Raw genomic sequence first — 86,368 nt, forward strand, 5'->3', positions numbered from 1 at the left:
CTGCGCGACGTGAAGACGCTGGTCCGCCTGGCCGACCTATACGGCGACGGCCGGCCACCGCAGCGCCCGCTGGTCTAGCCGCTTATTTTTTGACAGCCGGGGGCCGGGTGGCGGCCACCGCTGCCACGCGCTGTTTCAGGCCCTGGCAGCCGACTGCATCGCGCTCGGCTTCCTTGTTGTCGCCGATGTCGATGAACGGGATCAGCGCCGCAAACGGATTGACCAGGCCCAGCAAGACCGCAGCCGCTACCTTGGCGCCCAGCGGGCCTTTCTCCAGCGAGGTTTGTGGATCGCTGAAAGTGCCGCGCACCCGCAGCGGCGTACGCAGGGTAAGCGGGCTGAAGTCCTTGGGCACGACCACCGCCCGCAAGTCCATCTCCTCGGTCGCCAGCGACAGCGAACCATCCACCCAGACCGCCGAGTCCGCGGTATCCACCACCATCGCCCGCGGTCGGAACACGCCGCCGGCCACCGCCAGATCGGCCACCGCGCACTGCACCGGCAAGGCATCGTCGCCCTTGATCAGCATGCCTAGGCTCTCGGCCAGGTCGATGCCGGCCAGCTCCACCCCCAGGTGCGATACCGCGCCGTCGCGCAACTCGGTGCGGAACTGCCCTTTCAGGCTGGCCAGAATTTCAGCGGTAGAACGGCCCTGCCCGGTCAATACTGCACGGCCCTGCAGCTTGCCCGCCACATACGGCGGCAAGCCCTTGGCTCGGGTCTGCTGCAGCCATTGCTCCAGCCGCACGCCATCCCAGCGCAGATCGGCATTCCACAAGGCGGTGGCGGCCCGGCCGTCCAGCGTCAGGTCGCCGCGCAGCTGCCCCTGGGCGGTGCGCGCCACCAGGTCGCGCAGGGTGAGCACGCCACCTACCAATTGCAAGTGCAGGCTCAGCGGTTTCAAGGGCTGTAGCAGCTTGGTGTTCAGATCGACTTCGCCGATGTCGATCAGCACATTCGCGTCCATCGCCCGCATGGCCGGAAGATCGAATGGCCGGTCGGGCAAGACCCTGCCCTTGCCGCGGGCCTTGACTTGCAGCGGCTCGGCCGTGTCGGCCGTAGCCGCGGGCGTGGTACCGACCACCGGCCCCAGGTCGGCCAGCAGCAAGCGGTTGCCGCCCAGCCGGCCCGACAGCAGGGGCGTGCTGCGCCCCGCATCGTAAGTAAAAGCCCCCTTCAGGCGGCTCGCGCCGACGGTGGCATCGTCCACCACCACCTGCCAGGTATTGCCCTGCTTGACCAGACTGCCCTCGCTGCGAAAAGCTGCGGTTGTCGGTAGCGTGACGCCCACCGGGTCACCCACGGCGGCCAGCGAAGGGCCTTTGATGCTGAAGCGACCAGCAAACGTGTCGGACTGCAGCACATCCTTGGCGCTGCCCTTGAAGACCAACTGCGCGCGGCCCACGGTGGCATCGAGTGCCAGCGCCACCGGCAAGGCCTGGGTATCGTCGGTCTCGGTCGACGGCAAGACTGCCGTGGTGGCCAGCATGATCTTCAACGGCTGGTTGCGGTAACGGCCATCGGCCTGCACCTTCAGCACGCTGGTCGGTACCTGCGTATGTGAGCCCACCGCATCGCCCGGAGCCAGCTGCGCCAGCGAAATAGTGGCTTGCAGGTCGGCGCCCAGTGGCGCGTCCTTGTAGCGCACCACCCCGTCGTTCACCAGCAACTGGCCAAACAGCGGCAAGCGGGTGCGCTCAGTGGGCGTATCGGATGCTGGCTTGGACCCAAACTGCCATGAGGCGCGGCCGTCGGCCTGGCGCTCCAGGTTGCCGTCCAGGGTACGGGCCTGCAAGCTCTCGATACGCACCGGCTGGCCGCGGTAAGCGCGCCACAGGTCCACATAACGCAGCTCCAGTGCCACCCCCTGGGCCACCAGCATGTGGGGCGTGGTGCTCCAGGTGGGCGCGGCAATTTCCAGCCGCGGCGTGGTCAGCCGCAGCCCGCCCAGAAAGCGCACCTGGAAGCCGGGTGCATCTGGCGTTTGCGGGCTGGCGGCGGAATCAATGGTGATGCGGCGGTCCAACGCGCTGGACAAAGCGTTTTGCAATGGCGCCGCCAGAAACGGCCAGCCCAGCCATTCGCCAATGCCGCCGGCCACCAGCACGCCAAGCAATACGGCGCCAGCGGTGCGCCAGCGGCGGCGGCGGGTGGTGGGCATGGCCAATGGCTTCATACGGGCTGCGGGTAGCGGGCCGGCTCGGACAAATCGGTCAGCACCGCGTGCTCACCCAGGGCCAGGGGCTTGCCCGCCACCGCCGAGGCAGCCATGGCAAACATGCGCACCATGCGGCTGTGCGGCGCATCCCAGTACTCGGCCTCATGCGGCACGATCTTCAGCAGGCCCAGGTGGGTGGACTCCACGCCATCGGGAAACCAGGGCCGGGCCATGGGGGTCCACAGGCGCTCGATGCGCTCGGCATCGGTATGGATCTCGCCATGGCCGGAAATCGACACATAGGTGCTGTGTGGCACATCGCCAAATGCCAGGTTCAGCACCTGCAGATGTTCAACTTTTTCGGACCGCAGGTCGGTGAAGAACCACAGCGCACCGGTCTCGTCCATCTCCAGCGGCACCATGGGCTGGCTCACCAGCGCGCCATGGGTGTCAAACGTGGTCAGCATGGCGATGGTCATTGGTTCCAGCAATTGGCACAGCTGCGCCAACTCGGCGGTGGGTTGGGTTTCGGTTTTCATGGGTAGCTCCAGAACGGGTAAGCGGCCATCATGGAGCTCAAGCAGGATACGCGCCATCGGTGGCAACCGGCTTTGTCTGTCGGCCGCGTCCTACAACGTTTCTACAGGGTGCGGAGCGATTCTGGCAGGCAGATCAGTCAGCCGTTGGCCACAAAGCGGTCGGCCCGGGCCGCATCCAGCACGCCTGCCGCATCGCAGCCCAGCTGGTCCGCTGGCGTGGCGCCGTGCAACCAGGCATTCGGCTCGGTAAACCACTCGGCCAGCTCCCATGCGCTGTACACGCCCGCCAGCTCGGCCAGCACCGGCCGCAGCTGCGGCAGCGGGTGCATATCGGTGGGATCGAACTGGAACAAGGGCATCCAGCTGTCGGTATGCCAATCAAAACTCAGCACATCGCGCTGCACCACCCAGCGCGCCAGGGTGGCGACATCGGGCCCGCCGCGGCGCACAAACAGCGCCAGCACCTCCTGGGCGCGCGCCAGTCCGCCGCTGCTGCGGTAGGCGTTCATCAGCGCCACAAACTGCTGGTCGTCCTGCCAGCCGGCCGTGCTGCGGGGCGCAGCATGGCCGGCCCAGGTCATCTGCCGCAGGATGGCGCCGGCCATGGAGAGCCCGGGCAACTGCATGGCGAACGGGGGGACAGAGGGCGGCACGAGCTGCTGCATGGGTATCTCCGCGAGAAAACCAAAGCCACACCTTAGTGAGCGCGCTGCAACGCGGTCTGTGCGCTAGCCCACATAAGGCTGGAGCTGTGGCAGCTATTCATTCATTTTTAATAGCAGCTTGCGCAGTTGCAGCATGCGCAAAACCCCGATTTCTCTTAAAAATTCATACGCCGAAAAATGAGCGCAACGGCAGCAGACTCGGGTACAGTCTGGTTTAAAACCGGTGTGAGACAAAACACGTCCCTCAGACGCCCAGCGAGACGACAGCGCTATGGACCAACAACCGCCACCTTTTGAGCCCAGCGCAGCTGCGGCCAGCGCACTACCGGTGTTGCGCGCCGTGGCCGAAACCCTCGACAGCCTGGGCATAGGTACCTGCGTGTTCGACGAGACCGACCACGCCCTGGTGTGGAACCGCACCTTCCTCAAACTGTTTCCCGAACATGCGTCCCACATCCACGTGGGCGAACCCTACCAGGCCAATCTGCGCCGCTTCTACCAGAACCGCCTGGCCGCCGGCGAACTGGCGGCCATGGAGCGCTACGTGGTCGACGGCCTGGCCCGGCACCGCAACCAGCAACGCCCGTTCGCCTTTGAGCACCTGGGCGTGCGGCTGTGGGCGGCCTCGCTGCCACTGCCCAAGGTGGGGCGCATCCGCATCTGGCAGGTGCGCACGCCGATTGCCGGGCCGCAGGGCGCACAAATCCTCAGCGCCCTGGGGGCCACGCCGATCAAGGACGGCGCCCTGTTTGAACACGTGGCCGACGGCGTGATGGTCACCGGCGCCGACGACCGGATCGACTGGGTCAACCCGTCCTTCGTGCTGATGTACGACCTGCCGGACCGCGACGCGGCGCTGGGCCGGCAGTTCGAATGGGCCTACCGCACCGCCTGGCAGGGCCAGATCACCGACGGCGGCGCACTCTTCGAATCCGGCCTGGCCACCCTGGCCGATGGCCTGCACTTCACCGGCGCGCCGTTCGAGCTGCCGCTGCCGCGCGACCGCTGGAGCCGCGTCATCGCCCAGCGCAGCCCCGATGGCAAGGGCTATTTCGCCCACGTGGACATCAGCGCGCTCAAGCACCAGCAGCGGCTGCTGCAGGCGGCCGAGCGCCGGGCCCGCGAGAGCGAAGCCATCCTGAAGGACAAGTCGGCCCTGCTGGAAGCCACGCTGCAGCGCATGGAGCAAGGCGTGCTGATGGTCAACGCCGAGCGCATCGTCGAGGTCTGCAACCGCCGGGCCCGCGAGCTGCTGGACCTGCCCCAGGAGCTGATGGACCGGCGCCCCACGGTAGACGAAGTATTTGCCTACCAGGAAGCCCACGGCGAATTCGCCCACACGCCGCCACAAACCCTGTCGCTGGTCCGCGCGGTCGACGGACTGCACCGGCCCCATGGTTACGACCGCAAACGCCCGAACGGCCGGGTCATTGAGGTGCACAGCGTGCCGGTCGAAGGCGGCGGCATGCTGCGCACCTATACCGACATCACCGAACGCCGGCTGGCCGAGGAACGCATCCGCCACGTGGCCAGCCACGACGGCCTGACATCGCTGGTCAACCGCGAAGCCTTCCTGGAAAGCCTGGCCAGCACGGTGCAGACCGCGCACGCCGTGGGCGTGGGCTTTGCCGTGCACTTCATCGACATCGACCGCTTCAAACCCATCAACGACCGCTTTGGCCACGCCGTGGGCGACAAGGTGCTGGCGCTGCTGGCCGACCGGATGCGCCGCATCGCCCGCGACGGCGACCTGGTGGCCCGCATGGGCGGCGACGAGTTCGCCGTGCTGCAGTACCCGGTAGAGCAGCGTGACCGCGCGCTGGGCCTGGCCTACCGGCTGCTCGAAGGCATCAGCCAGCCTATGGAGATCGAGTCGCACAGCCTGCAGGTCGGCGCCTCCATCGGCATCGCGCTGTACCCGGAAGCCGGCAGCGACGCCGATACCTTGCTGCGCAATGCCGACGCCGCCATGTACGCCGCCAAGGCCGCCGGGCGCGACTGCGTGCAGGTCTACGACAGCGGTAGCGAGCTCGACCCGGACCCGGATTAATCCTGATTTGATAGCAGCTGGCGCAGCTTGGATAAGCGCCAGCGGCGTTATTCACCCTGATTTGCGCAAATGTGCGCCAGCGCACCGACGGGCCAACGCCTGCCGTTTTATGGTGACTCCATGCCGACGCCATCGCCCTCGGCCACAGGAGACACTATGCCCGTCCACTCCCGCAAACCCGCCCCCGCCGTCCAGCCTGCCGTCAAATCGGTTGACACCAGCGCGCCGCGCCGCAAAGGCTCAGCACCCGACAGCCCGCCTCCCGATACCCACCCCAAGCTGCCGCACGAGCGCGACCAGTCGGTGGACGCCACCGACGGCACGCCGAGTGTGGAAGTCGAACAGGCCTACCGCGATGTCAGCCGCGGCCTGCAAGACACCGACCGCGGCCCCGAAGCCGACCGCACCTACAAAAAGCTCCAGCGCTAAACCCAAGGCTTGACCATGACAGTCCCTACCCCCACCAACCCACCAGCCCCCGCCACCAAACCGCTGGCCCAGGAGCACGCCGACTTCACCGCCGAAGGCGCACCGCCGCCGGGAAAAGTTGCGCTGAGCGAACCCATGACCCCGAGCCAGCAGCCCGCCCGCCCCCCCGAGCCAGCAGCCCAAAGCCTGACCACCAACCAGGGCCTGCCGCTGCCCGACAACCACAACTCGCTGAAAGCCGGGCTGCGCGGCCCGACGCTGATGGAAGACTTCATCCTGCGCGAGAAGATCACCCACTTCGACCACGAGCGCATCCCCGAGCGCGCCGTGCATGCGCGCGGTGCGGGCGCGCACGGCTTCTTCCAGGTGTACGAGGACATGGGCGGTCTCACCAAGGCCCACTTTCTGTCCAACCCCGGCGTGCAGACCCCGGTGTTCGTGCGCTTCTCCACCGTGGCCGGTTCGCGCGGCTCGGCCGACACGGCGCGCGATGCCCGCGGCTTCGCCGTCAAGTTCTATACCGCCGAGGGCAACTACGACCTGGTGGGCAACAACATCCCGGTGTTCTTCATCCAGGACGCAATCAAGTTCCCGGACCTGGTCCACGCCGTCAAGCCCGAGCCGCACAACGAGATCCCACAGGCCGCCAGCGCCCACGACACCTTTTGGGACTTCGTAACCCTGATGCCCGAGTCCACCCACATGCTGATGTGGGTCATGTCCGACCGCGCCATTCCGCGCAGCCTCCGCATGATGGAAGGCTTTGGCGTGCACACCTTCCGCATGGTCAACGCCAAGGGCGACGCCAGCTTCGTCAAGTTCCACTGGAAGCCGCTGCTCGGCACCCACGGCCTGGCCTGGGACGAAGCGCAAAAGCTGGCCGGCAAGGACGCCGACTTCCACCGCCGCGACCTGTGGGAGGCCATCGACAGCGGCAACTTCCCCGAATGGGAGCTGGGCGTGCAAGTGGTGCCCGAAGAAGACGAATTCCGCTTCAACTTCGACCTGCTCGACCCGACCAAGCTGATCCCCGAAGAGCTGGTGCCGGTGCGCCGCATCGGCCGCATGGTGCTGAACCGGAATCCCGACAACTTCTTTGCCGAGACCGAGCAGGTGGCCTTCCACCCCGGGCATCTGGTGCCGGGCATCGACTTCTCCAACGACCCGCTGCTGCAGGGCCGGCTGTTCTCGTACACCGACACCCAGCTGTCGCGCCTGGGCAGCGCCAACTTCCACGAGCTGCCGATCAACCAGGCCAAGTGCCCGATGCACAACTTCCAGCGCGACGGCATGCACCGGCAAACCGTCAACCGCGGGCGCGTGGCCTACGAGCCGAATACCCTGGCCACGGGCAGTGAGTTCCGCCTCGACGGCACACAGGCCCAGCCCAAGGGCTTCAGCAGCGTGCACGAGACCCTGGAGTCGCCCAAGATCCGCCAGCGCAGCCCCAGTTTTGACGACCATTTCTCGCAGGCCCGGATGTTCTGGCTGAGCCAGACCGAGCCCGAGCAAGACCACATCGTGGCGGCCTTCCAGTTCGAGCTGTCCAAGCTCGAAACCCCGGCCATCCGCCAGCGCATGGTCGACAACCTGGCCCATGTGGATGGCCAGTTGGCGGTAAGGGTGGCCGCGCCGCTGGGCATAGGCGCGCCGGACAAGCAGGCCGCCACCCTGTGGTCGGGCTTTCGCGCGGCGCCGCACCCGGTGGACGTACAGCCCTCGCCCGCGCTCAGCATGGCGCAGGCCCCGGGCGGCAACATTGCCACCCGCAAGGTGGCGATCCTGGTGGCCAATGGTGTGGATGCCGCCAGCGTGCAGGCCGTGCAGCAGGCGCTGACCGATGCCGGCGCCAGCAGCAAGGTGGTGGCGGCAGCGCTGGGCACGGTGCAAGCAGCCGACGGCGCGCTGCTGCCGGTGGACTGCAGCCTGCTGACCACGCCCTCGGTGGTGTTCGATGCGGTGTTTCTGCCCTGCATGGGCGCCCACGCGGCGGCCATGGCAGCCGATGGCGACGCAGTGCACTTCGTGCTGGAAGCCTACAAGCACTGCAAGACGATTGCCGCCTGCGGCTCGGGTGCCGGCCTGCTGGCCAGCCTGGGCGTGGGCCTGGTGACCGAGCCCGGCGTGGTACTGCCCCTGCCCGGCGTAGTGCTGGCGGCCGCGGGCGAGCTGCCGACCGGCTTCGCCCCGGCCTTCATCCAGGCCATGGGCCAGCACCGCCACTGGGGCCGCAACGGCCTGGCCACGGTACCGGCCTGAGCCCCAGGCGCTCTGCAGGGCCGACGCGGGTCAGGCGGGAGCATCACGGTAAAAATTTAGATAAAAACTGCCTCTAGCGCATATTCCACCTGCGCTGGCAGCTATATTTTTAGGAGTTTTTTTACTTTGACGCATCCAGGGACTACACTGAAGTTCGCTGAAGCGCCCGCCTGACTCTTCGTCGCAACAGGAGAGAAGCATGGCAAGCAAGGGACCCGGCTCCAAAAAGAGCCCCAGCACCGCAGCGGCACCGCCCGCCCCCACGCCCACAAACTCGCAGTTCCCCATCGTCGGTATTGGTGCGTCGGCCGGCGGGCTGGCGGCGTTCGAAGCCTTTTTCTCCGGCATGCCCGACCACAAGGACCCGGGCATGGCCTTTGTGCTGGTGCAGCACCTGGCGCCCGACCACAGCAGCCTGCTGACCGAGCTGATGCAGCGCCACACCCGCATGCAGGTGGTCGAGGTCACCGACGGCATGCTGGTACAAATCAATTGCGCCTACATCATTCCGCCGAACCGCGACATGGCCTTTTTGAACGGTGCGCTGCACCTGCTGGAGCCGAGCGCGCCGCGCGGCCACCGGCTGCCGATCGACTTTTTGTTCCGCTCGCTGGCGCAGGACCAACGCGAGCGGGCCATCGGCATCGTGCTGTCGGGCACCGGCAGCGACGGCACCCTGGGCCTGCGCGCCATCAAGGACGAAGGCGGCATGGCCATGGTGCAGAACCCGGCCTCCGCCGAATACGACGGCATGCCGCGCAGCAGCCTGGCCACCGGCCTGGTGGACTACGAGCTGCCCCCCGCAGAAATGCCCGCCCAGCTGATGGCCTATGTGGCCCACGCCTTTGGCCGGCCGCCCCGGGCGGTGACCACGACCAGCGCACCGCAGACCGAAAACGCCTTGAAAAAAATCTTCATCCTGCTGCGCACCCATACCAGCCACGACTTTTCGCAGTACAAGCCCAGCACCATCTACCGGCGCATCGAGCGGCGCATGGCGGTGCACCAGATCGACGCGCTGGACGATTACGTCAAGTTCCTGCAGCACACCACGGCCGAGGTGGACGCGCTGTTCAACGACCTGCTGATAGGCGTGACCAACTTCTTCCGTGACCCCGAGGCTTTCGAGGTGCTGGAGACCCAGGTTGTACCCAAGCTGTTTGAGGGCAAGCCCGCCGGTGCCGTGGTGCGCGCCTGGTCGGCCGGCTGCTCCACCGGCGAAGAGGCCTATTCCATTGCCATCCTGCTGCAGGAGCGGCTGGAGGCCTTGAAGCTCAGCTACAAGGTGCAGGTGTTTGCCACCGATATCGACAGCCGCGCGATTGCTACGGCCCGCGCCGGCCTGTACCCAGCCAGCATTGCCGAAGACATCACGCCCGAGCGGCTGGCCCGCTTCTTCACCGCCGAGCCCGATGGCAGCGCCTACCGGGTGCACAAGAGCATCCGCGACATGCTGGTGTTCTCCGAGCACAACCTGGTGAAAGACCCGCCGTTTTCCAAGCTCGACCTGATCAGCTGCCGCAATCTGCTGATCTACATGGGCTCGGACCTGCAGAAGAAGGTGATGGCCTTGTTCCACTACGCGCTGCTGCCGGGCGGCATGCTGTTTCTGGGCAGCTCGGAAACCGTGGGCGAGCTGGGCGATGTGTTTGCCGTGCTGGACCGCAAGGCCAAGGCCTACCAGCGCAAGGAAGACTTCCAGGGGGCGCAGCGTGCCGCGCTGGGCCGGTTCCTGCCACCCGCTGCCATCAAGGATGTGACCCTGCCACCCGCCTCGGGCAAGCTGCCGACGCCGCTGAAACTGTCGCTGCGCGCACTGACCGAGCAGACCCTGCTGCTGCAGCTGGCCCCGGTGGCCGCGCTGGTCAACGCCCAGGGCGACATCCTCTACCTGCATGGCCGCACCGGCATGTTCCTGGAGCCCGCGCCCGGCGAGGCCGGCATCAACAACATCGTGAAGATGGCACGCGAAGGCCTGCGCCGCGAGCTGACCACCGCGCTGCACAAGGCCGCCAACAGCAAGGAACGGGTGCAGACCGCCAACCTGCGGGTCAAGACCAATGGGCATTTCACCCCGGTCAATCTGACGGTCTGCCCGGTGGACACTGGCCCACCGTCGGCACTCGAGTCACCGCTGTACCTGGTGGTGCTGGAAGAAGCCCCGGCGCAGGAGGCGCCCGCACAGGCGCTGCCGCTGCTGTCGGCCAGCAACCACACCCAAGATACGCAGGCGCAGATCGCCGAGCTGAACGAGGAGCTGCAGGCCAAAGAGGAGTACCTGCACGCCGCCAACGAGGAGCTGGAAACCTCGAACGAAGAGCTCAAGTCGTCGAACGAGGAGATGCAGTCCATCAACGAGGAACTGCAGTCCACCAACGAAGAGCTGGAAACCTCCAAGGAAGAGCTGCAGTCCATCAACGAAGAGCTGGCCACCGTCAACACCGAGCTGCAAACCAAGGTGACCGACCTGTCGCGCGCGAATAACGACATGAACAACCTGCTGGCAGGCACCGGCATTGGCACCATCTTTCTGGACCACGCACTGCACATCCTGCGCTTCACCCCGGCGGTGACGCAAATCATCCACCTGATCCTCAGCGATGTGGGGCGCCCGGTGGGCCATATCGCATCGAACCTGGTGGGCTACGACCGGCTGGTGGCCGATGTGCAGCAGGTGCTGGTCAGCCTGCAAGCCCACGAGATCGACGTGCAGACGATTGACCGCAAGCACTACACCATGCGCATCCTGCCCTACCGCACGCAGGACAACGTGGTGGAGGGCGTGGTGATCACCTTTGTCGACATTACCGAGATGGTGCGCACCCGCGAGGCCCTGCGCACGGCCAATGAACAGCTGCGCCTGGCGGTGGTGGTACGCGATGCCTTCGACGCCATCACAGTGCAGGACCTGAACGGCAGCATCCTGGCCTGGAACCCTGGCGCGGTGCGGATGTACGGCTGGAGCGAAACCGAAGCGCTGGCCATGAATGTCAGTGCCCGCATCCCGGCCGCCCAACATGGCAGCGCGCTGGCCCGGGTGCAGCAGCTGAGCCAGGCACAGACGCTGGAGCCCTATCTGACCCAGCGCCTGGCCAAGGATGGCTCGGTGCTCGAAGTGTCTTTAACTTCCACGGCCTTGCTGAACGCCAGCGGCCAGGTCTACGCAATTGCCACGACCGAACGGGCAAAAGAGGTCGAAACCGGTCAGCAAAATGGAGGTGGACTATGAACCCCAACAGCAAAAACGAAGACAGCGCCCCCAAGCCTGAAAAGGCGGCAGAGGACTTGCGCCAGCGCGCCGAAGACCTCGCGCAGAACGCGCTGCCAGGCCTGCAGCACAGCCCGCATGCGATGTCGCTGGAGGCCATGCGCAAAACCCTGCATGAGCTGCAGGTACACCAGATCGAACTGGAGATGCAGAACGACGAGCTGCGGCGTACCCAGGAGCTGCTGGATGTGGCGCGGGCCCGCTACTTCGACCTGTACGACCTGGCGCCGGTGGGCTATTGCACGGTGGACGCACATGGCCTGGTGCTGGAGGCGAATATCGCCGCCGCCAAGCTGCTGGGTGTGGCACGCAGTGCGCTGGTGGGACAGCGCATCAGCCGCTTCATCGTCAAGAACCACCAGGACAGTTATTACATGTGCCGCAAGCAGCTGTTCGAGTCCGGCATGCCGCAGACCTGCGAGCTGCAAATGAGCCGCAGCGACGACAGCCACTGCTGGGTCGCGCTGACCACCCGCGCCGGCCATGACGACCTGGGTGCTGCGCTGCAGCACATGGTTCTGTACGATGTGAGCGAGTCCAAGATCATGGCGGCTGCCATGCGCGAGAGCGAAGCCCGCTACCGTGCGCTGGTGGAGCAGCTACCGCCCGCAGCCAACAAGCCCAAGGTCTGAAACCTTGAACCCGTACTGACATTCAGGCCGCCAGGGCCAGGGGCGCAGGCAGCAGCCGGTCGTGCTCTTTCTTGGTGACCGCATAGCACTCGCAGCTGCGCTTTTCCAGCTGCAGACGGTCAAGCACCATGATGTGGCCGCGCTGGTAGCGGATGACGCCCGCCAGCTGCAGCTTGTGGGCGGCGCAGGTCACACCCTCGCGGCGCACCCCCAGCAGGCTGGCGGCCAGCTCTTGCGTCATATCCAGTTCGTCGGACCCTACCCGGTCCAGCCCCAGCAGCAGGCGGCGGCACAACTGTTGGTCTATGGAGTGGTAGCGGTTGCACACCGCCGTCTGGGCCATTTGCGCCATCAGCGATTGGGTGTAGCGCAGCAGCATCTGCAGCACCGGGCCGCCTTGCAGCATGGCGCTCTTGATCCACGAGGCGCGCAGCCGGTAGCCCTCGCCAGCGCTTTGCACCACCGCCTGGTTCGGGGTGGCGCCGCCGCCCATGAACAGCGATATGCCCACCACGCCTTCGTTGCCCACCACGGCAATCTCCGATGACGCGCCCTCCTGCGTGCCGTACACCAGAGAGACGATGGCCGTGGTCGGAAACACCGCGTACACAGGTGCTTGCCCCGCATCGCACAGCACCTGGCCCAGGCTGAGATCGACCAGCTCCAGGTAAGGCTCCCAACGTGCCAGTTCGGCCGCCGGCAAGGCCGCCAGCAAGCGGTTTTGTTGCGGATCTGGGCTGAGGTGGGGCAGGATGTGCATACGGTTCTCACAGTGTTAGGGACTGCCCTATGGTCGGCGCCGGACGCCGAGTCCGGTATCGGCGGCGACCCGTTTCGACTGCCAGACCTGTCCTACAACCACGTGATAGGCCTGCGCCATAGCCATTGCTACCTGAATAGCCGCCGTCCTACCCCGCGAGCGGCGCCCTGTCCGACAGACTTACACGCCAGCCCGACCTAGGATGCTTACACGGGGTTACTGCTTCAGGCAGCACCCTGTAATACTTTATTCATAACGCGGCTTTATGCCGTGCGGCAGGAGAAAACCCGATGCGCAACAAAATTATTCCGACCGCCTTTGCAGCTCCCAGCTGGAGCACATCGTCGTTTGGCGATGCCACCGGAACCTCCCCCATGGAGCTGGCGGCGCTGAGCGACCATCTGAGCCTGTGCCAAGGTGCGAACGGGCGCCTGACCTATTTGCAATATGCGGGAGAAATACTGCACCGCTTTGTGGCTACCCGCTTTGTCACCACCCTGGCATTGGCGACTCTGGTGATCGGCGCCGGACTGCTGGCGCTGTAAGGGATGGCTACATCCGAGCTGCTGCACCTGGTTCCCCGCGCCCCCCAGGCCCTGCGCGAGATTCTGGACGGTGCCCGCGGCCCGGTACAGCCCCCGATCCGGTCGGAAATCTTCGGCCTGCAACGCTTTGCGCAACATGGCCGCAGCCTGGGTGAAACCCACCGTGCGGCCCGGCCCTCCATTGGCGCGGCCCGCTTCTTCCCGCATCTGCGCAGCAATATCGCCACGCTGCGCGAAGCCCACCGCTACATCGGCCTGCAGGCCGCCACAGGCTACGACGTCAGCCCGGCGGCCGAATGGCTGCTGGACAACTTCCACCTGATCGAAGCCCAGCTGGAAGAAATCCACGCCGGGCTGCCGCGCAGCTACTTCCGCGCCCTGCCGGTGCTGCAAGACGAGCCGCTGGCCGGCCTGCCGCGGGTCTACGGCATTGCCTGGGCCTTTGTGGCGCATACCGATGGCGCTTTTTCCGAGCCGCTGCTGGAACAGTTTCTCAGCGCCTACCAGGAGACCCGCGAGCTCAACCTGGCCGAACTTTGGGCCCTGCCCACCACCTTGCGCGTGCTGCTGGTGGAAAACCTGCGCCGCCTGGCCGAACGCGTGGCCACCAACAAGGCTGCCCGCGAGGTGGCCAATCTGTGCTGCGACAACCTGAGCACATACAGCCTGGAGTCGCTGGACCAGTTGCTGGCCCTGATGAACCAGCGCGGCGTGGGCCGCATGTTCCTGACCCGCATGGCGCTGCGCCTGCAGGACAGCCGCGTACCGGTGGATGCACGCTACACCGCCTGGATGCAGGCCGCCCTGCCCGACTTTGCTGCGGCCCAAACCCAGCAGAATGCCGACCAGGCCGCAGACAACCTGAGCGTGAGCAATGCCGTGAAGTCGCTGCGCGCCATCGGCGACGCCGACTGGCCCGACATGGTGGCCCGTACCAGCGTGCTGATGCAGCACATGCTGACCTCCAAAGTTTTTGAAGCCGAACACCCGAGCACCCGCGACCAGACCCTGCACGGCATCGAACGCCTGGCCCGGCGCAGCGGCCACAGCGAAGCCGCAGTGGCGCAAACCCTGCTCGGCCTGATGCATGCCGATGCCGGCGACCAGGGCGTGGCCAGCCACTGGCTGCGCGGCCCGGGCCGGCCGGCCCTGGTCAATGCCCTGGGCCTGCATGAAAACCCCTTATTGCTGCTGTGGCGGGCCCGCAAGCGCCGCGCCGCGCTGCCGGTCTACCTGGGCGCACTGCTGTTCGGCAGCATAGGCTTGGTAGCCTGGATGCTGCCGCACCACACCGCGGGCGGGCCTATGCTCTGGCTGGCCGCCGCGCTGATGCTGTTCCCTGCCTCCGAGGCGGTGGTGGCGGTCATCAACCGGCTGATCAGCGAGTCGGTGCGCCCCCAGCATCTGCCCCGCCTGGGCTTGCTGGACGGCATACCTCCCGCACACCGGGTGCTGGTGGTGGTGCCGGCCATGCTGACCGACACCGCATCCACCCAGGCGCTCGCGCACCGCCTGCATCTGCACCATATTGCCAACCCCGAGCCCTACGCCCAGTTCGCCGTGCTCAGCGACTGGAGCGATGCGGACAGCCAACACACGCCCGAAGACGACGCCCTGCTGGCCACCGCCAGCGCGCAGATCGACGCGCTCAACCTGCGCTACCCCAGCGGCCCAGGGCAACCGCAGCGCTTCATCATGCTGCACCGGGAGCGGACTTTCAGCGATACCGAGCAGCGCTGGATAGGCTGGGAGCGCAAACGCGGCAAGCTGGAGCAGCTGGTACAGGCCCTGGCCACGGGCGAGCACAGCGCCTTTCTAGACCTGGGAGAGAACTCGCGCATCGCCACGCCTACGCCCTACATCGTTACGCTGGACAGCGACACCCAGCTACCACCCGGCCGCCTGCGCGAGCTGGTCGGCGTGGCCGCCCATCCGCACAACCAGCCGCAGCTGGACGCCAGCGGCCGCCGCGTAGTACGCGGCTACGGCATCCTGCAGCCGCATGTGGCGACCCCGCTGCCCGCGCGCAAAGAGGTCACGCTATACCACTGGCTGTTTGCCGGCCAGTGCGGCATCGACCCCTACAGCGCCGCCAGCTCCGAGGTCTACCAAGACTTGTTTTCCGAAGGCACCTTCACCGGCAAGGGCCTGCTGAATGTGCAGGCCATGCACGCCGTGCTGTCGGGCCAGCTGCCCGAAGGCCAGGTGCTGAGCCACGATCTGCTCGAAGGCTCGCTGGCGCGCTGCGCGGCGGTGACCGACATCACGGTGATCGAAGACGCGCCATTCCACGCCGATGTGGCGGCCTCCCGCGTACACCGCTGGACCCGCGGCGACTGGCAGCTGCTGCCCATCCTGCTGCGCCCCGGCCGCTATCCGCTGCGTGCCATCAACCGCTGGAAGATGTTCGACAACCTGCGCCGCTCGTTGGTCGCGCCGATGTCGCTGGCCTTGCTGGTGTTCAGCCTGTGCAGCAGCGTTCTGTCGCCCTGGGCCGCGCTGGTGCTGGTGCTGGCTGCGTTCTCCGCCGGGCCGCTGATGGGCGCGGTGGCGGGCTTTTCGCCCAGCCGCGACGACCTGGCCAAGCGCCATTTCTACCGCCAGGCCGGCGCCGACATGGCGCGTACCCTGTGGGCCGGGCTCTGGCATCTGGCGCAGCTGCTGGTGCAGGCGCTGCTGGCAGTAGACGCGGTGACGCGGGCGCTGTACCGCATGCTGGTTAGCCACCGGCACCTGCTGCAATGGACCACGGCCGCCGCCGCCCAGGCCCAGGCCAAGACCCATCTGCCCGCCCTGCTGCGCGCGCACTGGAGCCTGCCGGTGGTGGGCTTGCTGCTGCTGGCGGCCTTGCTGTACCTGGGCACACCGCACCCGGTGCTGGCCAGCGTGCTGTGCCTGCTGTGGGCGGCATCGCCGGTCTGGACCTGGTGGGCCAGCCGTAGGCACCGGGCGCATGACGGCCCCATCGTACCGGCCGACAAGCTGGCGCTGCTGGAAGGGATTGCACGCGACACCTGGCGCTGGTTCGAGCGCTGCATCTCGCCGCAAGACAACTACCTGCCACCCGACAATTTGCAGGTTCAGCCCTACGACATCGTGGCGCACCGCACCTCGCCGACCAATATCGGCCTGTACCTGCTGAGCGTGGCCTGCGCCCGGCAATTCGGCTGGATCGGCACGCAAGACCTGCTGACCCGGCTGGAGGCGACCTTGGCCACACTAGGCCGCATGCAGCGCCACCGCGGCCACTTCTACAACTGGTACGACACCGAGACCTGCGCGCCGCTGCTGCCGCTGTATGTCTCCACGGTGGACAGCGGCAATCTTTGCGGCCATCTGCTGGCGGCTGCCCAGGCCTGCCAGGAACTGGCTGCCGCGCCCTACGACACCACCGCAGCACGCCGCGCCATCCGCGCAGCCCGCGAGCGCCTGACCCCGTTGCTGGCGGCCCGCAGCAGCCTGCCCGCCGAACAGCGGGCCCAGCTGCGCTGGCGACTGGCCGATCTGCGCGCCACCCGCCGCTCGGCTGCGGCAGATACCCAAGCCCAGGCCGCGCTGATGACAGCCACCACGGCGCAGCGCCTGCTCAGCCTGGCGCAGGCCTTCGAAGCCCTGGCCTGGGAGGCCGACTTCCGCTTCCTGTACCACCGCAAGCGGCATCTGCTGCACATCGGCTACCGGGTGGCCGAGCAGCAGCTGGACGCGGGCTTCTACGATTTGCTGGCCTCCGAATCACGGCTGACCAGCCTGCTGGCAATTGCCAAGGGCGATGTGCCGGTGCGCCACTGGGCCTCGCTGGGCCGGCCGTTTTTTGCAACAGGCGCGGATGCCGGCCTGCGCTCCTGGTCGGGCTCGATGTTCGAATACCTGATGCCCACCCTGGTGCTGGTCGAGCCGCCGGGCAGCGTGCTGCAACAGGCCTGCCGTGCCGCGCTGCAGGAGCAGATGGACTACGCCAAGGCGCACAAGGTGCCCTGGGGGATTTCCGAATCGGCATACGCCGGGCAAGACCACACGCTGGCCTACCAGTACGCGCCGCAAGGCGTGCCGCGGCTGGCGCTGCGCCGCACGCCGGCCGACGAGCTGGTCATCGCCCCCTATGCTACCGGACTTGCAACGCAGGTATCACCTGCACTGGCAGCTACAAACTTTATAGCACTTGAAAAATTCAAGGCTTATGGGCGCTACGGCTTCATCGAGGCGCTGGACTTCACCCCCGCACGGCAGGCCGACGGCGACGCGTTCACGCTGGTAGAAACCTATATGGCGCACCACCAGGGCATGAGCCTGGTGGCGCTGGCCAATGTGCTGCTCGACGGCCCAGCGCAGCGCTGGGGCATGGCGAATGCGCACATCGAAGCCGTGGCCTCGTTGCTGCACGAGCGCGCGCCGCGCGAGGTGTCGGTGCTCAGCGCCCCGCCGGTGGGGCCACCGCCGCAGAGCATGCAACACCGGGCCCCCGGTTTGCTGCGCGACGTGGTGCCTGGCGGTACCGCCGTGGAGCCCACGCATCTGCTGTCCAACGGGCGCTACCACGTGGCCTTGCGGGCCAACGGCGCCGGCTGGAGCCGCTGGGGCAATACCGGGATCACCCGCTGGCGCGACGACGCGCTGCGCGACGCCTACGGCAGCTTCTTCTACCTGCGCTGGGCCCAGCAGCCGCAGCTGGTGTCCACCACCCAGCACCCGGCACCCGACCCGGCCGCCCACTACCACAGCACCTACCATGCCGACCGTGTCTGCTTCGACGCCGAATGGCCGTCGGTGCAGGTGCACACCACGGTCTGGGTCAGCCCCGAGGACGACATCGAGTTCCGCAAAGTGGAGCTGCGCAATATGGGCGACCAGACGCTGGAGATCGAGCTGATTTCGGCCTTTGAAGTGACCTTGTCCGACCCGCGGGCCGACGAATCCCACCCGGCCTTCGCCAACCTGTTTGTGCGTGCCACCTGGCAAGCCGAGGACCAGGCTTTGCTGTTCGAACGCAAGCCCCGCCTGCCTACCGAGCAAGGCATGCAGGCCGCGCACTTTCTGGTCGATACCGGCCCGCAGGTGCAAGGCGTGCGCATCCAAACCGACCGCCAGTTGTGGCTGGGCCGCAACCAGACCAGCAGCCAGCCGCTGGCATCCTTCGACGCCCTGCCCGAGCCCGGCACGCCGCTGGACACCGGCCTTGACCCGGTCTGCGCGATGGCGGTCAAGCTGCTGATTCCGCCGCAGGGCAAGGCCTGGCTGACCTTTGCTACCGCCGCATCGAACCACGACGCCACCCTGCAAGCCGTGATCGACAAATACCGCCAGCCCAGCCACGTCAAGCGGGCATCGCTGATGTCGGCCACGCTGACCGGCATCCGCCTGCGCACCGTCGGCCTGAACCCGGAAAACTTTGCCGCCATCCAGACGCTGACCAGCGCCCTGGTGCTGAGCCTGAGCCGCCCGCAGACCCAGACGGCAGCGGTCAGCGACAAACGTCTGCTGTGGCGCTTCGGCATCTCGGGCGACCGGCCTATCCTGCTGGTCAGCATCGGCGCCATGGAGGGCATGGGTCTGCTGCGGGCCTTGGCCCAGGGGTTGCGCCAATGGTCCTGGGGCGGCGTGGGCTGCGACTTGGTGGTGATCAATTCCGAGCCGGCCTCGTACCTGATGTCTGTGCAGCGCGAGGTGGGCATCCTGCGCGACCGCCATCTGTCCGAGCGCGGCCCAGAATCCGTGCCCACCACCATGTACCTGTTGCGGGTCGAAGAGCTGTCGCCCGACGAGCTCAGCACCCTGCATGCCCAGGCCCGGGTCCGCCTGCAGGCCGATGGGCGGCCGCTGCTGCACCATGTGCAGGCCTGGACTACGCTGCACGAGCAAGCCCAAGAGGCGCGGCAAGCCCTGTCCACCCAGGAAGTGCCACTGCTGCCCCGGCCCAGCGGCCCCGTGTCCGCACCTGCGGGCCTGTTCCAGCCGAACGGCGAATTCCGCTTCAACGTAAGTCCGCAGCTGCGCACCACCCGGCCCTGGACCAATGTGCTGGCCAACCCCGGTTTTGGCGCGCACATCACCGAAGCCGGTGGCGGCTACAGCTGGGGGCGCAACAGCCGTATGAACCAACTCACGGCCTGGTCCAACGACCCGGTGGGCGACACCCCGTCGGAATGGTTTCTGCTGCAGGACTGCAAGACGCTGGAGGTCTGGAGCGTGGCCCCGAATGCCTGGGGCGATCCACTGGCCCAGTACCACGTGTCGCACTGCCAGGGCAGTACCAGCATCCGGCACCGGCGCGGCGATGTCGACGTCAGCGCCACCTGGTGCGTGGACGCCGACACCGCGGTCAAGCAGGTGCGGCTGTACATCATCAACCGCGGCCACCGCAATCTGCAGCTGCGCGTCATCGGCATGGCCGAATGGATGATGGGCGCCAACCGCAGCGACCGCAGCAGCGTGCAGACCGCCGCACTGCAGCAGGACCGCTTCACCGCCCTGCTCTGCACCCAGCGCGAGCGCGCGGCAGGCTTTGGCGAAGGCACGGCTTTCCTGGCCCTGACCCAGCCCAGCGACGACTGGACCTGCGACCGCCGCGAGTGCTTTGACGCCCGCGGCCGGCTGGTGGTGCCCGACCATTTTGGCCACACCAGCGGTGCCGGCCTCGACCCCTGCGCGGCGATCTCCACGCAAATGACACTGGCCGCCGGCGACACCGCCGAGCGGGTGTTCCTGCTGGGCTATGCCGACAACCCGCTGCTGGCCGCGCGCCTGCTGGCCGATGCCACCGCCCTGCCCGCCAGCAAGCGGCTGGAAGCGGTGCACCAGCGCTGGACCCAGTTGCTGGGCGCTACCAGCGTGCAGACACCGGACCCGCTGTTCGACGCCATGGTCAACCACTGGCTGATGTACCAGACCGTGGCCTGCCGCCTGTGGGCCAAAGCCGGCTTCTACCAGGCCGGCGGCGCCACCGGCTTCCGCGACCAGCTGCAGGATTCGATGGCGCTGGCCTGGGCCGCACCCGACATGCTGCGCCAGCAAATCATGGTCTGCGCTTCGCGGCAGTTTGCCGAAGGCGATGTGCAGCACTGGTGGCACGCCCCTACCGGTGCCGGCGTGCGCACCCATTTCTCGGACGATCTGCTGTGGTTGCCGCATGCCTGCGCGCACTATGTGCGCAGCACCGGCGACACCAGTTTGCTGGATGAACCCGTGCCCTTCCTGGAAGGCGCGGCCATTCCCGCCGGTGCAGAAGATGCGTACTACACGCCGGGGACCAGCGCCGAAATGGCCTCGGTCTACGAGCATGCAGCCCGCACCATAGACCGCAGCCTGGCGGTCGGCGTACACGGCCTGCCATTGATGGGCAGCGGCGACTGGAACGACGGCATGAACCGCGTGGGGATCGAAGGGCGCGGCGAATCGGTGTGGCTGGGCTGGTTCATGTGCCAGCTGGTGGCCGACTTTGCACCGCTAGCCCAGGCCCGCGGCGACACCGCACGCGCCCAGGCCTGGGAGCAGGCCGCCGAGGGCTGGAAGCAGGCGCTGATGGGCCCGGCCTGGGACGGCCAGTGGTTCAAGCGTGCCTTCTTTGACGACGGTCAGGCGCTAGGCTCACATGCCAATCCCGAGGCCAAGATCGACCTGATCGCCCAGGCCTGGGCGGTGCTATCCAAGACCGCACCGGTGGCCTCGCAGCGCATGGCGCTGGCGGCGGTAGAAGAACATTTGATCGACCCGGCGGCCGGGCTCATCAAGCTGCTGGACCCACCGCTGGCCCAGGCCGTGCCCAGCGCCGGCTACATCCAGGCCTACCCGCCGGGCGTGCGCGAAAACGGTGGCCAATACTCGCATGCCGGTGTCTGGGCGCTGATGGCGCAGGCCGAGTTTGCCAGGCAGCAGCCTGCATCCAGCGAAGCCCCAGACACCGCCTACCGCTACTTCACCTACCTGAATCCGGCGCACCGGGCCAACAACCCCGCGCAGGCGGCGGTCTACGGCATCGAACCCTATGTGATGGCCGGCGATGTCTACACCCAGCCGCCCTATGTAGGACGCGGCGGCTGGAGCTGGTACACAGGCTCGGCGGCCTGGATGCACCGTGCGGCCATCGAGTCGATCTTTGGCCTGGAGCAAGGCGCCCACACGCTGAGCTTCACACCTTGCCTGCCATCGCATTGGCCGCAGGCCGAGCTGACGCTGCGCCGCGGCGAGCGCAGCATGCGATTCATCCTGGTTCGCGGCAACGCAGAAGCGCCGCTGGCGCAGGGTGCGTCGGTCCAGGCCCAGCTGCTGCTGCCGGGCCAGCCCCTGGCCTGGTCGGAGCTGCCGGTGCAGAGCTGTTTCGTAATTCCCCTGAACGGCGCCTCCGATGAAAAAACCCACTGACGCCGCCGAGAAGCTGCTGGGCCTGCGCTACGAGGCGATGGACGCGCGCACCCAGAAAGTGGCGCGCCATCTGGCCGGGCGCAAGCACATCGCGCGCAACACCGCCACCGATCTGGACGCCGACGATTCACTGGGCGCAAGAGCCGCCGATGCGGTGGCCAGCTTTGGCGGATCGTGGACCTTCATCCTGCTGTTCGCCGCCACCCTGGTGGTCTGGATAGCCACGAACGTACTGCTGCTGGCGCGCTATGACGCGGTGTTTGACCCCTACCCGTTCATTTTGCTGAACCTGTTTTTGTCGATGCTGGCCGCGGTGCAGGCGCCGATCATCCTTATGTCGCAGAACCGGCAGGCGGTGAAGGACAGGCTGCATGCCGAGCACGACTACGAGGTCAACCTCAAGGCCGAACTGGAGATCATGCTGCTGCATGAGAAGCTGGACCAGCTGCGCGAGAACCAGTGGAGCGAGCTACTGGAAATCCAGAAACAGCAACTGGATCTGCTGGCCCACCTGATCGACAAGAACTCGGCTGCACCCGCCACGCCGACCCAGCCTTAGCCCACAAAGGCGCGCGGCATCCTCCTACACGTCGTAGCGGCGGATGCCGATGCCTTCCTACAGCCCCCGGTTTTAAAGTTCAGTCATCGGTTTGTTGCACCCCCGCAGCAGTTGAACCGGATAACCAAGGAACCCCGATGGTCGCTAACAACACAAGCAATAACGTTACGCAAATGCCTACCGCTGAAGGCGAACGCATGGTATTGAATGAAGCGGCACTGGGTGCTGCGCGCCGCAGCCTGGACCAGGGCGCCGTGACGCCCAGCTCCGGCCCCTGGCGCGAAGACATCATCAAGCTGTTGAACGACTCGCTGGCCACCGAACTGGTTTGCGTGCTGCGCTACAAGCGCCATTACTACACCGCCGATGGCGTGCACTCCGTCGGTATCGCCGATGAGTTTCTGGTGCATGCCAACGAAGAGTCGGCCCATGCCGACCGGCTGGCCCAGCGCATTGTGCAGTTGGGTGGCGAACCGGATTTTTCTCCCGACACGCTGACCCAGCGCAGCCATGCGGCTTACGACGATTCGAAAGATCTGAAAGAAATGATCAAGGCCAACCTGGTGGCGGAACGTGTCGCCATCGAAGCCTACAGCCAGATGATCGTGCTGATCGGCGACAAGGATTCGACCACCCGCCGTTTACTGGAAGACATCTTGAGCGACGAGCAAGAACATGCTGACGAGCTCAAGGATTGGCTGGCTGCCTGACCTCGCGTTTCGCCCATGGATGGTGGGGCCTATCACCATCTATTGATTCCCTTTTTTCTTACCAACTGGAGCTAAAAATGAAACTGACTATCCGTAACACCCTCGCCGCTACCGTAACCGCTGTAGCACTGCTGACCATCACCGGCTGTGCCGTGACCCGTGGCCAGGAAACCGTAGGCGCCTACGTCGACGACACCGCCATCACCACCAGCGTGAAGGCCCGCTTCGTTGACAACAAGGAAGTTGATGCATCGGCCATCAGCGTTGAAACCCTGAACGGTACCGTGATGTTGTCCGGTTTTGCCAAGAGCCTGCGCGAAAAGGGCACGGCTGAAAGCATCACCCGCAACGTCAAGGGCGTGAAGGCCGTGAAGAACGAAATCGCCATCCGTCCTTAAACCGGACACCTGATTTTTCAACCGCAAGTAAAGGAGATTTGCATGAACTGGGACACTATCAAAGGCAACTGGAAACAAGCCACAGGTAAAGTCAAAGAGCAGTGGGGCAAGCTGACCGATGACGACCTCGACGTCATCGCCGGCAAGCGCGACCAGCTCGCAGGCAAGATCCAGGAGCGCTACGGTATTGCCAAAGACGAAGCTGAAAAACAGCTGTCCGACTGGGAAAAGAATTCCAAATCAGACACCTGGTTTAAATAAGCCCGCTTCGCCTAGCTAAGAATGCCCCGCCCGTCGCAAGATGGGCGGGGCATTTCAACGTGCGATGCGCGCAGCCTGGCGGATTGCATCCAGACTCACCCGGCCCTGCGGTGCGCCTTGGGCATCGACCACCTGTGCGTCGCCCGTGCCCGCATCCAGCATGGCCGACAGCGCATCGCGCAGCGGCGTTGCGGCCAGCAGCTGGGGGGCGTCCACGGCCGCCAGTCCGTCTTGGGTGTAGGCGCCCACCGTCAACAACGATAGACGCTTCAACGAGCGGTCGCCGCCAACAAAAGCCTGCACAAAGGCATCGGCGGGTTGCGCCAGGATGCGTTCGGGCGTGTCGTACTGCACTACCTTGCCGGCGCGCAAGATGGCAATGCGCGTACCCATGCGTATGGCTTCATCGATGTCGTGGGTCACAAACACAATGGTCTTGCCCAGCTCGCGCAAGATGCGCAAGAACTCGTCTTGTAGGCTCGCGCGGGTGATCGGATCGATGGCACCAAACGGCTCGTCCATCAGCATCACCGGCGGGTCAGCCGCCAGTGCGCGGGCCACGCCAACGCGCTGCTTCTGCCCACCCGACAACTCGCGCGGATAGCGATTACGGTACTGGCCGGGTTCCATGTGCACCAAGGCCAGCAGTTCGTCTACCCGCTTGGCAATCCGCGCCGCATCCCATCCCAGCATCCTGGGCACTGTGGCCACGTTCTCGCCAATGGTCATGTGCGGGAACAGGCCGACTTGCTGGATCACATAGCCGATAGAGCGGCGCAGCTCCACCGCGTCGATCTGCATCACGTCGCGGCCACCGACTTCGATGCGGCCGCTGTCGGGCTCGACCATGCGGTTGATCATGCGCATGGTGGTGGTCTTGCCGCAGCCCGAAGGGCCGATCAGCACACAGATCTCACCGGTCTGCACGGTCAGGGACAAGCGGTCTACCGCATACTGGCCGCTGCTGAATTGCTTGGTAAGGCCTTCAAGTGTGATCATGGTGCGCGAAGCCCTTGGGGAGTCATGCGGCGCTGCAAGGCGCCAAAAAGAAAGTCGCTGGCCAGCGCCAGCAAGGCTACCGGCACGGCACCCACCAGCAGCTGCGGCACCGCCATCATGGCAACGCCGGCGGTAATGAAGTCGCCCAGCCCGCCGCCGCCGATGAAAGCCGCCAGCACCGCGCCCGAGATCACCTGCACCGCGCCCGTGCGCAGGCCGGCAAAGATTACCGGCAGCGCCATCGGCAGCTCTACCTGCCACAGCAAGGCGGAGCGCGTCATGCCCATGCCGATGGCGGCGTCCACCACATCCGCATCCACGCCGCGCATGGCGGTGATGGTGTGCGTGACGATGGGCGGCAAGGCGATCAGGGTCAGGGCAAACAAGGCCGGCGCAAAGCCGGTGCCCAGCAGCGGCATGACCAGCGCCAGCACCGCCAGCGACGGCAGGGTGCGCGCCACATTGGCGATGTTCACCACCGCCAGCGACCAGTTGCTGCGCCGCGCCACGGCAATCCCGGCGGGGATGCTGATGGCGGCCGCCAGAAACAGGGCCGAAGCCGACAGCGTGATATGCACCCACAGCGCCCGGGAGAACTGGGCGGGGTGGGCAAGCAGGTAGTTCCAGGTATCGGCAAGCATGGGCATTCCTAGGGCATCAGGCCGCGTGGCCGGCTTTGAGGCGGCGCTCGACCCAGGCCAGCAGCAGGTCGACGGCCACCGCCAGCGCGCAGGCGGTGAGCGCACCGGCCCAAATCTTGGCCGGGTGGTCGCTGGCGATGCCGTTGAAGATCAGCGTGCCCAAGCCGCCGGCGTTGACATAGGCCGCCACCACGGTGACGCTGATCACCGTCACGGCCGATACGCGCAGACCGGCCACGATCAGCGGCAAGGCCAGCGGCAGCTCGATCTGGCGCAGGATCTGGCGCGGGGCCATGCCCATGCCGCGTGCCGCGTCTATCACCTCGGCAGGCACTTCGCGGATGCCGGTGGCCACGCTGCGGATCAGAATCATCAGCGAAAACGCCACCATGGTAATGATGGCGTTGCTGCGGCCCAGCCCCACCAACGGAATCAAAAAGGCCAGAAAAGCCAGGGTGGGAATGGTGTACAGAAACCCCGACACCGTCATCACCACCCCATACAACCGGGCACGCCGGGCCGCCAGCACGCCGATGGCCAGCGACAAGGCAAAGGCGATCACCAGGGCGGTGAAAGAGATCGCAATATGCTCCCACAGGGCATACAGCACATCGGGCCAGTTACGCAGAAACCATTTCATGGCAATGTCACGCGGCCTTGGCTAGGGATAAGTTGAATAGGTTGAAATGGCCCGCGGCCACCGCCTCATAAACGCTGTCGATGTCCGGACCCAATGGCCGGTCTTCGTCCAGCACCGGCACGATGGCCCGCAGCCGGGTATAGGCCGCCAATGCGCCCTCGCCCATCTCGGCCGTGGCTGTGCCGCGCAGGTCTACCGCCTGGGCTGCGACGAGCAGCTCGATGGCGATCAGGTAGTGCACGCGCTGCAGCAGCTCGCCCAGCTTATCCACCACGGTCCAGGCCATGCAGGCATGGTCTTCCAGGCCCTCGGAGATGGGGATGAAGTCCAGCGAAGCCGGGTTGGCGCGCAGGCGGATCTCGGACCACAGCGCGGTCAGCGTCTTCTGCACCGCGGCAAAGCCGGAATGCGCAGGGCCATGCCGGGTCAGCTGCAATGGCAGATCGGTCAGCGCGGGCGACATGAAGCGCAGGCAGCGCGCCACCGCCATGCTCGAGGTCTGCGCCAGCGCCAGCGCGCAGGCATCGACCGCCAGCGCCAGGGCCGGCAAATGGAAGTTGCCGTTGGACAGCATCAGGCCCTCGTCGGCCAGCACCAGCGGGCTGTCGGCCGCACTGTTCAATTCGACTTCGACCTGGGCCCGGGCCGACTGCACCATGCCCAGCGCCGCACCATGCACCTGGGCCACGACCCGCATCGACACCGGGTCCTGCACCCGGCGGGCCGCCCCCGGCAGCCACAGCGCGCTGCCCTGCAGCAGACTGCGCAACTGGCTCGCCACCTCGATCTGGCCTGTGGCTGGCCGGGCCGCCACGGCCGTGGCGTGCAGCGGTGACAGATTGGCCCGAAAGCCTTCAAAACCCAGCGCAATCGCCGCCAGCCAGCTGTGCAGCGCCGCACTCACATCGTGCAGCACCAGGGCTGCCCGCGCCGTGGTGGCGGCATTCGCGCTGATTAACGCCAGGCCGTCCTTGGCGCCCAGTACCGCCGGCTGCAGGCCGGCGCGTTGCAAGGCTATCGTGCCCGGCAGCACATCGCCCTGACATTCGGCCTGGCCCTCGCCGAACAAGGGCAAGGCCAGGTGCGACAGCTGGGGTAGATCGGCCACGCTGATGGACCCCATACGGGGCACCTGCGGATGGACCTGGTGGTTGAGCAAGTCGATACAGGCGTCCAGCACCGCTGGCGATATGCCCGAGCCACCCCGCGCCAGGCCGGCAATCCGGGCGAACTGCATGGCGCGCACGGTGGCAGTATCCCAGACCGGCCCCACGCCGACCGCCCGGGCCCGCACGGCACGGCGCTGGTAGGCTTCTAGATCACCATCGGCCAGCACCGCGCCGGTGTTCGCGCCCAGGGCCGAGTTCAGGCCGTAGACCGGCTGGCCCGATGCGGCCAGGCGCTCGACCACCTGGCGCGCGGCCACCACCCGGGCCCGCGCGCCCGCGGCCAGTGCCACCGGCTCGCGTCCGCGCGCGACCCGTACCAGGTCATCGATGCCCAGCCACTGTTCGCCAACCTCGCATGCCATGGCCGACTTACTTGACCAGGCCCTTGGCCTTCAGGAAGTCGTGGGCCACGTCCTTGGGTTCGAGCTTTTCGCCGTCGACCTGGTAGTTCATCTGGGCCATGCTGGTTTCGTCCAGCAGCGCGCTCACGCGGTTCAGCACTTCGCCTACCTTGGGGTTGGCGTCCAGCGCTTCGCGGCGGATCACCGGCACCACGTAATACGGCGGCCACAGGCTCTTGTCGTCGCGCAGGCGCTTGAGCTTCATGGCGCTGATCAGGCCGTCGGTGGCATAGCCGTTGACGACCTGGATCTGGTCGTTCTTCAGCGCCTGGTAGCGCAGGCCGATGGCCATTTGCAGGTCTTCGCCGAACACCATGTCGTACTTGGCTTTCAGGCCAGGCAGGCCGTCCTTGCGGTCACGGAACTCGGGGCCGGCGCCGATCTTCAGCTCCTTGGCCACCTTGGTCAGGTCGGACAGGGTTTCCAGCTTGTACTTCTGCGCGGTCTCAGGCCGCACCACCATCACATAGCCGTTGTTCAGGTTCGACTGATTGAGCAGCACAAAGCCCATCTTGGCGTAAGCGTCCTTGACCTTGTCGTACACCGCCTTGGGGTCGGTCATGGGCTCGGCCTTCAACACCGCCAGCAGCATGGTGCCGGTGTACTCGGGGTAGAAGTCGATCTGCTTCTCCTCCATGGCTTTTTGCGCGATCAGCGTGCCGCCCAGGTTGAGCTTCTTCTCAGTCTTGATGCCCGCGGCCTCCAAGGCCTGGGCGTAGATTTCCGCCAGCACAAACTGTTCGGTGAAGTTCTTCGAGCCCACGCGCAGCGCCTGCTGGGCCTGGGACGCGAGCGGCAGCACGGCGGCCAGCGCCCATGCAGAGACAGCCAAAAGTTTCTTCAATCGCATGGTGAACTCCAGAAAAAAATGAGAACAGAAAAAACGCGAATCCTACCGACACATCCAGCCAATCTGGCCTCGTCTTAAGTTGAAAAATCAACTTGTATATACAACATCATGATAAGCACGCAAGCAGAGTTCATGCCAAATTCAGCACCGCAGCGCCAAACACCGGGTCGCCGCGATGGCCTAGCGGAAGCGCAGGCGCTGGCCCAGGCCCAGGCGCTGGGCTTTTTCCAGCATGAAGGCGCCCAGTGCAATGTCGGACAGCGACAGCCCGCGGTGCCAGAACAGATTGGTCTCCTCGTCGCTTTCGCGGCCCGGCTTCAGCCCGGCGACGATCTGGCCGAGTTCTGCATGCAGAGTCTGCTCCGACAACTTGCCCGCGTCTACATGGGCGCGCAGCGCGCCCAGCGGCCCGGCCTTGGCCTGGCCCCAGTCGTCCATCACCATCTTGTCCATGATGTCGGTCAGCGACAGCTCGACCGCGCTCATGGTGCCGTAGGGAATCACACAAGCGCCCGGCTTGATCCACTCGGTCTTCAGCAGGGGCTCGGGCTTTTCCAGGCGCGAGGCCTCGACCACGATGTCGGCGCCGCGCACGCAGGATTCCCAGTCGGTGGTGACGGTGATCTTCTTGCCCAGGTCTTTTTCCAGCTTGGCAGCAAACGCGTTGCGGCTCTCAGGCCGGCGCGAATGCACGCGGATCTCGTCGAAGTCGTAGATCGAATCCAGCAGCCGCACATTCCAGTACGAGGTGCCACGCGCGCCGATGTGGCCCAGGATCTTCGAGTTCTTGCGCGCCAGGTGCTTGGCGCCCAGGGCGGTGATGGCGCCGGTGCGCATATCGGTCAGGTCCGAGGCATCGATGATGGCGATAGGCGAGCCGTTCTTGGGGTCGAACAAATTCAGCACCGCCAGCTCGGACGGCAGGCCGATCTCGTAGTTGCGGTAGAAGTCGCCCACCACCTTCACCCCGGCAAGGCCCATGGGGCGGATGTAGCCGCGCAACACATTGAAGTGGCCGGGGTAATCCTTCTCGGGCACCAGATGCATGCGCGGCTCGATGGTGGTTTGCTGGTTGCCCTGGGCATGCAAGGCCTGCTCCACGGCGGCCAGGATTTCCGCATCTGTCAGGGCCAGGGCCTGCACGTCGGGATGGTTCAGATAGGTCAGGTAAATTTCGGCGGTGCTATCGGACATGGGGAGGGGCTTTCCAGATCGGGCGGTGGGTGCTGGGCCGTGCACGGACGGGCCGCGCAAATCATAGCTGTATAGACAACCAGAATCAACGCCGCTGGCCCGGCGTAGGGCCGCCCCCTAAAATCCCGGCTCTTCCACCTGCCTTACTGAGCCCCCATGCAACTTGCTACCTGGAACGTCAACTCCCTCACCGTGCGCCTGCCCCAAGTCCTGGACTGGCTGGCCGCCAACCCGGTCGATGTGCTGGTGCTGCAGGAAACCAAGATGACCGACGACAAATTTCCGCACGCGGCCTTTGCCGCCGCCGGTTACCAGGCGCAGTGGTTCGGCCAGAAGACCTATAACGGCGTGGCCTTGCTCAGCAAGACCGAAGCCACCGAGGTGGTGAAGAACATCCCCGGCTTCAGCGACGAGCTGGCCCGGGTGATCACCGGCACGGTGAACGGCGTGCGCGTGATCGGCGCCTACTTCCCCAACGGCCAGGCGCCGGGCACCGAGAAGTTTGAGTACAAGATGTACTGGCTGAAAGCCCTGCGCGACTGGATCAAGACCGAGCTGCTGACCTACCCGCAACTGGTGCTGATGGGCGACTACAACATCACCTTCGACGACCTGGACGTATGGGACCCGGTGGGCCTGAAGGACACCATCCACTGCACCGACGAAGAGCGCTACCACCTGCAAGCCCTGGTGGCGCTGGGCCTGACCGACACGCACCGCATGTTCCCCCAGCCGGACAAATGCTATTCGTGGTGGGACTACCGCGACTTCGGCTTCCGCCGCAACCGCGGCATGCGCATCGACCACATCCTGGTCAGCCCGGCCTTGAAGCCGCTGGTGACGGCCTGCGTGATCGACACGCTGCCGCGCAAGAACGAGCGGCCCAGCGACCATGCGCCGGTCGTCATCACCCTCGGATCACTATAGTTTTAATAGCTGGTTGCGCAGCTACTCCCTGCGCTAGCGGCCTATTTTTTATAAATTTCAGCCATGAGCACACCGCAGGCCCTGCAAGGCGTCAAAGTCATAGAAATGGGCCAGCTGATCGCCGGACCGTTTGCCGCCAAGACCCTCGGCGACTTTGGCGCCGATGTCATCAAAATCGAACCTCCCGGTAGTGGCGACCCGCTGCGCAACTGGCGCATGGTGCAGAACGGTACCTCGGTCTGGTGGCAGGTGCAGTCGCGCAACAAGCGCTCCATCGCGCTGAACCTGCGCAGCGCTGAGGGCCAGGACATCGCCCGCAAACTGATCGCCGAAGCCGATGTGCTGGTGGAGAACTTCCGCCCCGGCACGCTGGAAGCCTGGGGCCTGGGTTGGGACGCACTGCATGCGCTGAATCCCGGTCTGGTGATGCTGCGCATCAGCGGCTACGGCCAAACCGGCCCGTACCGCGACCGGCCCGGCTTCGGCGTGGTGGGCGAGGCCATGGGCGGGCTGCGCCACTTGACCGGCGAACCGGGCCGCGTGCCGGTGCGCGTTGGCGTGTCGATTGGCGACACGCTGGCCGCACTGCATGGATGCATCGGCGTGCTGGCCGCCCTGCACCACCGCAAGGCCAACGGTGGCCTGGGCCAGATGGTCGACGTGGCGCTGCACGAGGCGGTGTTCAATGTGATGGAAAGCCTGATCCCCGAGTACAGCGCGTTCGGCGCGGTGCGCGAGCCGGCCGGTAGCGCCCTGCCCGGCATCACGCCCAGCAATGCCTACCACTGCACCGACGGCTGCGTGCTGGTGGCCGGCAATGGCGACAGCATCTTCAAGCGCCTGATGCTGGCCATAGACCGGCCCGATCTGGCTAACGCGCCGGACCTGGCGGTGAACGCCGGGCGCAACCAGCGCGCCGCCGAGCTGGATGCCGCCATCGGCAGTTGGACGGCCAGCCATACGGTCGAGGAAGTCATCACCACCCTGCTGGCCGCCGACGTGCCGGTGGGCCGCGTCTACACCGCCAAAGACATTGCCGAAGACCCGCACTACCGCGCGCGCGACATGCTGCTGCAGCAGACCACGCGCGATGGCGATACCCTGGAAGTGCCGGGCATCGTGCCCAAGCTGTCGGCCACGCCCGGCGCGATCCGCAGCGCGGCGCCGCACCTGGGCGGCGACACCGACGCGGTGCTGCGCGGCATGGGCTTGACCGATGTGCAGATCGCCACGCTGCGCGCGCAGGGCGTGGTGGCCTGAGCCACAGCGCCACAGCAGTACCACGTCGTAAGCAGAAAACGCAGGCGCAAAAAAACGGAGGCTGAATGGCTTCAGCCTCCGTTCTTCAACTACGCACCGGGTTTATTTGGCGGCGGAGGCAGCGGGAGCTGCTGGCGTAGCGGGGGTCGCTGGAGTGGCGGCAGCCTTGTCTACCTTCTTGGCGGCGGGCTTTTTGGCCACATGCTTTTTCACCGGTGTCTTGGCGTGCGATGCAGCATCTGCGGGTGCAGCGGCCGCAGGCGCGGCAGCGTCTTTGGTGGCAGCAGGTGCCTGGGCAAACGAAGCTGCGGCCAGGGTGGAAATCAGGGCAGCGACGAAAAGAGACTTGATCGTGGTCATGGCAAATAATCCTTGTTGGCAACAGTCGCAGTGGGCTCCGACTTCGTCGAGCAAGTCCGATACATATTCAGACCTGTACCCACAACGCCTGCTGGAATTGCGCGTTGACCATCTATACATTTCTTTATACAAATGCAGCCCAACAGGCCTGCAGCGCAGGTTATTCCTGCACAGCCTGCTATCAAAACAATAACAAGCCGCACTATGCGGCGCAGCGACGTGAAGGTCTAGGCGGCCTTCACCTCGTCTATAGAAGCCGGCTGCACACTGGCCCGCACAAAGGCTTCAAACGCGTCCACCGGCACCGGCCGGCTGAACAGATAACCCTGGTAGACATGGCAGTGGCAGCGTGCCAAAAAGTCTTTTTGCGCCTCGGTTTCCACGCCTTCGGCCAGCACCTCCAGGCCCAGGTTGTGCGCGAGTCCGACGACGGTGCGCACGATGGCCGCATCGCTGGGGTCGACCAGCACATCGCGCACAAACGACTGGTCAATCTTCAGCTCGTCCAAGGGCAACCGCTTGAGGTAGGACAGCGATGAATAGCCGGTGCCGAAATCGTCCAGCGCAAAGCGGATGCCGTGCGCGCCCAGGGCCGCCATCTTCTCCACCATGTCGTCCAGGTTGTCGGCCAGCATGCTTTCGGTCAGCTCCAGCTTGAGCCGCCGCGGATTGGCGCCGCTGCTGTGCAGCAGGGCCAGCACGCCGCTGGCAAAGTCCGGGTCGCGGAACTGGCGGGCGCTGACGTTCACCGCCAGCACCAACCGGCCCAGCACCGGGTCCTGGGCCCAGGCCACCAACTGGGCACAGGCGGTCTGCAGCACCCAGCGGCCCAGGGGCAGGATGTGGCCGGTCTCCTCGGCCAGCGGGATGAAGTGCACCGGCGGCACCATGCCGCGCGTGGGGTGCGGCCAGCGCAGCAAGGCCTCGGCCCCGGTGACCCGGCCTTGCGCGTCCACCTGCGGCTGGTAGTGCAGCAGGAACTGGCCGAGCGCCAGGCCTTGGCGCAGGTCGGCCTCCAGCCCGGCGCGCGCATTCACCACGGCCTGCATCGCCGGGTCGAAGAAGCGCAGGCCGTCGCGTCCCTCGGCCTTGGCCTGGTACATGGCCATGTCGGCCTGCTTGAGCAGCTCTTCGGCCGGCGTGCCCTGGCCGCTGTACATGGCGATGCCGACGCTGGCCGTGCTGTTGTAGTCCAGGTTGCCCAAGCGGTACGGCTGGTGCAGCTGGGCCACGATCTTCTCGCTCACGGCTTTCACATGCGCGGCCGCATGGGCCGGTGCGGCGTCCAGGTCTTCCAGCACCACCAGGAACTCGTCGCCGCCGAGGCGGGCCACGGTATCGCGGTCGCGCACGCAGATCTGCAGGCGCTGCGCCACCTGCTGCAGCAGCAGATCGCCTTTTTCATGGCCCTGGGTGTCGTTCAGGGTTTTGAAGTGGTCCAGGTCGATGAACAGCAGCGCCCCGGTGCGCTTGTTGCGCTCGCTAGCGGCCAGTGCGCGCTGCAGCCGGTCCATCAGCAGGCGCCGGTTCGGCAAGTGGGTCAGCGGGTCGAAGAAGGCCAGCTGGCGGATCTGCTCCTCGGCGGCCTTGCGCTGGGTGATATCGACCAAGGTGGCGATGTAGTGGCTGACCTCGCCCGCCTCGTCGTGCACCGCGTTGATGGTGACCCACTGCGGAAACTCCTCGCCATTCTTGCGCCGGCTCCAGATCTCGCCCGCCCATTGGCCCTGGCTGCGCAAGGCCTGCTGCAGCAGCTGGAAGCTGGTGGCGCTGTCGGGCCCGGCCTGCAGCAGCGCCAGAGTCTGTCCCACGGCTTCAGCATCGGTATAGCCCATGCTCTGGGTGAAGGCCCGGTTGGCGCGCAGGATAACCTGCTGCGGATCGGTCACCAGCATGCCTTCGCGGGATTCGAACGCGGTGGCGGCGATGCGCAGCTCGGCCTCGGCACGCACCCGGGCCGACAGATCGATGTCGATGCAGAACATCTCCGCCGGCCGGCCGCGCGCCTGCACATAGGCGTGGCTGGAGAACACCGGCACCGGGCTGCCATCTTTGTGCAACAGCAGCAGCTCGCCGGCCGGAATCGCCTGGCGGGTGCGGAACATCTGCTCCATCGCCTGGCGCACGCCTTCGCGCATGTCCGGCGGGATGATCAGGTCGCGCAGATTGCGGCCCAGCGCTTCCTCGGCGCTGAAGCCGTACAGCTGCTCGGAGGCCTTGTTCCAGTAGCGGGTGGTGCCGTCGGGCGCATAGGCCTGGACCGACACGGCTGGAATGTCCTGCAGCAGGCTGCGAAAGCGCGCCTCGGACTCGCGCAGCGCCAGGTCGATGGCGTCGCGCCGCTGGCCCTCTTGCAGCACGCTGCCCAGCAACAAGGTGGCCGGCGTGAAGATCAGCACCAGAGACAAAGCCATGGGCGTCCACTGGGCGGCGGGGATGGGCTCGGGCAGCAAGGCCAGGCAAGCCAGGTGGATCCACTGCAGCAGCATGCCAAAAGCCAGCAGCGGCAGCGCGCCCAGGGTGGCCCAGCCGCGGGCCACAGCGGCCCGGTACAGCAGGCCCAGGGTGGTACAGGTTGCCGCCAAGGCCAGGCCCGCCAGCATGTCGGCGTGGCCCAGCCACAGGCTGTAGCCACCGGCCAACAGGGCCGCAATACCACCCACCAGCGGGCCGCCGAACAGGCCGGCAATGCCCAGCACCACCGAACGCCCGTCCAGGGCCACGCCGGGCATGTCGTTGAACGGGTCCATCATGCCCAGGATGCAGACGCCGCCGAACAGCAAACCGCTGGCCCACTGGCCGGCCCGCCGGTGTTCGGTCCACAGGCGTAGATGCAGGCATTGCAATACGCCCAGCACGAGCATCCAAGCCACGTCCTGGGCCAGGTGAAGCACCATGGCGGACCCTCCCCGTGCGCCCCCTGGCAGCGGCCGTGCGGCCGGGCTACAGAGGTCAAGCTAAGGCGCAGTACGCGCGGGCCAAGGGGGCTGGCTCAGCGTGTCGGGCACCTTTGTTACAACTCGGGATGACTTTAGTACGCTTTACGCGCGCCGGGCAAGAAAATTTTCGCGCCGCAGTCGGGGCGCGAAAAAATCAAAAACAATAGCACCTCACGCTTATTGAATAAGCGCGAAGTGGCTATTTCATTCCAAACCCAGTTCCTGGATCTTGCGGGTGATGGTGTTGCGGCCTATGCCCAGCTTTTGCGCGGCCTCGATGCGCCGGCCGCGGGTGTTGTGCAAGGCGGTCAGGATCAGCTTGGACTCGAAACGGCGCGACAAGATGTCCCACACGTCATGCCGGTCGTGGGCCAGCAGCTCCAGCGCCTCGGCCTCCAGGCCCAGCTCCCAGCCGCTGGCGGCCACCGGCGCCAGGCCGGCCACGGGAGACTCCAGGCTGGGGATCTTCAGCGTCGGTTCGTCTTCGGTGTCCAGCGTGGCTTCGAGCGGCAGCGCCGGCACGCCGGCAATGCGGGTTGAGGTGGTGTGGCCCAGGCTGGCCGGCGGCACGGCCGCGCCCACGATCTCGGGCGGCAAGTCCTTGGGCTCGATCACCTGGGCCGGGGCCATCACGGTCAGCCAGTGGCACAGGTTTTCCAGCTGGCGCACATTGCCGGGGAAGGAGAACAACGCAATCTGCGACAGTGCTGCATCGGAGATGCGCTTGGGCTCCACACCCAGCTGCTTGGCGCTTTGCTGCAGGAAGTGGCGGGTCAGCATGGGCACGTCTTCGACGCGCTCGCGCAGCGCGGGCAGGCGCAGGCGGATCACGTTCAGGCGGTGGAACAAATCCTCGCGGAACACGCCGTCGCGCACGCGCTGCTCCAGGTCCTGGTGGGTGGCGGCAATCACCCGCACCTGCGCCTTGACGGCGTTGTGCCCGCCAACACGGTAGAAATGGCCGTCGCTCAAGACGCGCAGCAAACGGGTCTGCAGGTCGAACGGCATGTCGCCAATTTCATCCAGAAACAGCGTGCCGCCATCGGCCTGCTCGAAGCGGCCGCGGCGCATGGTTTGCGCGCCAGTGAAGGCGCCGCGCTCATGGCCGAACAGTTCGCTCTCCAGCAAGTCCTTGGGGATAGCGGCGGTGTTGATGGCCACGAACGGGCCGTTGGCGCGCGGCGAATGCTTGTGCAGCGCGCGGGCCACCAGCTCTTTGCCGGAGCCGGATTCGCCGGTGATCATCACTGTCACATTGCTTTGGCTAAGCCGGCCGATGGCGCGGAACACGTCCTGCATGGCGGGGGCCTGGCCGAGCATTTCGGGCGCGGCGGCCATGCGCTCTTCGGCAACTTCTTCGCGCTGGCTTTCTTCGACTGCGCGGCGGATCAGCTCGACCGCTTTTGGCAGGTCAAACGGCTTGGGCAGGTATTCGAAGGCGCCGCCCTGGAAGGCCGACACGGCGCTGTCCAGATCGGAGAAGGCGGTCATGATGATCACCGGCAGGCCGGGATGCAGCTCCTTGACCTTCTCCAGCAAATCGAGGCCGGAGCCGCCAGGCATGCGGATATCGCTGACCAGGATTTGCGGGCCGTCTTCGTCGGTGGCCTGTTCGAGTGCCAGCAGCACGTCACGCGGGTTGGTGAAGCTGCGGGTCGGCAAGTCTTCTCTGAGCAGCGCTTTTTCCAGCACAAAGCGGATGGATTGGTCGTCGTCTACTATCCAGATCGGCTTCATGTCGGGGGTCACCTCGGGTCAGGCTGCCTTGGTTTTTTTCAAGGCAGCGGTATCAATAATTTAAAGTCCGTGCGGCCCGGAACACTGTCACATTCGATCAAGCCATGGTGTTGCTGGACAAAGGTTTGCGCCAATGTCAGCCCCAGCCCGGACCCGCCTTCCCTGCCCGACACCAGCGGGTAAAAAATACGGTCCTTGATCGACTCCGGTACACCCGGGCCGTTGTCGATGACATGCAATTCCAATGCCAATCGGTAGCGCTGCTTACCAAAGGTAACCTGGCGCGCAATCCGCGACAGAAAAGTGATCTGCGCATCGCCATCCGCAATGCGTTCGCTGAGGGCTTGGGTGGCGTTGTGGGCCACGTTCAGCACGGCCTGGATCAGCTGTTCGCGGTCGCCGCGAAACTCAGGAATCGACACGTCGTATTCGCGCTCGATCTTCAGGCCGCGCGGGAATTCGGCCAGGATCAGGGAGCGCACGCGCTCGCAGATCTCGTGGATGTTCACATCGCCCACCACGTGGGGGCGGCGGTGCGGTGCCAGCAGCCTATCGACCAGGCTTTGCAGGCGATCGGCCTCGTGGATGATGACCTGGGTGTATTCGATGAGTTCGCGCGACTCAATCTCCATCTCCAGCAACTGGGCTGCGCCGCGGATGCCGCCCAACGGATTCTTGATCTCGTGGGCCAGGTTGCGGATCAGCTCCTTGTTGGCCTGGGCCTGGTCGATCAGGCGCTCCTCGCGGTCCTGCTTGGCCTGCTGTTCCTGCGGCAGCAACTCGATGATGACCTCGCCCTGCCGCTCGGTCTGGGCCAGGATCACATGCACCGGCACCGGGTCGTGGTTCAGGCGCTTGAGCCAGGCGTCGTAGCGCAGGGCCGCAAACTCGTTGCTGCCCGCGCCTTCCAGCGCGTTCTGCAGAATCAGCGGCTCGGTGAAGCAGTCCGGGAAGTGCGAGCCTTCGATGGTGCGGCGCGAGGTGCCCAGGGCGTCTTCCAGCGCGGCATTGGCAAACAGCACCGCGCCATCGCTGCTCAGCACCGCCACCAGGGTGGCCAGCAAATCAAACGCCTGGAAGCGCGCGATGTAGGGATTGGGAGGGTTGTGCGGCATAGTCGATGCGAAACCTGTACGGCGTAGGGATCAGGGGGTGGCGCGCGCCGGCGGCAAGCGGGCCAGTTCGCGCTTGAGGCCGGCGATATCGCTGTCGTTGCGGGCGATGCTGGCTTTCAGCTCGGCCACGCGGTCCAGGTACTTCTGGTAGTTGCGGGCTTCGCTGCCCTGCTTTTCGGGCTCGCCGCCGTTGTATTCCTTCAGCAGCTCGGCTTGCCGGGTTTCGGCTTTTTTCAGCTCTGATTCCAGGATCATGCGGGCGTCCGAGTCGCGCGCACGCTGCTCCACGCCGTCACTGCGCGGGGCCGTGCCACTGTTCGTGGGCGCACGCACCGGGGCCGGGTTGGCACCATTGGGACGGGCGCCCTGGATCACACTGACATTGCCGCCTTCGACCAGCTTGCAGCCGCGGGCCTTGGCTTCCTTGGCGTCCTTCACGGCATTCGTGTACTCGTTGCCGCAGCGGTACACCGCAGCGTCCTGTGCAAACACGGTCGCAGCTGCAATTCCCAAAATCAGACCAGAAAGATATTTCATGCGTATCGGATAGGCCCTAGGGGCTTGAACAAATGGAATGAACGCAACGGTACTCTGTTTCCACAGCATCTCATGGCCATAACGCAAAAAGGACGGCTTGCGCCGTCCTTGTGAGAGCTCTGGTGCAGCAGTAAGTGCAGTCCCAGAACTGTATCCGCTATTACAGCGAATAGTACATGTCAAATTCCACCGGGTGGGTGGCCATGCGCAAGCGCGTGACTTCTTGCATCTTCAGGTCGATGTAAGCGTCGATGTAAGCGTCGGTAAACACGCCGCCCTTGGTCAGGAACGCACGGTCTTGGTCCAGGCATTCGAGCGCTTGGTCCAGGCTGTGGCAGACGGTTGGGATCAGCTTGTCTTCTTCGGGTGGCAGATGGTACAGATCCTTGGTAGCGGCTTCGCCAGGATGGATCTTGTTTTCCACGCCATCCAGACCCGCCATCAGCAGAGCCGAGAAGCCCAGGTAAGGGTTCATCAGTGGATCGGGGAAACGCGCTTCGACGCGGCGACCCTTGGGGTTTGCCACGAACGGAATGCGGATCGAAGCCGAGCGGTTCTTGGCCGAGTAAGCCAGCTTCACCGGTGCTTCGTAGCCAGGAACCAGGCGCTTGTAGCTGTTGGTGCCGGGGTTGGTGATGGCGTTCAGGGCACGGGCGTGCTTGATGATGCCGCCGATGTAGAACAGCGCGTATTCCGACAGACCTGCATAGCCGTCGCCAGCAAACAGGTTCTTGCCGTCTTTCCAGACCGACTGGTGCACGTGCATACCGGAACCGTTGTCACCAACGATGGGCTTGGGCATGAAGGTCGCGGTCTTGCCGTAGGCATGGGCGACGTTCTGGATCACGTACTTTTGCAGTTGGACCCAGTCGGCGCGCTGGATCAGCGTGCTGAACTTGGTACCCAGTTCCATTTGGCCAGCGTTGGCCACTTCGTGGTGGTGCACTTCGACTGGGATGCCCAGGGATTCCAGCACCAGGCACATTTCCGAACGCATGTCCTGGAAGCTGTCGACCGGAGGCACGGGGAAGTAGCCGCCCTTGACTGCGGGACGGTGGCCGGTGTTGCCGTGTTCGTATTCCTTGCCGGTGTTCCAAGCCGCTTCTTCCGAATCGATCTTGGAGTAGCAGCCGGACATGTCGTTTTGCCAACGCACGCTGTCGAATACGAAGAATTCTGGTTCTGGTCCGAAGTAGGCAGTGTCGCCCAGGCCGGAGGCCTTCATGTAGGCTTCGGCGCGCTTGGCCAGCGAGCGGGGATCGCGCTCGTACGGCTTGCCGTCGGCTGGATCGACCACGTCGCAGGTAAGGATCATCGTCGTTTCTTCGAAGAACGGGTCGATGTTGGCAGTGTTGGCATCGGGCATCAATTGCATGTCCGAAGCTTCAATACCCTTCCAGCCAGCGATCGAAGAACCGTCGAACGCGTGGCCCGATGTGAACTTGTCTTCGTCGAAGTGCGAAACCGGCACGGTGACGTGCTGCTCCTTGCCGCGGGTATCGGTGAAGCGGAAGTCAACAAACTTGACTTCGCTTTCTTTCACCATCTTCATCACGTCTGCGACGGTCTTTGCCATCAAGAATCTCCTGGTAGGGTTGGTTGCGTTGGACTGAAATTAATCAACTTTATGGGGAATGCAGTTTCTGTGCCATCCAGCGGCACGCCCGGCAACTGCCTCCACCCGCCTATTTTGCCTTGGCGGGCAGCGGTATTCTGCGCCAAACGTCCATCAGACCGGCAACAGAATGCACCAAACTCGAGCGCAATGAAATCGCATCAATTTGGTGCATTTATGTACGCACCAATTCGGGACCCAGCTGCGCGCCGAAACCCTGCAGGCCCTCCAGCAGCGCCGGGTAGGCATGGTCTATCTGCGCGGGCGTACCTTTGACACCCAGCTCGATATGCCGGCCAAACTCCGGGTGGTCGACGCTGGGCAGGCTGAACACCTTGACGCCGTCAAAGCGCTGCTCCAGCGCCTGCATCAGCGGGGTCAGCGCAGCCTCCATGGAGCCGAACACGATGACCGACTTCTCGACCCATGCCGCGCGCTGGAACCACTGCGCATAGTGCTGGTCCAGCACCCACTCGACCATGGGCCAGGCCATGACCGGGAAACCGGGCACGAAATGCACATGCTGGACGCTGAAGCCGGGGATCTTGTTGTAGGGGTTGGGGATGATGCGTGCGCCCTGCGGAAACACGCCCATGTTCAGCCGGTGGATGTTGTCCGGGTGGTTAGGCTCGTAGACCGTGCCCTGGTCACGCGCCGTATCCTGCATGCGCTCGCGGATCAGGTCTTCGGCCTGCGGGTGCAGGGCCAGCGGCACATCTAGCGCCCGCGCCGCGCATTGCCGGGTGTGGTCGTCGGGCGTGGCGCCTATGCCTCCGGTGGAGAACACCACATCGCCGGATGCAAAGGCGCGCTGCAAGGTGGCGGTGATGCGCGCCGGATCGTCGCCCACGTACTCGGCATAGCCCAGCTGCAATCCGCGGGCGGACAGCAATTCAATGACCTTGGGCAGGTGCTTGTCGGCCCGCTTGCCAGACAGGATTTCGTCGCCGACGATGACCAGCCCAAAGGTGGGCGCGCTCTCAAGGCGTGGGGAGGATGGAGTTTCCAGAGTCATAAGCAGGCTTTACGTGGATGGGTTCCAGAAGGGTCACGGGCTCGGCTGGTGTGCTGGGCGGCACCGGCTCTATAGGCAACTCAGCCCGCAAGGCTTCCAGCGCGGCCAGCACATAGTGGGCAAACCACAGCGACGAAAACGCAAACACCAGGGTGTAGATCCAGATGGCCAGCGGTACCAGGATCACAAACGCCGCCGCAAACAAGGCACCCGAGGCCCAGACCAAGCTGGGCGCCGCACCCAGGTAGCCAGTCAGGATGCCGATGCCCAGCAGCGACAAGCGGTGCCGGCGGAAGATTTCGCGCCGCTCGTCCTTGCTGGCGTGCAGCGCCAGCGCGTCGTACGACATCACGCGGTAGGTCAGCCAGCCCCAGATCAGCGGCGGCAGTACCAGGATCAGCGGCGGTACCAGCCACAGCGGGATCGACACGATGATGGCCACCAGGGCCAGCAGAATGGAACCCAGCGACCAGAACAGCCCCCCTAGAAAGGTACCGCCCTTTTTCTTCTCCAGCTGGGGAAAGCGCCGCTCGGCAACCAGGGCCACCAGCGCCGGCGTCATCATCAAGGCCACTGCCAACAGCGACAGCACCACCAGGAAGGGGGTGACCGCAAAAATCACCAACAAGGGCGCAAGCGCCACCTTGAGCTGGCCCACACCGGCGGTTTCCAGCCAGGTCCACAGCCGCGACACCCACTCGGACGCGTCCAACATGGTGCGCACCGAGTCCAGCGCCGGCTCCCAATAAAAGTAACCCAGGCCCAGCGACAAGGCCACCAGCAGCACCAGCGGCAGAAACGACAGCGCGATCACGCGCGGGTGCATGCAGTACGCCGCAGCACGCCAAAAAGAGTTCAGAAGCAGTTTCATGGGCAGGAGGATACCCGCATCATGTCAACGCAGACTGCCCCACAGCCGGCGCACGCCCAGCCACTGCTGGCGCCAGAAACCCCGGCCGTAGTCGCGCCCGCCCTCCTCGGCCAGCTGGTCGCGGATGCCCGTGGGGTCGTAGCGCAGCTCGAAGTTGGCGGTACCAAACAGCATGTCCCACCAGGGCAGCAGGATGCCGAAGTTGTGCCCGCCCAGGGTGTTCTTGCCCGCCGACTCATGGCCCAGGCCGATGCTGTGGTGCAGCCGGTGGAAGCGCGGGCTGACCCACAGGCGCTCGCCCACTTTGCCAAACCAGAGCCGCAAGTTGGCATGCTGCAGGCTCTCGCTAAGCTGGGTAAAGGCCACGATGGCGATGAACTGCCCCGGCGCCACGCCGATCAGCTGCGCAGCCAGCACCACGATCACATCGCCCAGCACGTCGTCGAGCAAATGGTTACGGTTGTCGCTCCACAGCGTCATCTGGCGCTGCGAATGGTGTAGCGCATGCAGGCTCCACCACCAGTTGAAATGGTGCTGGCCGCGGTGCACCCAGTAGCCCAGAAAGTCGAACGCCACCAGGTACAGCGCAAAGCTCAGCACCGGCTGGTCGGTCACGCCAGGCCACAGCGCATCCAGATGCCAGGTACCCATGCCGGCCACCCGCAGCGCGCCAAACATTTCGTCCATCAGTGGATCGAGGGTAAAGAACAGCGCCAGCCGGAACAGGCCCAGCCGGTGGATCAGGGTGTACAGCACATCGGTGCGGATGGCCGCACGGTCGTGCACCGGCTCGGCCGGGCGCCAGCGCTGCAGCGGGCCGAACACCGCCACCAACACCACGAGCTGCAGCACACCCACCAGCAGCCAGCCGGTGGCGGTATAGGCGTCTTCCACCCAGCCGCCAAAACCCAGGCCAAACACCAGGGGTTGGACCAGCGCCTCGAACAGCCATTGCTGCGCATCGGAAAACAAGTTAGTCAGAAAGTCGATCATGGGCAATTATTTGCTGTGGGCGGATATCCAGGCGGTGTAGTCAGGATGCTCGCGCAAAGTGCGGAAGCAGAAGCCGCGCTCCTTCAGGCCGACGATCAGCGGCTCCAGCACCGCCGGCGCCCAGGGGTCTTTGCGCGACCATATGCCCAAGTGGGCCAGCAGGATGTCGCCGCTGCGGATGTTCTTCAGTGCCTGGGCCAGCAGCGCCGGGTTGCTGGCACGCTCGCTGGACAGCTCGTCGCCCAGAAAGCCGGCCGGTGCCCAGCCCACATGCGCATAGCCACAGGATTGCGCGGCCGCCAGCAGCGCCGGCGAAGTCTTGCCGCCCGGCGCCCGGAACAGCGGCAGCGGCGCCTGGCCGGTCATGGCCTGCAGGCGCTGGCTGGCGCGGCCGATTTCCGCGCAGTACTGCGCGGCGGTCCAGGTGAAGGTTTTGTCGGCATCCGGCCCGGCCGAGGGTTTGACGCGGAACTGCGGCGGATTGCCGGGTAGGTCGCCCTTCCAGTACACGTGGTCGTAGGTATGCGAGGCGAAGGCGTGGCCTTCGGCGGCGCGGGCCTTCCACCAGGGAGCCCAGTGCTCGCCCAGGCTGCCGTCGCCCTCCTGGGTACGCTCCTGGGCGCCGAAGAAGGTCACCTTGACCTGCTGCCGGTTCAACACATCGGCGATCAGCGGGGCCACGCCCATGTGGCCGGTGTCGAAGGTCAGGTACAGCGGTTTTTCACAAGGTTTTTTGGCTGTAGCGCTGATAGAACCTGCGCTAGCAGCTATTAATACCGTAGCAACAGCGTATTTAACGGGGTGCGTGGTCCAGTGTCCAAACGCCATGGGGAGACCTTCCAACATTGATTTGCCGCACAACTTTCTTGGACTCCAGGTCGATCACCGTCAGCTTGCGGGCCCAGCGGGAGGTGACCATCAGCAGCTTGCCGTCGGCCGACACGTCCATGCAATCCGGGCCGCCCGGCGCCGGGTAGGTGGCGACCGATTCCAGGGTTTGCAAGTCGATCTTGCTGATGGTGTTGGCCACGCGGTTGCTCACAAACACATGGCGCTTGTCGCCCGCCGCGCGGAAGGCGTGCGAGCCCTTACCAGTGGCGATGACCTTGGTGCGCACCGGCGTTTTGCCCGACACGTCGTACACCTCCACGCCGTCGCCGCCGGTCAGGCCGACCAGCAGGGTCTTGTCGTCGGCCGTGCCGTAGACGTCGGCCGGCATGGCACCGGTGGGAGTGCGCCATTTGATGGTCTGGGTCGCCAAGTCCACCGCCACCAGCTCGTCGCTGTCCTGCATGGTGGAGTAAATCGTGGTGCTCTTGCTGTCTATCCACAGATGGCTGGGCGTCTTGCCGGTGGCCACGCGCTTGGCCAGCACGATGTCCTTGCCGTCCCAGCGGTAGATGTCGATGTGGTTGAGCCGGTTGGCGGCAGTCACAAACCACTTCATGTTCGGCGAAAAGCGCAGCTGGTACGGGTCCAGGATGTCGCGCACCACGTGCTGCACTTCGGCAGTCCTGGGGTCGATGAAGGTCAGCGTATCGGACAGCGCATTGGCGATGATCAGCGACTTCTCGTCCGGCGTCAGATACATGTGGTGCGGCTCTTTGCCGGTAGTGATCCGCTTGGTTTCGGTCCAGCTGCCGGGGTCGATCACGCTGACGCTGGCATCCAGCGAGTTCAGTACAAAAATCGGGGTGGACTGGGCCAGGGCCGCCGACGGGGTAGCGGCAGCAAAAGCGAGGGCCAGAACGGGGGCCAAGAAGGCAAAACTACGGACAAACAACTTCACGGCGCACCAGAGGTAGGTGGCTTGCGTCAGCCTTCAGCCCGGGGCTGAAAACTCTGTCTGGAGAAGGGCGCAAGCCGGAGTGACTGACAGCCCTCAAGTGTAGCCGCCGCCGCAGGGCCACTCGGGCAGCGCACCCAAATGCAAATGCAAGCAAAGGAAACCTGTAAGCCGTGGGCAGGGCCCCCGTCAGCGCCACCCATTGATGCGCAACACACACCAATCGATTAAAAAAGTGCAATTTACTGCACGTCCTGCAACACCAACAATCGCAGCCGTGGTGTGTACCACGCACTTTTGCCCCGTTTGCCCCCCCTTTGGAGACACGTATGTTGAAAAGAATGATTTCCGGTTTGCTGCTGCTCGGCAGCGCCAGCCTCGCCCTCGCCGCCAGCGACAAGCCTCTGACCATCGTGGTGCCCACCGCTGCCGGTGGCGGCAACGACGCCATGGCCCGCACCATCGGCCAAAAGCTCGGCGCCATCCTGAACCAGACCGTGATCGTGGACAACAAGGCCGGGGCCAACGGCGCCATCGCCGCCGAGCTGGTGGCCCGCGCCGCGCCCGATGGCAACACCATCATGTTCGGCTACGTGGCCACCCATGCGATGAACCCAGCGCTGCAAAAGCTGCGCTACGACCCGGTGACCAGCTTCGAGCCGATTGGCCGCGTGGGCTATTCACCCACCCTGATGGTCATCAACCCCGCGGTCAAGGCCAAGGACGTGAAGGAGCTGGTCGCCATGCTGAAGGCCACACCCGACAAGTTCAGCATCGCCTCGGCCGGCAATGGCACGGCGCCGCACTTTGCGGCCGAGCTGTTCAAGATCGCCACCCAGACCAATCCGCTGCACGTGCCCTACAAGGGCTCGGCCCCGGCCATCACCGACACGATTGGCGGCCAGACCCAGATCATGTTCCCCAGCCTGTTCACCGCCCTGCCCTACGTCAAGTCGGACAAGCTCAAAGCCATGGCCATCGCCGGCGCCAAGCGCTCGGCCGCGCTGCCGAATGTGCCAACCCTGAAGGAACTGGGCATAGACGGTGTCGAGGTCGACCAGTGGTACGCGTTCTTCGCCCCGGCCAAAACCCCCAAGGACGTGATCGTCAAGCTGAACGCCGCGCTCAACCAGGTGCTGGCCGACAAGGAAACCATCGCCCGCATCGAAGGCCACGGCGCCGATGTCGAATCCAGCACGCCCGAGCAGCTGGGCGAACTGGTCAAGTCCGACCTGGCCCGCTGGAAGCGCGTGGTCCAGCAAGCCAAGCTGCAAGCCGACTGAAGACCGCCCCATGAACAATCGCAACATCCCCTGCGTGCTGATGCGCTCCGGCACCTCGCGTGGGCCGTTCTTCCTGCGCGAATGGCTGCCCGAGGGCACCGAGGCGCGCGACCAGGCGCTGATCGGCGCGATCGGCGCGTCCGACCCGCTGCAGCTCGACGGCCTGGGGGGCGGCAGCACGCTGAACAGCAAGGTGGCCATAGTCTCGCGCTCGCAGCAGCCGGGCTGTGATGTGGACTATCTGTTCGCCCAGGTCGGCGTGGGCCACCAGTCGGTCGACACCCGGCCCAACTGCGGCAATATGCTGGCCGGCGTGGTGCCATTCGCCATCGAACAAGGCTTGATCGCCGCCCAGGACGGCCACACCACGGCCCGGGTTTACAACGTCAACACGGGGGCATGCATCGACGTCACCGTCTGCACCCCCGGTGGCGTCGTCACCTACGAGGGCGATGCGCGCATCGACGGCGTGGCCGGCACGGCCGCGCCCATATTGCTGAACTTTCTGGACGCCTGGGGCGCGGTCACCGGCCACTTATTCCCCACCGGCAATCGGATCGACATCATCGATGGCATTGAGGTCACCTGCATCGACGCCGCCATGCCCTTGATGATCCTGCGTGCCGCCGACCTGGGCCTGACCGGCCGCGAGCGCCCGGCCCAGCTGGACGCGAATACCGCGCTGCTGGAGCGCATCGAAGCCATGCGCCGGGTGATGGGCGCGCGCATGGGTCTGGGCGATGTGTCGGACAGCGTGGTGCCCAAACCGGTGATCGTCAGCCCCGGCGACGATGCCAACAGCATCACCTCGCGCTACTTCACGCCGCGCCGCTGCCATGCCTCGCACGCCGTCACCGGCGCGATTGGCGTGGCCACCGCCTTTGCCCTGCCCGGCACCGTGGCCAGCGGCGCCAGCACACCCGCCGGCAAGCGCCCACTGGTGGTGCTGCACCCGGCCGGGCAGATCGACATTGAGGTGGAAGTGGTCGGCACTGGCGAAGCGGCCCAGGTCGAACGTGCGGCCCTGGTGCGTACCGCGCGCAAGATTCTGCAAGGCCAGCTGCAGCTGCCCAGCTATGTGTTCCCGCCAGAAGAACAGCGGCCTGCGCCAGCCGCTGCGGCCCCGGCCGCCACCAAATCGATACGCATCATCGTGCCGACCAGCGCCGGCGGCGGCAACGACACCATGGCCCGCGCGCTGGCACGCAAGCTGTCGCCGCTGCTGGGCCAGAACGTGCAGATCGACAACCGAGCGGGCGCCAACGGCAGCGTGGCCTGCGAATACGTGGCCTCGGCCGCGCCCAACGGCCAGACCCTGCTGTTCGGCTATATCGCCACCCACGGCATCTACCCGGCGCTGGAAAGCCTGCGCTATAGCCCGCTGAAGGACTTCTGCCCGGTCGGCCTGATCGGCTACTCGCCGACCCTGCTGGTGGTCAACCCCGCGCTGGACATTGCCGACGTGCGCGACCTGGTGCGCAAGGCGCGCGACACGAAATTCAGCTATGCGTCGGCTGGCACCGGCACCGCGCCGCACTTTGCCGCCGAGCTGTTCAACCTTAACGCCGGCACCAGCCTGCAGGGCCGGACCTACCCAGGCGCGGCGCCGGCGATTGCCGACACGGTGGCCGGCCACACCCAGCTGATGTTCCCCAGCCTGTTCACCGCCCAGCCGTATCTGCAAAGCGGCAAGCTGCGCGCCCTGGCCGTGGCCGGGTCGGAGCGCCTGCCCAATATGCACGGCGTGCCCACCCTGGCCGAACAAGGCGTGCCGGGGGTCGATGTAACCCAGTGGTATGCCTTGTTTGCCCCGGCCCATACGCCGCCCGAGGTGGTGGCCGAGCTGAACCAGGCCCTCAACACCGTGCTGCGCGACCCCGAACTGGTGGCCCGCATGGCCGCGGACGGCGCCCGGGTGCAGACCAGCACACCGGCCCAGCTGCAGCAAATGGTGGGCGACGAAATCGCCAAGTGGAACCGGGTCGCCCAGCGGGCGCAGATGCAGGTCGGTAGTGTGCTGGAAGAAGCCTGATTCAGGTATTGAATAGGCTTCTAGCGCAGTATCTACCTGCGCAAGCAGCTATTCTTTTTGAAGAAAATCAAACGGCCTGGGGCTGGTCAGCGCATCGCGCAGATGCTGGTGGAAGGCCGCTGCGGCCGGCCGCAGGCTGGCGCCGTGCCGTGTCAGCAGGCCCAGCTTGCGCACGATGGGCGGATCGCGCAAAGCCACGCCGACCAGGCTCGCATGCTGGCGCGGCAAGGCCATGCGCGGCACGGCGGCCAGGCCCAGGCCGGCATCCACCATGCCCAGCAGCGTGGCGATGTGGCTGACCTCGAACGCGAAGCTGGGGTTCACCCCGGCTTTGGCCAGCGCGTCGTCCTGCAGCTGGCGGTTGCCGCTGCTACGGGCCACCGAAATCAGCCGCTCGGCGCCCAGCTCGGCCCAGCGTATGGCTTTGCGCTGGGCCAGCGGGTGGCTGCGCGGCATGGCCAGCACAAACGGGTCGTCGTGGATGGACTCAAACGCCACCTCGGGCACCTGGGTGCTCATGAAGCCGATGCCGAAGTCGGACTCGCCCGAGATCACGCTGGACAAGGTCTGGTTCACGCTCTCGTCCACCACCCGGATGCGGATCGCCGGGTACTGCTGCAAAAAGCTGCGCAGCGCCACCGGCAGAAAGTACAGCGCGGCCGACGGTACGCAGGCCACGGTGACCCGCCCGCCCCGGCTCGGTGCCAGGTCGGTGATGCCCAACAGGGCCGATTCCAGATCGTCCAGCGCCGAGCGCGCGCGCTCCAGGAAGACCCGGCCCAGGCTGGTCAGCTCCACCTCGCGGGTAGTGCGGTTGAACAGCCGGTGGCCCAGGATGGTTTCCAGCTTGTCGATGCGCCGGCTCAGGGCCGGGGGCGACAAATGGATCTGGTCGGCGGCCGCGCGGAAGCTGCCGCGCTCGGCCACGGCCACAAAGGCTTGCAGCTGCTGCAAATCGAAATTGATGCGTGACATGCAGCAATGGTATTAAAAATTGCACTTGGTGAATAGTCCGCCAGTGCGGATCATTGCGGCATACACAGCAAGGATACGCAATGGAGACACACCATCTGGCCGACTGGATAGGCCGCAGCGAAACGGTCACCGACACCGCCACCCCCACACCTTTTGCAGCCCTGTCGGCCACGCTGGACTGGCCTGCCGAGCGTCCGGCCGCCGGCACGCCGCTGCCCAGCCTGTGGCACTGGCTGTACTTTTTGCCGCTACACCGCCAGTCGGACATTGGAGCCGACGGCCATGCCAAGCGCGGCGGCTTCATGCCCCCGGTGCCGTTGCCGCGCCGCATGTGGGCGGGCAGCGACTTTGTGTTCCACCAGCCGCTCTTGGTCGGCGACGCGCTGGAGCGCACCTCCACCATTTCAGACGTGCAAGAGAAATCGGGCCGCACCGGTAGCCTGGTCTTCGTCAAGGTGCGCCACGAGCTGCGGCGCAACGGCAGCCGCGAGGTGGCGCTGACCGAGCACCACAACATCGTCTACCGCGCCGCGGCCTCGCCCGACGACGTGGCCCCGCCCCCGCTGCTGGCCCCCGCCAGCGCCGCCTGGAGCCGGACCGTCGTGCCCGACGACGTACTGCTGTTCCGCTACTCGGCCCTGACCTTCAACGGCCACCGCATCCACTACGACCGCCAGTACGTCACCACCATCGAGGGCTACCCCGGCCTGATCGTGCACGGCCCGCTGATCGCCACCCTGCTGATGGACCTGCTGCGCCGCCAGATGCCGGATGCGCGGGTGCTGCAGTTCGCGTTCAAGGCCGTGCGGCCGACCTTCGACATCCACCCGTTCTCGGTCCACGGCGAACCGTCGGCCGACGGCAAGACCATCCATCTGTGGGGGCGTGACCACGAGGGTTACCTGACCATGGATGCCACCGCCATCTTGGAATAAGTGGAGTAAGCACAGCATGCAACCCCTCAAAGGCATTACCGTCGTCACCCTGGAGCACGCGATTGCGGCCCCGTTTGCCACCCGCCAGCTGGCCGACCTGGGCGCCCGCGTCATCAAGATCGAGCGCCCCGGCGTGGGCGACTTTGCGCGCGGCTACGACGAGCGGGTGCGCGGCCTAGCCTCGCACTTCGTCTGGACCAACCGCTCCAAGGAGAGCCTGACCCTGGACGTGAAAGACGCCGAGGCGCAGAAAATCCTGCTGCGCCTGATCACCGAAGAAGCCGACGTGGTGGTGCAAAACCTGGCACCCGGTGCGGCGGCGCGCCTGGGCCTGTCGTACGAGGCCTTGCGCAAAGTACGCCCCAACATCATCGTCTGCGATATCTCCGGCTACGGCGGCGACGGCCCCTACCGCGACAAGAAGGCCTACGACCTGCTGATCCAGAGCGAAGCCGGCTTTGTGTCGGTCACCGGCACGCCGGACACGCCGTCCAAGGCCGGGCCGTCGATTGCCGACATCTCGGCCGGCATGTACGCCTATACCAACATCCTGGCCGCGCTGATGCAGCGCCAGCAAACCGGCCAGGGCCAGCACATCGACGTGTCCATGCTCGAATCGCTGACCGAATGGATGGGCTACCCGCTGTACTACGCATTCGAAGGCGCGGCGCCGCCACCGCGCTCCGGCGCCAGCCACGCCACCATTTATCCCTATGGCCCGTTCCCGGCGGGCGACGGCAAGACTGTGATGCTGGGCCTGCAAAACGAGCGCGAATGGAAGGGCTTTTGCGAGCAGGTGCTGCTGCAGCCGGCGCTGGCCACGGACGAACGCTTCACCAGCAACTCCAAACGCAGCGCGGCCCGCGCCGAGCTCTCAGAACTGATCGTGCAGGCCTTTTCGACGTTGACGGCAGCGCAAGTCGTCGAGCGACTGGAACAGGCCAGCATCGCCAACGCCCAGGTGAACAGCATGGCCGAAGTCTGGGCGCATCCACAGCTGCAGGCCCGCAAGCGCTGGACCGAGGTGGACACGCCCCAGGGCCGGGTGCCGGCCCTGCTGCCGCCGGGGTCCTGGCAGACCGCCGCGCCGCGCATGGATGCGGTGCCCGCGCTGGGCCAGCACACGGCGGCGATTCTGGCCGGCCAGGGCTATAGCACCGAGCAGATTGCCGCACTGCGCAACGCCGGCACGGTGTAGGCCATGGACCAGACTTATTTGTTCGTACCCGGCAACCGGCCCGAGCGCTTTGCCAAGGCCCTGGCCAGCGGCGCCGACTGCGTGATCGTTGACCTGGAAGACGCGGTGCTGCCGGCCGACAAGCCGCAGGCCCGCCGCGCGTTTGCCGAATGGTGTGCCACGGCAGACACAGCCCGCGTGCTGCTGCGCATCAACGACGCCCACAGCCCGTTTTATGCCGACGACATCGCCCTGCTGCAAGCCTGCACCCTGCCCTGCGTGATGCTGGCCAAGGCCGAGTCGCCTGCACAGATCGCCGACTTGAAAACCGTGCACAGCGGCAGGGTGCTAGCGCTGATCGAAACTGCGCGCGGCCTGCTGGCCGCCCAAGCGATTGCCGCCAGCCCCGGCGTGGCCCGGCTGGCCTTTGGCAGCATCGACTACGCGCTCGACCTGGACCTGCCCGCCGACAGCCCGGCGCTGGACATGGCAGCCGTGCAGATTGCGCTGGCCAGCCGTGCCGCCGAGCTGCCGGCGCCGGTGGCCGGGGTCACAGTGGCATTGGACGCCGCTGTAGTGGCCGCCGACATGGTCCACGCTCGGCGCCTGGGCTTCAACGCCAAGCTGTGCATCCACCCCAGCCAGATTGCCGCCGTGCGCAGCGCCCTGGCACCCAGCGCCGCCGACCTGGCATGGGCCGCCAGGGTGCAGGCGGCCTACAGCGCCAACCCCAGCGGGGCGCTGCAGCTGGACGGAAAGATGGTCGACCGCCCCGTGCTTCTCAAAGCCCAGCGCCTGCTGGCCAACGCATCCCCCACTTCATAAGGAGAGACATCCATGGCTTCCATCATCGACTCGCGCATCTTTGGCGACATCTTCAGCGACGCAAAAATGCGCGCCGTCTGGTCCGACGAGAACCGCACCGCCAAGTACCTGGACATCGAGCGCGCGCTGGCCAAGGTGCAGGGCCGGCTGGGCATCATCCCGCAGGAGGCGGCGGACGAGATCGTCAAGAACTGCAATATCGAGATGATCGACTGGGCGCAGCTGAAAGCCAAGACCGAGCAGATCGGCTACCCCATCATTGCCGTGGTGAACCAGATCAACGCCAACTGCCGCGACAAGCTGGGCGAGTACTGCCATTGGGGCGCCACCACGCAAGACATTACCGATACCGCCACCGTGCTGCAGATGCGCGAAGGCCTGGCGCTGGTGGAGGCGGATTTGAAGGCCATTTCGGATTCACTGGCCGACCTGAGCCGCACCTACCGCGATACGCCCATCATCGGCCGCAGCAATCTGCAGCAGGCGATACCCATCACCTTTGGCTTCAAGATGGCCAGCATCCTGGCCGGTATCGAACGCCACCGCGAACGGCTGGAGCAGCTCAAGCCCCGGGTGTTCATGGGTGAATTTGGCGGCGCAGCGGGCACCCTGGCGTCGATCGAAAAAGGCGCGATGGAAACCCAGGCCGGGCTGATGGCCGAGCTGGGCCTGGCCTGCCCGCCCATCGCCTGGCACACCGTGCGCGACACCATCGCCGAAGTGGGTGCATTCCTGGCCCTGGTCGGCGGCTCGCTGGGCAAGATCGCCATGGACGTGAAGCTGATGATGCAAACCGAGGTGGCCGAAGTGTTCGAGCCCTACGCCCCGGGCCGCGGCTCGTCCAGCACCATGCCGCAAAAGCGCAACCCCATCTCCTGCCTGTACATCCACGCCAACATCTCGGTGGCGCGCCAGCACGCCGCCGCGCTGATGGACGCGATGGTGGCCGACCACGAGCGCTCCACCGGCCCGTGGGAGATCGAATGGGTGTCGCTGCCCGAGATCTTCTGCCTGATGTCGGGTGCGCTGAAGCAAACCAAGTTTGTACTGGCAGGGCTGGAGGTCGACACGGTACAGATGCGCCGCAACATCAACATGACCCACGGCCTGGTGATGTCCGAGGCGGTGATGATGGGCCTGGGCCCGTTCATCGGCCGCGAATACGCGCACGATCTGGTCTACGAGCTCTGCCGCGACGCGCTGAAACAGCAGCGCCCGCTGGTCGAAATTCTGGCCGAGCACCCCGAGATCAACGCCCATGTGAGCCGGGCCCAGCTGGACGCCTTCTGCGACCCGGCCAACTACCTGGGCCAGGCCGGGGTGATGGTCGACCAGGTGCTGGCGCTCAGGCGCGCCTGAGGGTCACACCAGCTGCGGCGACGACAGCAGGGCCAGATCCTCGGGGCTCAGCCAGCGCCACTGGCCGGGCAATAGATCGGCGGGCAAGGCAAAACCGCCCTGCTGCGAGCGGTGCAGGCCCTCGACCCGGTTGCTCACCGCGGCCAGCATGCGCTTGACCTGGTGGTACTTGCCCTCGGTCAGCGTCAGGCGCAGATGGTGGCTGCTGATGGCCTCGCAGGCGGCGGCACGCACCGGCTTGGGGTCGTCGTCCAGCACCACGCCGGCCAACAGGCGGCTGACCTGGGTGTCGTCCAGCGGGTGCTTGGTGGTCACCTCATAGACCTTGGGCACGTGCTTCTTGGGCGAGGTCATGCGGTGGATGAACTGGCCGTCGTCGCTGAGCAGCAGCAGGCCGGTGGTGTCCTGGTCGAGTCGCCCCACGGCCTGCACGCCTTGCAAAGCGCCCTTTTGCGGCCGCAAGCGCAGCGGCGAGGGCAGCAAGGTATAGATGCTGGGATAGGTAGATGGCTTTTGCGAGCATTCGGTGCCCGCCGGCTTGTTCAGCAGCACATAGGCCTGGCGCTGGTAGGGCCAGTCCACGCCCTGGACCCGGAAGCGCAGGCCTTCCGCTTCAAAATCCATAGCTGACTCCGTACATAGGACGGGCGCCAGAGCCGTATTTTCTGTGTAAACCTCAACCAGGCCTTGTTGGACCAGGCCCGCGCACACGCGGCGCGTGCCAAAGCCTTGCGAATAAAGAATGTCTTGGAGCTGCATGGCCCGAGTATCGCAAACGCCGCGCCGCGCCCCAGGCGCCGGGCAGGCGCCAAACATCCACAAGATGGCGCATAAACCGTGAACAACCACACGTAGATGTAATGGCTTTGCGGCTAAAAATAAGGCTTCACCGGAGCTTTACATGCGCGAACTGTTCACCACCCTGTTTGTCTTTGCCGCAGCCTTCATGCTGTGGCGCACGATGCGACCGCAGCAACGCCACGACGTCTACCAGGTTGCCACCCCTTCCCGCCTGCCCGCCATCGACGCCACCGATGCCGACCTCTACAAATGGCCTTCGCTCGGCCTGTTCCACTTTCCAGTGGCGGACAGCAGCCGCTACCAGCAAGCCCTGAAGCAGGTGGCCGACGGTACCCCCATCGGCCTGAACGGCACCCGCGTGGTGGTGCAGCTACACACGGGCGTCAAGAGCCCCGACAGCTGGAAGCCGGTGGAAGTGCGTGCCCACGGCAAGCGCGTCGGCTTCCTGTCGCAAGGCGATGCCAGCCGCTTCCAGCGCCGCCTGGCCTACGAGGGCCGGGCCGGCCAAACCACCTGCTGCGACGCCCTGATCACCATGGTCGATGACAGCTACGACATCCGCCTGGACCTGAAAGAGTTTCGGCACTAAGCGCACGATCAGGGCATTCAGCCCACCCCTCCCCGGCTGGGGCGTTTAAGAATCGCCTAAGCCAGCATCCCGATAGTTGGGGCATCTCCACTGCCCAACCCGAGGATGCTTTCATGAACCTACGCTCCCTGAACAACACCAAACTCGTGCTTGCCCTGGTCGCTGCCGGAGCCATCGGCGGCATGGGTGGATCACTGGTACACAACCTGGGTGAGGTCCACGCCGCCGCCCCGGTGGCCGCCCTCTCCAGCCCGGCCACTGCGCCCATGGGCCTGCCGGACTTCTCGCAGATCACCGCCCAGTACGGCCCCGCCGTCGTCAACATCAGCGTGACCGGCTCGGCCAAGGACTCGGACGACAGCGAAACCGCCCAGCGCGCGCCGCGTGACGACCCGTTTGGCAACGACCCGTTCTTTGAATTCTTCCGCCGCTTCCAGCAAGGCCAGGGCGGCGCCCAGGCGCAGAAGGAAGCGCCCACGCGCAGCCAGGGCTCGGGATTCATCGTCAGCCCCGACGGCATCATCATGACCAATGCCCATGTGGTGAAGGGCGCCAAGGAAGTGGTGGTCAAGCTCACCGACCGCCGCGAATTCGTGGCCAAGGTGCTGGGCGCCGACCCCAAGACCGACGTGGCGGTGCTGAAGATCGACGCCAAGAATCTGCCCGTGGCCACCATTGGCAAGACCAGCGACCTGCGGGTCGGCGAATGGGTGCTGGCCATAGGCTCGCCGTTCGGCTTTGAAAACACGGTCACCGCCGGTGTGGTCAGCGCCAAGGGCCGCTCGCTGCCCGACGACAGCGCCGTGCCCTTCATCCAGACAGATGCGGCGGTGAACCCCGGCAATTCGGGCGGCCCGCTGTTCAACACCCGCGGCGAGGTGATCGGCATCAACTCGCAGATCTACAGCCGCACCGGCGGCTACCAGGGCGTGTCCTTCGCCATTCCCATGGACCTGGCCGGCAAGATCAAAGACCAGATCGTGGCCCACGGCAAGGTTGAACATGCGCGCCTGGGCGTGGCGGTGCAAGAGGTCAACCAGGCCCTGGCCGAGTCCTTCAAGCTCGACAAGCCCGAAGGCGCGCTGGTCTCCAGTGTCGAAAAAGAAGGCCCTGCCGCCAAGGCCGGGCTGGAGCCGGGCGACGTGATCCGCAAGGTGGACGGCCAGACCATCGTGTCCTCCGGCGACCTGCCGGCCGCCATCAGCCTGGCCCGGCCTGGCGAGAAAGTGCGGCTGGACGTATGGCGCAAGGGCTCGGCCCTGCAGCTCGACGCCAAGCTCGGCAATGCCAATGACAAGCCGGTGCAGGTCGCCAGCAGCAAGGAAGCCGCCTCCCAAGGCCGGCTGGGCCTGGCTCTGCGTCCCTTGCAGCCCGAAGAGCTGCGCTCGGTCGGCGTGGACAACGGTTTGCTGATCGAGTCCGCCGCGGGCGCCGCCGCCAATGCCGGTGTGGAAGACGGCGACGTGCTGCTGGCCATCAACGGCACGCCGGTCAAGAGCGTAGAACAGGTGCGCGCGGCAGTGGCCAAGTCGGACAAATCGATCGCCCTGCTGATTCTGCGCGGCGGCGACACGATTTTTGTGCCGGTGCGCATGGGCTAAACGCGGGTACGGCAGGTGGCCGCTGTGCCATCTGCCGCCCCAAGCGCTGTAGGCCCCGTCCGACAGCGGCTGGTGGGCTTTTCCGCTAGCCCGGTGGCTGCCGGCCGCCGATGATGCAAGCTCCACCGACTCGATCCCGTATGGCATGTCCAACCCACCCTCTTCTTACTGGGCCTTGCTAAAGCAGGTTGCGCAGTCCTGGCTAGACGACTACGCACTCAGCATGGGGGCGGCCTTGGCCTACTACACCACCTTCTCGCTGGCGCCCCTGCTGCTGATCGCCATATCGGTGGCCGGACTGGTGTTTGGCGAAGATGCGGCCCGCGGCGAAATCGTGGCCCAGCTGCGTGCGCTGATGGGCGAACAAGGGGCCAGCGCGGTGCAAGGCCTGCTGATCAGCGTCCACAAACCCACCGAAGGCACGCTGGCGACTCTACTCGGCGTGCTGTTGCTGTTCATAGGCGCCACCAGCGTGCTGGGTGAACTGCAGAACGCGCTGAACCGCATCTGGCGCACGCCGCCGCGCAGCCAAAACGGCGGCTGGATGGCCCTGGTGCGGGCCCGCTTGCTGTCGTTCGGGATGATTCTGGCCATGGGCTTTCTGCTCATCGTGTCCTTGCTGGTCAGCGCCGTGCTGGCCACCACCGGGCGCTGGCTGGAGCCTATCTTTGGCGAATGGGTGGTGGTGGCCGCCACCATCAACGCCGTCGGTGGCTTTTTGCTGGTGGCCACCATGTTCGCCCTGATCTACAAAGTGATGCCGCAGGCGCGGGTGGAATGGAAGGACGTATGGATTGGTGCCATCTTCACCGCCCTGCTGTTCACCCTGGGCAAGTCGCTGATCGGCCTGTACGTGGGCCGCAGCGGCGTGGCCTCGGCCTTTGGCGCGGCCGGCTCGTTGGTGGTGATTCTGGTATGGGTCTACTACTCGGCGCAAATCTTCCTGGTTGGCGCCGAATTCACCTGGTGCTACGCCAATGCCTTTGGTTCGCGCAGGCGGATAACCGCGCCCAAACCCGCCGTGGTGCGCCGCTGAAGTTCGGCCCGCCGCGCCAATAGCACCACCCGGAATACAGTTATCGCCCGGCAGCCGCGCAAAGCCAGGTTAGCGCCCGAAAATCGAGCCACCCGGACCGCCAGCCAGGCCGAGCTTGCCGTAGGATGGTGCTGCGGCATTTTTGAAAGGACACGCTTTATGGCACGCTCTGCGACTCCTTCCTTCCTGCGCTTTGGGCGCGCCCTGGCGGTGGTGGTGTTGGCCCTGCTTGCGGTATCGGCGCTGGCAGCGCCCGTCAGCCCGGCCGACGAGAAAAATGTGCGCGGCGTGGTGCAGGCCCAGCTGGCCGCCTTTGCCGCAGACGATGCCGACAAAGCTTTCTCCTACGCCGCCCCGAATATACGCAAATCCGTGACCTCGGCCGCCCACTTCATGGCCATGGTGCGCGGCCACTACGCAGTGGTCTACCGGCCGGCCTCGGTAGCCTTCATGAAGCCCGAGCGCGACGGCAATGAAATCGTCCAGCCGGTGCAAATGTCGGACGCCGAGGGCGCAACCTGGGTGGCCATCTATACCCTGGAGCGGCAAAAGAACAAGCTGTGGCGCATCACCGGCTGCTTTGTGCAGAGCACCAACGGCCGCATGGTCTGAAGCCACCACGCAACGTTTACTATATTTTTGATAGCTACCTGCGCAAGCTCTATCTGCGCCAGCGGCCTATTTTTTATAAATTTTGCAGGGGTGCTGCCTAGCCGAGCCCTCTTTAGGCAGTGCAAAGGTCTTGCCACATCGATAGTCGACCTTCACCCGCACGACACCGAAAACGGAAAGAAAAAAAGCCCTTAGGATTAACCAAGGGCCTTTCGAGATTCTGAATTAGTAGACCCGCTCGGCGATCCAGGCACTATGGATCGGAACAAAGAGACATTTGTCTTACCCGGCGCCAGCGGCCCACGCTGATGAGCCGCCAAGGGGTCATCACACCCGTTCTTACGCATCGAGTCCACGAGTTCAAAGCCTAAGGGGGTTATCGACCGCACAATTGCCTCACCCACGAACCTTCCATTTTCATAGGTCGGTATTTCCGCACGGACGATGTTTGCGGCGTGGAGAATTTCAATATGTTTGATCTCTAACTGAACAAACGTAGTGTATGGAAGGGGTAGGTCCGACAAGACCAAAAGAAATCTGAGCGACATGTCGCACTCCTTGGAGAAGTGCGATAACTGTGAGAGAAGCGGCCAGGGCACCAGGGAACACCGCAGGCTCAGTTTAGGACGCTTTACGCCATAACCTCGTTACCATTTGTATCCCCACGCCTGCGATTCGCCGGCGATAGCGTAGCCCACTGCTTACCGCATCAGGTACCGCCACGCGGCCTAGCAGCCACCTGCTCTGCTATTCCACGCTCTGCTCCAGTGGCACTCTTTTCCCATCTGCTGTAACAACTCCGGCAAGGGACGAGCAAGCCTAGATATACTGGATGCATGAACAGTTCAGCCCGCTCCACACCCGGTTGGCTGCGCAGGCAAACCATCGTGTAGCCCGCAATGAGCACCAGCCCCATCCGCCGCATCGCCCACCTAGACATGGACGCGTTCTTCGCGTCCGTCGAGCTGCTGCGCTATCCGCAGCTCAAGGGCTTGCCGGTGGTAATTGGCGGCGGGCGGCGCCAGGAGGACGAGGCGCTGCGACTGGCGCATGGGGGGGAGCTGGCGAATATCCCGGTCACCGCCTTCCCGCTGCTGAAGGACTACGTGGGCCGCGGCGTCATCACCACCGCCACCTATGCGGCGCGGCAGTTTGGCGTGGGCTCGGCCATGGGGCTGATGAAGGCCGCCAAGCTGTGCCCGCAGGCGATCCTGCTGCCGGTGGATTTTGAAGAAATCCGCCGCTACTCAAAGCAGTTCAAGGCCATCGCCCGCGACATCGTGCCGCAGATGGAGGACCGCGGCGTGGACGAAATTTATCTGGACTTTACCGACGTGCCCGGCGGCCAGCGCGAAGGTGGCCGGGTGCTGGCGCGGCTGATCCAGAAGGCGGTGCTGGACGCCACCGGCCTGACCTGCTCGGTCGGCGTGGCACCCAACAAGCTGGTGGCCAAGATGGCCAGCGAATTCAACAAGCCAAACGGCATCTCCATCGTCCACGAGGGCGATGTGCCGGCCATGGTCTGGCCCCTGCCCTGCCGCAAGATCAACGGCATCGGCCCCAAGGCCAGCGAGAAGCTCACCGGCCTGGGAATCCACACCATCGGCGAGCTGGCCGCGGCCGACCCGCAGTGGCTGATCGCGCACTTCGGCAAGGCCTATGGCGCCTGGATGTATGAGGCCGCGCATGGCCGCGACGAGCGCCCTGTGGTCACCGAGAGCGAGCCCGTGTCCATGAGCCGCGAAACCACGTTTGACCGCGACCTGCACGCGGTGCACGACCGGGCCGAGCTGGGCGCGGTGTTCACCCGCCTGTGCGAACAGGTGGCGGCCGACCTGCAGCGCAAAGGCTATGTGGGCAAGACGATTGGCGTGAAGCTGCGCTATGACGACTTTAAGATCGCTACCCGCGACACCAGCCTGGCCCAGCCCACGGCCGACGCCGCGCGCATCCGCCAGGCCGCCGGCCAGAGCCTGAAGCGCGCGCCGCTGGACAAGCGCCTGCGGTTGCTCGGGGTGCGCGTGGGGGCGCTCAGCAAGCTGGGCGAAAGTTCAGATAAAAATACGGCTCTAGCGCAATCTGCACCTGCGCAAGCAGCTACATTTTTGGAAGCAAAGACCGGCTGGCTGTTTTAAGCAGAGGTGCGTAATTCGCGGCGCAGCACCTTGCCCACCGTGGACTTGGGCAGGGCGTCGATAAACACCAGGCTGCGCGGACGCTTGTAGCCGGTCAGCTGATCGGCGCACACGGCCTGTAGTTCAGCCAGCAGCGCGGCATCGTCCAGGCTGGCGTGCTTCTTCACCACAAACAGCTTCACCGCCTCGCCGCTGGCCGCATCGGGCACACCCACGGCCGCGCATTCCAGCACCTGCGGGTGGCCGGACAGCACGGCTTCGATCTCGTTCGGGTAGACGTTGAAGCCGCTGACCAGGATCACGTCCTTCTTACGGTCGACGATGCGGATGCTGCCCTGCGCGTCCATCACGCCGATGTCGCCAGATCGGAAGAAGCCGTCGGCCGTCATCGCCGCCGCCGTCTCCTCGGGGCGGCGCCAGTAGCCTGCCATCACCTGCGGGCCGTGGATGGCGATTTCGCCGGCCTGGCCCACCGGCACAGCCTGGCCCGCGTCGTCGACGATGCGGATGTCGACGCCCGGCATTGGCAGGCCGATGTGGCCAGTAAAGGTGTCGGCATCGGTGCGGTTGCAGACCACAGCGCAGGCGGTTTCCGACAGGCCGTAGCCCTCGGTGATCGGGCAGCCGGTCACAGCCAGCCACTTGCTGGCCACAGCCGCCTGCACCGCACTGCCGCCGCCGTTGGACAAACAGAGTTCGCTGAAGTCCAGCTGCGCAAAGTCCGGGTGGTGCAGCAGCGCGTTGAACAAGGTGTTGACCGCCGGAAACATGTGCAGCTTGTAGGGCTTGAGCAGTGCAATCATGGCCGTCTGGTCGCGCGGGTTCGGGATCAGGATGTTGCGCGCGCCGGCCCGCATGCCCAGCAGGCTGCAGACCACGAAGGAGAACACGTGGTACAGCGGCAGCGCGCAGACGATGGTGAACTGGGTGCTGCGCGGCTTGCGCTGCAGGCCCGGCTGCATCCACACCTCGGACGCCAACAGGTTGGCCACCAGCGTGCTGTGCAGCAGGGTCGCGCCCTTGCTGACGCCGGTGGTGCCGCCGGTGTACTGCAGCACCGCCGGGTCGCTGGGCGCAATCTGCGGCGAACTGAACGGCAGGCTGTGGCCCAGGCGGATGGCATCGGTGAAGCGCAGGCGCTCGCCGCCCGCCACGGGTGCGGCCAGCAGTGCGGACAAGGCCGACCCGGCAGGCAGGCCCAGCAGGTCGGCACCGGCCACCACCACGACGCTGGCGACTTCGGTGTGCGACACGATGGCGTCCAACGTGGGCAAGAAGGCGTCCAGCACGAAGATGGCTCTGGCGCCCGAGTCCTGCAGCTGGTGCTGCAGCTCGCGCGGGGTGTACAGCGGGTTGATGTTGACGGCCACAAAGCCAGCGCGCAGCACGGCCGCCATGGCCACCGGAAAGCTCAGCAGGTTCGGCAGCATGATGGCCACGCAGTCGCCCTGCTGCAGCGGCTGGGCCTGCAGCCAGGCGGCCAGCGCTTTTGATAAGGCGTCCACATCGCCGTAGCGCAACGCGTGGCCCATGAACACATAGGCTTCGTCGTCGCGGAACCGGGCAAAGCTGTGCTCCAGCAAGGCCACCACCGAGGGCATGGCCGAGGTGTCGATGGCGGCAGGTACGCCAGGGGGGTAATGGGCAAGCCAGGGACGCGGCATGGAATTCTCCTAGGACGGGTGTTGCAGGCGCCGGGTATGTAGCAGCCCGGTGGCACACCCGCGGTTTTTCAGGTATTTTCGGTGTGTCCAAATGTAGCTTTATGTTGCATTCTCCGGCACCAATCTCCCTTTACTTTCGGAGTCTTTATGCGCGTTCTCCCCACTGCACTAGCCACTGCCACGCTAGCCCTGTGCAGCCCCTGGGCCCTGGCCGATACCGGCAAACTGCTGTTGACCGGCGGGGTCAGCAGCATCGATGGCGCGGCCGGCGGCGGGCTCACGCCCTGGGCCGTGATCGGCAGCAATGCCACGGCGCGCGAGATCGGCGCCAGCGCGGCCGTCACCCGCGTCAGCACGCAGGACTACGGCCTGAGCGTGGTGGGTGCGGCGGTCGGCGTGTATGACCGGCTGGAGCTGTCCGCCGCCAAGCAGGACTTCAACGCCGGGCCCACTGCCGCCCTGGCGGCCTTTGGCGTCACGCCGGGCCAGCACATCAAGATGGACATCTTCGGCGCCAAGCTGCGCCTGGCCGGCGACGCCGTGCTGGACAGCGACAACTGGATGCCGCAAATCGCCGTCGGCCTGGAGCACAAACGGGTACACGCCGGCAGCATGGGTCCGGTGCTCAGCGCCCTGGGTGCCAAGGACCGCGGCACCGACGTGTATGCCAACGCCACCAAGCTATTCCTGGCCCAGAGCCTGCTGGTCAACGGCACGCTGCGCTATACCAAGGCCAACCAGACCGGCCTGCTGGGCTTTGGCGGCGCGTTGGGCAAAGACAAATACCGGCTGATGCCCGAGCTGTCGGTCGCCTACCTGCTGCGCAAGGACCTGGCCATCGGCGCCGAAGTGCGCTTCAAGCCGAACAACCTGGAGCCGGTGGGCAACGCGGTGTTCGGCGCCAATTCGGGCGCGCTGCGCGAAGACAGCTGGAAAGACCTGTTCGTCGCCTGGGCGCCCAGCAAAAACTTCTCGCTGACCCTGGCCTATGTGGACCTGGGCCGCATCGCGCCGGGCCTGGTGTCGGGCCGCAAGCAAACTGGTGGCTATCTGTCGGCCCAAATCGCATTCTGAGGACTCGCAACATGAAAACCTTTGCCATCTGGATCGCCGCCCTGCTGCTGTGCGCCAGCGCCGCCCACGCCCAGACCGCGCCGCTCTACCAGGCGCTGGGCGAAAAGCCCGGCATCGCCGCGCTGATGGGCGACTTCGTCGACCGCATGAAAGCCAACGCGCGCATCGGCAAGCTGTTCGACGAGATCAAGCCCGCCTACCTGAAGGAACAGCTGACCGACCAGATCTGCGAGCTCAGCGGCGGCCCCTGCAAGTACGAGGGCGAAGAGATGAAGAAGTCGCACGAGAAGCTGGGCATAGACAAAGCCCAGTTCAACCTGGTGGTCGAAATACTGCAGGCCGCAATGGACGCGCGGGCGATCCCGTTCAGCACGCAAAACCAGCTGTTGGCCAAGCTGGCGCCCATGCACCGCGAGATCATCACGGTGCCGTAATTTATAAAAAACATGGCTCTGGCGCATATTCCACCTGCGCCAGCAGCTACTGTTTTGATAGTAGACGCGCGTACATCCTCCAATTGAAGGATGTAGAAAGCCGGTACGCCTCCTAAATTGAACCTCAGCGCAGGGCACACCGCCCCGCCCAGGAGGTTCCCATGACCACAGCATCCAGCCCCGCCCCCACCGGCGCCCTGCGCTACTGCGCCCAGCCGCTGCAACGGCCACGCGAATTTGCCGCCGACGTGTCGGCCCACCGCACGCGCGCCATCATCACCTTCAGCAAGAAGTGGGTGAACGGCACCCAGCTCACCTACTACTGCTTCAAGCCCGGCGACGCGGTGCCGGCCGCCTGGCACGGTGCGGCGGCGGATATTGCCGAAGTCGATGGGGCGTTCGAAAAATGGTTTGCGCTGAACATCGGCATCAGCTTCAAGCCGGTGGCGCGGCCCGAGGACGCCCAGGTGCGCATAGGCTTCGACCCCGACGACGGCTCCTGGTCGTATGTGGGCCGCGACGTGGCCTCAGTGCGCGACCCGGCCGAGCGCACCATGAACTTCGGCTGGCCGCTGAACACCGTCTACGGCCGCGACACCGCGCTGCATGAAATCGGCCACACCCTGGGCCTGGAGCACGAACACCAGAACCCGTTTGCCGGCATCGTCTGGAACGAGGCCGCGGTGCGCAACTACTTCCGCGGCGCGCCCAACTTCTGGAACGACGACGCGATCAACCACAACATCCTGAACAAGATCGCCACCAGCTCGGTCAAGGGCACCAAGTGGGACCCAGACTCGGTGATGGAATACCAGTTCAGCGAAGGCCTGATCCAGGAGCCCGCGCCCTACCGCGCAGGCCTCAAGCCGGCCGGTGGCTTGTCCGGCTTCGACCAGAACTGGATGCGCGAGTCCTACCCCGGCGTTGCGGTAGAGCAAATCCCGCAGCTGCAGGTGGCCGTGTCGCAAAAGCTCAACCTGGGGCCGGGCAAGACCCGGGTGTTCGCCTTCCAGCCGCCGCGCACCCGCAGCTACCGCATCGGCACCTTTGGCGATTCGGACACGGTGCTGGTGCTGTTCGAAGCCACGCCCGGCGGAAACGTGCAGATTGCCGGCGACGACGACAGCGGCGTGGACCGCAACGCGCTGATCCGGCAGCGCCTGAGCGCCGGGCGCAAGTACCAAATCGGCATCCGGTTGTACTACGCGGATTCGACGGCCGAGACCTCGTTGATGGTCTGGTAGCAGCCCCTTAAAACACCCGCTGCCAGACCCAGTAGCTGGCCAGCAGCAGTAGCGCGCGCGAGCCGCCGCGCACCACGATGCGCTCGTACCAGGGCTGGCGCACCAGCAGTTGCGACAGCAGCACCCACCCGGCCACGGCGGTCAGCTGGCCGGCTTCCACACCCAGGTTGAAGCCCGCCAGCGCCCAGGGCAGCAGGCCGGCGGGGGCCGCGGCTTCGATCAGCAGACCGGCAAAGCCATAGCCGTGCACCAGGCCAAAAGCCAGCGCCAACCGCTCGGGGCGCAGCACCGGCACCGGGTACAGGTTCAGCAGCGCGGTGACGCCGATGGACGCAGCAATCACCGGCTCGACCCAGACCGGAGAAGCCTCGGTCACGCCCAAGGTCGCCAGCACCAGGGTGATCGAATGGCCGATGGTGAAAGCGGTGATGGTGCGCAGCAGCGCCCACCAGGGATTCGCCTGGCCGGCCACGCCACGGGCCAGCCGCAGCTGCAGCGGCAGCACCAGGGCCAGCAAAAAGGCCATGTGGTCGTAACCCTCCAGCAGGTGGTGCATGCCCAGGGCCAGGTAGTCGAACACCGTCGCCAGGATGCCGCGCGGCGTGGCGGCGCTGGCCTGGCGCAGCGGCAAAGGCGCGGTCTGCTGCGGCGAGGTGGTGGCCAGCAGGTCGTGGCCATCCAGCTGGCCGGTGACGATGAGGCGGTGGTTCGCGTCCTCGGCCTTGAACAGGCTGTAGCGCCAGCCGAGTGCTGAACCGGCTGCACAGTGGGCCGGGCTGCTGGCGCGCAGATAGGCGCCATCGCTGCGCCGTTCCAGACCGTCGTAACGCCATTGCAGCGCGCAGCCCGGGGTCGGTGCGTCCAGGCCGGTGTGGGTTTGCAGCAGGGCCAGCACCGCCGGTGTCGCGGCCTGCACCTCGGCCCAGGTGAGCTGGCCGTCGGCATTCGCATCGATGGGCAGCAGCAGGTCCAGGTCCTTCAGGGCTACCGATAGCTGCAGGTTCAATGCGCCCTCGGTTTGGCGCACATCCAGATAGGCGTCGCTGCCCTTGTGGGCCCAGGCGGGGTTGACTAGCAGCGCGGCGCAGAGGATGGCAATCAGGTATTTCATGGGGAACTCCGGGCGTCGACTAGGCCGGTGGCCTGCATCTCGGTCTGCAGCTGCTGCAGGGCGGCGCTGTCCTTGGCCTGGCGGGCGCTTTGCAGGGCCACCCACCAGTCGATGGGCTCACGCTGCAGGCCCAGGTTGCGCCGGGCGATGGCCAGCGCAGCCGGCGCGTCGTCGTCCAGCCACAGGGCGACCAGGGCTTGCTCGCGGCCGTGCAGGCTGAGGTCGTCGCCACGCCGGGCCAGCTCGCCGTTCCATTCGCGCAAGGTGCTGCGCAGCGGCTTCCAGCCCGGGTTGTCGAGGCGGCGCATGGCAGCCGCCTGGCGCAGCAGCACGGCGTCGGTCTGCGGCAGCGGCTGCAGTACGGCCAGCGCGTCGGCGGCCTTGCCGGTGCGCAGCAGCAGGTCAGCCAGGGCGATGCTGGTGTACAGGTCGGGCTCCTCTTGCAAGCTGCTTTGATAGGCGGCAAGGGCCGCGGCGTCATGGCCGGCGCGCTCTTCGCTCTCGGCCAGCAGCGAGTCCAGCCAGCTGCGCTGGCCCGCGTCCTGGGTTTGTGCGCGCAGCGCTAGCAGGCCTTTGCGGGCGGCGCCGGTCTGGCCTTGCAGCGACTGGGTTTCAAGCTGGCAGGCCTGGGCGTAGAAGTTTTGCCCGGCGCGGGCCACGGCTTCGCAGGCCCTCAAGGCCCGAGGGTACTGGCCGGACAGTCGCTCCAGCGCGGCCAGGTTCAGCCAGCCCTGGGCATGGCCGGGGTCACGCTGCAAGGCGGCCTGCAGCACGCTGCGCGCGGCCTGGAACTCGTGCCGGCCCTGCTGCACCGTGGCCTGCAGCACGGCCAGCGCCACCGGTGCATCGGCCTGGCCCCACCAGTGCGCCAGCGCGGCCTGGGCCCGGCCCCAGTAACGGGTGTCGCCGGTCTGGCGGGCGGTGGCGATATGGGCGCGCGCTTGGGCCGCGGCCGCCGCCGGGTCGGGCATGGCCGTCGCCGTTTGCGCCAGCCGCACGCGGGTGATGGCCGGCAGCCGCTCGATGACTTCGTCGCCGCGGCCCGGCCGCAGCTCGGTCACCGCCTGCGCCGCGCCGCACAGCAGCAAGCCGACCAGGCATAGGAATGGGGTGGTGCGCATGGTATGTACCGGTTGGAGTTGCGCTATATAAACAGGAGCTGCTTGCGCAGGTGAAATCTGCGCTACAGCCCTTTTTTCTTTGGATTTCTCAGACTCCCCCAGACTGCTGAACGCAGCCTGGGGGGTGTCCGTCAGATGTCCGTGGGCTCATCCGACTCGCTGGTCGCCAGCACGGCATCACCGATCAGCACCGGATCGCGGCTGTCGCTGGTGTCGGCGATCTGCGCCTGGGCGAAGGCGATCACGTCGCCGACCCGGGCCTCCACGCCGACCGGCAGGTCGGTGCCCGGCACGTACTGCGTGACCGCAGCGCCATCGCCCCCACCGCCGCCGCAGGCCACCAGCAAGCCCATCGCCACCGCGGCCGGCGCCGTCCATTGTTTGAAGTGCAACATGGCGGCTCCTTAGTAGCTGGCCGAACCGGAGTTCGGGGTGTTCAGGTAGGGGAAGCGGGTGAGGAAGGGCACGGTTGCCTGGTCTACGGCGTCGTGGATATTGGCCGAGCTGGCGCCCAGCGGCACGCTGGAGGTTTTGCAGGCCGATGTCAGGCTGGGCACGCCAGGCACGCTGTTCAGGCCCAGGCTGTTGTTGTCGCCGTTGATCACGCACAGGCCGCCGAGCACGGCCACCAGGGCAATGTCGACCACGTCGTCCTTGGGCCGGCGGCCGTTCGGAAAACCGGCCAGGTCCACCGCCTGCGACAGATTCGCGGTACCGCCAACGCGCAGCACTTCACCCGCCACGCCGAGGCGGTTTTGCGAGGCAAATGGCACGGGCGCAATCGCGGTGTTCAGGCGCAGCACTTCGGACGGCGTAGGCGTAGTCGGCTTGTTCACGCCGGTGATACCGGTGAGAAACACGGTGGCCAGGTCGGTCCGCGGCAGGTTGGTGGGCGCCACAGCGGTGGCGTTGCCGGCCAGCACCACGCCCAGCAGCGCGGGCAAGGTGGGGTTGGTTACGTAGCTGAGGAACTGGGTGTCGTCCTGCGGCTTGGAGGCATTGAACTTGTCCTTGTCGGGCAGGCCGATGACCAGCTCGTTGACCAGCGGGTTGCCCAGGCGCGAGACCTGCACCCAGGCGCCGCCGGCCTTTTCAGAGGTCTGGTGGCCCGAGCCGGGTTTGCCGTTCAGCAACCGCGCCTGGCGCATGCTGGCCGTGGTCCAGCCGCCGATCACCGGGTCGGTGCCGGCGGTCAGGCAGTCCTTGTGCACTTCGAGCGAAATGGTGGTCACGTTGGCCTTCTGGATCACATGCTGGCCGCCGTTGCCGGCTGCGTCTTTGTTGGCCGGGTCGAGCAGGAAGGACGCCGGCGCGTTAACCAGGTCGAACACCGTGCCCAGGTTCACCGCAAAGCCTTCCTGACGCTGGCCGACAAACACCTTGCCCGTGTCCTTGCCGGCCGGGCAGCCGGGGATCTTGATGCTGTGGATGTGCTTTTGCGCGTAGGTCTCGTAGGCATTGGCATCGCCCAGGGTCTTGCTGCCGATGTAGTCCACCGGCTTCTCGAAAGTCTTGCTGCCGTCGCCCTTGGTGACGGCCGTGCTGCTGCCTTTGCGGCGGTCGCCGCGCACCAGATTCACGGTATAGGTTTCGTTCAGGTTCAGATTGGCGTCGTTGACGTTGGCCACGGTGCCGGCCTGGATCAGCGGAATCGCCACGTTGGCGCCGCCGATGGGCAAAGCCACGTTGTTCAGCTTGTTGTTGAAGCGGAACTGGAAGGTAAGGTCTTCCTTGGCGTCGCCGTTGTTGTCCAGGTGGATCTCGTACAGCGCGTTCGGGTCGAGCGAGAAGTAGTTGGGGCCGCCGTAGGGCGACTGCAGCGGCTGGTAGTTGGCGATCAGGGTCACGTAGTCGGACCGCCCGCCCGTGCCGTTGCCGGCCACGCCTTCGTAGCTGCGGAACATGTAGAAGTCGGTGCCGTCCACCTTAGGGCTGGTGGTGATGAAGGGCGCCTCCCGGTGGCTGGAGGCAAACGCCGCGCCGCCTATGGCTAGAAGCAGGCAGGCTGCGGTGACTGGGCCGGTTTTGAATTGCATGGTGAGCTCCTGTGGGTCATGTCCATTGGTGCCAATTGGCCAGACAGATACGCAGGCGGCTTTACGCTGGATTCACATTTCTTCAAACAAGCGCTGATTCATCTGCATTTGCTATGACTTGTGTAGCTGCTTGCGCAAGCGTTATCTGCGCCAGGACCACATTTCAGTAGAAACCCTTGGTACACCGGTGGACCCGCACCGTGGGGCCACCGCCGCAGTACCGGGCTGATTACTTGATCTGCATCAAGCAAGCCGCAAACAGGGGCCGCGTGAGCTTGATGCAGGCGGCTCACTGCGGCCTAATCGAGACTGTTACTGGATGTAGTTCTAGCCACTACAAATGAGAGTTTTATGCGAACCAATCTGCCTGTTACCCAGCAAGAGTACGACTACCCGTCCAGCGAGATGCTGGTCTCCACCACCAATACCCAGGGCGTCATCACCCACTGCAACAGCGCTTTCGTGCAGGTCAGTGGCTATGCCTATGAAGAGCTGATCGGCCAGCCGCACAACCTGATCCGGCACCCCGACATGCCGCCCGAGGCCTTCAAGGACATGTGGCAAACCATAGGCCGCGGCCGGCCCTGGACCGGCATGGTGAAGAACCGGCGCAAGGACGGCAGTTACTACTGGGTGCAGGCCCATGTGACCCCCATCATGGATGGCGGCAAGCCACGCGGCTATATGTCGGTGCGCACCAAGCCCACGCGGCAGCAGGTGCAGGACGCCGAACAGCTGTATGCGCGCATCCGCAGCGAGCGTGCATCCCAGCGCCACACATTTGAGTTGCAAGCCGGCGCGGTGCGTCTGCTGGGCTGGCGCGGCGCGCTGGCCAGCCTGAGCCACATCGGCTTCACCCAGCGCTACATGGTGGTGCTGGCCGGCATGATCGCCCTGGGCCTGCTGCCGCTGCTGCTGGGCGTGCAGGGCACGGGCGGAATGCTGCTGCAGGTCGGTTTGCAGCTGGCCGGGGCCACTGTGATGGTGTGGTGGTTCAAGCGCCATGTATCCGACGTGATCGCCGAAGCCGAGCGCTTTGCCAGCGACCTGTCGGGCTGCAACCTGAACAGCCGTATCACCCTGGACCACCCGGCTCCGCTGGGCACGCTGATACGCTGCCTGTGGCAGATCCAGATCAATCTGCGCGCCGTGATTGGCGATGTGCGCACCGAGATCAACGGCTTCACCCAGACGGCCGCCGAGATCGCCGCCGGCAGCCTGGACCTGTCGGCCCGCACCGAGTCGCAGGCCAGCAGCCTGGAAGAAACTGCGGCCAGTATGGAAGAGCTGTCCAGCACCGTGCGGCAAACCGCCGACACCGCCCAGCAGGTGGCCCAGCAAGGCGAAATCAGCAGCAGCGTGGCGACCCGCGGCGGCCAGGCCGTGCACCAGGTGGGCCTGGCGATGCAGAACATCAGTGCCTCGTCAAAGAAGGTGCAGGAGATCATCGGCGTGATCGAAAGCATTGCCTTCCAGACCAATATCCTGGCCCTGAACGCCGCCGTGGAAGCGGCCCGCGCTGGCGAGCAAGGCCGCGGCTTTGCGGTGGTGGCCACCGAGGTGCGGGCCCTGGCCCAGCGCAGCGCCACGGCGGCCCGCGAGATCCGCACGCTGATTGCACAATCGGCCGAGCAGATCGCCGCCGGCACCCACCAAATGGACGACGCCGGCCAGACCATCGACGAGGTGGTGGCTTCGGTCAAGCAAGTCGACGCGCTGATCCGCCAGATCACCCATGCCACCAAAGAGCAGTCGCTGGGCATCTCGCAGGTCAACGAGGCCGTGACCCAGCTGGACACCGTGACCCAGCAGAACGCCGCCCTGGTCGAGCAGTCGGCCGCCTCGGCCGAAGGCCTGAGCGACAGCAGCCTGAGCCTGGCGCGGGCGGTGCAAGTCTTCCACCTGCCCTGATGTACCTAGCGTCCCAGGCCGGCCAAGGCATTGCGCCGGCCGCCGGCAGCATGCCGGCATCGGTACTCGACTCGCTGTACAGCCAGATCGCCATCATCGACCGCAGCGGCCAGATCCACTATGTGAACCAGGCCTGGCGCGACTTCGGCCACCACGGCCTGCCACCCCAGCACCCGTGGATAGGCAGCAACTACCTGGACCTGTGCCACGTCTACGCCGGCCACAGCCAGCATCCATCGGGCCAGGTGCTGGCCCAGATCCACGCAGTGCTGGACGGCCATGGCGAAGCCTTCGACTGGGAATACCCGTGCCACAGCGCGCAAGAAAAGCGCTGGTTCATGCTGCGCATATCGGTGCTGCGCGGCCACCCCGGTCACTTCGTGGTGTCGCACCAGAACACCACCCGGCGCAAGCAGCAGCTGCTGGCCGGCCAGCAGGCGCTGCAGGCCACGGCCCAGCACAGCCAGGCGATTCTGGACAACATGGTCGACGGCGTCATCACCATCGATGCGCGCGGCCAGATGGAGTCGTTCAACAAGGCCGCCAGCGCCATCTTTGGCTACGCCCCGGACGAAGTGCTGGGCCGCAATGTTGCGATGCTGATGCCGGGGCCGCACCGCCAGCACCACGACAGCTATCTGCAGCACTTCCAGCGCACCGGCGAAGCCCGCGTCATCGGCCTGCCGCGCGAGGTCGAGGGCCAGCGCAAGAGCGGCCAGGTCTTCCCCATGAGCCTGTCGGTTTCGCAGGTTGACCGCGCGGGCGAGCCAACCTTCATCGGCATCGTGCGCGACATCACCCAGCGCCACCAGCGCGACGAAGAAATCCGCCGCCTGGCCTTCTACGACCCGCTGACCGGCCTGCCGAACCGGCGCCTGCTGATGGACCGCTTAAAGCAGGCCATGGCCAGCACAGTCCGCAATCGCCAGCACGGCGCGGTGATGTTTCTCGACCTGGACCACTTCAAGCAGCTCAACGACACCCTGGGCCATGACGTGGGCGACCTGTTGCTGCAGCAGGTCGCCGCGCGGCTGCACGCCTGCATGCGCGAGGTCGACTGCGTGGCCCGCCTGGGCGGCGACGAGTTCGTGGTGCTGCTGGAGGCGCTGAGCCAGCAAGCCCATGAGGCCGCCACCCAGGCCGAGGCGATTGCCAACAAGATCCTCTACGCGCTGGGCCAGCCCTACACCCTGCGCGGCCAGGCGCATGACAGCACGCCCAGCATCGGCATCGTGGTGTTTGCCCAAGACCACGCCAGCCTGGACGAGTTGCTGAAGAAGGCCGATGTGGCGATGTACCAGGCCAAGTCGGCCGGGCGCAACACCGCCTGCTTTTTCGACCCCGCCATGCAGGCCGCGGTGCTGGCCCACGCCGAGCTGGAGAAAGACCTGCGCCACGGCCTGGAGCAGCACGAATTCGAGCTGCACTACCAGGTGCAGATGGACGGCCAGGGCGCGGCGGTGGGCGCCGAGGCCCTGGTGCGTTGGCACAGCCCGCAGCGCGGCCAGGTGTCGCCAGCGCAGTTCATCCCGCTGGCCGAGGAAAGCGGCATGATTCTGCCGCTGGGCCAATGGGTGCTGGAAACCGCCTGCGCCCAGTTGCAGGCCTGGGCCGGCCGCTCCGCCACCGCGGGCTGGACCATGGCGGTCAACGTCAGCGCCAGCCAGTTCGCCCAGGCCGACTTTGTAGCCAATGTGGCGGCCGCCCTGCAGCACACCGGCGCCGACCCGCACCTGTTGAAACTGGAGCTGACCGAGAGCATGCTGGTCAACGATGTGGAAGACGTGATCCTGAAGATGAACCAGCTGAAGGCCCAGGGCGTGTGCTTCTCGCTGGACGACTTTGGCACCGGCTACTCGTCGCTGTCGCACCTCAAGCGCCTGCCGCTGGATCAGCTGAAGATCGACCAGAGCTTTGTGCGCGACATCCTGACCGACCCCAGCGACGCGGTGATCGCCCGCACCATCGTGGCCCTAGGCCACAGCCTGGGGCTGGCGGTGATTGCCGAGGGTGTGGAAACCGCGGACCAGCGCGACTTCCTGGCCGGCCTGGGCTGCGACGCCTTCCAGGGCTACCACTTTGGCCGGCCCGCGCCCGCAGCCGCGCTGCAGGCTTTTATGTAAACAAGGGCTGTGGCGCATATTCCACCTGCGCTAGCAGCTCTTATTTAAATAGCACTACCAGTTCACCAGCGTGCCATCGTGCTGGAGCCGGTTCACCGGCAGGTAGGCGCGCTGGTACGGGTATTTGGCGGCCAGTTCTTCATTGATCTCCACGCCGTGGCCTATGGTTTCGCCGCAGTGCATGTAGCCGTCTTTGAAGCTGTAGCTGTGCGGGAACACCTCGTCGGTCAGCTCGGTATGGCGCATGTATTCCTGCACGCCGAAGTTCGGCACCCAGGTGTCGAAATGCAGGGCCGTGCCCATGCACACCGGCGACAGATCGGTGGCGCCGTGGCAGCCGGTGCGCACCTGGTACAGCGAGGCAAAGTCGGCAATCCGGCGCAGATGCGTGAGGCCGCCCGCATGCACGATGGTGGTACGGATGTAGTCGATCAGCTGGTTCTGGATCAGGTCCTTGCAGTCCCAGATGGTGTTGAAGATCTCGCCCACGGCCAGCGGCGTGGTGGTGTGCTGGCGGATCAGGCGGAAGGCGTCCTGGTTCTCGGCCGGGGTCGCATCTTCCATCCAGAACAGGTGAAAGGGTTCCAGCGACTTGCCCAGGCGCCCGGCTTCGATGGGCGTCAGGCGGTGGTGCACGTCGTGCAGCAAATGGATGTCCGGGCCCACGGCCTGGCGCACCGCGTCGAACAGCTTGGGCGCGTGCAGCAGGTATTTCTCGCTGCTCCAGTCGTGCTCGCTGGGCAGGTTGCCATCAGCAGGTTCGTAGAACATATTGCCCTTGCCCACGCCGTACACCGCCTCCAGGCCGGGCACACCGCTTTGCGCGCGGATCGCCTTGTAGCCCATCTCTTTGTAGCGCAGCACTTCATCCACCGTGTGTTCAATGTCCTTGCCGTTGGCGTGGCCGTAGACCATCACGCCGGATCGGCTGCGGCCACCGAGCAGCTGGTACAGCGGCAGGTTTGCGGCCTTGGCCTTGATGTCCCACAGCGCGGTGTCGACGGCGGCAATCGCGCTCATGGTCACCGGGCCGCGGCGCCAGTAGGCGCCCTTGTACAGGTACTGCCAGATGTCTTCGATCTGGTGCGCATCGCGGCCGATCAGGCAGGGAATGACGTGGTCGTTCAGGTAGCTGACGACCGACAGCTCGCGGCCGTTCAGCGTGGCGTCGCCGATGCCGGTCAGGCCTTCGTCGGTTTCGATCTTCAGGGTGACGAAGTTGCGGCCGGGGCTGCAGACGATCACGCGGGCGTTGGTGATTTTCATAAGTGTGTGGGTGGTGAAATTGAGAATGCAGAGCGGGAGCCGGCCTCAGCCGTTCCAGCCGAGGTGGCCTAAAAAGTCGCGGGTGCGCGCCACGGTGGGGTTGTCAAAAATCTGCGCGGGTGGACCCTCTTCCATGATGGCGCCGTTCTCGAACACCACTACCCAGTTGGCCACGCGCTGGGCGAAGCTCATCTCGTGGGTGACCACAATCATGGTCATGCCCTCTTGCGCCAGCTTCTTCATCACGTTCAGCACTTCGCCCACAGTCTCCGGGTCGAGCGCCGAGGTCGGCTCGTCGAACAGCATGACTTCCGGCTCCATCGCCAAAGCCCGGGCAATCGCCACGCGCTGCTGCTGACCGCCGGACAGATTGGCCGGGTAGTTCTGCGCCTTGGACGCCAGGCCGACCTTTTCCAGCAGCTTCATGGCGCGGGCCCGGGCCTCGGACTCGGGCATGCCGAGCACGGTGATCGGGCCCATGGCCACGTTGTCCAGCGCCGTCTTGTGCGGAAACAGCTCGAAGCTCTGGAACACCATGCCCATGCGCTGGCGCACCTTGCGCACCTCGGACTCCTTGGTGGGCAGCGGTACGCCGTCGAGCAGCACGCGGCCGCCGTTCAGCGTCTCCAGCGCATTGGTACAGCGCAGCAAGGTGGACTTGCCTGAGCCGGAAGGACCGATCAGGCACATCACCTCGCCCTTGTTGACCTGCAGCGAAACGCCGTTCAGCGCCACGAAGTCGCCATAGAGCTTGCGCACGTTGTCGTACACCAGCACCGGCGGCTGGTCGGCGCCCTTGCGCGGTTGGGCTGCGCCCATTGCGGCTTGGATAGATGCGTTCATTCCTTGACTCCGTATTTCTTGTGAATCCAATCGACCAGCTTGGCCTGGGGGTAGCCCATCAGCCAGTACAGCGCGGCCATGGCGGTGAGCATCTCCAGCACGCGGAAGGTCTGCGCGCGGATCTGCATGGAGGTGTAGGCCAGCTCGCTGACGGCGATCACCGAGACCAGCGAGGTGTCCTTGAACAGCGAGATCCAGGTGCTGGCCAGCACCGGCAGAATGCGCCGGCCGGCCTGCGGGATCACCACCTTGAACATCGCCTGGCGGCGCGACATGCCCATGGCCAGCGCGGCTTCCATCTGACCCTTGCGGATCGAGTTGATACCGGCGCGGAAGGTCTCGGCGTTGTAGGCCGAGATGTTCAGCACCAGGGCCACCAGCGCCGTGGTCAAGGCCGAGAACTGCACGTCAAACGCCATGGGCATGACGTAGAAGGCCCAGTAGATGACCAGGATCAGCGGCAGGTTGCGGAAGAACTCCACAAAGGCCAGCGAAACGTGGTTCAGCAGCTTGTTGCTTGAGAGGCGCATCAGCGCCAGCAGAATGCCGCCCGGTACGGCCAGCAGCATGGTCACCACCGTCAGGCCGACCGTCATCGCAGCGCCTTCCATCAGCGCGCTGCGGTGTGTCCATATGACGTTCCAGTCGAAGTTCATGAGCGCCCCAGGTGTGCGAGTTTTTGGTAAGCGCGGTCAACCACACGGGTCACCGGGAACAGCAGCAGGAAGTACAGCACCATCACCGCGGTGAACACTTCCACCGGCCTATAGCTTTGGCCTGCCACGGTCTCGGCGCGGTGCATCAGCTCGGGCACGGCGATCACCGTGGCGATGGCCGTGTCCTTGATGGCCATGGTCAGCACCGAGCCAAAGGCCGGCAGCATGCGTATCGTGGCCTGCGGCAGGATGATCTTGCGCAAAATCTGCGCCCGCGACATGCCCAACGCCAGGCCGGCCCGGGTTTGGCCAGGGCGTATCGATTCAATGCCGGCGCGGATGATCTCGGCCGCATAGGCAGCGATGTGCAGCGTCAGCCCGACCAGCGCCGCCCAGAACGGCGGAAAGGTCACACCGGCCAGAATCGGAAATGCAAAGTAGATCCACACCAGCACCACCAGGATGGGGATGGCGCGCATGGTGTCCACATAGAAAACCAGCAGCCGGCTGAGCCAGCGTGGCCCATACAGGCGCAGCAAGGCGATGACCAGGCCGGCCAGCAAGCTGGTGATGGCGCTGATCACGCTGAGTGCCACCGTGACGCCGAAGCCGCTGGCGAAGAAGCGCCAGTTGTCGATCAGCGGGGAAAAGTCGACGTCCATGGGGCAGTCCTTAGGTTGCGCCGGTGCTTACTTCAGCTGCTGGGTCATGCGGACTTCTTCGGCCGCGAGCGCGGGCTCCATGCGCTTTTCCACTTCGCGCAGCCAGTCCAGATAGACCTGCTCGTTCTTGTTCACGCCCATGCCGGTCTTGATGTCGAAGATCTTGCTGTCCTGGCAGTTGTTCTCTTTGGGGAACACTGCCAGGCCCTTGACCTTTTTGCTGATGTTGGGCCACAGCATGCGGTTCAGCGGCGCCACGTCGGAGCGGCCGGCCAGCACTTCTTCAATGGGGGCCACCGAGCCGGAATTGGTCACACCGCGCAGCTTGGCGTTCGGAAACTGGGCGCGCACCATGGGCTCTTCGCCAGCACCCGAAAAGTAGGCCATGGTGATCTCGGGCTTGTTGAATTCTTCCAGCGTCTTCACATTGGTGAATTTGGGGTTGTCGGCCCGACCGAACATGCAGACCCCGGTGCTGGAGAAGGTCACGAAGTCGATGATCTTGGAGCGCTCGGCGTTCTGGTTCAGCGGGCCGATCATGATGTCCATCTGGTTGGCGATCAGCGCCGGCACCTTGGTTTCATGGCTTACCGGCACTGGCTCGATCTTCACGCCCAGCAGCTTGGCGAACTCCTTGCCCAGCAGCCACGAGGGACCAGACCAGGGTTCGCCCTCACCGGTGGTGTTCTGCGCCAGCCAGGGCGGGTTATTGACCACACCGACGCGCAGCACACCGGCCTTGCGGATCGCATCGATACGCGGGCTGGCACCCGGTGCGGGCGGGGTCTGGGCCAGGGCGACGCTTGAAGTGGCAGCCAGTACCGCGGCTGCGGCGATGATTTTGGCCGCGCCAAGGCGGACAGTGATGTTCTGCATGTTGTGTCTCCGATAGATGTGTGGATGCGGGAAGCCATCGCGGTCCCGCGCCGCGGCTTACTGGGTGCGTGACCGCAACCAGCTCACTTGATGTTGTCGATGACGCGCTTTTCGTCCGCCGTGAGCGTGGCCTGCAGCGTCTTTTCTACCTGGCGCAGCCAGTCCAGATACACCTGCTGGTTCTTGTCCACCGCCAGGCCCACGGGCGAGGCCTTTTCCTGGCTGCCCTGGCAGTTGTTGTCCTTGGGATAGACCACCAGGCCTTTGACCTTTTGGTTCAGATTGACCCAGGGCACGCGGTTGATCGGCGCCGCGTCGGCGCGCTTGGCCATGATCTCTTCCACCGGCGCGGTAGCGCCCGAGCTGGCCACGGCGCGCAGCTTGGCTTTGGGGAAGCGCTCCTTGACCCAGTTTTCTTCGGCGCCGCCGGTGAAATAGGCGATGGTGATGTCGGGGCTGTTCAGGTCGTCCACCGAATTCACCTTGGCCAGCTTTTCGTTGCCGGCGCGGCCGAACATGCAGACGCTGGTGCTCGAATAAATAACGAAGTCCACCACCTTCAGGCGTTCCGGGGTTTCGCCCAGCGGGCTGATCGTCATGTCGACCTGGTTCGCTGCCAGCACCGGCACCTTGGTTTCATGCGACACGGCAACCGGCTGCAGCTTGACCTTCAGCAAGCGCGCGTATTCGGTGGCCAGCAGCCAGGCCGGGCCGCTCCAGGCTGCGCCATTGCCGGTGGTGTTCTCCACCAGCCAGGGCGAGTTTTGCAGCACGCCGACACGCAGCTCACCGGCCTTCTGGATGGCATCGATGCGTGGGCTGGCGCCCGGGGCCGGCGGGGCCTGGGCCAGTAGCGCGGAGCTGCCTGCGGCCAGCAACAGGCCGGCAAGCCAGTGGCGGGCGGGCGTGGAATGCAAGGGCTTGAATCTCATGTTGTCTCCTGTTGTTCTGTGCGCGAGAGGCCTAGCGCCAGGCTTGGGCAAACTCGCCGATCACGCGTTCCAGATGGGCGCGCATGGCGGCGCGGGCTGCAATCGGGTCGCGCGCCAGCAAGGCCTTGAAGATGCGCTGGTGGTCCGCATGCGAGGCCATACGCAGATCAGGGGTGTGGAAGTGGTGTTCGATCTTGGTCCAGACCGGGCCGCGGGCCTGGGCCCACATAGCGGTCACCATCTGCAGCAGCACGCTGTTGCCGGTGGACTCGGCGATGCGCAGGTGGAACAGTTGGTCCGCCGCTTCATTGGCCTCTTTGTCGTCCATGTTGTCGTGCATATCGGTCAGCGCCGTGAAGATCCGGTCCAGGTCGCTGTCCTTGCGGGTTTCAGCGGCTACCGAGGCGATTTCCGATTCGATCAGGCAGCGCGCGCGCAGCAGCTCGAAGGGGCCGGGGCCGGTCTCGGGCATATAGGCCGGTGCGGCACTGGTGCTACCGGTGCCGCTGGTCTGGGTCACGTAAATGCCCGAGCCGCCGCGCACTTCGACCACGCCCTGCAGCTCCAGCGCAATCATGGCTTCGCGCACCGAGGTGCGGCTGACGTCAAAGCGCTCGGCCAGCGCGCGCTCGGACGGCAGGCGCTCGCCCAGCTTGAATTCGCCCTGGGCAATCAGCAGCAGCAGCTGCGCCGCCAGACGCTGGTAAGAGCGGTCCGAGCCGATCTTTTCAGTTTTCTGAGATGCCGAGCCATCGTCGCTGGGTTGGATCAGTTGCAGTGCCATGGTTTTTCCCAAAGTGGTTGGACCAAATATTAATTGGTAAACCATAATTTGGTTTAGTGGTTTACCACTATGGGCTAATTGGTTGGTCCAGTTGTCCAATGGCTTCTTTTTCGCTCTGCCCAACAACCCATGCGCGCACTTTCCCAAGCCTCTCTCGCTACCCTGCCCTCCTCCACAGCGCAACTCCAGCTGCCGCAGTACGACCGCAGCCCCCAGCAGATCGGCGTGGTGCACCTCGGCCTGGGGGCCTTCCACCGCGCCCACCAGGCAGTGGTGTTCGACGCCTTGCTCGCCGCTGGCGACCCGCGCTGGGGCGTGCTGGGCGTGGCCATGCGCAGCACCGAGCTCGCCGATGCGCTGGCCGCACAGGACGGCCTGTATTCGGTGCAGATCGCCAGCGCCGAGGGTCGCCGTTGGCAGGTGGTCGGCGCACTGCGCCAGACCTGTGTGGCCGCCCGCGAACCGCAGCAGGTGGTGGCCGCCATCGCCGCGCCTAACACCCGCTGGATCACGCTGACGGTCACCGAAAAAGCCTATGGGCCGGAGCTGGCCGCCCTGCTGGTCCAGGGCTTGGCGGCGCGGCGCACGGCCGGCCTGGGCGGGCTGACCATCGCGTCCTGCGACAACCTCACCGGCAACGGCCACAAACTGCGCCGGCTGTGCCTGGACGCGGCGCAGAAAACCGACCCGGGCTTGGCGCAATGGATAGACCTCGCGTGCCGCTTTCCGAACAGCATGGTCGACCGCATCGTGCCCGCCGCCACCGCGCAGCACCGCACCGACGCCGCCCAGGTGCTGGACCTGGAAGACGCCTGCGCGCTGGGCACCGAGGGCTTCTGGGAATGGGTGATCGAAGACAACTTCGTAGCCCCGCAAGACGCCGCCTTGCTGGCATCCGCCGGCGTGCAGGTAGTACAGGAGGTACTGCCTTTCGAAGAAGCCAAACTGCGCATGCTGAACGGCAGCCATACCGCCATCGCGCTGATGGGCGCGGTGATGGGCCTGCCCACCGTCTCCGACTGCGTGGCCCAGCCGGACATCCACTGGTTCGTCCACCACCTGATGACTGAGGTGGTGATGCCGCAGCTGCAGCGCCCCGGCCTGCCGGCCTACCGCGACGCCCTGCTGGCACGCTTTGCCAACCCCGACCTGCGCCACAAGGTGCACCAGATCGCCTCCGACAGCTCGCTGAAGATTCCGCTGCGCTGGCTGCCGACCATCCAGGCCCGCCTCGCCACCGGTGCACCGGTCGAGCCCCTGGCCTTTGCCAGCGCGGTATGGCTGCGCTACCTGCAGGCCGAAGACGATGCCGGCCAGCCGTATGCGATTTCGGACCCGCTGGGCGCCACGCTGCAGGCGCTGGCACAGCAGCACCGCGGCGACGCTGCAGCCACGGTGCAAGCCGTGCTGGCCCTGCCATCCGTCTGGGGTACCGACCTGCCCCACAACCCGCAATGGACCGCCCGCGTGACCTATTGGCTGCAGCGCATCCAGGCCGGCAGCGTGGCCGCCGCACTGGCCGAGCTGCGCAGCAGCCTCGCATCCTGAATTTCCACCAACCCGAGCCCTCTTTATGCTGAACAACACACCCCCTATCAAAGACCAGGTCGCCCTCGTCACCGGCGCCAACGCCGGGATGGGCCTGGCCACCGTCCGCGCCCTGCTGGAGGCCGGCTACCGCGTGGCCGCCACCGACCTGCACACCGAGCAAGTTGCCAGCACCCTGGCCGCGCATGGCGACCGCCTGGCCTGCTTCGTCATGGACGTGAGCGACTACGCCCAGGTGCAGACCGCCTGCGACCAGATCGAGGCGCACTTTGGCCGCATCGACGTGTGCGTCAACAACGCCGGCTTTCTGCAGTACGCCAACTGCGAACAGACCACGCCCGAGCTCTGGCACAAGACCCTGCGCATCAACCTGGACGGCGTGTTCTTCGTCAGCCAGCGGGTGGCGCCGGGCATGAAGGCGCGCGGCTTTGGCCGCATCGTCAACATGTCCTCGTACGGCGCCAAAACCGGCGGCCTGTCACCGCTGCCCGCCTATGCGGCCAGCAAGGGCGGCATCATCTCGCTGACCTTCAGCTTCGCCCGCGAATATGCGCCGTTTGGCGTCACCTGCAACGCGCTGGCCCCGACCTTCGTGAAGACCCAGATGCTGACCGAGCAGGTCAGCGCCGAGCGCCAGGCCGAGCTGCGGCAGAAGATCCCGGTCGGCCGCTTCTGCGAACTGGAAGAGCTGGCCCACAGCGTGCTGTTCCTCGCGCATCCGCTCAGCGGCTTCATCACCGGCGAAGTGCTGGACCTGAATGGTGGGCTGCAGTTCGATTGAAAAATTTACATAAAACCGGCCTCTGGCGCAGATAAAACCTGCGCAGCAAGCTACTATTTATGTAGCACGCTGCAGCCAGAACCTCTGCTTACATCCTGGTGTAGACGCTGCCCGACATAGCCTCTAGCATGGCTGCTGTGGATGCTCTCCACGCCCCACAGGAGACTTTATGCAAGTACAACCCTATCTGTTCTTCAACGGCCGCTGCGAAGAGGCCCTGGCCTTCTACACCGAGGCGCTGGGTGCCGAGGTCACCATGCAGATGCGCTACGCCGAGAGCCCCGAGCCCTGCCCCGAAGGCATGCTGCCCGCGGGCTTCCAGAACAAGATCATGCATGCCAGCATGCGCGTCGGCGAAGCGGTGGTGATGGCCTCGGACGGCAACAGCACCGAGCCGGCCAGCTTCAAAGGCTTCTCGCTGTCGCTGGACGCCAAGGACGGCGCGCATGCCGAAAAGCTGTTCAACGCACTGAGCCAGGGCGGCCAGGTGCAGATGCCCTTGGGCAAGACCTTTTACGCCTCCAGCTTCGGCATGGTGGCCGACAAGTTCGGCGTATCCTGGATGGTCATCGTCATGCCCTGAAACTGGAGTCAATGTATGGTCTACACAGGCAGCTGCCACTGCGGCAAGATTCGCTTCACCGTCGAGGGTGAAATCCAAGGCGCGATGGAGTGCAATTGCTCGATCTGCGTGCGCAAGGGTTCGCTGATGTGGTTCGTGCCGCGCGAGCAGTTGCAGCTGCTGACGCCGGAGGCAGACCTGAGCACCTACTTGTTCAACAAGCACGTGATCCGCCACCACTTCTGCGCCAGCTGCGGCATCCACCCGTTTGGTGAAGGCAGCGACCCCAAGGGGAACCGCATGGCCGCGGTCAACATCCGCTGCCTGGAGGGGCTGGACCTGGCGTCCATCCCAGTACAGCACTACGACGGCCGCGCTGTCTGATCTTGTTTGGGTACCCCTACTTCAGCAGCACTACCAGTGCTGCAATGGGCACCACCAAATCAGAACGACTACGTTTTGTTGGCATTGAGCATGAAATCAACAAAAGCACGAAGCTTTCCTGGCATGTATTTGCGATGTGGATAGTAGAGATGAAACGCGTCGTCCATCCCGCTGTGCCGCTTCAGAATCTGCCGTAACTGGCCGCTGGCCAGCTCCTGTTTCGCAAACTCCTCGAGTACGAAACCGATACCGAGCCCTTGTACAGCCGCATCCACGACAGACCTCATTTCGTCAAATAAAAGGCGCCCCTGCACGTCGATTTGAACCGTTTGACCCTCTGAATCGAACTTCCATTCATACCACCGGCCTCCAACGGAATAGCGTTGCCGAATGCAGTTGTGGTGCAGCAGATCATCGATGGTGGTCGGTTCCTTTCGGTCTTGGAAGTAATCCGGGGCGGCCACCACGATTCTTTTTTGCTCCGCTCCCAGTTGCATGGCCACCATGTCGTTCTGCACTTTCTTGCCCATCCGTATGCCGAGGTCAAAGCCGGCACTGACGATATCGCCGAGCAGGTTGTCTAACGATATCTCGACATGGATCAACGGGAATTTCGCCAGAAAGGCTTCCACATGGGGCTCGATCAACATACGGTAAGCCACGTATGAGGAATTGACACGCACGGTGCCGGACGGCTGATCGGTTGCCAGCAAAGCTTCTGACACGGAGTTTCTGATCAGTGCAAGCGCGGGTGCCATTCTCGAATTCAGTGACGAACCCGCCTCGGTCAGGCTGACGCTGCGCGTTGTGCGATTGAACAGCCGGACCTTCAATTGCGCCTCTAAGGTTTTGATGGTGCGCGACACCGCTGTTGGCGTGACGCCCAGTTCTGCTGCAGCCCGGGCAAAGTTCAAATGCCGAGCCGCCGCCTCGAAAGTCAATAGCCCAGGGAGATGCACCGGTGGCGAGGCGGGCGCCGCTCCCGTACGACCGGCATGGGCCGCATCTTGGATTGTGAGCTTTTTGTTCATACCGTATGTCTGCTTATGACTATTTACGTCATTATCGCCGGCCTCCATACTTCCGACATCACATCAATTCATCAGGCAACCCGGTTGCCGAAGGGAATAAAAAATGACGCTCAGCAGTTCTTTCAACGGTCTTTTTTCGCCAGTGGCGATGGGCGCGCTGAAGCTCGCAAACCGCATTGTCATGGCGCCGCTCACACGCAGCCGCATGGGCCCTGATGGCGTGCCCAACGAAATGCATGCCCGTTACTACGCACAGCGGGCCAGCGCGGGCCTGATCATCAGCGAGGCGACCAATATCTCCGCCCAAGGACGGGGCTATGCCCTGACGCCTGGCATCTGGACGGACGAACAGGTCGCCGGCTGGAAAAAAGTGACCGACGCGGTGCATGCAGCCGGGGGCCTTATCGTGTGCCAGCTGTGGCATGTGGGTCGTTTCTCACACGTGGACCTGCAGCCGGACGGGGCAGCCCCGGTTGCACCGTCGGCGATTCGGGCAGAAGGGCAAACCTATACCGAAAATGGAATGCTGGATGTCTCGATGCCGCGCGCACTGGAAACGTCCGAGATTCCCGGCATCATCCAGCAATACCGGCACGCCGCGGAGTGCGCACAACGCGCCGGCTTCGATGGCGTGGAAGTGCATTCGGCCAACAGCTATCTGCTGGACCAGTTCCTGCGCGATTCGACCAACCAGCGTAATGACGAATATGGCGGCTCCATCGAAAATCGCAGCCGGCTCCCGTTGGAAGTCACTGCGGCAGTGGTCGAGGTCTGGGGCCACGACCGCGTCGGCATTCGGCTCTCCCCTGTAACGCCGGACGCAGGCAACACGCCTCTGGACAGCCAGGTCATGCAGACGTATGGCCATTTGATCGAGCAGCTGAATCGCTTCCAGTTGGCGTATATGCACTTTGTCGAGGGTGCCACGGCCACCTCGCGTTCCGTGCCCACAGGCATAGACCTCGACGCATTGCGCGCACTGTTCAAAGGTCCCTATATCGGCAACAACAACTACGACCTCGACCTGGCGGTGAATCGCCGCCTGGAAGGCAAGGTCGATGCCGTCGCCTTTGGCCGTCCGTTCATTGCCAATCCCGATTTGGTGCATCGCTTGAAAACGGGCGCTGAACTGGCTGTTGCCCCCCGTGAAACCTACTACGGCAACGGCGCCAAGGGTTACACCGACTGGCCTGCTCTGGTCGACTGAGCAGCTTGGTTGCCGACCCAATATCCGATTTGGAATCGACGAGTCATTGCGACTCTTATCAGGAGTAAACGAGTGAAAACGACCTTTATCAAGACTTTGATTTTCGCGGCGATCACTGTCGGCATGGGCACAACTGCCCAAGCCGCAGACGCGCCAACCCGCCCCCAGGCCAGCCAGGCCAACCAAGGAAAAACCATGAGCAAACCGACATACGTGCAAGACTACCAAGCCATCTCCGAAGTACTGAACAAGTACATCGAAGGCTGCAAGCAGGCCAAAAGCAGCATCATGAAGTCCGCCTTCAGCCCACAGGCGACGATGTACAGCGTCGGCCCCGATGGCAAGCTGACCGGTGGCGCGATTGCTATCCTGTTCGAGGGTGTCGACAAGGATTTCCGTCCGTCGCCTGACGCTACGGCCGCGATCACCCGCATCGAGATCGTCGGTACGGCAGCCAGCGCCCGCATCGACGCAAACGATATGTCGGGCATCTCGTTCACCGACTTCTTCCATCTGTTGAAGGTCGGTGGCCAGTGGACAGTGGTCAGCAAGATTTTCCAAACCCACGTGGCGCCTTGAGCAGCCCTCTGCACAGCTAAACCGAGACCCACAACTGATTTTGCCTGCCGTCACTGAATAGAAAATACCGTGAACACCCTCACCTCCGCTCTCGCCCTTTCCGCCCTGACCCTGGCGGTTGGTAACGTTTCTGCAGCCAGCCTGCCGGGCGTCGAACACAACGTCGCAAAGTTCTTGCAATCCATTGAAGGCGGCAAGACGCTCGATACCATGACGCCGGCCGAGGCCCGCGCCGCGCTGACGGGCGCGCAGGCTGCCCCCAAGGTGGCATTGCCGGCGGCTGACGTCAGCGAAAAGACGATCCACGTCAATGGCAGCGACCTGAAGCTGACCATCGTGCGCCCGACAGGCAGCCAGCAGAAGACCCTGCCCGCGTTCATGTACTTCCATGGCGGCGGCTGGGTACTGGGCGACTTCCCGACCCACGAACGGCTGGTGCGTGACCTGGTGGCAGGCTCGGGCGCGGCGGCGGTCTTCGTCAACTACACCCTGTCGCCGGAGGCGCGGTACGGCGTCGCCATCGAGCAAGCCTATGCCGCGACCAAATGGGTGGCCGAGCATGGCAAGGAGATCCAGGTCGACGGCAAACGCCTCGCCGTCGCAGGCAACAGCGCGGGCGGCAACATAGCCGCCGTGGTTGCCTTGATGGCGAACGAGAAGGGCACACCTGCACTGCGTTCACAAGTATTGCTGTGTCCGGTGACGGATGCAAACTTCGACACGCCGTCGTACAAGCAGTTTGCCAACGGCTACTTCCTGACGAAGGACTTGATGGCGTGGTTCTGGGACAATTACACGACCGACGCCGAGGCACGCAAGCATATCTACGCTTCGCCACTGCAAGCGACGACCGAGCAGCTCAAGGGCTTGCCGCCGACGCTGATCCAGACCGCCGAATTCGATGTCCTGCGCGATGAAGCCGAAGCTTACGGACGCAAGCTCGACGCTGCGGGCGTGCACGTGAAGTCGGTGCGCTACAACGGCATGATTCACGATTTTGGGCTGTCGAACGGGTTCAGCCACCTGCCGGCGCCCCGCAGCGCGATAGCGCAGGCGTCGCAAGAGCTCAAGGCCAACCTAGACAAGTAATTTCAAAGGGGTGCGGCGGCAATCGACGTCAACGGTCACTGGACCGCCAAAGTTGGACGACAGTAGCCAGCCTGAAGCGGCCGTCGACAGGGACGGCTTTGCAGGGCGGATTCAACCGGTCGATGCAACACACTGAGAACTGCGTGAGCAGACGGAGTGTTGCAGATGAAGTACCGGACACGAAACTACTATACCGACAGCCAGAAGGCGCTGATGTGGGAGCGATGGAAGGAAGGTTGGACGCTTCACCAGATTGGCCAACTGTTTGACCGGCCGCACACTTCGATCCAAAACATTTTGGTGAAAACGGGTGGCATTCGGCCGCCGGAACGGTGCCGGTCCGCGACAGCCTTGACTTTGTTCGAAAGGGAAGAGATATCGCTCGCGATCGTTGCAGGCGAATCGATCCGATCGATCGCTGCACGCCTCGGCAGAGCACCATCGACAATCAGT

The 86,368-nt window shown here is 65.2% G+C and carries 74 protein-coding genes (1 of these 74 cut by a window edge); 38 read left to right on the forward strand and 36 right to left on the reverse strand.

Annotated features, from left to right (window positions below; translation table 11 throughout):
* Positions 1-78, forward strand: the 3' end of a protein-coding gene (locus tag BLT66_RS16425) for a Crp/Fnr family transcriptional regulator (RefSeq protein ID WP_092759013.1). 660 nt of this gene lie to the left of the window's left edge; 78 of the gene's 738 nt are visible here — the last part of the coding sequence; its start codon lies beyond the left edge, outside the window; its stop codon occupies positions 76-78.
* Between the two features lie 4 nt (positions 79-82).
* Here the strand turns inward: BLT66_RS16425 and BLT66_RS16430 are convergent, their stop codons facing one another.
* The 3 genes from BLT66_RS16430 to BLT66_RS16440 all read right to left on the reverse strand — a co-directional run bounded on the left by BLT66_RS16430 (position 83) and on the right by BLT66_RS16440 (position 3,362).
* Positions 83-2,161: an AsmA family protein gene (locus BLT66_RS16430; protein ID WP_176955067.1), complete on the reverse strand. Its 2,079-nt coding sequence runs from the start codon at positions 2,159-2,161 to the stop codon at positions 83-85.
* 11 nt (positions 2,162-2,172) lie between these two features.
* Positions 2,173-2,697, reverse strand: a complete 525-nt coding sequence (locus tag BLT66_RS16435) for a pyridoxamine 5'-phosphate oxidase family protein (RefSeq protein WP_092759017.1) — start codon at positions 2,695-2,697, stop codon at positions 2,173-2,175.
* A 137-nt stretch (positions 2,698-2,834) separates the two neighbouring features.
* On the reverse strand, positions 2,835-3,362 hold the full coding sequence (locus BLT66_RS16440) for a hypothetical protein (RefSeq protein WP_092759019.1): 528 nt from the start codon (positions 3,360-3,362) through the stop codon (positions 2,835-2,837).
* Between the two features lie 271 nt (positions 3,363-3,633).
* Between BLT66_RS16440 and BLT66_RS16445 the strand changes: the two genes are divergently transcribed.
* From BLT66_RS16445 to BLT66_RS16465, 5 genes are all read left to right on the forward strand, one after another.
* Positions 3,634-5,412 (forward strand): diguanylate cyclase domain-containing protein, encoded by a 1,779-nt coding sequence (locus tag BLT66_RS16445; RefSeq protein ID WP_092759021.1) that lies wholly within the window; start codon positions 3,634-3,636, stop codon positions 5,410-5,412.
* A gap of 156 nt (positions 5,413-5,568) precedes the next feature.
* Entirely contained in the window at positions 5,569-5,841 is a 273-nt protein-coding gene (locus tag BLT66_RS16450) for a hypothetical protein (RefSeq protein ID WP_092759023.1), read from the forward strand.
* A 135-nt stretch (positions 5,842-5,976) separates the two neighbouring features.
* Positions 5,977-8,100 carry a catalase gene (locus tag BLT66_RS16455; protein WP_092759192.1) on the forward strand — a complete coding sequence of 708 codons (2,124 nt, stop codon included), beginning with the start codon at positions 5,977-5,979 and terminating at the stop codon, positions 8,098-8,100.
* 199 nt (positions 8,101-8,299) lie between these two features.
* Positions 8,300-11,329: a chemotaxis protein CheB gene (locus tag BLT66_RS16460; protein ID WP_092759025.1), complete on the forward strand. Its 3,030-nt coding sequence runs from the start codon at positions 8,300-8,302 to the stop codon at positions 11,327-11,329.
* Entirely contained in the window at positions 11,326-12,000 is a 675-nt protein-coding gene (locus BLT66_RS16465; RefSeq protein WP_092759027.1) for a PAS domain-containing protein, read from the forward strand. The genes BLT66_RS16460 and BLT66_RS16465 overlap by 4 nt, the downstream gene beginning before the upstream one ends.
* 22 nt (positions 12,001-12,022) lie before the next feature.
* Here the strand turns inward: BLT66_RS16465 and BLT66_RS16470 are convergent, their stop codons facing one another.
* Complete coding sequence (locus BLT66_RS16470; RefSeq protein WP_176955068.1) at positions 12,023-12,760, reverse strand: Crp/Fnr family transcriptional regulator; 738 nt, start codon at positions 12,758-12,760, stop codon at positions 12,023-12,025.
* A 290-nt stretch (positions 12,761-13,050) separates the two neighbouring features.
* Between BLT66_RS16470 and BLT66_RS16475 the strand changes: the two genes are divergently transcribed.
* The 6 genes from BLT66_RS16475 (at position 13,051) to BLT66_RS16500 (ending at position 23,588) form a co-directional block, all read left to right on the forward strand.
* Positions 13,051-13,305 (forward strand): hypothetical protein, encoded by a 255-nt coding sequence (locus tag BLT66_RS16475; RefSeq protein ID WP_092759029.1) that lies wholly within the window; start codon positions 13,051-13,053, stop codon positions 13,303-13,305.
* Between the two features lie 3 nt (positions 13,306-13,308).
* Positions 13,309-21,660: a glycoside hydrolase family 94 protein gene (locus tag BLT66_RS16480; RefSeq protein WP_092759031.1), complete on the forward strand. Its 8,352-nt coding sequence runs from the start codon at positions 13,309-13,311 to the stop codon at positions 21,658-21,660.
* Positions 21,644-22,219, forward strand: coding sequence for a DUF1003 domain-containing protein (locus BLT66_RS16485; RefSeq protein ID WP_092759033.1), 576 nt, complete (start codon positions 21,644-21,646; stop codon positions 22,217-22,219). Before BLT66_RS16480 ends, BLT66_RS16485 begins: the two co-directional genes overlap by 17 nt.
* A 197-nt stretch (positions 22,220-22,416) precedes the next feature.
* Positions 22,417-22,929, forward strand: a complete 513-nt coding sequence (locus BLT66_RS16490; protein ID WP_255406962.1) for a ferritin-like domain-containing protein — start codon at positions 22,417-22,419, stop codon at positions 22,927-22,929.
* Positions 22,930-23,006: 77 nt separating this feature from the next.
* A complete protein-coding gene (locus tag BLT66_RS16495) occupies positions 23,007-23,327 on the forward strand; it encodes a BON domain-containing protein (protein WP_092759038.1) in 321 nt (106 codons plus the stop codon).
* A gap of 42 nt (positions 23,328-23,369) precedes the next feature.
* Positions 23,370-23,588 carry a CsbD family protein gene (locus BLT66_RS16500; protein ID WP_092759040.1) on the forward strand — a complete coding sequence of 73 codons (219 nt, stop codon included), beginning with the start codon at positions 23,370-23,372 and terminating at the stop codon, positions 23,586-23,588.
* A 54-nt stretch (positions 23,589-23,642) separates the two neighbouring features.
* Here the strand turns inward: BLT66_RS16500 and BLT66_RS16505 are convergent, their stop codons facing one another.
* The 6 genes from BLT66_RS16505 to BLT66_RS16530 form a co-directional block, all read right to left on the reverse strand.
* Positions 23,643-24,587 carry an ABC transporter ATP-binding protein gene (locus BLT66_RS16505; RefSeq protein WP_092759042.1) on the reverse strand — a complete coding sequence of 315 codons (945 nt, stop codon included), beginning with the start codon at positions 24,585-24,587 and terminating at the stop codon, positions 23,643-23,645.
* Positions 24,584-25,228: an ABC transporter permease gene (locus tag BLT66_RS16510; RefSeq protein WP_092759044.1), complete on the reverse strand. Its 645-nt coding sequence runs from the start codon at positions 25,226-25,228 to the stop codon at positions 24,584-24,586. Before BLT66_RS16510 ends, BLT66_RS16505 begins: the two co-directional genes overlap by 4 nt.
* Positions 25,229-25,244: 16 nt before the next feature.
* Positions 25,245-25,868, reverse strand: coding sequence for an ABC transporter permease (locus tag BLT66_RS16515; RefSeq protein WP_092759046.1), 624 nt, complete (start codon positions 25,866-25,868; stop codon positions 25,245-25,247).
* A gap of 7 nt (positions 25,869-25,875) precedes the next feature.
* Complete coding sequence (gene hutH, locus BLT66_RS16520) at positions 25,876-27,399, reverse strand: HAL/PAL/TAL family ammonia-lyase (RefSeq protein WP_092759048.1); 1,524 nt, start codon at positions 27,397-27,399, stop codon at positions 25,876-25,878.
* A gap of 7 nt (positions 27,400-27,406) precedes the next feature.
* Entirely contained in the window at positions 27,407-28,288 is an 882-nt protein-coding gene (locus tag BLT66_RS16525; protein WP_092759050.1) for a glycine betaine ABC transporter substrate-binding protein, read from the reverse strand.
* A gap of 180 nt (positions 28,289-28,468) precedes the next feature.
* On the reverse strand, positions 28,469-29,482 hold the full coding sequence (locus tag BLT66_RS16530) for an ornithine cyclodeaminase family protein (protein ID WP_092759052.1): 1,014 nt from the start codon (positions 29,480-29,482) through the stop codon (positions 28,469-28,471).
* Positions 29,483-29,638: 156 nt separating this feature from the next.
* Between BLT66_RS16530 and xth the strand changes: the two genes are divergently transcribed.
* Positions 29,639-30,409 carry an exodeoxyribonuclease III gene (gene xth / locus BLT66_RS16535; RefSeq protein WP_092759054.1) on the forward strand — a complete coding sequence of 257 codons (771 nt, stop codon included), beginning with the start codon at positions 29,639-29,641 and terminating at the stop codon, positions 30,407-30,409.
* Between the two features lie 63 nt (positions 30,410-30,472).
* Positions 30,473-31,669, forward strand: a complete 1,197-nt coding sequence (locus tag BLT66_RS16540) for a CaiB/BaiF CoA transferase family protein (RefSeq protein WP_092759056.1) — start codon at positions 30,473-30,475, stop codon at positions 31,667-31,669.
* 102 nt (positions 31,670-31,771) lie between these two features.
* Here BLT66_RS16540 and BLT66_RS16545 read toward each other — a convergent pair whose 3' ends face one another.
* From BLT66_RS16545 to BLT66_RS16595, 11 genes are all read right to left on the reverse strand, one after another.
* On the reverse strand, positions 31,772-32,029 hold the full coding sequence (locus tag BLT66_RS16545) for a hypothetical protein (RefSeq protein ID WP_092759058.1): 258 nt from the start codon (positions 32,027-32,029) through the stop codon (positions 31,772-31,774).
* 227 nt (positions 32,030-32,256) lie between these two features.
* Positions 32,257-34,926: an EAL domain-containing protein gene (locus tag BLT66_RS16550; protein ID WP_092759060.1), complete on the reverse strand. Its 2,670-nt coding sequence runs from the start codon at positions 34,924-34,926 to the stop codon at positions 32,257-32,259.
* Positions 34,927-35,172: 246 nt separating this feature from the next.
* The gene (ntrC, locus tag BLT66_RS16555; RefSeq protein ID WP_092759196.1) at positions 35,173-36,705 is read right to left on the reverse strand and encodes a nitrogen regulation protein NR(I); all 1,533 of its coding nucleotides are present in this window, start codon (positions 36,703-36,705) and stop codon (positions 35,173-35,175) included.
* 38 nt (positions 36,706-36,743) lie between these two features.
* Entirely contained in the window at positions 36,744-37,820 is a 1,077-nt protein-coding gene (gene glnL, locus BLT66_RS16560; RefSeq protein WP_092759062.1) for a nitrogen regulation protein NR(II), read from the reverse strand.
* Positions 37,821-37,850: 30 nt separating this feature from the next.
* The gene (locus tag BLT66_RS16565; protein ID WP_092759064.1) at positions 37,851-38,357 is read right to left on the reverse strand and encodes a hypothetical protein; all 507 of its coding nucleotides are present in this window, start codon (positions 38,355-38,357) and stop codon (positions 37,851-37,853) included.
* A 160-nt stretch (positions 38,358-38,517) separates the two neighbouring features.
* Positions 38,518-39,933 (reverse strand): type I glutamate--ammonia ligase, encoded by a 1,416-nt coding sequence (gene glnA, locus BLT66_RS16570; RefSeq protein ID WP_092759066.1) that lies wholly within the window; start codon positions 39,931-39,933, stop codon positions 38,518-38,520.
* Between the two features lie 214 nt (positions 39,934-40,147).
* Positions 40,148-40,987, reverse strand: a complete 840-nt coding sequence (locus BLT66_RS16575) for a competence/damage-inducible protein A (protein WP_092759068.1) — start codon at positions 40,985-40,987, stop codon at positions 40,148-40,150.
* Positions 40,953-41,858, reverse strand: coding sequence for an EI24 domain-containing protein (locus tag BLT66_RS16580; RefSeq protein ID WP_092759070.1), 906 nt, complete (start codon positions 41,856-41,858; stop codon positions 40,953-40,955). The genes BLT66_RS16575 and BLT66_RS16580 overlap by 35 nt, the downstream gene beginning before the upstream one ends.
* Positions 41,859-41,882: 24 nt before the next feature.
* Entirely contained in the window at positions 41,883-42,851 is a 969-nt protein-coding gene (locus tag BLT66_RS16585) for a sterol desaturase family protein (protein ID WP_092759072.1), read from the reverse strand.
* 6 nt (positions 42,852-42,857) lie between these two features.
* Entirely contained in the window at positions 42,858-43,679 is an 822-nt protein-coding gene (locus BLT66_RS16590) for a polysaccharide deacetylase family protein (protein ID WP_092759074.1), read from the reverse strand.
* A complete protein-coding gene (locus BLT66_RS16595; RefSeq protein ID WP_092759198.1) occupies positions 43,645-44,598 on the reverse strand; it encodes a YVTN family beta-propeller repeat protein in 954 nt (317 codons plus the stop codon). Before BLT66_RS16595 ends, BLT66_RS16590 begins: the two co-directional genes overlap by 35 nt.
* Before the next feature lie 368 nt (positions 44,599-44,966).
* Between BLT66_RS16595 and BLT66_RS16600 the strand changes: the two genes are divergently transcribed.
* Together BLT66_RS16600 and BLT66_RS16605 are read left to right on the forward strand one after the other, a co-directional pair.
* On the forward strand, positions 44,967-45,920 hold the full coding sequence (locus tag BLT66_RS16600) for a tripartite tricarboxylate transporter substrate binding protein (RefSeq protein WP_092759076.1): 954 nt from the start codon (positions 44,967-44,969) through the stop codon (positions 45,918-45,920).
* Positions 45,921-45,930: 10 nt separating this feature from the next.
* Positions 45,931-47,952 carry a 4-oxalomesaconate tautomerase gene (locus BLT66_RS16605; RefSeq protein ID WP_092759078.1) on the forward strand — a complete coding sequence of 674 codons (2,022 nt, stop codon included), beginning with the start codon at positions 45,931-45,933 and terminating at the stop codon, positions 47,950-47,952.
* Positions 47,953-48,000: 48 nt separating this feature from the next.
* On the opposite strand, the gene BLT66_RS16610 is transcribed toward BLT66_RS16605, so the two are convergent.
* Positions 48,001-48,927, reverse strand: coding sequence for a LysR family transcriptional regulator (locus tag BLT66_RS16610; RefSeq protein ID WP_092759080.1), 927 nt, complete (start codon positions 48,925-48,927; stop codon positions 48,001-48,003).
* Between the two features lie 80 nt (positions 48,928-49,007).
* Between BLT66_RS16610 and BLT66_RS16615 the strand changes: the two genes are divergently transcribed.
* From BLT66_RS16615 to pcaB, 4 genes are read left to right on the forward strand one after another with little or no spacing between them, the layout of a single operon-like run.
* Positions 49,008-49,862 carry an HTD2 family dehydratase gene (locus tag BLT66_RS16615; RefSeq protein ID WP_092759082.1) on the forward strand — a complete coding sequence of 285 codons (855 nt, stop codon included), beginning with the start codon at positions 49,008-49,010 and terminating at the stop codon, positions 49,860-49,862.
* 16 nt (positions 49,863-49,878) lie between these two features.
* Complete coding sequence (locus BLT66_RS16620) at positions 49,879-51,060, forward strand: CaiB/BaiF CoA transferase family protein (protein ID WP_092759084.1); 1,182 nt, start codon at positions 49,879-49,881, stop codon at positions 51,058-51,060.
* Positions 51,061-51,063: 3 nt separating this feature from the next.
* Positions 51,064-51,864 (forward strand): HpcH/HpaI aldolase/citrate lyase family protein, encoded by an 801-nt coding sequence (locus tag BLT66_RS16625; protein ID WP_092759086.1) that lies wholly within the window; start codon positions 51,064-51,066, stop codon positions 51,862-51,864.
* Between the two features lie 12 nt (positions 51,865-51,876).
* Positions 51,877-53,223 (forward strand): 3-carboxy-cis,cis-muconate cycloisomerase, encoded by a 1,347-nt coding sequence (gene pcaB, locus BLT66_RS16630; protein WP_092759088.1) that lies wholly within the window; start codon positions 51,877-51,879, stop codon positions 53,221-53,223.
* A gap of 3 nt (positions 53,224-53,226) precedes the next feature.
* Here pcaB and BLT66_RS16635 read toward each other — a convergent pair whose 3' ends face one another.
* Positions 53,227-53,982 (reverse strand): 16S rRNA pseudouridine(516) synthase, encoded by a 756-nt coding sequence (locus tag BLT66_RS16635; RefSeq protein WP_092759090.1) that lies wholly within the window; start codon positions 53,980-53,982, stop codon positions 53,227-53,229.
* A 142-nt stretch (positions 53,983-54,124) separates the two neighbouring features.
* Between BLT66_RS16635 and BLT66_RS16640 the strand changes: the two genes are divergently transcribed.
* From BLT66_RS16640 to dinB, 5 genes are all read left to right on the forward strand, one after another.
* Positions 54,125-54,613 (forward strand): hypothetical protein, encoded by a 489-nt coding sequence (locus BLT66_RS16640; protein ID WP_092759092.1) that lies wholly within the window; start codon positions 54,125-54,127, stop codon positions 54,611-54,613.
* Positions 54,614-54,726: 113 nt separating this feature from the next.
* Positions 54,727-56,214, forward strand: a complete 1,488-nt coding sequence (locus BLT66_RS16645; RefSeq protein WP_092759094.1) for a Do family serine endopeptidase — start codon at positions 54,727-54,729, stop codon at positions 56,212-56,214.
* Positions 56,215-56,359: 145 nt separating this feature from the next.
* A complete protein-coding gene (locus BLT66_RS16650) occupies positions 56,360-57,250 on the forward strand; it encodes a YihY/virulence factor BrkB family protein (RefSeq protein ID WP_092759096.1) in 891 nt (296 codons plus the stop codon).
* 159 nt (positions 57,251-57,409) lie between these two features.
* A complete protein-coding gene (locus BLT66_RS16655) occupies positions 57,410-57,862 on the forward strand; it encodes a DUF4864 domain-containing protein (RefSeq protein WP_092759098.1) in 453 nt (150 codons plus the stop codon).
* Between the two features lie 899 nt (positions 57,863-58,761).
* Positions 58,762-59,997: a DNA polymerase IV gene (gene dinB / locus BLT66_RS16660; RefSeq protein WP_092759100.1), complete on the forward strand. Its 1,236-nt coding sequence runs from the start codon at positions 58,762-58,764 to the stop codon at positions 59,995-59,997.
* Here the strand turns inward: dinB and BLT66_RS16665 are convergent.
* On the reverse strand, positions 59,994-61,661 hold the full coding sequence (locus BLT66_RS16665) for an AMP-binding protein (protein WP_092759102.1): 1,668 nt from the start codon (positions 61,659-61,661) through the stop codon (positions 59,994-59,996). The two genes, dinB and BLT66_RS16665, sit on opposite strands and share 4 nt — an antisense overlap.
* Before the next feature lie 147 nt (positions 61,662-61,808).
* Here BLT66_RS16665 and BLT66_RS16670 point away from each other — a divergent pair, with 147 nt between their 5' ends.
* The 3 genes from BLT66_RS16670 to BLT66_RS16680 all read left to right on the forward strand — a co-directional run bounded on the left by BLT66_RS16670 (position 61,809) and on the right by BLT66_RS16680 (position 64,413).
* Complete coding sequence (locus BLT66_RS16670) at positions 61,809-62,735, forward strand: DUF3034 family protein (RefSeq protein WP_092759104.1); 927 nt, start codon at positions 61,809-61,811, stop codon at positions 62,733-62,735.
* A gap of 11 nt (positions 62,736-62,746) precedes the next feature.
* Complete coding sequence (locus BLT66_RS16675) at positions 62,747-63,169, forward strand: group I truncated hemoglobin (protein WP_092759106.1); 423 nt, start codon at positions 62,747-62,749, stop codon at positions 63,167-63,169.
* Between the two features lie 161 nt (positions 63,170-63,330).
* A complete protein-coding gene (locus BLT66_RS16680) occupies positions 63,331-64,413 on the forward strand; it encodes a M12 family metallopeptidase (protein ID WP_143029237.1) in 1,083 nt (360 codons plus the stop codon).
* Between the two features lie 7 nt (positions 64,414-64,420).
* Here the strand turns inward: BLT66_RS16680 and BLT66_RS16685 are convergent, their stop codons facing one another.
* The 4 genes from BLT66_RS16685 to BLT66_RS16700 all read right to left on the reverse strand — a co-directional run bounded on the left by BLT66_RS16685 (position 64,421) and on the right by BLT66_RS16700 (position 68,681).
* Positions 64,421-65,524: a HupE/UreJ family protein gene (locus BLT66_RS16685; protein WP_092759108.1), complete on the reverse strand. Its 1,104-nt coding sequence runs from the start codon at positions 65,522-65,524 to the stop codon at positions 64,421-64,423.
* Positions 65,521-66,645, reverse strand: coding sequence for a tetratricopeptide repeat protein (locus tag BLT66_RS16690; protein WP_092759110.1), 1,125 nt, complete (start codon positions 66,643-66,645; stop codon positions 65,521-65,523). Before BLT66_RS16690 ends, BLT66_RS16685 begins: the two co-directional genes overlap by 4 nt.
* Before the next feature lie 131 nt (positions 66,646-66,776).
* Positions 66,777-67,040 (reverse strand): hypothetical protein, encoded by a 264-nt coding sequence (locus BLT66_RS16695; RefSeq protein WP_092759112.1) that lies wholly within the window; start codon positions 67,038-67,040, stop codon positions 66,777-66,779.
* 9 nt (positions 67,041-67,049) lie between these two features.
* The gene (locus BLT66_RS16700; RefSeq protein ID WP_092759114.1) at positions 67,050-68,681 is read right to left on the reverse strand and encodes a DUF4331 domain-containing protein; all 1,632 of its coding nucleotides are present in this window, start codon (positions 68,679-68,681) and stop codon (positions 67,050-67,052) included.
* Between the two features lie 351 nt (positions 68,682-69,032).
* Between BLT66_RS16700 and BLT66_RS16705 the strand changes: the two genes are divergently transcribed.
* Both BLT66_RS16705 and BLT66_RS16710 read left to right on the forward strand, forming a co-directional pair.
* Positions 69,033-70,592 (forward strand): methyl-accepting chemotaxis protein, encoded by a 1,560-nt coding sequence (locus BLT66_RS16705; protein WP_092759116.1) that lies wholly within the window; start codon positions 69,033-69,035, stop codon positions 70,590-70,592.
* Positions 70,592-72,715 carry a bifunctional diguanylate cyclase/phosphodiesterase gene (locus tag BLT66_RS16710; RefSeq protein ID WP_255406963.1) on the forward strand — a complete coding sequence of 708 codons (2,124 nt, stop codon included), beginning with the start codon at positions 70,592-70,594 and terminating at the stop codon, positions 72,713-72,715. Before BLT66_RS16705 ends, BLT66_RS16710 begins: the two co-directional genes overlap by 1 nt.
* A 54-nt stretch (positions 72,716-72,769) precedes the next feature.
* On the opposite strand, the gene manD is transcribed toward BLT66_RS16710, so the two are convergent.
* From manD to BLT66_RS16745, 7 genes are all read right to left on the reverse strand, one after another.
* Complete coding sequence (gene manD, locus BLT66_RS16715) at positions 72,770-73,981, reverse strand: D-mannonate dehydratase ManD (RefSeq protein WP_092759118.1); 1,212 nt, start codon at positions 73,979-73,981, stop codon at positions 72,770-72,772.
* 45 nt (positions 73,982-74,026) lie between these two features.
* On the reverse strand, positions 74,027-74,824 hold the full coding sequence (locus BLT66_RS16720; protein ID WP_304442141.1) for an amino acid ABC transporter ATP-binding protein: 798 nt from the start codon (positions 74,822-74,824) through the stop codon (positions 74,027-74,029).
* Positions 74,821-75,480, reverse strand: a complete 660-nt coding sequence (locus BLT66_RS16725) for an amino acid ABC transporter permease (protein ID WP_092759122.1) — start codon at positions 75,478-75,480, stop codon at positions 74,821-74,823. The genes BLT66_RS16720 and BLT66_RS16725 overlap by 4 nt, the downstream gene beginning before the upstream one ends.
* Positions 75,477-76,142, reverse strand: coding sequence for an amino acid ABC transporter permease (locus BLT66_RS16730; RefSeq protein WP_092759124.1), 666 nt, complete (start codon positions 76,140-76,142; stop codon positions 75,477-75,479). The genes BLT66_RS16725 and BLT66_RS16730 overlap by 4 nt, the downstream gene beginning before the upstream one ends.
* 27 nt (positions 76,143-76,169) lie before the next feature.
* Positions 76,170-77,018 (reverse strand): transporter substrate-binding domain-containing protein, encoded by an 849-nt coding sequence (locus BLT66_RS16735; protein WP_092759126.1) that lies wholly within the window; start codon positions 77,016-77,018, stop codon positions 76,170-76,172.
* An 83-nt stretch (positions 77,019-77,101) separates the two neighbouring features.
* On the reverse strand, positions 77,102-77,950 hold the full coding sequence (locus BLT66_RS16740) for a substrate-binding periplasmic protein (RefSeq protein ID WP_092759128.1): 849 nt from the start codon (positions 77,948-77,950) through the stop codon (positions 77,102-77,104).
* A 31-nt stretch (positions 77,951-77,981) separates the two neighbouring features.
* Positions 77,982-78,734 carry a FadR/GntR family transcriptional regulator gene (locus tag BLT66_RS16745; RefSeq protein WP_092759130.1) on the reverse strand — a complete coding sequence of 251 codons (753 nt, stop codon included), beginning with the start codon at positions 78,732-78,734 and terminating at the stop codon, positions 77,982-77,984.
* Between the two features lie 129 nt (positions 78,735-78,863).
* Between BLT66_RS16745 and BLT66_RS16750 the strand changes: the two genes are divergently transcribed.
* From BLT66_RS16750 to BLT66_RS16765, 4 genes are all read left to right on the forward strand, one after another.
* Positions 78,864-80,282, forward strand: coding sequence for a mannitol dehydrogenase family protein (locus BLT66_RS16750; RefSeq protein WP_092759132.1), 1,419 nt, complete (start codon positions 78,864-78,866; stop codon positions 80,280-80,282).
* A 25-nt stretch (positions 80,283-80,307) separates the two neighbouring features.
* Positions 80,308-81,063 (forward strand): SDR family NAD(P)-dependent oxidoreductase, encoded by a 756-nt coding sequence (locus BLT66_RS16755; protein ID WP_092759134.1) that lies wholly within the window; start codon positions 80,308-80,310, stop codon positions 81,061-81,063.
* Positions 81,064-81,232: 169 nt separating this feature from the next.
* The gene (locus tag BLT66_RS16760; protein WP_092759136.1) at positions 81,233-81,646 is read left to right on the forward strand and encodes a VOC family protein; all 414 of its coding nucleotides are present in this window, start codon (positions 81,233-81,235) and stop codon (positions 81,644-81,646) included.
* A 15-nt stretch (positions 81,647-81,661) separates the two neighbouring features.
* Positions 81,662-82,009, forward strand: a complete 348-nt coding sequence (locus BLT66_RS16765; protein ID WP_092759138.1) for a GFA family protein — start codon at positions 81,662-81,664, stop codon at positions 82,007-82,009.
* Positions 82,010-82,077: 68 nt separating this feature from the next.
* Here the strand turns inward: BLT66_RS16765 and BLT66_RS16770 are convergent, their stop codons facing one another.
* Complete coding sequence (locus BLT66_RS16770) at positions 82,078-83,040, reverse strand: LysR family transcriptional regulator (RefSeq protein WP_092759205.1); 963 nt, start codon at positions 83,038-83,040, stop codon at positions 82,078-82,080.
* 103 nt (positions 83,041-83,143) lie between these two features.
* On the opposite strand from BLT66_RS16770, the gene BLT66_RS16775 reads away from it, so the two are divergent.
* The 4 genes from BLT66_RS16775 to BLT66_RS16790 all read left to right on the forward strand — a co-directional run.
* Positions 83,144-84,247 carry an alkene reductase gene (locus BLT66_RS16775; protein WP_092759140.1) on the forward strand — a complete coding sequence of 368 codons (1,104 nt, stop codon included), beginning with the start codon at positions 83,144-83,146 and terminating at the stop codon, positions 84,245-84,247.
* A gap of 195 nt (positions 84,248-84,442) precedes the next feature.
* Positions 84,443-84,826: a nuclear transport factor 2 family protein gene (locus BLT66_RS16780; RefSeq protein WP_092759207.1), complete on the forward strand. Its 384-nt coding sequence runs from the start codon at positions 84,443-84,445 to the stop codon at positions 84,824-84,826.
* Between the two features lie 69 nt (positions 84,827-84,895).
* Positions 84,896-85,915, forward strand: a complete 1,020-nt coding sequence (locus tag BLT66_RS16785) for an alpha/beta hydrolase (protein WP_092759142.1) — start codon at positions 84,896-84,898, stop codon at positions 85,913-85,915.
* A 165-nt stretch (positions 85,916-86,080) separates the two neighbouring features.
* The coding region (locus BLT66_RS16790; RefSeq protein ID WP_143029238.1) for a helix-turn-helix domain-containing protein at positions 86,081-86,368 on the forward strand (288 nt) is incomplete at its 3' end.

Origin of the sequence: Rhodoferax sp. OV413 (assembly GCF_900104385.1) — a bacterium.
In the GTDB taxonomy this organism is placed as follows: Bacteria; Pseudomonadota; Gammaproteobacteria; order Burkholderiales; family Burkholderiaceae_C; genus Rhodoferax_B.

Bases quoted from the DNA above. Each gene is read 5' to 3' on its own strand.
- BLT66_RS16745 (WP_092759130.1), bottom strand. From the start codon at position 78,734: ATGGCACTGCAACTGATCCAACCCAGCGACGATGGCTCGGCATCTCAG.
- BLT66_RS16760 (WP_092759136.1), top strand. From the start codon at position 81,233: ATGCAAGTACAACCCTATCTGTTCTTCAACGGCCGCTGCGAAGAGGCC.
- BLT66_RS16485 (WP_092759033.1), top strand. From the start codon at position 21,644: ATGAAAAAACCCACTGACGCCGCCGAGAAGCTGCTGGGCCTGCGCTAC.
- BLT66_RS16735 (WP_092759126.1), bottom strand. From the start codon at position 77,018: ATGCAGAACATCACTGTCCGCCTTGGCGCGGCCAAAATCATCGCCGCA.
- BLT66_RS16670 (WP_092759104.1), top strand. From the start codon at position 61,809: ATGCGCGTTCTCCCCACTGCACTAGCCACTGCCACGCTAGCCCTGTGC.
- BLT66_RS16705 (WP_092759116.1), top strand. From the start codon at position 69,033: ATGCGAACCAATCTGCCTGTTACCCAGCAAGAGTACGACTACCCGTCC.
- BLT66_RS16640 (WP_092759092.1), top strand. From the start codon at position 54,125: ATGCGCGAACTGTTCACCACCCTGTTTGTCTTTGCCGCAGCCTTCATG.
- BLT66_RS16765 (WP_092759138.1), top strand. From the start codon at position 81,662: ATGGTCTACACAGGCAGCTGCCACTGCGGCAAGATTCGCTTCACCGTC.
- BLT66_RS16450 (WP_092759023.1), top strand. From the start codon at position 5,569: ATGCCCGTCCACTCCCGCAAACCCGCCCCCGCCGTCCAGCCTGCCGTC.
- BLT66_RS16500 (WP_092759040.1), top strand. From the start codon at position 23,370: ATGAACTGGGACACTATCAAAGGCAACTGGAAACAAGCCACAGGTAAA.
- BLT66_RS16725 (WP_092759122.1), bottom strand. From the start codon at position 75,480: ATGAACTTCGACTGGAACGTCATATGGACACACCGCAGCGCGCTGATG.
- xth (WP_092759054.1), top strand. From the start codon at position 29,639: ATGCAACTTGCTACCTGGAACGTCAACTCCCTCACCGTGCGCCTGCCC.
- BLT66_RS16620 (WP_092759084.1), top strand. From the start codon at position 49,879: ATGCAACCCCTCAAAGGCATTACCGTCGTCACCCTGGAGCACGCGATT.
- manD (WP_092759118.1), bottom strand. From the start codon at position 73,981: ATGAAAATCACCAACGCCCGCGTGATCGTCTGCAGCCCCGGCCGCAAC.
- BLT66_RS16755 (WP_092759134.1), top strand. From the start codon at position 80,308: ATGCTGAACAACACACCCCCTATCAAAGACCAGGTCGCCCTCGTCACC.
- BLT66_RS16525 (WP_092759050.1), bottom strand. From the start codon at position 28,288: ATGCGATTGAAGAAACTTTTGGCTGTCTCTGCATGGGCGCTGGCCGCC.
- BLT66_RS16710 (WP_255406963.1), top strand. From the start codon at position 70,592: ATGTACCTAGCGTCCCAGGCCGGCCAAGGCATTGCGCCGGCCGCCGGC.
- BLT66_RS16685 (WP_092759108.1), bottom strand. From the start codon at position 65,524: ATGAAATACCTGATTGCCATCCTCTGCGCCGCGCTGCTAGTCAACCCC.
- BLT66_RS16690 (WP_092759110.1), bottom strand. From the start codon at position 66,645: ATGCGCACCACCCCATTCCTATGCCTGGTCGGCTTGCTGCTGTGCGGC.
- ntrC (WP_092759196.1), bottom strand. From the start codon at position 36,705: ATGAAGCCGATCTGGATAGTAGACGACGACCAATCCATCCGCTTTGTG.
- BLT66_RS16440 (WP_092759019.1), bottom strand. From the start codon at position 3,362: ATGCAGCAGCTCGTGCCGCCCTCTGTCCCCCCGTTCGCCATGCAGTTG.
- BLT66_RS16455 (WP_092759192.1), top strand. From the start codon at position 5,977: ATGACCCCGAGCCAGCAGCCCGCCCGCCCCCCCGAGCCAGCAGCCCAA.
- BLT66_RS16540 (WP_092759056.1), top strand. From the start codon at position 30,473: ATGAGCACACCGCAGGCCCTGCAAGGCGTCAAAGTCATAGAAATGGGC.
- BLT66_RS16695 (WP_092759112.1), bottom strand. From the start codon at position 67,040: ATGTTGCACTTCAAACAATGGACGGCGCCGGCCGCGGTGGCGATGGGC.
- hutH (WP_092759048.1), bottom strand. From the start codon at position 27,399: ATGGCATGCGAGGTTGGCGAACAGTGGCTGGGCATCGATGACCTGGTA.
- BLT66_RS16550 (WP_092759060.1), bottom strand. From the start codon at position 34,926: ATGGTGCTTCACCTGGCCCAGGACGTGGCTTGGATGCTCGTGCTGGGC.
- BLT66_RS16665 (WP_092759102.1), bottom strand. From the start codon at position 61,661: ATGCCGCGTCCCTGGCTTGCCCATTACCCCCCTGGCGTACCTGCCGCC.
- BLT66_RS16545 (WP_092759058.1), bottom strand. From the start codon at position 32,029: ATGACCACGATCAAGTCTCTTTTCGTCGCTGCCCTGATTTCCACCCTG.
- BLT66_RS16775 (WP_092759140.1), top strand. From the start codon at position 83,144: ATGACGCTCAGCAGTTCTTTCAACGGTCTTTTTTCGCCAGTGGCGATG.
- BLT66_RS16730 (WP_092759124.1), bottom strand. From the start codon at position 76,142: ATGGACGTCGACTTTTCCCCGCTGATCGACAACTGGCGCTTCTTCGCC.
- BLT66_RS16475 (WP_092759029.1), top strand. From the start codon at position 13,051: ATGCGCAACAAAATTATTCCGACCGCCTTTGCAGCTCCCAGCTGGAGC.
- BLT66_RS16515 (WP_092759046.1), bottom strand. From the start codon at position 25,868: ATGAAATGGTTTCTGCGTAACTGGCCCGATGTGCTGTATGCCCTGTGG.
- BLT66_RS16655 (WP_092759098.1), top strand. From the start codon at position 57,410: ATGGCACGCTCTGCGACTCCTTCCTTCCTGCGCTTTGGGCGCGCCCTG.
- BLT66_RS16575 (WP_092759068.1), bottom strand. From the start codon at position 40,987: ATGACTCTGGAAACTCCATCCTCCCCACGCCTTGAGAGCGCGCCCACC.
- BLT66_RS16680 (WP_143029237.1), top strand. From the start codon at position 63,331: ATGACCACAGCATCCAGCCCCGCCCCCACCGGCGCCCTGCGCTACTGC.
- BLT66_RS16530 (WP_092759052.1), bottom strand. From the start codon at position 29,482: ATGTCCGATAGCACCGCCGAAATTTACCTGACCTATCTGAACCATCCC.
- BLT66_RS16430 (WP_176955067.1), bottom strand. From the start codon at position 2,161: ATGCCCACCACCCGCCGCCGCCGCTGGCGCACCGCTGGCGCCGTATTG.
- BLT66_RS16470 (WP_176955068.1), bottom strand. From the start codon at position 12,760: ATGCACATCCTGCCCCACCTCAGCCCAGATCCGCAACAAAACCGCTTG.
- BLT66_RS16490 (WP_255406962.1), top strand. From the start codon at position 22,417: ATGGTATTGAATGAAGCGGCACTGGGTGCTGCGCGCCGCAGCCTGGAC.
- BLT66_RS16495 (WP_092759038.1), top strand. From the start codon at position 23,007: ATGAAACTGACTATCCGTAACACCCTCGCCGCTACCGTAACCGCTGTA.
- BLT66_RS16635 (WP_092759090.1), bottom strand. From the start codon at position 53,982: ATGCAGCTCCAAGACATTCTTTATTCGCAAGGCTTTGGCACGCGCCGC.
- BLT66_RS16510 (WP_092759044.1), bottom strand. From the start codon at position 25,228: ATGCTTGCCGATACCTGGAACTACCTGCTTGCCCACCCCGCCCAGTTC.
- BLT66_RS16780 (WP_092759207.1), top strand. From the start codon at position 84,443: ATGAGCAAACCGACATACGTGCAAGACTACCAAGCCATCTCCGAAGTA.
- BLT66_RS16460 (WP_092759025.1), top strand. From the start codon at position 8,300: ATGGCAAGCAAGGGACCCGGCTCCAAAAAGAGCCCCAGCACCGCAGCG.
- BLT66_RS16740 (WP_092759128.1), bottom strand. From the start codon at position 77,950: ATGAGATTCAAGCCCTTGCATTCCACGCCCGCCCGCCACTGGCTTGCC.
- glnL (WP_092759062.1), bottom strand. From the start codon at position 37,820: ATGCCGCACAACCCTCCCAATCCCTACATCGCGCGCTTCCAGGCGTTT.
- BLT66_RS16700 (WP_092759114.1), bottom strand. From the start codon at position 68,681: ATGCAATTCAAAACCGGCCCAGTCACCGCAGCCTGCCTGCTTCTAGCC.
- BLT66_RS16445 (WP_092759021.1), top strand. From the start codon at position 3,634: ATGGACCAACAACCGCCACCTTTTGAGCCCAGCGCAGCTGCGGCCAGC.
- BLT66_RS16645 (WP_092759094.1), top strand. From the start codon at position 54,727: ATGAACCTACGCTCCCTGAACAACACCAAACTCGTGCTTGCCCTGGTC.
- glnA (WP_092759066.1), bottom strand. From the start codon at position 39,933: ATGGCAAAGACCGTCGCAGACGTGATGAAGATGGTGAAAGAAAGCGAA.
- BLT66_RS16615 (WP_092759082.1), top strand. From the start codon at position 49,008: ATGGAGACACACCATCTGGCCGACTGGATAGGCCGCAGCGAAACGGTC.
- BLT66_RS16590 (WP_092759074.1), bottom strand. From the start codon at position 43,679: ATGGCGTTTGGACACTGGACCACGCACCCCGTTAAATACGCTGTTGCT.
- dinB (WP_092759100.1), top strand. From the start codon at position 58,762: ATGAGCACCAGCCCCATCCGCCGCATCGCCCACCTAGACATGGACGCG.
- BLT66_RS16585 (WP_092759072.1), bottom strand. From the start codon at position 42,851: ATGATCGACTTTCTGACTAACTTGTTTTCCGATGCGCAGCAATGGCTG.
- pcaB (WP_092759088.1), top strand. From the start codon at position 51,877: ATGGCTTCCATCATCGACTCGCGCATCTTTGGCGACATCTTCAGCGAC.
- BLT66_RS16480 (WP_092759031.1), top strand. From the start codon at position 13,309: ATGGCTACATCCGAGCTGCTGCACCTGGTTCCCCGCGCCCCCCAGGCC.
- BLT66_RS16435 (WP_092759017.1), bottom strand. From the start codon at position 2,697: ATGAAAACCGAAACCCAACCCACCGCCGAGTTGGCGCAGCTGTGCCAA.
- BLT66_RS16605 (WP_092759078.1), top strand. From the start codon at position 45,931: ATGAACAATCGCAACATCCCCTGCGTGCTGATGCGCTCCGGCACCTCG.
- BLT66_RS16580 (WP_092759070.1), bottom strand. From the start codon at position 41,858: ATGAAACTGCTTCTGAACTCTTTTTGGCGTGCTGCGGCGTACTGCATG.
- BLT66_RS16750 (WP_092759132.1), top strand. From the start codon at position 78,864: ATGCGCGCACTTTCCCAAGCCTCTCTCGCTACCCTGCCCTCCTCCACA.
- BLT66_RS16770 (WP_092759205.1), bottom strand. From the start codon at position 83,040: ATGAACAAAAAGCTCACAATCCAAGATGCGGCCCATGCCGGTCGTACG.
- BLT66_RS16505 (WP_092759042.1), bottom strand. From the start codon at position 24,587: ATGATCACACTTGAAGGCCTTACCAAGCAATTCAGCAGCGGCCAGTAT.
- BLT66_RS16650 (WP_092759096.1), top strand. From the start codon at position 56,360: ATGTCCAACCCACCCTCTTCTTACTGGGCCTTGCTAAAGCAGGTTGCG.
- BLT66_RS16675 (WP_092759106.1), top strand. From the start codon at position 62,747: ATGAAAACCTTTGCCATCTGGATCGCCGCCCTGCTGCTGTGCGCCAGC.
- BLT66_RS16625 (WP_092759086.1), top strand. From the start codon at position 51,064: ATGGACCAGACTTATTTGTTCGTACCCGGCAACCGGCCCGAGCGCTTT.
- BLT66_RS16720 (WP_304442141.1), bottom strand. From the start codon at position 74,824: ATGAACGCATCTATCCAAGCCGCAATGGGCGCAGCCCAACCGCGCAAG.
- BLT66_RS16565 (WP_092759064.1), bottom strand. From the start codon at position 38,357: ATGAAATATCTTTCTGGTCTGATTTTGGGAATTGCAGCTGCGACCGTG.
- BLT66_RS16610 (WP_092759080.1), bottom strand. From the start codon at position 48,927: ATGTCACGCATCAATTTCGATTTGCAGCAGCTGCAAGCCTTTGTGGCC.
- BLT66_RS16600 (WP_092759076.1), top strand. From the start codon at position 44,967: ATGTTGAAAAGAATGATTTCCGGTTTGCTGCTGCTCGGCAGCGCCAGC.
- BLT66_RS16465 (WP_092759027.1), top strand. From the start codon at position 11,326: ATGAACCCCAACAGCAAAAACGAAGACAGCGCCCCCAAGCCTGAAAAG.